The sequence below is a fragment of the Microbispora siamensis genome (assembly GCF_016863095.1).
GTDB lineage: Bacteria > Actinomycetota > Actinomycetes > Streptosporangiales > Streptosporangiaceae > Microbispora > Microbispora siamensis.
The window spans coordinates 1-86472 of record NZ_BOOF01000015.1 but is presented as its reverse complement, the minus strand read 5'-3'; the positions used below and the strand labels follow the sequence as shown (position 1 = coordinate 86472).

Genomic DNA, 86472 nt, shown 5'->3' with positions numbered 1-86472 from the left:
GGGAGCCGGTACGGCGGGCCGCGCCGCGTTACTGGCGCGACGAGCTGCGGCTGTCGCTGCACCGCCTGCTGGTGCAGGAGGCCAACCGGATCAACGCGAGCGTGTGGCCGATCGACGACCACAGCTACCTCGTGGTGGCGACGAAGGGCTCGATCGCGACGGCCACGGACGGGTTCCGGGTGCTGCCGTTCGCCGCGCGGATCCGCGAGGAGCTGGGCCTGGCCGTCGAGGTGGGTGTGGGGATGGGCCGCACCACGCACGAGGCCGAGACGCACGCGAGGGGCGCGCTCGCCCGCACCCAGGGCGGCAAGCAGCCGCAGGGCTTCGCGGTGGACCGGGAGGGCCGCGCACTGGTGCCGCCGCCCCGGATGCCGCCCCAGCCGGGCGGGCCGGTGAAGCCCAAGGGGGTCGAGGTGCTGGCGCGCCTGGCCGCCAAGCTGGAGGGCGGGGACACGGTCGTGGACGCGGAGGGCGCCGGGCGCATGCTCGGAGTGACCCCGCGCACGGCCAGGCGGTTGCTGCGCACGCTGGTTGACGAGGGACTCGCGTGGCCGCTCCCGCCCAACCGCACCCCCCAGCCCGGCCGGCCGCGACAGCTCTACCGGCTGATCGTGGAGAAGCTGAACCGGTAATCACCGTCCATAAGCGACAGGTCTATTGTCATGACCCATGGAACGAAACGGTCATGACGTACGGGTGTGGCTGGCGCTGGCGGCCGTGTACGTGGTGTGGGGCTCGACGTACCTCGGCATCGCGATCGCCATCCAGACCCTTCCGCCGATGACGAGCGGCGGGCTCCGTTTCGTCGCGGCGGCGCTGGTCCTCGGCACGGTCCTGCTCGTCAGGGCCGTGCCGTTCCAGATGACGTGGCGGCAGTTCGGCGGCGCCGCGCTGGTCGGGCTCCTGCTTCTCGCCGGAGGCAACGGCATGGTCGCCGTGGCCGAGCAGCACATCTCCAGCGGTCTGGCCGCGCTGCTCGTCGCCTCCACCCCGCTGTGGCTGATCGTGCTCAGGACGGTCTTCAGGGACCGGCCGCACGTGCTGACGCTGGCCGGCGTGCTGGTGGGCTTCGCCGGAGTCGCCTTCCTCTCGCTCCGGGGCGGTGGCGCGTCCGGCAGCGGAGTGGGCATCACCGTGGTGCTGCTGGGCTCGCTGTCGTGGTCGGTGGGGTCGTTCATCTCGCCGCGGATCCCGATGCCGGCCAACCCCTTCGTGGCCAGCACGGTCGAGATGGCGGTGGGCGGCGGCGCACTGCTGGTCATGGGCCTCGTGCAGGGCGAGCGGCTGCACGTCGGCGCGGTGAGCTGGCAGTCGTGGGCGGCCCTGGCCTACCTGGTGCTGGTGGGCTCCCTGGTGGGCTTCACCTCGTACATCTGGCTGCTCGGCCACGCGCCGATCTCGCTCGTGTCCACCTACGCGTACGTGAACCCGGTGGTGGCGGTGATCCTCGGGATGGCGGTCCTGTCCGAGCCGGTCACCGCGGCCATGCTCGTGGCGGGAGCCCTGATCGTCGTGGGGGTCGCGCTGGTGGTCTCCACCGAGCGCCGTGGCCGGACCGCGACGCCGGCGGCGGAGGAAACCCCCGCGGATTCCGGACGCGTCGCGGCGTCCCGGCCGACCACCGAATCGTGATACCGAACCGGCTCGATGAAGCGCGAGAGCGAGACCGGTAATTCGAGGCCGTGACCGAATCGGCCGATTGATTTCGCTGCGATCCGCCGATTATCCCGCGATATTCGCATTGGTAAATCCACGGGTCCCGCGCGCCTCGCGGAGCCCGCAGCGGTCGGCCGAAGCGGCAGAGATCTACTACCGTCAACCACAATCCACTCACGACAGCAGAAACCACGTAGACAACTATTCATCGGACCCCGGATGGGTTCACTGACCGCTTTGCGAGGAGCCGCGGATGTTCGAGAAGCTCACCAACCGAGCACGACGTGTCGTCGCCCTGTCCCAGGCCGAGGCCAGGATGCTCGACCACGACTCCATCGGCACCGAGCACATCCTCCTCGGTCTGATCCACGAGGGTGAGGGCGTGGCCGCCCAGGTTCTCCTGGGCCTGGGTCTGACCCTCGAGGACGTGCGCCTCCAGGTCAAGGAGATCGTCGGCCACGGCCGGCCCGCCACGCCGGAGCCCCTTCCGTTCACCCCGTCGGCCGGCGAGGTCCTCCGGATGTCGAACCAGGAGTCCGAGCAGCGCGGCCTCGACTACATCGGCACCGAGCACATCCTGCTCGCGCTCGTCCGCGATCGCGAGAGCGTGGCGGCCCAGGTCCTGGTCAAGCATGGCGCCGACCTCGACCAGGTGAGGCGGACCACGGACGAGCTCGTCCAGCAGTACCTGGCCCGTTAGGAAGCCTGCCGGAACGCCTCGGCGGCGGCGAGGAAGACGTCGTTGGCCTCGCGGTCGCCGATGGAGATCCGGGCGCCCTCCCCGTCGAACGGGCGCACGGCGACGCCCACGGCCGCGCACTTCGCGGCGAACTCCATCGTCCGCTCGCCGAGGCGCAGCCAGACGAAGTTGGCCTCGGTGGGCGGGACGCTCCAGCCCTGCGACAGCAGCGCCTCCCTGACGCGGGTGCGCTCCTTGATCACGGTCTCGACCCGCTCCTGCAACTCGTCCTCGGCGTGCAAGGACGCGATCGCGGCCGCCTGGGCGAGGTGGTTGACCGCGAAGGGCAGCAGCGTCTTGCGGACGGCGGCGGCCACCGGCTCGTGCCCGATGAGGTAGCCGACCCGCAGCCCCGCCAGGCCGTACGCCTTGGAGAACGTGCGCAGGACGGCGACGTTGGGGCGCTCGCGGTAGAGCGTGAGGCCGTCCGGCACGTCCGCGTCCCTGACGTACTCCCGGTAGGCCTCGTCGAGGACGACGGTGACGTTCTCGGGCACGCGGTCGAGGAACCGCACGAGCTCGTCGGCCCGGTTCACCGTGCCGGTCGGGTTGTTGGGGTTGCACACGAAGACCAGGCGCGTCTCCGGCGTGATGGCGTCGGCCATGGCGTCGAGGTCGTGCGTCTCGTCGCGCAGCGGCACCTCGACCGCGTTGGCGCCCGAGAGGCCGACCAGCAGCGGGTAGGCCTCGAACGAGCGCCAGGCGTACACCACGTCGGCGCCGGGCTCGCCGACCGCCTCCAGGATCTGCTGGGCGACCGCCACCGATCCGGCGCCCAGCGCGACATGGTCGTACGGCACGCCGAACCGCTCGGCGAGCGTCTCGGTGAGCCGGACCGCGCCGGGGTCGGGGTAGCGGTGGACCTCCGTGGCCGCCCGCGCGATCGCCTCCACCACCGACGGCAGGGGTCCGAAGGGGCTCTCGTTGGAGGACAGCTTGTAGGACCGGCCGTCCGGGGAGACCACGGCCTTGCCCGGCTTGTAGGCCGGCATGGTGTCGAGGATCGAGCGGAATCGAGGCATGTCCTAACGATAGGAGATCCGCCTGTTCGCGCGGCACCCCGCACACCCCCTGTGGATGACGCGCCGGCCCTACTTGTAGTAGGCGTAGAGCGTCTTCCAGGTGCCGGCGTACTGGCAGTTGAGGGACGGCTTGGCGGCCTTGGTCTCGGAGCAGGTCTTGAGCTCGACCTCGCCGACGTTCCTGACGGTGAAGGCGAAGGTCTTCTTCGCGCCGTACGAGCAGGTGCGGTAGTTGCGGTAGGCCAGGTGCGGCTGGTTGGCGGCGTCGAAGTAGCTGACGCGGAACAGGGCCCAGCCGCAGGTGGACGCCTTGTGGGTCAGGCTGGTGACGCTGCCGGTGACCTTGACGTACGGCGCGGGCCTGCTCGGGTCGTCCTTGGCCGCGGCGGTCAGCGAGCCGCTCACCTTGGCCGCCGACCCGGCCGCGTAGTAAGGGCCCCAGGGCTTGGGCGCGGCGGCCTGGGCCGCCGTGGCGGTGGCGAGCGGGGCGAGGGCGAGGATGCCGGCCGCGAGCGTGATGCCTGCCAGGGAGCGGGTGAGGGTCATGGCTGGGGTCCTTTCTTCGTTGTTGCGAGCAGTTTGTCCCGGGGTGCTTTCAAGGCCCTTGACGCTCGCTGTACCTCGCTGGTGGGCCGGGGATCGCGTGGTTAGGATCACGCGGTAACCGGCGAGCGGGGAGAGCATGACGAGCGGCGCGGAGGACGACGGACCGCGGGACGGCGATCCCCTGCGGATCGGGCCGTTCCGCATCCTCGGCAGGCTCGGCCAGGGCGGCATGGGCACCGTCTACCTCGGCCGGGACGACGAGGGCCGCGACGCGGCGGTCAAGGTGATCCACCCGCAGTGGGCGGCCGACCCCGACTTCCGGCGCAGGTTCCAGCGCGAGGTCGCCGCCGCGCAGCGGGTCGCCCGCTTCTGCACCGCCGCCGTCCTCGGCGCGGGGCTGGACGGCGACGTCGCCTACCTCGCCACCGAGTACGTCCCCGGGCCCACCCTGCAGGAGGTCGTGCGGGAGCGCGGGCCGCTGTCGGGGTCGAGCCTGGAGGCGGTGGCGGTCAACGTGGCCGTGGCCTTACAGGCGATCCACAGCGCGGGGGTGATCCACCGCGACCTCAAGCCGTCGAACGTGCTGCTGTCGCCGGTCGGTCCCAAGGTCATCGACTTCGGCATCGCCCATGTCGCCGACGCCACCGCGGACATCAGCGGCATCGTCGCGGGAACCCCGTCCTTCATGTCGCCCGAGCAGGCGAAGGGCGACCGGCTGACCCCGGCGTCCGACATCTTCGCCTGGGGCGCCCTGGTGGCGTACACCGCCTCGGGCCGGGCGCCGTTCAGCGGCGGGTCGATTCCGAGCATCCTCTACCGGGTGCTGCACGAGCCTCCGCACATCTCGGGCCTCGACCCCCGGCTGCGGTCGATCGTCGACCTGGCGCTGGCGAAGGACCCTGCCCTGCGCCCCACCGCGCAGCGGCTGATCGAGATGCTGACCGGCCACGAGCCCATCGAGCCCGCGCCGGAGAGCGTACGGCAGGACGTCACGCAGCACCGGGCGGACATCGCGGCACCGGCGACGGCGACGACGGCGGCGGGAGGGACGGGCCGCCGGTCGCGCCTGGGCGCCGGAATCGCCGCCGCCGCCGCCACCGCCGTCGTGGTCACGGCGGGCGTGGTCGTCGCCGTCCGGGCGACGTCGTCCGGGGACCCCGGGCCGTCTCCCCAGCCGCCGGCGGTCACCACCGCGAGCGCCTCCGGCGGCAACCCGCTGCGCGGGCAGGCCGTACGGCTCTACGCGAGCCCGACCGGCGACGAGGCGCACCAGGCGGACGTCTGGCAGGCGGCGGGCCGGGCCGGTGACGCCGCGCTGATGCGGAAGCTGGCCGCGGTGCCCAGGGCCGTGTGGCTCGGCCCGACGGACGCGGCCGAGGCCGCCCGTACGGCGAGCGCCACTCTTGAGGCCGCGGCGCGGCAGGACGCGGTTCCGGTCTTCGTCACCGACCACATCCCGCTGCGGGCGTGCAACGAGGACGGCGGCGCGGCGGACTCGGCGGACTACCTCGCCTGGATCGACGCGCTCGCGTCGGCGGTCGGCGACCGCAGGGCGGTGTTCGTGCTGGAACCGAACAGCCTGGCGGAGTTGCCCGGCTCGCCGGACTGCTCGCTGGGCGACGCCGCCGACCAGCGCGCCAGGCTGCGCATGCTCGCCTCGGCCGTCAAGCGGCTCGGCGCGCTGCCGAACACCGCCGTCTACCTCGACGGCAGCCTGGACGGCTGGCCGTCGCCTGAGGTCACCGCGACTCGGCTGGTCGATGCCGGGATCGCCGACGCGGACGGCTTCTACCTCAACGTGTCCGGATATCAGAGGACCGACCAGCTCGTCGCGTACGGCACCCGCCTCGCCGCCTGTGTCACGACCAAGTCGTCGGCCCGCGGCCGCGCCTGCGCCGACGCAGGGACGGACGCGGGGACGGCCGGGCTCCCCCACTTCGTGATCGACACGAGCAGGAACGGCAAGGGCGAGTGGACCCCGCCCGCGGGCAGATACAAGGACCCTCAGGACTGGTGCAACCCGCCGGGACGCGGCGCCGGTGTACGGCCGACCACCCGCACCGGCGGCGCGCTCGTGGACGCGTACCTGTGGGTGCGGCCGGCCGGCATGTCCGACGACCGGTGCGACCGCGGCGAGGGCGGCCCCACGGACCCGGTGTACGGCGTCGTCCCGCCTTACGGAGGCACGTGGTGGCCCGAACTCGCCCTCCAGCGGGCCAAGAACGCCGTTCCGCCGCTTTGACGAGCGGTTCGGCAAATTTCGGATTCGAAGACAAGCAGTAAGATCCAGCGGCATGTGGCGGAAAGCGAGAATCGTGATGGCCGGCGCCTGCGCAGCCGGCGTGTGCGTCGTCCCCACCGCGGCCGGACCCGCGACCGCCGCGACCACCGAGGCGGTGGCCGTGACCGCGAAGGCCGCGACCCCGGCCGAGGTGAAGAAGGCCGAGGTGAAGAAGAAGGACGAGCCGTACTGCGCCCGGTACAAGTGCATCGCCCTCACCTTCGACGACGGCCCGTGGCCCTACACCCCGGCGCTGCTCGACACGCTGAAGAAGCACAAGGCGAAGGCCACCTTCTTCCTGCTCGGCAGGAAGGTCGCCTACCGTCCCGAGCTCACCCGGCGGATCTACGAGGAGGGGCACGACATCGGCAACCACACGTGGACCCACCCCTCGCTCACCAAGCTGTCCGACAGTGAGGTGCTCGAAGAGGTCTCGAGCACCTCGAACATCATCAATCAGACGATCGGCAAGATGCCGGATTACATGCGCCCGCCGAACGGCGCGACGGACTCCAGGATCGCGAGTCTCATGGCCGACCTCGGGCTGCCGCAGATCCTGTGGACGGGGTCCACGCTCGACTGGCAGGCCCGCGACACCAAGGTGATCGCCAAGCGCACGCTGAAGCTCGCCAAGCGCAACGGCGTGATCCTGCTGCACGACATCGTCCCCGAGACGGTCAAGGCCATGCCGGGCGTGCTCACCGCGCTGGAGAAGCAGCACTACAAGTTCGTCACGCTGACGACCCTGCTGCAGGGCCGCACGCTGCGCCCCGGCGAGGTCTACCCGCCCCGCGGCAAATAGGAGGCTCCGGGCGTCGTCTCCGCGTACGGCGCCGGCGAGGAGACCGCCGCGGGCACCGCTGTGGGCACCGGCGCGGGTATCGAGGACACGGGAGAGACGGCCGCCGTCTCCGTCAGGGGGACGCGGCCGGCGTCGGCCGTGAGCGAGCGGTCGAGGGCCGCGCGCATCCGGGGCTGCAGGGGCCGCTCGACCAGCCGGTGCACGGCGTACGCCACCAGGAGCGCGGCGGCCACGGCCAGCGGGAGCGTGAGGCGGTTGCCCAGCGCCGGGTGAAGCCACTGGATCAGCAGGAACCCGACGTGGTGGTGGAAGAGGTACAGCGGGTAGGTCAGCGCGCCGAGGAAGGTGAGCCACCGCCAGTCGATCCGGTCGAACGCGCCGAGCGCCACGAGGATCATCACCAGGAAGATCAGTGAGATCACACCCACCACGAGCGCCGAGCCCAGCGCCTGCCCGTATTTCCGGACCGCCGTGGGCTCCCCGTCCAGCGCCGTGTAGAGCCCGAGCGTCCAGCCCACGCCCACGAACAGCCAGGGGAACAGCGACCCGCCGAAGCGGTGGACGAGATAGAGGGCCATCCCCGCGATGAAGTACGGCGCGCTGAACGGGACGAGCACCGCCTGCAGCAGGTCGGCGTTCACCCGGTCGGCGATCGCCAGCAGCAGCACCCATGCCCCCATGAAGGCCAGGCACCGGCGGTAGGTGATCCCCACGGCCGCGAGGCAGGCGATGAGGGCGTAGAAGACCAGTTCCTGCCACAGCGTCCAGTAGACGATCTCCAGGTCGCGTACGCCGAAGCCGTGCTGGAGCATCGTGATGTTGGCCAGCAGTTCGGTGAGGCTCGGCCGGTGATCGGTGATCAGCCCGCCGACGGCCAGGCCGCCCAGGGCGAGCACGCTCGCCCAGTAGGCCGGGAACAGCCGGGCGATCCGCGACGCCGCGAAGTGGCCGGGCGTGCGGCCCCAGGCGCTCATGAGGATCACGAATCCGCTGATCAGGAAGAACAGGCGCACGCCGTACACGCCGAACATGGTCACGGCGCTCAGCGCGGGGAAGGCGTTGGGCGTGCCCCAGGCGCGCGTCTCGCCGAAATGGAAAAGGACGACGCCGAGGGCCGCGCAGAACCGCAGCAGGTCGAGCACGCGCAGCCGGGACGGTCCGGAGGGAATGGCCTGCGCATCGGAGATGCGGGGGGCCGCAGCCAGCATAGGCCGGAATATATCCTGAAAGATCCCTGTGAGTCGGACCATTCATCATCGACTGTCCGGGTCTCCCGGTCCGGATGCTCAGGAAACCTGAGGACGGTCACGGGCAGAACGGCGCCTGGTCACCGCCTGCAAGGAGCGTCTGCCTGCCAAGTCGACCAGAGGGGCGGGGCGGAGCGGCTGGGAGCGAGTAGCACGTCCACCCGCCCGGCCAGGCGGCCGGTCCGGCGGCCGGTCAGGTGCGCAGCATGGGCGGGTGCAGCAGAACGGCGGGGCCTCGGCGGTAGAGCATGGCGGGACGGCCGCCGTCCCGGGTCGTGGTACGCCCGGTGGGCACGAGGAAGCCCTCCGTCTTGGTGACCTTCCGGTGGAAGTTGCGAGGGTCGAGCGGTCGTCCCCAGACGATCTCGTAGACGCGGCGCAGCTCCGCGACGGTGAACTCGGGCGGGCAGAAGGCGGCGCCGAGCGAGGTGTATTCGAGCTTGCCCCTGGCCCGCTCCACGCCGTCGAGCATGATCCTGCGGTGGTCGAAGGCCATCTCCGTCAGCTCGGCCACCGGCTGCCAGCTCATGTGGGCCTCGGTGGACGCGGGCAGGTCGGGGGCGAGGCCGAGGTAGGCCACGCTGACGACCCGCTGGCGCGGATCGCGGTCCGGATAGCCGTAGGTCTGGAGTTGCTCCAGGTGGACCGGCGCCCCGGGAAGGCCGGCCCGTTCGGCCAGCACGCGGGCCGCCGCGGCGGGAAGATCCTCCTCCAGCTTGATGAAGCCGCCGGAAAGCGCCCACCGGCCCTCGTACGGCGGCCGGTCGCGCCGCCAGACGAGGGCGCTGAGCTGCTGGGACCTGACGGTGAGCACGACCAGATCCACGCTGACCGGGATGCGTGGGATCATGTCCAGCACGCTACAGGACGCGGGCCGCGACTCGGGCCGTCCGGAGCCAGCCGCTCCGGCCCCGCGCGGGAGCTTCATCACCGCTCCACATCCCCGTAACCCGAATGCGCGTCCCCGGCCCAGCACGATCGATACAGCGCGGCCGATGCCGGGCGACGCACGGCCGGGAACGTCAGAGCGCCTGCGTGGGCTTGACGTAGGTCACCCGGAGGTTCAGGTAGGCCGCCACGCCGGCGTCGTGGCCGCGTACGGCGAGCAGGTTGCAGCAGTCGAGGTAGGTCGCGGGCACCACGACGTCGATCGCCCCGGCGGCGCACTTGCCGCTCTTGACGCTCTGCACGAGCTGGCCGTTGAAGTAGACCTGCGCGTCGTTGTCCACCGTGCCCTGGATGCGCACGGCCTGCGCGTCCCTCGGCAGGTGCAGCCAGTGGCGCACCAGGATGTCGGTGTCGACCGCCCACGGGGTCTTGACGTTCGTCTGGTTGTTCCACGGGCAGGTCCCGTTGGTGGTGCCGAAGCCCGCCTGCCCCGTCGGCCACGCGCTGTCGTCGAATCCCCGCTGGGCGAAGCCCGGCACCTGGGTCGTGGGGGGCACCTGCAGGTAGGTCCAGCCCGTGCTGTAGTAGTCGAGCGCGGTGACGACGGTCGCGCGCCCGCTCGCGGCCTGGGCGGCGGTGGCCGCCGGGGCGGCCAGGGCCGTCGCGGCCACCAGCACGCCCGCCGCGAGACCTGCGGGCAGGAGGTGACGAAGTCGGTTCATGTGCGGTCTCCTTGTCGATCGTCGGACGCCCTGTGGACGACGCCGTGCGGCGGGCATCTCGAAGCGGCGTGGACGGGCCGGACGTCGCGCCGCCATCGGCGGCGGCGCAGGCAAAGGAGATCAGCGGGCGGAGCCGGGCCAAGGCGAGCCCCGCCGCGGCATTGTCCGTTCCTTGCGCGGACATTGCCCGGCCCAGGGGGACGGGATTCGGGAACGCGCGTCCGGCTGGGCCCGCGGCAGGAGGCGGCTCCGGAGGGAGACCCTCCCGGTCAGCCGGTGTTGTGGTAATAGACCGGCTCGGCGGACTTCCTGCCGTCGACGGAGGTGACCTCCACCCGTATCCAGACGCCGTCGGGGACCGTGGCCCAGTCGACCGGGATCCAGATCTTCTCCGTGCCCGCAGGCAGCCCCTGGATCGGCGTGGTGTCGTGCCAGCCCACCGTGGCCGAGTCGACGACCCGCGGCGTGTCCAGGCCCGGCCAGCTCAGCGTGACGTTGGCCCCGCCGACGTGGTAGCCGCGGATCTCCAGGCCGTCCTGGATCTGCCGCGCGCGCCGCTGCGCCTCGATCGGGATCGGGCGGTCCCAGTCCGCGGCGATCTCCTCCGACAGCGACGGCGAGCCGCAGGTGAAGAAGTCGCTCCACATGTACGAGATGATCTTCGACACGTACGGCGCGGCGAGCGTCACCTGCGTGTCCAGCCTGGGCTTGTCGGTGCGCCCGCGGGTGCCCTGACGGCCGCACGCCTCGGTGGAGGTGGACGGCTCGAACGCCTCGACGTTGGCCCACAGCTCCACCTGGACGCCCTCCTGGACCAGCTCCTGCCGGGCCAGCGACATCGCGCGGTAGTAGTCGCGTGTGCTGCCGTAGTAGGCCGTGGCGTACGTGCTCTCCCCGACGACCGGCTTGAGGCTGTCGTCCACCGGCTTGTTCTTCCAGTTGGGCCAGAACAGGCCGACCTTGCCCGTGCCCCGGCCGTCCTGCGGGGCGATGATCTCCACCCCGGTGCGCGCGAGGGCCTTGAAGCCCTGGGCCACCTGGGTGGGCGTGGAGGTGTACTTCACCCGCCTGCGGCTGTCGATGTACGGGCTCACCAGGATCGGCTTGTCCGGCAGTTCCTGTTCGACGATCAGGTGCTGCTCGGCGTACACCTGGAGCGTCTGGACCTTGCTCGGGTCGGGCCAGTCCCGCAACTGCAGCTCGAACGGCTGGTAGACGCCGCCCAGCGACTCGCGGCCCTTGAAGCGGTCGCCGTAGTCCTGGAGGACCCGCCGGGTCAGCGTGGTGAGCGTGCCGATGTGCCGGGGGTCGGCCCGGGTGGACTCCTCGGGGTCGCGCGGCGCGAGCGGCAGGGCGGGGAAGACCTTGATGCCGAACCGGTCGCCGAGGTCGAGCAGTTCGCTGAGGCTGTCCTTGACGCCCGCCGAGACGAGGATCAGGTGGTAGCCGCGCCCCTCGCGGGCGAAGTCGCAGGTCGGGTCGTCCGAGCCGTCCTCGGGCGCGAGGAGCCGGAAGAAGACGGCGTCCCCCACGACGACCTCGTGTTCCATCTGCGGGCAGCGGAAGATGCCGGGGCCGAACCGCTCGTCGGTGCGGTAGACGTACGTCCCCGTGATGCGATTGCCCGGGTTGGCCGCCTGAAGGTCCTTTTCCGCCGCCTTCATGCAGGACAGCCCGTTCTCCACGCAGCGGGCGTACCTGGCGTCGGGCTTGGGGTCCTTCCCCTCGGGCGTCGACGCCTCCAGGATCTGGCCCGTGTCGTCGGTCTCGCGCGGCGACAGGCCGAAGCCGAGGCGCACGACCGTGTCCCCGCCGAGGCGGTGGATGGCCTCCAGCTGGCGCCGCCAGGTGCAGGGGTCGGAAGCCGGGATCAGCCAGTAGCCGCTCACGGCGTACGGCGTGGTCGCCGCGGTCTCGAACGTCCCGCAGGGGTCGGTGAACTCGCTGTGCGCGGGCGACCCGATCAGGGGGGTCGAGGGGGCGGTCTGCCCGGCGCTGGCGGTGCCGGAACCGGTGCTCCCGTCACGAAGAACGATCACCACTGATGCGACACCGGCGAGAATCGCCACGCCCAGGATCAGAGTGAGCCAGCGCACTTTCAGGACACTACCGCCCGTCGTTCAAATGATCTTGCCGCGCCCAGACTACCCGGAGGTTCGCACTGCGCGACCGGCGTCGTGGGCCGCCGCGGCAGTGTTCACCCCGCGTTCAGCTCTTGACGCCCGCCCACGCCTCCAACTGCGTGACGAACCGGCGTGCGGAGTTGGGCCAGTGGTGGTTCGCGCGTGCGGCGGCGTAGCCGCGCCCACCGGTCCCGATCCGTTCGAAGGGGTTGTCCCTGAGCTGGAGCACCGCCCGCGCCACCGCCTGGGGGTCCTGCCAGGGGACGACCAGGCCGCACTGGTAGCGCTCCACCAGCTCCACGGCCCGCGGCGAGGGGGTGGTGATGACCGGGATGCCGTGCGCCATGTACTCCACGATCTTCGTGGGCATCGAGTGGCGGTAGTTGGGCTCGTCGTGCAGCAGCGAGAGCCCGGCGAGCGCGCCGTCGAGCCGCTTGAGCGCCTCGTCGTTCGGCATGAAGTCGCGCCACTCGAGCACGCCCTCGGCGACGGCCTCGTTCAGCAGAGGGCGGCTCTGCGGGTCGGCGTAGCCGATGAGCTCCACGGCCACCCGGTGCGGCTGGAGCAGGCGGGCCACCTCGACGGCCTCCTGGACGCCCCGGGCCTCCGACAGCCAGCCGAGGTAGACGACGCGGTCGTCGCCGGGCTGGCTGACCCGGTCGGGCACCCATGTCTCGTTCGGCACCACGAGGTGCTGCTGCTTGAACCGGCCCGCGTACGCCGCCTCGGCCAGCAGCAGGTGCAGCCGGCGCTCGGCGGTGGTCTCGAGGAGCCGGGCGAGGAAGCGCATCGGCGGGCGCAGGAACGCCGGCAGCCACGGCTTGAGCGACAGCGTCGCGGGGGTGTCCTCGTGGACGTCCCAGACGACCGGCGGGCGACCGCGCACCCCGGCGACCGCGAACAGCAGCTCGGGGTCGTGGATGAGGGCCAGGTCGACCTTGCCGCGCATGCTCTTGAAAAGCTTGCGGGCCGCCCGCACCGCCGCCAGGCGGCGCCGCTCGGCGGCCCTGGGCAGGTCCACACCCGTCACCCACGAACGCGGCACGACTCCCCGCGCGGTGTACGGCGCGGCGTACGTGACCTCATGACCGGCGTCGACGAGCGCCCGGATCTGCCGGTGCAGGATCCGGGCGTCCTCGGGGTGATGCACCACGGTCATGACGAGCACGTGCACGCGCGAAACCCTTCCTACAACCGCTCGACGCGTTCGCTCGTGGCCAGCACGCCGCGAGTGTCCAGGACGAGAGAGGCTCGTTCCTCCACGACGTCGAGGTCGAAGGCCGAGTGCTGCTGGAGCAGCACCACCACGTCGGCGGCGGCCACGGCCTCGGCCAGGTCCTCCTCGCGGGGGATCGCCCTGCCCTCGACCGACCACTCCTTCACGTACGGGTCGCAGAAGGACAGGTCGGCGCCCAGCTCCAGGAGCGCCTCGGCCACGGGGATGGCCGGGGTCTCCCGCTCGTCGGCGATGTCCGGCTTGTACGTCACGCCGAGGAGCAGCACGCGCGAGCCGTTCACGGGCTTGCGGGCCCGGTTGAGCAGCCGCTGCACACGGGCCACCACGTACGACGGCATCCGCTCGTTGATCTCCTGGGCCAGTTCGACGAACCGGAAGGGATAGCCGAGCTTGCGCACCGTGTAGGACAGGTACGACGGGTCGACGGGGATGCAGTGCCCGCCGACGCCGGGGCCGGGCAGGAACTTCTGGAAGCCGAACGGCTTGGTGGAGGCTGCCTCGATGGCCTCCCACAGGTTCACGCCGAGCTCGTCGCAGAAGATCGCCATCTCGTTGACGAGGGCGATGTTCACGTGCCGGTAGGTGTTCTCCAGCAGCTTGGCCATCTCGGCCTCGCGGGTGCCGCTGACCGGCACGACCCGCTCGACGAACTGCGAGTAGAAGGCGGCGGCCCGCTCCTTGCAGGCGGGGGTGAAGCCGCCGACGACCTTGGGGGTGTTGCGCAGGCCGAACTTGGGGTTGCCCGGGTCGATCCGCTCCGGCGAGAACGCCAGGTGGAAGTCCTTGCCGGCCACCAGGCCGGACTGCTCCAGGATCGGCCGCGCCAGCTCGTCCGTGGTGCCGGGCCACGTGGTGGACTCCAGCACGACGAGCGTGCCCGCCTGGAGGTGCTCTGCGACGGTCCGGGTGGCGCCCTCGACGGCCGACAGGTCCGGACGGTGGTCCTCGTCCAGCGGCGTCGGGACGCAGATGACGATCGTGCGCGACCGCGACAGCACGGACGCGTCCAGCGTGGCCGTGAAGCCGCCGGTGAGCATCGCGTCGAGGTCGGCGTCCGTCAGGTCGTCGATGTAGGAGCGACCGGCGTTAAGGGCCTCGACCTTGCGGGGGTCGACGTCCAGACCGGCCACTCGCAGGCCCGCCGCCGTGGCCTCCTTGGCCAGCGGCATGCCCACGTATCCCAGCCCGATGATCGTGAGATCGAAGGCTGTCACGACGAGGCCTTGGGGGGAACCTGGGGGCGGAAACAACACTTCATGGTGGCAAAGGTTATCTCAACTCGGAACCAAGCATGCCTGATGCAACACATCCGACTTTCTGCTGTTTATCGACTTTCGGTCAATGACTGGTAGATCCCTTGGTAGGTGCGGGCCAGGCTGCTCCAGGTCCGGTGGGCGGCGACCTCGGCCTTACCGGCCTCGCCCATGACGCGCCGGCGCTCCGGATCGTCGCGCAGCGCGGCGAGCGCCTTCGCCAGCGCGGCCGGATCGCCGGGCGGCACGAGCAGACCGGCTCCCTCGCCGCCGACGAGTTCGGAGAGCGCGGGCAGGTCGCTCAGCACGACCGGCTTGCCGAGCGCCATCGCCTCGACCGGCTTCAGCGGGGTGACGAGGCGGCACACACGCAGGTCCTCGCGTGGGCAGACGAAGATGTCGATCGCCGCCTGCGCCTGCAACGCCTCGTCCGGGCCCACCCGGCCGGGCAGGATCGCCTCCTTCAGGCCGAGCCGTTCGACCTGTTCGAGCAGCGCGGGCCGCTCGGCCCCGTCTCCGACCAGCAGGACCTTCACCGGCGTTCCCGCGTCGCGCAGCAGCGCGGCGGCGCTCAGCAGCGTGGCGAAGCCCTCGTAGGCGACGATGCTCGACACCGAGCCCACGACGATCTCGTCCCGGCCGATCCCGAACCGGTCGCGGAACGCCTCACCGTCGTAGTCGGCCGTCAGCAGGGAGTCGTCCACGGCGTTGGGCGCGAGGAAGATGCGCTCCCTGGGCACGCCGCGCTCCACGATCTCGGCGGCCATCGTCTCGGCGAGCGTGACGACCGCGTCGGCCTCGCGCATGATCTGCGCCTCACGCTCACGCTGCAGCTTGTGCCGCTCGCTGCCGACCCTGGCGGGGTCGCGGGAGACCCAGGTCTCCTCCAGGAAGCCGCGCACCTCGTACACGAAGGGCGTGTTCGTCCGCTCGCGCACGGCGAGCGCGACCGAGCCGTTGCGGTGGTCGGTCGCCGCGTGCAGGACCTGCGGACGGAGGGTCCGCACCAGCTCCGAGACGTCCGCGGCGCCGCGGATCATCCGCCCCTGGCTCTCGAACGGCACCTCGTCCTTGGGCAGCAGCCGGTAGTAGGGGATGCCGTCGATCTCCTCGTACGGCTCGGCGTCGGTGTGCCCCTGGAGCATGGGCCAGCCCCAGCTCGTCACGACGTGAGGGTCGAGCCCGGCCGCCTTCTGGGCGGTGACGATGCGGTGGGTGCGCACGGTGTAGCCGGCCTGCGTGTACGGCAGGGCGTTGGTGACCATGTGCAGCACCCGGCCGGGCATCCGCTCGCCCATGATGATCTTCGGCTTGGGCGGGATCGGGTTCGGTCCGAGCGCGGCCTTCTCGCCCTCGTAGTAGGCCATCCTCCGGCGGACGAACGGCCAACGGGCATGCGGCTGGAGCACCCCGACCGCGTCGGACATCCGGCCGGCGTCGAAGTGGGCCTTGGCGTCCCGCAGCGGGCCCTTGGCCGCGCGCTGCAGGATCTTGCGGGTCCTGACCTTGACGAACCGGGCCGCGGGCCAGGCGACGCGGCCGACGACCGGGCGCACCCCGGCGGGCATGGCGTCGGCGGCGGCCTGCGCGACCCGCATGGGGTCGGACTTGACCTTGCTCACGAAGATCCGGGAGACGAGAACCGGGTTTTTCGCGAACCCCCGGAGGAATCCGCCGAGGCCGGCCTTCGCGGACGCGGCGGACACGGCCTTTGCGGGCTTGTTGGCCTCGGTTTCCACGGCGCGACCGTACCATAGGCAACGTTTGTCCCAGCTCGGAGAGAAGACGAAAGGCGAGGTAGATGAGAGACAACCCCCTCGTCCTGCACGTACTGGGCGCCCGGCCCAACTTCGTCAAGGCGGCCCCGGTCGTCAGGGGGCTGGCCGAGCTCGGAATCCGGCAGGGCATCATCCACACCGGCCAGCACTACGACGCGCTGATGTCGGACGTGTTCTTCGCCGATCTGGGGCTGCCCGAGCCGGTCGCGAACCTCGGCGTCGGCAGCGGCACCCACGCCCGGCAGACGGCCGCCCTGCTCACAGGGCTGGAGGACGTCGTGCTCGAACACCGCCCGGCGCTCGTGGTGGTGTACGGCGACGTGAACTCGACGCTCGCGGCGATCCTCGTGTGCGCCAAGCTGCACGTGCCGACCGCGCACGTCGAGGCGGGCCTGCGCTCCTTCGACCGGGACATGCCGGAGGAGGTCAACCGGGTCGTCACCGACGCGCTGTCGGACCTGCTGTTCGCCACCTCGCCCGAGGCGCTGTCGCACCTGGCCAACGAGGGCGTGGACCCGGCGAAGGTGCACCTCGTCGGCAACCCGATGATCGACAGCCTGTTCGCCGCGCTGCCGAAGCTCGACCCGGCGCCCGTCCAGGAGCGACTGGGCATCGACGGCAGGTACGCGGTGGCCACGCTGCACCGCCCGGCGAACGTGGACGATCCGGAGGCGGCCCGCGAACTGGTCGACGCCGTGCTCGGGGTGGCCGAGCAGGTGCCGGTCGTCGTACCGCTCCACCCGCGCGGCCGGCAGCGGCTGGCGGAGGCCGGGCTCGTGGACCGGCCGAATCTGAAGATCGTGGACCCGCTCGGCTACGTGGACTTCCTGTCCCTGGTGCGCGGCGCCGCCCTGGTGGTGACCGACTCCGGCGGCGTCCAGGAGGAGACGACCATGCTGGGCGTGCCCTGCCTGACCGTCCGGCCCAACACCGAGCGGCCGATCACCGTGACCCACGGCACCAACCGGCTCGTCACCCCCGCCTCGCTCCCCGCCGCGGCGTCCAAGGCGCTCGGGGACGGCGCGGCCACACCGAGCGGCGAACTGCCGCCGCTGTGGGACGGCGCGGCCGGGCCGCGGATCGCCCGCGTCATCGAAGCCTGGCTCCGCGACGACAACCTCTCCCCCGCCGCCAAGGGCCGGGCGCGCTAGCGACCAGCCCTGAATCTCCCTATATAGGCATAAAGGCCGCGTTGACCCCCGTACGATGACCCTTCCGTAAAGGGGAGAGGTATGGCTGAGACCGAAGAGACTCCTGAAGAGCCCCGCTTCCAGCGGCTGGGGCCGGTGAACTGGCTGCCCGAGGAGCGCAAGCACGTCGAGCAGTACGAGCAGCGGATCCGCGACCTGGAGAACCGGCTCGCCTACCAGGAGGCCCGTGCCGACTACGCCCTCTGGAGGCTTCAGGCCACCCAGACCCAGAAGCCCTACCGGGTCGCGCAGGTCCTGACGAACGCGGCGAAGCCCAAGAAGATCGTCCGGCTGCCGCGCGACCTCAGCAAGGCGATGAAGGACGGCAAGAAGGCCCCCAAGGCGCCGCCCTCCGCCATCGAGGTCGCCGCCGCCGCCGAGGCGCGGGGTCCCGAGGTCAAGATCCCGAGCCTCAAGTGGCCGGACGGCCCGGTCGTACGGCCTGACCTGCGGGTCGCGGTGATCCTCGACGACTTCTCCCGCATGGCGTTCAAGTACGAGTGGGACCAGATCGAGTTCGGCCTGAACGACTGGCGCGAGGTCTTCGCAGAGAAGCGTCCCGAGATGCTGTTCTGCGAGTCGGCCTGGCACGGCAACCAGGGCCGCTGGCGCTACCAGATGACCGGGACCAACGCGCCGAAGCAGGAGCTGCGCGACCTGATCGCCTGGTGCCGCGAGGAGGGCATCCCCACGGTCTTCTGGAACAAGGAGGACCCGCCCAACTTCGACTTCTTCATCGACACGGCCAAGCTGTTCGACTACGTGTACACGTGCGACGGCGACATGATCCCGAAATATCGCGAGATGCTGGGTCATGACCGTGTCGGCGTGCTGCAGTTCGCCGCCCAGCCCCGGATCCACAACCCGATCCAGACCAAGCAGGGCCGGCCGTACGACGTCGTCTTCGCGGGCATGTACTTCCGCGACAAGCACCCCGAGCGGCGCGAGCAGATGGAGACGATCCTCGCGCCCGTGCGCCCGCTCGGCCTGCACATCTACGCCAGGAACGCCTCGGTGGCCGACAAGTACGCCTGGCCGGAGGAGTACCGCCCCCACATCGTGGGCGAGCTGCCGTACGAGCAGATGCTGGCCGCGTACAAGATGTACAAGGTCTTCCTGAACGTGAACTCGGTGATCGACTCGCCGACCATGTGCGCGCGCCGGGTCTTCGAGCTGTCGGCCTGCTCGACCACCGTGCTGTCGGGGTGGTCGCGGGCCATCGAGGAGACGTTCGGCCCGCTCATCCCGGTCGCGCACTCCCAGGAGGAGGCGTACAACCGGGCGATCTACCTGATCAACAGCCCCGAGCTGCGGGCGCGTCAGGGCCACCTGGCGATGCGCGAGGTGTTCGACAAGCACCTGTTCTCCCACCGCGTCGACCAGATCCTCACCGACCTCGGCCTGCCGGTCGTCTCGCGCTCGCGGTCGATCTCCGTGGTGCTGCCGACCAACCGGGCCGGCCAGCTCGAACACGCGATCAGCCAGGTGGCGCGGCAGCGGCACCGCAACCTGGAGCTCGTGCTGGTCATGCACGGCCTGTCGGAGGACCCCGCGGTCGTGCGCGACAAGGCCCTCGCGGCGGGCATCCCGGCCGTGAAGGTGCTGACCGCCGACCCGTCCTGGACGCTCGGCGAGGTGCTCAACCACGGCATCGCCCACGCCGAGGGCGAGCTGATCTCCAAGATGGACGACGACAACATCTACGGCGAGCACTACCTGTCGGACCTGGTCCGCGCCTTCGACTACGCCGACGCCGAGATGGTCGGCAAGGGCGCCCACTACACGTACTTCCCGGACCAGAACGTCACGATCTTCCGACTCCCCGGGCTTGAGCACCGCTACGCCCACCTCATCCAGGGGGCGACGATCCTGGCCAGGACCGACCTGCTGCGGGCGTTCCCGTTCGAGGCGGTCAACGCGGGCGAGGACACCCGGCTCGTGCGGCGCTGCAAGGAGGAGGGCGTCCGCATCTACTCGGCCGACCGGTACAACTTCATCTACATGCGCGGCTCGGACGCCACCGCCCACACCTGGCAGGCGGCGGACTACAAGCTGACCCGCAACGCGCAGTTCTGCTTCGCCGGCAACCCCGAGCCGCACGTGCTCATCTGAGTGGAGGATCGTCGAGGACGCGTCGTGGTCCTCGGCGGTTCGCCTCCGGCCTGCTCCGCAGTCCTCTCACCGTCTCCTGGCCGACGCCCCGACCTGGTCGTTCTCTCCTTGGTACCCCTGGCTGTACCGCCATTGGGCAGCATGCGGGAGCGACCGGGAGGGCCCGCGGCTGATGTGCTGATCGCTGTCGGTCAAGCACTCCCGCAGGAGAAGATGAGATGGCAGTCGACAGCCGGCCGAGGGCCGGGCACCACACGAGTCAGAGCGGGATCCGGGGCTTCATCCGCCGCCGTCCGCTGATCAGCTTCTTCGCCCTGGCCAACCTCATGAGCTGGGCGGCCTGGTTACCCTACGTCCTGTCGAACAACGGCCTGGGCGTCTGGGACTTCGACTTCCCCTCGCTGCTCGGTACGACCCAGTTCGCCGGCGTTCTCCCCGGCGCCTACCTCGGTCCCATCCTCGCCGCGTACATCGTGACCAGGGTCGCGGACGGCAAGGAAGGCGTACGCCGGTGGGTCGGGCGGATGACCAAGTGGCGGGTCGGCTGGGCCTGGTACTTCGTGACCGCCCTCGGCGTCCCCGCCGTCATCATCGCCACCGGTCTCGCGCTCTCCGGCGAAGACGTCCACATGCCGCCCGTCGCCGCGCTGGTCGCCTACGTGCCCGGCCTGCTGCTCCAGATGGTCACCACCGGTCTGGCCGAAGAGCCCGGCTGGCGTGACTTCGCCCTGCCCCGCATGCAGCGGAAGTTCGGCCCGCTGGGCGCCACCGTCATCCTCGGCCCGCTGTGGGGCGTCTGGCACCTGCCGCTGTTCCTGAGCCAGTGGGGCGGGTGGCCGGACGTCACCTGGACGAGGGTCGGCGAGTTCATCGCCTTCGCCTCCGTCTTCAGCGTGGTCGTCACCTGGGTGTTCAACCGGACCGGCCAGAGCCTGCCGCTGGTCATGCTGCTGCACGTCAGCGTCAACAACTTCATGTCGATCGTCTACTCGGACATGTTCCCTTCCATCAACACTCCCGAGCACGCGAGCCATGTCACCCTGCTCGCGGCCACCACGGCGGCGGTCGTGGTGCTCGTAGCGACCCGCGGCCGCCTCGGCTACCGCCCGTCCGAGGAACCCGCGCCGGAGCTCGCCCCGCAGCGCTGAACCAGCGCCGTGGAAAGACCTCAGTTGGGATCTTTGTTCTAAGCTCGTCAGCCCGAGGGGGTGCATGGTGGCGGCGCGTCAGCGGAAGCAGGCCGACATCCGGCGAGACGGCCGGAGAAGTGTCGCCGCACGTGCCCGTGGCGTCCTCCGCGCGTTCGGACACCTCGTCGGCGGCCTCAGCACGGCGCTGCCGGCGTTCGCCGCTCTGTTGTGGATCGTCGTGGCCGGACTCACCTGTGTGATCGGTGTGGGCCTGCTCCTGGTGCCCACCGTGCCGCGGGTTGTACGGTCCGTCGCCGACCGGGAGCGTGACCGGTTGTCCCGCTGGGGGCCGGAGATCGTCGGCTTGGGGCCCGCGCCGGCCGGCGTACGCGCCGCGCTCGCCGATCCGGCCATGCGGCGGGAGCTGCGCTGGCTCCTCGTGCACGGCACGCTGGGCCTGTTCCTCGGCGTGGCCGGGGTGACCATGGTGGCGGACGCCGTGCAGGACATCACGTATCCGCTGTGGTGGCGGGCGCTGCCCGCGGAGGATTCCACCCCGACCCTGGTGTTCTGGGACGTGCACGACGACGCCGACGCCCTGGCGGTCGCGATCCTCGGCGTGGGGATGGCCGTCTGCTTTTTGGCACTCGGGACGGGAATGGCCCGGTTGCAGGCATGGCCGGGACGCCGGCTTCTGGCGCCCGCCGCCGACACCGACCTGTCGCTGCGGATCGCACAGCTGTCGGCCACCCGCGCGGCGGCGCTGGACGCCCACGCCGCGGAGTTGCGGCGGATCGAACGTTCGCTGCACGACGGGGCGCAGAACCGGCTGGTCGCGGTCACCGTGCTGCTCGGCGCGGCCCGCCGCGCGCTGGCCCGTGACCGGGCGGGCGCGGAGGACATGCTCGAACGCGCCCAGGAGACCGCCGAGCAGGCACTGGCCGAGCTGCGTACGGTCGTCCGCGGCATCCTGCCGCCCGTGCTGGCCGACCGGGGGCTCGCCGGTGCGCTCACTGGGCTCGCGGCGAACTGCGGCGTGCCCTGCCGGGTCGACGTCGACGCGCTCGGCAGGTGCCCCGCCTCCATCGAGGCCACCGCCTACTTCGTGACCGCCGAGGCACTCACCAACATCTCCAGGCACAGCCGGGCCCGGCACGCCACCGTGACCGTACGGCGCGCAGGCGACCGGCTGTCCCTGCGAATCGAGGACGACGGCGTCGGCGGCGCGGACGAACGGCACGGCTCCGGGCTCACCGGCATTCGCAGCCGGGTCGAGGCGCACGACGGCCGTCTCACCCTGACCAGCCCGCCCGGCGGGCCGACCGCTCTCGACGTGGAGTTGCCATGCGGATCGTGATAGCCGAGGACGACCCGCTGCTGCGCGAAGGGGTCGCGCTGCTGCTGCGCGCGGAGTCCTTGGACGTGGTGGCCACGACCGACTCCCCGGACGCCTTCCTGGCGGCCGTCGCCACCCACCGGCCCGACGTGGCCATCGTCGACGTCCGGATGCCTCCGACCCACACCGACGAGGGCATCGCCGCGGCCGTCGAGGCCAGGCGCCTTCACCCCGGCCTGGCGGTGCTCGTGCTGTCCGCCTACGTCGAGCAGGCGTTCGCCACCGAACTGCTCGCCGGCGGAACCGACGGGCTCGGATACCTGCTCAAGGAGAGAGTCGGCCGCGTCGACCAGTTCCTCGACGCCCTGCACCGGGTAGCCGCAGGAGGCACGGCCATCGACCCCGAGGTCGTCGCACAACTGCTCACCCGCACCCGCACCGACAGCGGGCTGGAACGGCTGACCGCCCGGGAACACGACGTGCTCGCCCTGATGGCCGAGGGACTGGGCAACACCGCCATCTCCGAACGGCTCTTCGTCACCGAAGGCGCCGTCCACAAGCACATCCGCAGCATCTTCGCCAAGCTCGACCTGGCCCCCACCGACCGGGCGGACCGGAGGGTCACGGCCGTCCTGCGCTACCTGGAGGAAACCCAGCGGCGTGCCTGACGCCTGCACCTGCCGTACGGGCGACGAGGAATGCCGGAGAGTTTGCGATGGTTGCCCTGTTCCGGGATCTTCCCGCCCACCGGCGGGAGGGTCCCGTGTACGTGCACGCCGGACAGGGGAGCCCCACACGTGACCACGACGACCACATCGAAAGGCATCGGGCTACGGTCGGAGCGCGGTCCCGTGCTCGCCGCCATCATGCTCTGCACCGCTCTGGTGGCGCTGGACAGCACGATCATCGCCACCGCGGTTCCGTCGGTCGTCACCGACCTCGGCGGGTTCTCCCAGTTCCCCTGGCTGTTCTCGATCTACCTGCTCACCCAGGCCGTGACCGTGCCCATCTACGGCAAGCTCGCCGACGTGTTCGGGCGCAAGCCGGTGATGTTCTTCGGCATCGCGGCGTTCCTGCTCGGGTCGGTGCTGTGCGGGGTGGCCTGGAGCATGCCCGCGCTGATCGCCTTCCGGGCGATCCAGGGCATCGGGGCCGGCGCGGTGCAGCCGATCAGCATGACGATGGCGGGCGACCTCTACACGGTCGAGGAGCGGGCCCGTGTCCAGGGCTACCTCGCCAGCGTGTGGGGCATCTCGGCGGTGGTCGGCCCGACGCTCGGCGGCGTGTTCTCCGAGTACGTCTCCTGGCGCTGGATCTTCTTCATCAACCTGCCGCTCGGCGCGGTGGCCGCCTGGATGCTCGCGCGGCGCTTCAAGGAGCAGGTGAAGCGGGGCTCCCACCGCATCGACTACCTGGGCGCCGTGCTGCTCACCGTCGGCTCCTCGCTGCTCATCCTCGGCCTCCTGGAGGGCGGCGTCGCCTGGGACTGGAACTCGGCGCCCAGCTTGCTGATCTTCGCGGCGGGCCTCCTCCTGATCGTCGGCTTCGTGCTCGTGGAGCGCCGGGCGGCCGAGCCGGTGCTGCCGCTGTGGGTGTTCCGCCGCCGCACGCTGACCGGCGGCAACCTGACCTCTCTCGGCATCGGCGCCCTCACCATCGGGCTCACCTCGTACGTCCCGACGTACGCGCAGGGGGTCCTGGGCACCGGCGCGCTGGTGGCGGGCTTCGCCCTGGCCGCCCTCACCGTCGGCTGGCCCCTCGCGGCGACGTTCTCCGGCCGCTTCTACATGCGCATCGGGTTCCGCGACACCGCGCTGATCGGCATCGTCGTGGTGGTGGCCGGCACCGTGCTGTGCGCGCTGCTCGGGCAGAACGCGATGATCTGGCAGGTCGCGGCCGCCTGTTTCGTCGTCGGCGTCGGCCTCGGACTGTCGGCCAGCCCCACGATGGTCGCCGTGCAGTCGGTCGTCGGCTGGGAACGCCGCGGCGTGGTCACCGCGACCAACATGTTCTGCCGCTCGATCGGCAGCACGGTCGGGGCCGCCGTGCTCGGCGCCATCTCCAACGCGACGCTGTCGGACCGCTTCGCCCACCCGCCCGCCGACGTCGCGGGACGGCTGCCCGACAGCCTCGACGCCACGAGCCTGGTGCTGAACGCCCAGGACGCGGCGGCCCACTCGGCCACCGCGTCCTTCGTCCGGGGCGCGCTGTACGACGCCGTTCACCACATCTTCATCGCGCTCGTCGTCGTGGCCGTGCTCAGCGTCGCCGCGCTGCTGCTCATGCCCCGCCGTACGACCGAGCTCTCGTTCGACTGACGGCCCGTGTGCGGCGCCGCCATGCCGTACGGGCGGCGGCGGCGCTCAGCGCCCCGGCCACGAGCAGCGCGGCGACGACCGCCAGGGTGAAGCCGGGACCGGTGCTCAGGTAGAGGCCGCCGAGCCCGGCCACGGCGCTGACGGAGGCCAGCACCGGCCCGGTCGAGTTCAACGCCGACAACGCCGAGGCGCGGTCAGGACCCACGATGGCGGCCACCTGCGCCACCAGGGGGCTGTAGCCGGCGGCGTGCCCCGCGCCCGCCAGGAACAACACCGGGAGCGTGAGCGCCGGGTGCCATCCGTCACCGGCGAACACGGCCACGGCCAGGGCTCCCGCGGCGAAGACGGCCGGTCCGGCGACCGGGAGGTCCGACTGGACCCTCTCCGGCAGCCGGGCCCAGGTCAGGCTCAGTGCGGCGAACCCGATCGCGTACGGCACGAAGGCGAGCCCGGCGGCGAGCGGGCCGAAGCCGAGATCGCCCTGGAGATGCAGGGTCAGCACGAACAGGAACGCGCTGTAACAGCCCATCACCATGACACAGGTGATGAGGGCGGCGCGCACACCCGCGGGCCGCAACACGGAGAGATCGAGGAGCGGCAGGCCGCCGCCGCGGACGACCCGGCCTTCGAATCGCACGAAGACCACCAGCAGGACCAGGCCGGTGAGCAGCGAGGCCCAGGCCCACCCCGGCCAGCCGTACTGCCTGCCGAAGATCAACGGAACGATCAGTGCGGTCATCGCCGCGGTCAGCAGCGCGACCCCGCCCAGGTCGAGCCTGCGCGCCACCGGCGGGCTCTCCGGGAGGGCGCGCAGGCCGACGACCATCAGCAGGGCTCCCACCAGGACGTTGACCAGGAAGACCGGCCGCCAGGTCAGCCCGAACAGATCGGCCCCGACCACCAGTCCGCCGATCACCTGGCCGAGGGCGACGCCCAGGGCGAGCACCATCGAGTACAGGCCGATGGCCTGCTTCCGGGCGGCGCCGTCGAAGCGAAGCTGGATCAGCGAGAAGACCTGCGGCACCATCAGCGCGGCCGCCGCCGCCTGGGCGACCCGGGCCGCCACCAGCACCGGCGCGGCGGGGGCGAGCCCGCACAGCAGCGACGCCAGGGTGAAGGCCGCGAGCCCTCCGAGGAAGGCCCTCCGGTGGCCGATCAGGTCGCCCGTACGGGCGCCGGTCACGTTGAGCAGCCCGAGCGTGAGCAGGTACGCCGACGGAACCAGTTGCAGGACGACTCCGCCGCCGCCCAGATCGTGCTGTATCGACGGCAGGGCGACCGTGACGATCGAACCGTCCATCGACGCCATGGTCTGCCCGGTCAGGAGCACGGCGAGCACCGTCCCCGGCCGCGGCCTCGTCAAGGGAGACATGGCCCTCAGGCTCCGCGATCGCGGGCCCCGAGGTCTTGAAGATATTTGCTCGTACAGTGGACCGGTGCGGACATCGAGGACAGTGGTCGAGACGCCGGATTTCTCCGTCCACCTGGTTTCCTGCACAGCTCGGCATCGCACATGGTCGACGCCGGAGCCAGGCGGGTCGTACGGCGTCGTCCTCGTACGCCGTGGAATGTTCGGTGTGCGTAGTGACGGCCACCGTGTGGTCGCCGACCCCACGATGGGCTATGTGCAGAGGCCGGGCGGCGAGTACGCGTTCGCGCATCCCGCCGGTGGGGACGTCTGCACGTTCGTCCTGGTGCGGCCCTCGCTGTGGCACGCCGTGGTGGGGGACGAGCCGCCGCACCCGCGGGTGGCGGTCGACGGCCGGGTCGAGCTCGCGCACCGGCTTCTCCTGCGCACCGGGCACGACTCGGCGGACCCGCCGAACGGCTGGTGCACACGCTCGCGGCGGCGGTCCGTCCGCAAGCCGACCGGCGGAACCCGGACCGCGGCGGCGGCCTGGCGGATCGGGCGCGGGAGGCCATCGTGGCGGACGACCCCGAGTCGGTCGATCTCGTACGGCTGGCCCGGGCGCTGGGGGTCTCACCCTCCCACCTGAGCCGGACCTTCCGCCGGCACGTCGGCATGACGGTCAGCCGCTACCGCAACCGGGTCCGGGTCAGCCGCGCCCTCGCCGGCATCGAGGAGGGGGAGCGGGATCTGGCGGGCCTTGCCACCGCACTCGGCTTCGCCGACCAGGCCCACCTCACCCGTACCATGCGAGCCGAACTCGGCCGTCCTCCCGGCCACCTGCGGCGGCTGCTGTCCGAGTAGAGCGGCTGTCGTCCGAGTACAACGGGCCGCGGGGCCGGCCGGCGGCGTGCGCGGGCCGGCCCGGTGGCCGTCAGGAGGCGGCGTCGATGGCGTTCTTCGTGGTCGGCTCGGCGCCGTTGACGCTCGCGCCGTCCTTGGTGGCAGCCGCGGGGGTGCCGCCGGCGAGCAGGGAGCGGGCCAGGCCCAGCCCGGTGCCGCCCAGCGTGAGCGCCTTCGCCAGCATCTCCTCGATGCCCTGGGCGCCGTTGAGCACCACCATGTGGTCGACGTTGCCGAACGCCTTGGAACCGGCCTCCACGATCTGCGGCCAGTTCTCGGCGAGCTGCTGGGCGATGACGGCCTCCTGGTTCTCCCGCAGCGCCTCCGAGCGGGCCCTGATCGCCTCGGCCTCGGCCAGACCCTTGGCCTTGGCCGCCTCGGCCTCCGCGAGACCCTTCGCCCTGGCCGCCTCGGCCTCCGCGAGACCCCGCGCCTTGGCCGCCTCGGCCTCGCCCAGACCGGTCGCCTTGGTCGCCGCGGCGGCGGCCTCACCGCGCACCCGCACCGACTCGGCGTCGGCCGCCGCCGCCTGCTTGACCTGGGACGCCTGGGCGGCCGCGCGCAGCTCGGTCTCCTTGGCCTCCGCCTCGGCCTGCGCGATGCGCGCGTCGCGCTCGGCCTGGGACAGCGTGACGGTCTCGTACGCCTTGGCGTCGGCGGGCTTGCGGACCTGCGACTGGAGCCGCTGCTCGGCGAGCTGGGCCTCCAGCTCCGCGGCCCTGGTCTCCTGGACGACGACCTCCTGGCGCGCGGTGGCCTCCGACAGCGGGCCGGCCTGCCGGGCCTTGGCCGCCGCCTGGTCCACCTCCGCCTGGTAGCCGGCCTGCTGGATCTGCGACTCGCGGATGGCCGAGGCCTTCTTGGCGGCCGCGACCTGCTCGGCCTCGGTGGCCTCCTGGTCGCGCTGCGCCTCGGCGATGCGGGCCGCGGCGGCGATCTTCGCGGCGTGCGGCTTGCCGAGGTTGGTGATGTAGCCGGTCTCGTCCTCGATCTCCTGGATCTGCAGCGAGTCGACCACCAGGCCGAGCTTGCTCATCTCGTCGGCCGCGGAGCTGCGGGTCTCGCTGGTGAGCCGCTCGCGGTTGAGGATGAGGTCCTCGACGGTCAGGTTGCCGATGATCGAGCGCAGGTGACCGGTGAACAGCTCGTGGATGGCGCCGTTCATCGAGTCCTGCTGGTCGAGGAAGCGGCGGGCGGCGTTCGCGATGCTGGTGAAGTCGTCGCCCACCTTGTAGATGATCACACCGCGTACCTGAACCGGGATGCCCTGCTGGGTCACGCAGTTGACCTGGAGATTCGTCGCCCGGCTGTCGAGCCGCAGCCGCCGGGCGGTCTGGAAGCCGGGCAGCACGGCGGTGCCCTTGCCGGTCACGATCTTGAAGCCGAGGCTGTCGGCCAGCTCGTTCTTCGTGTGGGCGCCGAGGCCCGAGATGATGAGCGCCTCGTTGGGCTCGGCCACCCGCCAGATGGCCTTGAACAGGAGGATGAGGACGATGAGGGCGACAATGGCCACACCGCCCACGACCAGGATCTCCGGGGACATTGGAGCCTCCGCGTAGTGGGGGGACAGGAGGAGGGAGCGAGTCAGACGACCGCGCGAGCGACGTAGACGGTACGCGGGGGCGAATACTCCACGACGACGACGATCGACCCCACCGGGATCTCCTCGTCCGGAATGCTCGGATAGGCGTAGAACGCCTCGACACCCCCGCGGATGGGCACCATCACCTCGCCGACAAGGCCCGGGCCGATCCTGCCCGTGACCCTGCCCTGTCTGCCGACCACCCGCGTCACCCCGTCGTTCGCACCGCTCCTGGCTGCACCGCGAATGCGCAGGTTACCCCGTATCACCCTGCCGTGACAGAGCCGGTTTCCGTACCCAGCCCCGTCGGCCGCGCGATTCGCCCTACTCTGCACCATCACCCTGCAGAACGGGGAGGTAATGACAGAAGTTCCGCATTCCGCAATGCCGTACGCGACCGCCGGGCCGGGGCCGGAATCGGCCCCGGCCCGGCGGCGACCCGGAGTGGCGGCGGAGGTCAGTAGCAGACCTGCATGCCCTGGGAGATCCAGTCGTAGTAGCCGCCACCGCAGCCCAGGTGGTAGAGGTGCCGGGGGCGGGCGTTCTGTCCGCCGTACACCCCGCCCGCGGCGGTGATGGAGGCGTTCTTCATCAGAGAGAAGTGCAGGTGGGCCTCGGATGTGCCGGTGGCCCCGACCGCGCCGATGATCGTGTCGTTCGTGATGGCCTGGCCGGCCTTGACGTAGACGGCGCTGAGGTGACACACGACGCTCCACCACCCGCCGCCGTGGTCCACGATGATGTACTGACCGCAACTCTCCCACCCGGAAGGCGCCCACCCGGCGTACTTGACCGTGCCGGCGCCGCCGGGGGACAGCACCGGATCACCCGCACGCATGCCCAGGTCGACCGCGTAGTACTGGTTCATGTGATCGGTGGTGTTGCAGTTGACGTGGTAGTCGGTGCCGTAGTGCGGATTGGCGACGACGGATCCGGTTCCCCCGTTGGCCGCCGAGGTCAGCGGGGTCTGCAGGAACTTCGAGCTCGGCCAGTCCACGCAGCCGCTCGCCAGCGCCGGCAGCGATCCCGCGTCGCAGTGCGGGATCCCCGGCGAGTAGCCGTCGGTGGACACCGTCGGGGTGTCCATGTACCAGTCGTACACCCAGGTTCCGTCCGCGAGCCGGTCCCAGGTGCGGAACGGCCTGCCGTACTGGACCCGTCCGTCGACCTGGTCCCCGTTGTTGACCTGGCAGCTCACGTTCAGAGCGGTGCCGTTGGGCACGTAGCGGATCACATGGTTGACGTGGGGCTCGCTCTGGATGGCGAGGCCCTGGGCATCGGCACCCGTCACGTGGTAGGTGGCCGCCTGTGCGGGACCGGCGACCCCGAGCACGCCTACGACCAACGCGGCGAGCAGGATCAGGCTTCTCGCCGCTGCCGACGAAGCTTTCATCGCTGTCCTTTCTGCTTCCCGTGCGCCTCCTGTGGACTGAGTTCCGGTTGTAGGAGCGGGATCGTTGGTGCGCACCCGCCGCGGCGCGAATCGCACCAACGAAACAATCCCGGGGCGCCGCCGATCGGTCCGGCAGGGCGTCGTGTGTCCTTCGCGCGTATCGCTATCGCGCCGGCGCGGCCGGCTCCTTCTTCCCCGGCCGGCGGAGTCTGGTGAAGGCCCAGGAGACGTCGGGCTCCACCGCCCAGCGGAACGCCCTGCGTACCGGGGACGTGCAGAGCAGGGCCGCGAGCACGGCTCCGAGGACCGCCATGGCGGCCACGCCGAGCGGGTTGACGAGGGCGTCGTGGAAGCGCTCGGCGACCTTCACGACGAACCCGTGCAGCAGGTAGGCGTACATCGTGGCGGCGCCCAGGCCGGTGAACCAGGTGCGGCGGCCCGGAGTGACCGCGAGGAACGCCATCACCAGCAGGGCGCCGACCGCCAGCATGGCGAGCCGGATCAGCGTGCCGGTCAGGTCGTCCACGCCGATCTGGTGGTTGGAGTGCCGCCAGCGGATCCACTCCGTCGGCACGAGGGAGTGCACGGCGAACGCCGCGGCGAGCGCCGCCGCCAGCACGGCCCCGCCCGCGATCCCCGCCCGGCGTCCGCGCAGGAGGTCGAGGTGCTCCGGCGTGAGCATGAGTCCGAGCACGTAGAACGGCAGCAGGCCGAACGTGCGGTTCATCGACAACTCGTCGGGCAGGGCGCTCGTGCCCGACAGCAGGCACAGCCCGACCGCGATCACCAGGGGATGGCGCAACTGCTGCCAGACCGGCGTGGACAGCCGCCAGAGGAACAGCGACATCAGGAACCAGGTCAGGTAGTACGGGTCGAGCAGGCTGATTTCCAGCTTGCCGTACAGGAGGAAGCGGGGCAGCGAATAGGCCACCTCGAAGAGGACGTACGGCACCGCGAGACCGCTGATGAGCTTGCGCGCTTTACCCGGAGAAAACGTGAAATTTCGAGACAAATAGCCGCTGACGACGATGAAGAGCGGCATGTGGAAGAGGTAGACGAAGAAGTAGAGCGCATGCGCCGCGGGGACGTCCCGCAGGTCCTCGACGAGATGCCCGGAAACGACGAGCACGATGGCCAGGAACTTGGCGTTGTCCAGCAGCGGGTCGCGGGCGACGGCCCTGCCGGACGGGTGGGCGGGAGCGGTCACGATCATGCGGCCGGACCCTAGTCACCCGTCCGTGAGCACCGGCGCAACCGCGGGCGAACAGTGCCCGAACTCTTCCCCCGGCCCCGGCCCTGCCGCCGCGTACGCGGCGACCCGAGCTCAGACGGCCCGGTAGCGCGTGGCGAGCCGCGGGCTCTGGCCTCCGAAGGCGGCGAGTTCGGCCCGGAAGACCGCGTCCAGGAGTCCGGCGTCCTCGACGCCCGGGGCGCAGACGGTCTCGCCCAGCTCCAGGCCGCGCAGGCTGGCCGTGACGACGTCGTCGGCGCTCATGCGGGGCACGGCGCTCATATCGAGGCCCTGACGCTCGTGGAACTCGGTGGCCACCACGCCGGGGCACAGCACCTGCACGGTGACTCCCGTGCCCTCGAGTTCCGCGCTCAGGGTCTGGGACATCGCGACGAGGTGGGCCAGGGTCCCGGCGTAGACGGCCCGGCGGGGCATCTGGGCGTGCGGCGCGGGGCCGCTGAAGGCGATCATCCCCGCCACGTTGACGATCGTGCCCTCGCCCCGCGCCTGCATGCCCGCGACGGCGGCGCGGGTGAGCATCGTCGGGGCGACGACCTTGACGTGCACGAGTTCCCTGGCCTTGGCGGCGGGAAGCTCGGCGAGCGGCATGTAGTGGGACACGCCGGCGTTGTTCACGAGCATGGTCAGCGGCTCGGCCGCGCAGATCTCGGCGACCGTGTCGATGCCCTCGTCGGTCGACAGGTCGGCGGCCACGGTCCGCACCACGACCTCGGGATGGGAGGCGGCGAACTCCTCCAGGCGCTCCTTCCGCCGGCCCACGATCACCAGGTCGTGACCACCTGCGGCCAGGCGCTCGGCGAAGGCCCTGCCGATCCCGGAGGTGGCGCCGGTGACGAGTGCGAGCGTGCTCATGACTGCTGTTCCCTTTCCTCGACCGGCCACGAGGGCCGGAGCGCGGCTCTCGTGGAGCCGGGTCGTGTTCCGCATCCGTGACTCCAGGGTGCGGGGACGACCGGGAGAGCAGCCAGATGACCCGTCTTCCTGGGACTGGCGATACCAGGCCGGCGTTCCTTCAGGCGGACAGCCCCGTGGCGGCCAGGCTCGCGTCCCACAGGGCGGCGGCGAGGGCGGGGTCGGACATCCTCTCCGGCACTCGTATGGGAGCGTTCTTGACGAAGTACCGGCCCGGGTGATCGACCCCGTCGGCGTGGGTGGCGAGGTGGACGATGCGCTCGGCCCCGGCCTCCGGCGGCTCGCCCATGCCGGGGAGGAACCACACCAGCTTCATGAAGAACGTGCCCTCGGCGAACGAGGTCTTGAGCACCCCGGGATGGAGGCATGTGGCGGCCAGGCCGCGCTCGGCGAGTGACACGGTGAACAGCGCGTTGGCCTGCTTGGAGTCGCCGTACTGCAGCCAGCCGTTCCAGCGCCGCCGCTCCCTGGACAGGTCGGCGGGGTCGAGGCGGCCCGTCTTCCCGGCCCGCGACGAGGTGGTGACGACCCGGGCGGACGACGCCGTGAGCCGGTCGAGGAGCAGGTTCGTCAGCAGGAACGGCGCCAGGTGGTTGACCTGCATCATCCACTCGTTGCCGTCCTCGGTGGTCCGGCGGTCGGGCGTCATCACCCCGGCGTTGTTGATCAGCACGTCGATGCGCTCGTACCGCGCCAGCAACTCCGCCGCCAGCCGGCGCACCTGATCGAGGGAGGAGAAGTCCGCGAGGAGCGTGTCCGGACGGCTGCCCCCGGCCTGTTCCGCGCGGTCCGCGACCGCGAGCAGCTTCTCCGGGGTACGTCCGACGAGCACGATTTGGTGACCTCGCCGGGCGAGATCAAGGGCAGAAGCTGCACCGATTCCGGCACCAGCCCCAGTGATCACTGTAATCATCAGTTCCTCCCACTGCGCCAGAACTGTATCGGTGCTAGCCTTCTGTGCGATCTTCCGGAGGTGCATTCCCCCATAAATGCGGCGCGAGCCTCCAGCAATGCAGGAGTGGGCTATGGGTTCGAGAAACCGGTCGATTCGGTTCAAGATCTTCTTGTTGCTGCTCCTACCATTGCTCATGTTGAGCGCTATGTGGGGATTTGCCCTAAAGCTCACGGTCGGGGACGGCCTCGTCCTCCTGCGCTCCAAGACGCTGTACGACACCATCGGCGTGACCTCCACCGACCTGGGCACCCAGATCCAGGCCGAGCGCGCGCTGACCGCCGGCGTCCTGAGCAGCGGCCAGAACACCTCCGCCGCGCTCACCGCCCAGCAGGCCAAGACCACCGCCGCCGCGGACAACTTCAAGCGGTCCGCCAACGACAGCGCGACCCGCGACGCCATGAGCGACGACCTCGTGGCGCCCCTGGAGTCCCTGCTGTCCTCCCTCGAACGCCTGCCCTCGATCCGGGAGGGCGTCTCGCTCGGCAGGTCCGACCGGCTGACCGCGATCACCGCGTACAACTCGATCATGGACGACCTGTTCGCGCTCTACGAGCGGCTCGTCTCGGTGCCCGACCTGGCCACCTTCCAGCAGGCCAGCGCCATGCAGGGGATGGGCAACGCGCACGAGATGATCACTCGTGAGGACGCCCTCGTGCGCGGGGCGCTCGCCAGCGGCACGATGACGGCCGACGAGCAGAACGCCTTCAGCGAGTGGGTCGCCACCCGGCGGTTCCTCTACGGCAAGAACCGGCCGGTCCTCAGCGGTGATATGCGGGCGCCGTACGAGCAGGTGCTCACCTCGCCGCTGTTCGACCGGTTCACCGCGCTGGAGAACCAGATCGTCAACCAGGTGCGCGCCGGCGGCCCGCTCCCCGCGGACGCCGAGAAGTGGTCGCCGACCATCGACCAGCTGATCCTCCGGCTCGACTCGGCCCGGGTGAAGGCCTCGGACGCGCTCAGCGTCTCCGCCACCTCGGTCGCCACCGGGATCATGCTCCGCATCCTGGTCGCAGGCGGCCTGGGTCTCGTGGTGATCATCGCCACGATCGTCTTCTCCGTCCGGTTCGGCCGCCGTCTCGCCCGCGACCTCGCCGGCCTGCGCGACGCCGCGCTCGAACTGGCCGACGTACGGCTGCCGCAGGTCGTCGAGAAGCTGCGGCGGGGCGAGGACGTGGACGTCGAGGCCGAGGCGCCCCCGATCAAGGCGACGGGCTCCAACGAGGTCGAGGACGTCGCGCACGCGTTCAGCTCCGTCCAGCGCACGGCCGTGGAGGCCGCCGTCGGCCAGGCCGCCCTCCGCCGCGGCGTCAGCCAGGTCTTCCTCAACCTGGCCCGCCGCAAGCAGACCCTGCTGCACCGCCAGCTCACGCTGCTCGACACGATGCAGCGCCGCGCCGAGGACCCGGAGAGCCTGGAGGACCTGTTCCGGCTCGACCACCTGACCACCCGCATGCGCCGCCACGCGGAGAGCCTGATCATCCTGTCCGGCTCCGCGCCCGGACGGTCGTGGCGCAAGCCGGTGCCGCTCATCGACGTGGTCCGCGCGGCGATCTCCGAGGTCGAGGACTACACCCGCGTCTCGATGGCCCCGATGCCGAACGCCGCCATCGTCGGCGCGACCGTGGCCGACGTGGTGCACCTGATCGCCGAGCTGGTGGAGAACGCGACGATCTTCTCGCCTCCGCAGACGAAGGTGGCGGTGCGCGGAGAGGTCGTCGCCAACGGGCTCGCGGTGGAGATCGAGGACCGCGGTCTCGGCCTCACGCCCGAGGAGTACGACGAGATCAACGCGCGGCTGGCCGACCCGCCGGAGTTCGACCTGGCGGACAGCGACCGGCTCGGGCTCTTCGTCGTCGGCCAGCTCGCCGCCCGGCACGAGATCAGTGTGGTCCTGCGGAGCTCGCCGTACGGTGGCACGACCGCGATCGTGCTCATCCCGCGGACCCTGGTGGTGGATGAGGGCTCGCCCGCGGCGCTCGCGGGCCCGGCCCCGCGCGGCGCCCACGCGAAGCCCGCGCTGGCCGCAGGCGGCAACGACACCGACATCTCGCTCAGCGACACGCTCCAGGCCGACCTCGGACTGGGCGGCCCCGCCCCGGCCGGTGGGCGCCGGGAGGTCCGTACGCTCGCCGGGGAGGTCGCGGAGGACGTTCCGGACGGCGTCCACGGCTCTGCTCCCCGGGAGGTTGTCAGGGAGGTTCTCAGCGAGGTTCCCGGAGAGACGGAGGAGGAGCGTGCGGGCGCGTCCGAGCCGTCCCCGTTCTTCACGCCGGCCTCCCTGCGGACCGAGGCCGTGCCCTCCGCCACGCGCGACGACCTCTCCTCGCGGCCCCTCGGCTCCGGCTTCGAGAGCCCGCGCCCGGCCGCGCCCTCCGCTTCTCCGGCCGTCTCGCCGTCCGTTTCGCCCTCCCCCGCACCGTCGTCCGAGCCGGCGCCCGCCGGCGCGGGGGTGGCGGCGAACGGCCTGGCGCAGCGGACGAGCAAACAGCGGGCCAGGGGCCCCGTCTCCAACGGAACCCACGCCGGCCTGCCGCGCAGGGTTCGCCAGGCCAACATCGCTCCGCAGCTTCGCGCCCAGTCCCCGGAGACGGCGCCGCAGACACCGCCGCTGTCCGCCCCGACCGTGGAAGAGCGGTCGCCGGAGGAGGCCAGGGCGATGTTCAGCGCCTTCCAGCGCGGCGCGCTGCGGGGCCGGGAGGACTCCGATCAGCCGGGTGGGGCCGCACCCGGCGACCACGTACACAACACGCACGGCGAGAAGGGTGACGAATGACCGGCAAAGCGACGTCGACCGGCGAACTGAACTGGCTGCTCGACGATCTCATCAGCAGGGTCGCCGCCGTCCGCCAGGCAGTGATCCTCTCCACCGACGGCCTCGTCGTCGGGGCTTCCCAGGGGCTGAGCCGGGAGGACGCGGAGCACCTGTCCGCGGTCGCGGCCGGTTTCCAGAGCCTGGCGCGGGGCGCGGGGCGGCACTTCGGCGGGGGCGAGGTCAGGCAGACCATCGTGGAGATGGAGGCCGCGTTCCTGTTCGTCACGGCCGCGGGCCAGGGCACCTGTCTCGCCGTCCTGGCCGCATCCGACGCCGACGTCGGGCACATCGCGTACGAGATGGCGATGCTGGTCAAGCGGGTGGGCCAGCACATCTCCACCAACCCGCGGCGGATCTCCCCATGAGATGGGCGGCCACATGACGGGACCCCAGTGGATGGACGAGGAGGCCGGGCCGTTGGTCCGGCCCTACGCGCTGACGGGGGGCCGGGCGCGGCACTCCGGGGCCAAGCTCGATCTGATCACCATGGTGACCACCACGGGCTCACCGAGGGACGTCCCCGGCATTGGCCCCGAGCAGCGGCGGATCCTCGAGATCGCGCGCCGCGGCGCGTCGGTGGCGGACATCGCGTCCGACATCGACCTGCCGCTGGGCGTGGTCCGCGTCCTGATCGGGGATCTGCACGACCTCGGGCTCGTCGACGTACGGGCTCCGGGCAAGGTGGCGCCGCTGCCAAGCGAGCGCATTCTCAAGGAAGTGATCAATGGCCTTCGCGCCCTCTGAGGAGCCGGTCGCCCTCAAGATATTGGTGGCCGGCGGCTTCGGCGTCGGCAAGACCACGCTGGTCGGCGCGATCAGCGAGATTCGCCCCCTGCGCACCGAGGAGGTGCTGTCCGACCGCGGCGTCGGCGTCGACGACACCGACGGCGTGGAAGGCAAGACGACCACGACGGTGGCCATGGACTTCGGCCGCATCACCATCAGGGAAGGGCTCGTGGTCTACCTGTTCGGCACCCCCGGACAGGAGCGCTTCTGGTTCATGTGGGACGAACTGTCCTATGGCGCGCTCGGGGCCGTCGTGCTGGCCGACACCCGCAGGCTGACCGACTGCTTTCCGTCGATCGACTACTTCGAGCAGCGCGGCACGCCGTTCATCGTCGCGGTCAACTGCTTCGACGGCGCCGACCGGCACGAGCCCGAGGACGTGCGGATCGCCCTCGACCTCGACCCGGACGTCCCCGTCCTGCTCTGCGACGTACGGCGCCGCGCCTCGGCCAAGGTCGTGCTCGTCACGCTCGTGGAGCACGCGCTCAAGATGCTGACCGCCGCCCAGCGCTGACCTGCCCGCGCTGATTCGGCTCGGGGACCGGGACCCGGCTCGGCCGCCCCGGTCCGCCGACGATCGTCGACCGACGCGGACGGACAGGGGGCGTACATGATCGGCGGATGGGCGGCCGAGGCCGTCGCGCGCCTGGACCGGGAGCGCGAGGACACGGGCACGACGCCGCTTCGCGAGTTTCCGCTGCCCGGGGCGTGGGGTGTCCGTCTGCGGCTGAAGGACGAGTCGGCGCAGCCCACCGGTGGTCTCAAGCACCGGCTGGCCCGCGCCCTGTTCGCCCAGGTGATCACCTCTGGGCGGATCACCGAGGGGACGACGGTGGTCGACGCCACCGGTGGTCCCATGGCCGTCGCCGAGGCCTACTTCGCCCGGCTGCTCGGCCTGCCGTACATCGCGGTGATGCCGAAGAAGTCCTCCGGAGCCGGCGTCGAGCGGCTGGGCGGCACGTGCCGGTACGTCCATCCTCCGCTCGCCGTGTACGAGGAGGCCGCCCGTCTGTCCGAGGAGATCGGCGGCCACTACCTCGACCACTACCGCACGGCGGCGGAGGTCGACTGGCGTGGCGCGAGCCTGGCCGACGAGCTGTTCGGGCAGCTCGGCGAGTGTCCGCGCTGGATCGTGGTCGGGGCGGGCACCGGCGCGACGTCCGCCGCGATCGGCCGGCGCCTGCGGGCCGACGGCCTCCCGGGAAGGCTGGCCGTCGCCGATCCGGAGAACTCCGCCTACTTCCCCGGCTGGGCCACCGGCGCCCCCGACTACGCCACCGGCATGCCCAGCCGGATCGAGGGCGTCGGCCGGCCGCGGATGGAGCCCGCCTTCGACTCCGCGGTCGTCGACCTGGTCGTCCCCGTGCCCGACGCCGCGAGCGTGGCCGCCGCCCGGTACGTACGGCAGGTGACCGGGCTCGCGGTCGGCGCCGCCACGGGGACGAACCTGTGGGCCGCCCTCGAACTCGTCACCCGGATGCGCGACCGGGGCGAACGGGGCGAGGTGGTCAGCGTGATCGGCGACGCGGGCGAGCGCCATCTCGCCACCTGCCACGACGACGCCTGGGCGGAGGGCAGGGGCCTCGACTGGCGGCCGTACGCCGATCGCCTGCGCGACCTGCTCGGCGAACCCTGACCCCGCGCTCCGCACACCGCGCCTCTAAGGCCGCACGACCTGCGGATGCGGCCCCTGTCCCCTCTCCGGCCGGCCTTCGGGAGGTTCAGACCACGGTGCAGGGGACGCCGTTGAGGGTGAAGGCGGTGGGTTCGGCGGTGTTGCCGGTGTGGGTGGCCTGGAAGCCGATGTCGATGGTGGCCCCGGGGGCGATCGTGGCGTTGTAGCTGACGTTGCGGGCGCTCACCTGGCCGCTGGAGGGCGAGTAGGTGGCGTTCCAGCCCGAGGTGATGGACTGGCCGGAGGGCAGGGTGAAGGCCAGCGTCCAGCCGTCGATCGTCGAGGTTCCGGTGTTGGTGATGCTGATGCTCGCGGTGAAGCCGTTGTTCCAGGTGCTCATCGTGTAGGCGACCCGGGGCCCGGTCCCGGTGCCGCCACTGGGCGAGGGGGTCGGCGACGGGCTGGGGGACGGGCTCGGCGACAGGATGGGCGACGGGGAGGGCGAGGAGCCGCCGCTCAGACTGGTCACGAAGGTCGTCATGCTGCGAGCGGGGAGCGTGACGGTGAGGGAGCCGTTCGACATGCTGGTCGCCGTCTGGGGTGCGACGTTCCTGGTCGCGTCGGTCAGCCAGGACGAGACACCGGCCGAGCCGGCGTTCGCCACGGTGAACTGCTGGCTCACCGCGGAGGTCCCCTTGTTGATGGCGACGATGACGACGGTGTTACCACTCCGGTACGCCGAGACGTAGACGTTCGACGCGGGGTTCGCCGTCGCGTCGATCCGCACGTATCCGGGGCGGACGAACCTGGCGAACTGCGCCATGATGGCGCCGCGCTTGCTGATCTGGCCGTCCTCGCGCATGGGGCCGTAACTACGCCGGATGTACCACCAGACGTACGTCTGGAACTCGGCGTCCACCATGGCGTGGTGCATGTGCTCGCCCACGTCGAGCGCCTGAGGCCAGGTGTCCGCCGAGTCGGTGCTGTTGGGGTAGTAGACCTCGGTCATCCAGAGTTCCTTGCCCGCGCCCTTCTGCTTGAAGAGGGGGTAGGGGAAGTTCGAGTACGGCGTGCCGTAGAGGTGCGCCCCGATGATGTCCACGTTGGCGAGCGCCGTGGAGTCGTTGAGGATCGGGTCCGACATGCTCTTGACGTACTGGAAGGACTCCGGCGCGATGACCCTGGTGCCGATCGAGCCGGCGTTCTCCCGCAGGAACCGGACGATCTCGGCAGAGGTCCACCACGTCCAGTCCTGCGCGTAGTCGGGCTCGTTCTGCACGGATATGGCGTACAGGTTCACCCCGTTGTTCCGCATGTAGGTGGTGAAGTCGTTCAGGTGCTGGGCGTAGGCGGCGTACGAGCTGTACTTGAGGCGTCTCGCGTTGGTCTGGCTGCCGCGGGTGAAGGTCTCGACCATGCCGGCGGGGGGATTCCACGGCGAGGCGAAGACCGTCGCTCCGAGCTCGACCGCCCGCTTCGCCGTCGCCAGGTCACGGCTCCAGTCCGACTGGTTCTCGCCGACGGGGATCCGCAGTATCGAGAACCCCAGCTTGCCGTCGCCGTTGCCGAACGCCGTGTCCCGCTGGGCGGCCGTCAGGTCGCCGGCCCAGGCCGCGTGGGTCATGCCGCCGAAGCCCCGGATCGTCTGCCGCTGCGCCGACGGATTGATGGTCGCGGTGGCCGCCGCGGCCTCCGTGGCCCCCAGAACCGACGTCGCGGCCGTGATGACCGGCAGGGCTCCCATCGTCGCCAGGACGGATCTCCGGCTCAGCAGCCTCCGCTCGCCGCTCACCGGCTCGTTCTGGTCTTGCGCCATGTCTCCTCCTCTTGGCCGTCGGCGCCGATCCGGCGCCTTCTCGGTCCCACCGGGCCGGTCGGCACCGGACTCCGGCGTCGCCACTGGAACGGACCTCGGTCGTGTTATCGCTAACACGCTCTGGCCTGATCGACTCCTGCGTATGTTTGCGCTAACAACTCTCCGTGTGGACCTGCACACGAGTGCGACGGGGAATGCGGACCGCTCAGATGGTCGCGCGAAGGGGTGATACTCCAGCGGAGTGTTGTTGCGCCCCCGGCAGGGGTCAAGCCCGAGGCGGCCCCGCGAGCAGACGAACTGTGCGGATGTCTCGCCGAACCTGAAAGTTTCACTTCGGGCCGTGCGGCGCCCCCGCGCCCGCACGGCCCGGCCTGCTCCGCACGGTCAGCGGTGGACCATGAAGCCGGCGTGCCGGCCGATCCGCTCCCTGAGCGACGGCCCCCAGGTGAGCTGCGCGAGCCGTACGGCCAGCACTCCGAGGACGGCCACCTCGGCGGTCAGCAGCAGCCGTTCCACCAGGCCGATCATGACGCCGTGGCCGGGCAGCGCGACGTACGTGATGGCCGCGAGGCCGAGACCGGAGGCGAGCGTCAGCCACTCCAGCGGCCGGACGGCGGCCTTCCAGCGCTCGTCCTGTCCCAGGCGGCCCACCAGCTGGATGGCGGCGGCGGGCACGCTCACGAAGGCCGCAACCGACAGGACACCGTGGAGCTCCCCCTGCCAGGCCGTGCTCGACGGGACCACGGCCGCGCCGATGAGCGAGACGCTCCACAGGCCGATCAGGCGGGCGGGCCAGCCGTGCACCGGCGCGTCGAGCGCGCGCATCCCGGCCAGCAGCGCGAGCGAGGCCAGGCCGAGGACGGCCATGGCCGTCTCGATGGCGCCGCCCCCGTCATGGGCGGCGTACTGGCTGATCGTCATGGAGACGGGGTCCAGGGAGGAATCCCCGCTCACCTGCGCCGTCACCACGGTGACGACCGCGAGCAGGATGCCGCCGCCGGCGAGCAGGGGATAGAACCTCTTGACCATATGGTGAGAATCCCGCGAATGGCCCCTTCCTAACATCCGGGACAACGCGTAGATCCCCCCGAGAAGGGGTCAGGGTCGTCTCAGGGTGGGGCCCAGGCCGTCGGGGACGCCGCGCCTTCGGGGCGCGGTTCGCGGGGCCCCACCCCGGACGTCACTCCTGCGCGGCCTCCTGGTAGCGCTCGCGCAGGCCGGGGGTGGGATCCGCCTCGTAGCGCTCGGCCGCGCCCGTGTCCCACAGCGGCGGTTCCGGCTCCCCCGACAGCAGCCAGGCGGCCTGCTTGGCCGCGCCGTCCGCGACGTACTCCCCGGGGGTGGGCACGAGCACCGGCCGTCCGAAGACGGTCGGCGCGATGCGCCGCACCGCCTCCGAGCGCGCGCCGCCGCCGATGAGCAGCACGCGCTGCGGCTCGACCCCGAGGGCGTCCAGCGCGTCGGCGAGGCCGCAGAGCATGCCCTCGACCGCCGCCCTGGCCAGGTGCTCGGGGGTGGACGTGGCCAGCCTGAGACCGTGCAGCGACCCCGTGGCGTCGGGACGGTTCGGGGTGCGCTCCCCCTCCAGGTAGGGCACGAGCACCAGTCCGTCCGCACCCGCCGGCGCCCGCAGGGCGAGGTCGCTCAGCCCCTCGGGGCCGACCCCGAGCATCCGGGCGGCGGCGTCCAGCACCCGTGCCGCGTTCAGCGTGCAGACCAGCGGGAGGTAGCGGCCGGTGGCGTCGGCGAACCCGGCGACCGCCCCGGACGGGTCGGCGGACGGCGCCTCGGAGACGGCGAACGCCGTGCCCGAGGTGCCGATGGACACCACCACGTCACCGGGCCGCATGCCGACGCCGAGCGACGCCGCCATGTTGTCGCCGGTGCCGGGGGCGAGCAGCGCGCCGCCCTGCTCGGCCGTTCCCGCCTGCTCGGCGGGACCGAGCACGCGGGGCAGGTCAGGCACCCTGCCCATGGCCAGTTCGAGCAGGTCCGTACGGTAGTCGCCGGTGGCGGGCGACCAGTACCCGGTGCCGGAGGCGTCGCCCCGGTCGGTCGTGATCACACCGGGCCGGCCCGCGAGCCGCCAGGTGAGCCAGTCGTGCGGCAGGCAGACCGACCGCGTACGGCGGGCGTTGTCCGGCTCGTTGCGGGCGAGCCAGCGGAGCTTGGTCACCGTGAAGGAGGCCACCGGGACGCTGCCGACGGCCTCGGCCCACGCCTTCGGGCCGCCCAGCTCGGCGACCAGGTCGGCCGCCGCCCCGGCCGAGCGGGTGTCGTTCCACAGCAGGGCCGGCCGGACCACCTCGCCGTCCTCGTCGAGGCAGACCATGCCGTGCTGCTGGGCCGCCACGCTCACCGCCGCGACGTCCGCCAGCCCTCCCGCCTGCTCGATCGCGCTCTGCAGCGCGGTCCACCAGTGCTCGGGATGGACCTCGGTGCCGTCGGGGTGGGAGGCGCGGCCCTCGCGCACGAGGGCCCCGCTCTCCGCGTCCCGGATGACGACCTTGCAGCTCTGGGTCGACGAGTCGACCCCCGCGACCAGCGTCACAGTCGTCGTCCCTCCACTCTCACCTGGTCGATCAGCCGCGTACGCCGAGGAGGTGCTCCAGCGCGAGCTGGTTGAGCCGGGTGAAGTGGAAGCCGCGGGCGGCCACCTCGTCCACGTCGATCGACTCGGCCAGGACGTCCTCGTACGTCTCGCCCTCGGCCAGGGTCGGCTGGGCCAGCTCGGTGAGCTTGCTGGCGGCCAGCGCGTCCTGCACCTCGGGGTCGGCGCGGAAGGCCTTCGACTTCTCCTTGAGGATGAGGTAGGTCCGCATGTTCGCGGCCGCCGAGTCCCAGACGTCTTCCTTGTCCTCGGTGCGCAGCGGCTTGTAGTCGAAGTGGCGCGGGCCGTCGTAGCCGCCGTTCTCCAGCAGGTCGACCAGGAAGAACGCGCTCTTCACGTCGCCGTGGCCGAAGACGAGGTCCTGGTCGAACCTCGGGCCGTGCTGGCCGTTGAGGTCGAGGTGGAACAGCTTGCCGTGCCACAGCGCCTGCGCGATGCCGTGCACGAAGTTCATCCCGGCCATCTGCTCGTGGCCGACCTCGGGGTTGAGGCCCACCATCTCGGGGTGCTCCAGAGAGTTGATGAAGGCCAGGGCGTGGCCGATCGTCGGCAGCAGGATGTCGCCGCGCGGCTCGTTCGGCTTGGGCTCGACGGCGAACCGGATGTCGTAGCCCTTGTCGATCACGTACTGGCACAGGAGGTCGAAGCCCTCCTTGTAGCGGTCGAGCGCGACCCGCACGTCCTTGGCGGCGTCGGACTCGGCGCCCTCACGGCCGCCCCAGCACACGTACGTCTTGGCGCCGAGCTCGGCGGCGAGGTCGATGTTGCGCATGACCTTGCGCAGGGCGTACCGCCGGACGTCGCGGTCGTTGCTGGTGAAACCGCCGTCCTTGAAGATCGGGTGGGTGAACAGGTTGGTCGTGGCCATCGGCACCTTCATGCCGGTGTCGGCCAGGGCCTTCTTGAAGCTCTCGATGGCCTTGGCGCGGTCCTGCTCCACCGCGAGGAGGTCGTCGTCGTGGAAGGTCACACCGTACGCGCCGAGCTCGGCCAGGCGATGGACGCTCTCGACCGGGTCCAGCGGGGCCCGGGACGCGTCACCGAACTGGTCGCGCGCCTGCCAGCCGACGGTCCACAGCCCGAACGTGAAACGGTCCTCGGGAGTGGGGGTGTACATGAGTCGCCTCCGAATTAGTCTATGTTGTGGACTAAATATCCGACGTGATGAGCCGCAGGGTCAAGAGGGTGTGTCCGTGTTCTCAACGCCGGCAGTGGAGGATGTGATGGCGCAGCCCGTACGGCGTGACGCGGCTGGCGCGTGGAGGTGCGGATGACGCGGGCCGTTCGGCGTGAGGCGGGACTCGCGCGGAGGGTGCGATGACGCGGGCCGTCCGGCGTGAGGCGGGACCCGCTCGGAGGGTGCGATGACGCAGGCCCTGCGGCATGACGCGATGCGCGCCCAGAACCTGGCGCTCGTCCTCGGCGCGGTCGGCGCCCGGGGATCGGTGACCCGGGCCGCCCTCGCCGAGATGACCGGCCTGACCAAGACGACCGTCTCCAAGCTCGTCGGCGACCTCATCGAGGGGGGTCTCGTGGTGGAGACCGGCGCCGTCCGGGACGGCGAGCGCGGCAGGCCCGGCGTCGAGATCAGGATCAGCGGGCAGCACGTCGCCGCCCTCGGGCTGGAGATCAACGTCGACTACCTCGCGGTGTGCGTGGTCGACCTCGCCCGGACGGTACGGCTGCGCCGTACACAGGCTGTGGACAACCGGGCCGCGCCCCCTGTGGACGTGATCGCGCGACTTGGGGATTTGGCCGCCGCGGTTGTGGACGAAGCTGTGGAGAAGGGTCTGCGGGTGGTCGCCGGCGTGCTGGCCGTCCCCGGCCCTGTGGACATGACCAGCGGGGTCGTCCACAACGCGCCGAACCTCGGCTGGCGCGACGTGCCGCTGGCGTCGCTCCTGCGGTTCCCCTTCCCCGTACGTGTGGAGAACGAGGCCAACCTGGCCGCGCTCGGCGAGCTGTGGTTCGGGTCGGGACTGCCCGACTTCCTGCACGTGTCGGGAGAGATCGGCATCGGAGCGGGCCTCGTGGTCCGCGGCCGGCTATTCCGGGGCGCACACGGTTTCGCCGGGGAACTCGGGCACGTCGTCGTCTCCCCCGACGGCCCGCCGTGCCGCTGCGGCGGGCGCGGCTGCCTCGAACAGTACGCAGGCCAGGACGCACTCCTGACCGCCGCCCGCACCACCGCCGCAGCCCGCTCCGCCGCCACAGGCCGCCTCGCCGCCGGTGCGCCCCCGGCCGGGGCGTCCGGGAACGCGCCGGCCGGCCCGCCGCACCAAGCGGCCGCCGCGGCGGGCCCCTCGCCCTCGCCCGGGATGCTCCTGCCCGCGCAGCAGGGCGTGTCGTGGATGCTCTCCCGGCTGCGGGAGGGCGACGAGAACGCGCGTGCCGCCTGTGAGCGGGCGGCCTGGGCACTCGGCGTGGCCCTGTCGTCGGCGGTCAACCTCGTGGATCCCGACGCGATCGTCCTCGGCGGTATCTACGCGCCGCTCTTCCCCTGGATCGGCGACATGGTCGCCGACACGCTGAAGGCCCGCCTCGGTCAGATGCGCGGCGCCGTGCCACCCGTGGTCGTGTCACGGCTCGGCGCCGAGGCGGCCGCCCTCGGCGCGGCCGGACAGGTGATCGAGCAGGTCATGGCCGACCCCGCCGCCCTCCTGCACGGCTAGATCGACGCACGGGCTCACCGTTCAAAGCGCCGCACCGCCGCCGATCCTTTCGATGATGAGGGAGATGCCGACGGCGATCATCCCGGCACCCGCCAGGCGGCTCACGGTCCGCGCCGCCGCGGGGCGGGAATTCAGGACGGTTCGCGTCACCGAGCCGAGGGCGAGGTAAAAGGCCGCACAGGTGATCGTGAAGACCAGGCCCAGGGCGCCCATCTGGACGGGTAAGGGCCAGTCCCGGTCGGGGCTGGTGAACTGCGGAAGCAGCGCGATGAAGATCAGCAGGCCCTTGGGGGTTGAGTCCGCTGACTCCGGCGCCCTGGGCGATGGTCGCCCAGCCCGTCCTCGCCTGCGCCTCGGCCGCGGCGTCACCGGTCGCGGTGAGGGGCGGGGAAGGCGAGGCGAGTGTCCGTACGCCGTGCAGCACGAGGTAAACGCCGCCGAGGACGGTCAGCGTCGTGAGCGCTGCGGGATTTTCCGCGACGAAGGCACCGACACCGGCCGCGACGACGAGGGTCATGCCCGCGTAGCCGAGCACGAGCCCGCCCACGGCCGGGACCACGGACCGGTCGCGCAGCCCCGCGCTGAGCGTGAACGCCCAGTCCGCTCCCGGCACGACGATCAGCAGCAGGGCGACACCCCAGAAGGCGACGGTGACTCCTCCGCTTCCTGAAGGGAGCGGCTTCTCGCTAAGCCGCTTCCGCAGCGTCGCGAAGGGCAAGCCCTGCCGTGCATCCTCAAGGCACGCGGCGAGCGAGGCGCCCTGCTTTTCGGTGGGACGCAGCAGGAACGTGAATGACCGGCGCACACCCACCTCCCACGTTCCTCTCACGTTCAGTAATCAGATCACCACGCTATCGGAAGGTGCCGTCAAAACCCGGAGGAGGAAGCGTGGAATCACCGGTCAGCCAAAGCAGGCCGCGGATCAGCTCCTCAAGGCGGGCCTTCACCCGGCCAGCCAGAACGGGACGGCGGTCTTCGGACACCACACCACGTGGTATCCGAGGTCATGCGCCGCATCGGGGGGAGGCGCGCACCTGACGAGTCACACGATCACCATGAAAGAACCGCCCATCGCATCCAGCAGTGAGAGGAACTCGCGATGAGCCCGGAGAGAAACCAGTCAGGGACGGCATTCCCCCGTCGCCTGAAGGCGACGGTCCCCTGCCGAGGTTCTGATGGTGCCGGCTTCTTGCCCGTAGGGCCGCTTGAATAGAAAGATCCACCCCATGGACGCCATCGACCGGGAAATCCTTGCCCTGCTGCAGGAGAACGGTCGCCTCACTGTCACCGAGCTCGCCTCACGGGTGGGGCTGAGCGTGTCCCCCTGCCACCGCCGGCTCCGTGAGCTGGAGCGCAGCAAGACCATCCGCGGCTATCGGGCCATCGTCGACCCCGAAGCCGTCGGACTGCCCTTCCAAGCGCTCGTCTTCGTGACCATGCGGCAGGAGGACCGCGACACCCTGCTGAGCTTCGAGGCGGCCGTCGCCGAGATCCCCCAGGTCGTCCAGGCCCAACGCCTGTTCGGCGATCCCGACTACCTCCTGCGCGTCCTCACCGCCGACCTCACCGCCTACCAACGACTGGAAGACGATCACCTCGCCACGCTCCCCGGCATCCAGCGGCTGACATCCACTCTCGTAATGAAGCAGGTCGTCGACAGCCGCCCGGTGCTCGGCCCCGCGCACCGAACCCCGTACAGGTCCTGAAGAGTGCCGTCTCCGCTGTCACCGGCGTCCATGGCAGGAACGGGCGGCCATCGCGGGGGCCGGGCACGCCAAGGGCCGGTAAGGACCTGTGCCGATCTTGTCCAGCTCGGGTCAGCGCCCTGCTCCGGCGGGGTATGAGGCCGCCGTTCCACAGAACCGGACGGGCGACGGTCACCGTCGGCCGTCCAGCGGAAAGGCGAGTACCGAGATGTCCCGCTACTGGACGCGGCCCCCCGGCGACACCGTGGTCCGCACGGCCCGGCGGCTGGCCCTGGCCGCGCTCGTGATCCCGGCGACGGGAATCTGCGCCGCGCAGCCGGTGGCGGCGCGTGTCACCCCGCCCGTACGGGAGGGGCTCGCGGCCTTCCGCGTCCACGGGCCGGGTGGAGGCGGAGGTCAGGTGATCGAAGGAGGACGCGCGAGCGGCAGCCAGAGCAGGTCCGGCGAGGGCAGACACAACCAGAGCCTCACCGGGACCATCTCCCCCACCTTCGTCATGGGACAGACGCAGCTACCGGTCACCAACACCCGCTCGCTCGACCTGCAGGCCGCCTTCTGCGGATCGCAGCCCACTACCTGCGCCATGGGACAGAACATGCCGATCCGCTGGAAGTCCTGACACTCCGCCGTTCGCGCCCCCACCGTTTCGGCGGGGACCGGCTCCACTTCCACCGCGTGCGACCCGAGAGGCCGGGACGGTCACGCTCAGGCGCTCAGCGGCTCACAGGCCCGAGGGGTCGCGGCCGAGGCTGATCTCCTCGGCGATGCGCCGCAGTTCGTCGGCGGCCAGCCGGGGCGTGCCGGGCAGGCCGGCGGCCAGCGCCGAGACCACCTGGTGGTATGGCGCGCCGGCATGACGGACCGCGACCTCGTGCACCGCCCGGAACAGGACCAGGTTGTCCTCGTGCTCCCGCGTCGCCCTGTCCACGATCATGTCGTCCCCCTCTGCCGGCCTCGTCGCCGGCACGCTACCCGACCCCCTGCTTCCGGCGCCGTGTGGAGCGCCGGTGGGCGGTGCGCCACCCCCTGGCGGCTCCGCCCGGTGGCCACGGTACGACCTGCCACCGACAGTTTCCGGGAAACCCACCGAGGTACAATTACTTGAGAGTTCAAGTTTTCGGGAGGGCGTCATGCCGGTCCAGCGACTCAACCACGCCGTGCTGTACGTGCGGGACGTCTCCCGCAGCGTGGCCTTCTACCAGGAGGCCCTGGGGTTCCGCGTCGTACAGGCGTTCCCCGGGGCGGCGTTCCTGCAGGCCGAGGGGTCCTCAAACGACCACGACCTCGGGCTGTTCCAGATCGGGGCGCAGGCGGGGCCGTCGTCCGCCGGGCGCGCGACGGTCGGCCTCTATCACCTCGCCTGGGAGGTCGACACGCTCGCCGAGCTGCACCGGATCGCCACCAGGCTGACGGAGATGAACGCCCTGATCGGCGCGTCCGACCACTCCACCACCAAGGCCCTGTACGCGAAGGATCCGGACGGGCTGGAGTTCGAGGTCTCCTGGCTGGTGCCCGCCGACCTGCTCACCGACGAGGTCCTGAACGGACGCGCCCAGATCAAGCCGCTCGACCTCGCGAAGGAACTGGAGCGGTACGGCGCGCAGACGCGCGGCGGGGTCGGTGTCAGCGTCTGATCCGGCGCTCGCGGGCGGCCTCTCCAGGCGGCCGCCCGACGCGGCCGGTCTTATCCGTTGACCGACCCGTTCGTGCCACTTATCGCAAACATCCTTCTCCCGGCCCCCGCGGGCCTTACCATGATCGCGATCTGAACCCGTACAGCGAGGGACAGGACGGATCATGGCCGACAACGACCAGCACGCGGGCGACGCCATTGCCGGGCACGACCGGGAGAACGCCAGGATCGACACGAGCAAGCCGAGCATCGCCCGTGTCTACGACTTCTTCCTCGGCGGCAAGGACAACTTCGCCATCGACCGGCAGGTGGGCGAGGCGACGCTGCGGATCGCGCCGGACGCCCCCGCGGCGGGCCGGGCGAACCGCGCCTTCCTCCGGCGCGTCGTCCGCCACCTGGCGGCCGAGGCGGGCATCCGGCAGTTCCTCGACATCGGCTCGGGCCTGCCCACGCAGGGCAACGTGCACGAGGTGGCCCAGGCGGTCGCCCCGCGGGCTCGCGTCGTCTACGTCGACAACGACCCCATCGTGCTCGTGCACGGCCGGGCGCTGCTCGCCACGAACGGGAGCACCACGGTCGTCGAGGCCGACATCCGCGACCCGGAGGCGATCCTGGGGCACCCCGGGATCCGCGCGCTCATCGACTTCGACCAGCCGGTAGCCCTGCTGCTGTTCGCGATCCTCCACCACCTCAACGACCACGAGGACCCCCAGGGGATCGCCGCGCGCTTCCGCGACGCCCTGCCCTCCGGCAGCTATCTGGCGCTGTCCCACTTCCACAACCCGGGGCCGGGCATGCCCGAGGTGTCGGCGCAGGCGGCCTCGGCCGAGAAGCTGTTCAACGAGCACCTGGGCACGGGCCGGTGGCGCACCCGCGAGGAGATCCTCGCCTTCTTCGGCGACCTGCCGCTTCTCGAACCCGGCCTGGTGCCGCTCGCCGAGTGGCGGCCGGACCCCGACGAGTTCGTCGAACGCGGCATCACCTACCACACGTTCGTCGGCGGCGTGGCGCGCAAACCCTGAAACCTTCTTCGTGCGATAAACGTGACTTACGTCACTGCACAGCCGTACGGCCGAGAGGACGTCGTCGCAGGCAGCGGGCCATCCGGCGACGGAGCGGTGATCGGCCGTACGGTCACCCGGGCGGCGGTTCGGTTGACACCGGCGAGCAGCGACGGTGATGCTCGGAGATGGCTGCCCCTCTACAGGAAGGCGGCACCGACATGATGACCGTCAATGGGTCGTTCGAATCCACTCTAGACAAGAAGAACCTGCTCTACCTCGACAAGCAACTGGTCGTACGCGCCTCCGGAGACGGCTCCGTACGGCTGATCGGGCAGATCGACCTCACCAACGGTGACGCGTTCGCCGACACCCTGCACAGGGAGTGGACGAGGCCGGGGACGGGAACCGTGGACGTCGCCGAGCTCCAGTTCATCGACCTCTACGGCCTGCGCGCCCTGGCCCTGCTGTCCGACATCCCCCTGGGCCGGCCGATCCGGCTGCACAACGTCAAGCCCGGCCTGCGCAAGCTGCTCACGATGCTCGACTGGCCCGCCTTCACCATCGGGTGACTTCGCGGCCCGACGCGGGCCGCCCACCGCGCCGATCGCGGGCGGCGCGTTTCTCGCACTCCCGCGTTTCTCCTGCTCCGGATGGAGGAAAGGTATCCGAGGACGGTCGTAACGACCGTTATGACCAGCGCCTGAGCCTTCGTTCGGGTTCAGGCGAAATCCATCCGTGAGTTCCCCCCGACTCTCGCGAGGAGGGGTGATGAGGGATTTCCGGGCTCCCGTCTGCTGGAGAGCCGAATGTTCCTGAACCAGGTGCTCACGACGTCCGCGGCCCTGCTGCGCGGCGTGCTGCCCGAGCCGTTCCGGGACCTGCTGCCCAGCCCTCGCGAGGTGCACCTCTGCCCCGGCGGGTTGCGCATCGACCTGCGCGGGATCGGCCGGCCCGGCTCCGAGGCGGCGGCCGGCCTGCTGGAGGAGCGGCTTGAGTCCGTGCCCGGCGTCGAGCGCGCGGAGGTCAACGGCCGCATCGGCGGCGTCTTCGTCGCCTGCGACCCCGACCGGGTCGACCAGGACAAGCTGCTGGCCGTCACCGCGGAGCTCGACGAGCAGGAGGAGCACGCCCACGAGAGCCCCGTCCACCTCGTGGAGGAGCACCTGCGGGCGACCGTGCGGCTGACGGCCGGCGTCACCGGAATCGGGCTGATCTTCCTGGGCAAGGCGATCCGGGCCCCTCAGCTCCCGGCCGTCGTGCCCGCGTTGCTGCAACTGGCCAACGCCACGCCCGCGATCCGCGAGCAGCTCGACCACCGGCTGGGGCGCCGTCCCACCGACGCCCTGTTCACCACGGCCAACCTCGTCACCCAGACCCTCACGCTCCGCCCCACCGCGCTGTTCGTGCAGGCCGTGGCGAACGTGGGGCGCTACATCGAGACCAAGGCCAGCCGGTACGCCTGGGAGGGGCTGGAGGAGCGGCTGGCCGCGCGTCCGGGCGCCTATCACCACATCAGGGCGGAGAGCCGGCCGCGGCCGACCCACCTGCCGCACGGGCCGATCGAGCGCTACGCCGACGTGGTCGCCCCGATCAGCGCCGCCGCGTACGCCGTGACCCGGGTGCTCACGCGGGGCGAACGGGCCGTGTCCATCCTCATCTCCGCCACCCCCAGGGTCGCCGACCTCAGCAGGGAGGCGTTCGCGGGCGCCGTCAGCCGCGCGCTCGGCAAGCACGACACGGTCGTCTTCGACGCCGACTGCCTGCGCAAGATGGACCGCGTCGACACCGTCGTCCTGCACGCCGACGCGCTGACGACCGGCTCGTGGACGATCGACCGCGTCGAACCGCTGCGCGCGGGAGAGGACACCGACGAGCTGTACTCCCGGCTCTACTCCCTCATCGACTTCTCCGACCCCGGCCGCAGCCGGACCGTGGAGGGCTGGTCGGTCCGCCCGCTGCCGGACCCCGATTCCCTGCTCTCGGACGCCGCCCTCTGGCGATCGCGCGGGCTGCGGGCGGTGGAGGTGTCCAGGGACGGCACCCGGGTCGCGGTCGCCGGTCTCGCCCCGGAGATCGACGCCCTGGCCGTACCCGTCGTCGGCGCGGCCAAGGCGGCCGGAACGGTCTTCCTGGCGGGCGGCGACGAGGGCGGCTACGAGGGCTTGGCGCAGCGCCTCGCGATCGGCCGGACGCTGCCCGGAGGCCCGGAACTCGCCGGGCACGTCCACGACCTGCAGGCGGCGGGCCACTGCGTGGCCGTCGTGTCCAAGGGAGCCTGGCAGGCGCTCGCCCAGGCCGACGTCGGTCTCGGGGTGGTCGATCCCGAGGCCGTCGAGCCCGGACGCATGGTGCCGTGGGACGCCGACATCGCCGGCGAGCTGCACGGCGTCCACCTGTTCCTGCGCTGCCTGCCTCGGGCGCGCGGCAACAGCAGCAACGGCGTGAAGCTCGGCGCGGCCGGCGCGTGCGTCGGCACCCTGCTGGCCGTCGCGGGACCGGGCGGCACCGCCCTGCGCCGGGCGCAACTCGCCGGCGCCGCCGTCTCGCTGGCCGCCATCGTGCTCGGCGAGTGGGACGGGCGGAGCGCCGGCCGTACCCCCACCCCACCCCGCGCCGACACCACGCCGTGGCACGCCATGTCCGCGCGGGAAGTGCTCTCCCGGCTCCGTTCCTCCCCGGAGGGCATCGCCGAGCAGGAGGCGGGCAGGCGCCGCGCGGAGGCCGCGCCCGAGGTGGCGGAGGGGCCGCACTCGCTGGCCCAGGCCACGCTGGAGGAGCTGGCCAACCCGCTCACGCCCGCCCTCGCCACCGGCGCGGGCATCTCGGCCCTCGTCGGCTCGGCCCTCGACGCCGTGCTGATCAGCGGCGTCATGGTCATCAACGCGTTCCTCGGCGGCGTGCAGCGGTTCAAGGCCGACCGGGCGCTGCACCGCCTGACCGAGTCCACCGAGGTCCTCGTACGGCTGCGCCGCCCCGAGGGCGTCGTCGAGACGACGAAGGACGAGCTCGCGCCCGGCGACGTCATCGAGCTGCGCGCCGGGGACGCCGTGCCCGCGGACGCCCGCGTCATCAAGGCCGTGGGCCTGGAGGTGGACGAGTCCACGCTCACCGGCGAGTCCCAGCTCGTCGCCAAGACGGCCGCGCCCACCGTGGCGGCGGCCATCGCCGACCGCAGCTCGATGGTCTACCAGGGCACCTCGATCGCGGCGGGCAGCGGCCGGGCGGTGGTCGTCGCGACCGGTGAGATGACCGAGTCGGGGCGCAGCGCCAGGCTCGCGGGCGAGCCGGGCCCGCCGACCGGTGTCGAGCTGCGCCTGCGGGAGCTGAGCCGCCGCATCCTGCCGCTGTCGATCGCCTCGGGTGTGGTGCTGCTCCTCACCGACCTCCTGCGCGGACGGCCGCTGGCCGCGGCGCTCACGCCCGCCGTCAGCCTGACGGTCGCCGCCGTGCCCGAGGGGCTCCCGTTCGTCGCCACCGTGGCGGAGCTGGCCGCCGCACGGCGGCTGTCCAGGCGCGCCGCCCTGGTGCGCAACCCGTCCACGATCGAGGCTCTGGGCCGGGTCAACGTGCTGTGCTTCGACAAGACGGGCACGCTGACCGAGGGCCGCATCAGCCTGCGGCACCTGTCGGATGGGCGGGCGGGACGCCCCGTCGAGGAGGCCGGCACCGGGCTGCGGCGCGTCCTCGCCGCGGCCGTCCGGGCCAGCCCCATGTCCGGCGGGGGACGGGTGATCGCCCACCCGACCGACCGCGCCGTGCTTGACGGCGCGCACCGGCTGGGCGTCACGCCCCAGGAAGGGTTCGAGAGCTGGGAACGTGTGGACGAGATGCCGTTCGAGCCGGGCCGGGGCTACCACGCCGTGCTCGGCCGCACCGAGCACGGGCACCTACTCAGCGTGAAGGGCGCCCCCGAGATCGTGCTCACCCACTGCACCACCGTGCACCGCGACACCGGCCCGGTCGCCTGCGACGAGTCCGTACGCATGGAGCTGGAGCGCGAGGTGGAGCGGCTGGCCCGGCAGGGCTACCGCGTGCTCGCCGTCGCGCAGCGGCCCGCCTCCGACCGGCGCGACCTCGACGAGTCGCGCATCGAGGAGCTGTGCTTCCTCGGCTTCCTCGGCCTGGCCGACCCGGTCAGGTCGACGGCGGCGGAGAGCGTCAGGCGCCTCATCCGGGCCGGTGTGCGGATCGTCATGGTCACCGGCGACCACCCCAGCACCGCCGAGGCGATCGCGGTCGAGCTGAACGCGCTGAACGGCCAGCGCGTCATGACCGGCCCGGAGCTGGACGAGCTCGACGACGAGACGCTGACGAAGGTGCTGCCCGACGTGGCGGTCTTCGCCCGCACCACGCCCGCGCACAAGGCCAGGATCGTCACCTGCCTGCGCCGGGCCAGGGAGGTCGTCGCCGTCACCGGCGACGGCGCCAACGACGCACCCGCCATCCGCACCGCCGACGTGGGCATCGCCCTGGGATCCCGCGCGACGCCCGCCGCGCGGGCCGCCGCCGACCTCGTCGTGACCGACGACCGCATCGAGACGATCGTGGACGCCATCGTCGAGGGCAGGGCGATGTGGACCTCGGTGCGCGACTCGCTGAGCATCCTCCTCGGCGGCAACGTCGGCGAGATCGCGTTCACCGTGGGGACCAACCTGCTGGCCGGCGGCAGCGCGCTCAACGCCCGGCAGCTCCTGCTGGTCAACCTCCTCACCGACATGGTGCCGGCCATGGCGGTCGCCGTACGGCCGCCCGCCTCGACCGATCCGGACAAGCTGCTCGCCGAGGGCCCCGAGGCGTCGCTGGGCGCGTCGCTGACCCGCGACATCTACCTGCGCGCCGCCGTCACGACGGCGGCGGCGACGGCCGCGTGGATCCTGGGACGCATGACCGGCACCCGCGGTCGGGCGAACACCATCGGCCTGGTCGCGCTCGTGTCCGCGCAGCTCCTGCAGACGCTCGCGGGCGGCGGCCGGGACAGGATCGTCGTGCTCGCGTCGCTGTCGTCGCTGGCCGTCCTGTGGCTCATCGTCACGGTGCCGGGAGTCAGCGCGGTCTTCGGCTGCCGCCCGCTCGGCCCCGCGGGCTGGGTCATCGGGCTGGGCAGCGCGGCCGCCGCCACTCTGGTGGGGATGCTCGTGCAGCGCCCGGTCAGGGAGGCGACGACCCGTGCCGAGGCCGAACGCCGCAGGACCGCGGCCCACCTGCCCGTACCGGCCTGACCGCGCCACCCCCCGGCCAGGGCCGGCACGGCCCCAGACACGCATGGACGCGCCGGGTGAAAGTCCGTCAAGTTCGGAAATTGACAGAAGAATGCCAGCGGCGGACATCTTGCTGAGCCGCCTCCGCCTGGTTGCCCCGTCTTTCTTTTCGCACTGTTGAGGGTGGGAGGAAAACACGAGGAGGAAGTCAGGGAAATGACACACACAGTCACGCCAACGGCACGCCCCAACGTCGCCGAGGAACTTTCCATCGTCCCTTCTCCACGGCAGGGCGGGCGGCCCGGGCGGCAGCACACCAATCACCGCGGGTCCACCCGGCCCTTTATCGCCCTCGCCACCGACGAGCCGGGAGTTCGCGGCCTTTTCCGGTTCCGCCCGGAGGCCGCGCTGCCGTTGAACCAACTGGTGGACGTCCTGTTACGCGGGGACAGCACGCTCGGCCGCGGAGAACGAGAATTGATCGCCGCCTACGTTTCCGCGCTGAACCGCTGCCGATTCTGTTTCCACACGCACGCCGCGTTCGCCGCCGTACGACTACCCGAGGGGATGGACCTGGTCGATCAGGTGCTCGCCGACCTCGACACGGCGCCGGTGACGCCGAAGATACGGGCGCTGCTGCGCATCGCGGCCTCCGTACAGCGCGGCGGCAGGGAGGTGACCGAGGAACAGGTCGCCGCCGCCCGCGCAGAAGGCGCCACCGACCTGGAGATCCACGACACCGTCCTCATCGCCGCCGCCTTCTGCATGTTCAACCGGTACGTCGACGGCCTCGGCACGGTGGCCTCCGACGACCCGGAGCACTACCTCGAACGCGCCAGGCTCACGCAGGGATACGTGGCGGTGCTGGCCGAGGCCCTGGCGGCGGGTTGAGGGTGGGGCGGCCGGGCCGGTTCCGCCCGGCCCGGCCGCCCCGCCTCGAGACGACGTCAGGCGGAGAACTCGTCGAAGAGATAGGGGTCGTAGGGGTAACTCCAGCGTTCGGTGATCTTCCCGTCGGCCACGCGGAACACCTGGACGCCGTGGTCGTCGAGGCGGCGGTCGCCGCGCTCGCCGCGGACGCGGACCAGCGCGGCGACCCTGTCGTCTCCGACGAGGAATGATTCCGGCTCGTATGCCAGCGTGTTTTCGGACAATTCACCGAGCCGGGTGAGATAGTTCACCACCTCGTCCTTACCGCGATACGCGCCGGCCAGAGCGCCGCGGCCCGGGACGTGGAATACCACATCGTCGGCGAGCAGGGTACCCCTGAGGTAATCGAGGTCTCCCTTGGCCAGGGCGTCGTAGCTCTCCCGCACCACGATCACATTGGGGTGTTCCGACATTACGCACCCTCCGTATTGGGGTCGTCTTATTCGGGTGATTGCGCCGGCGCCGTGCCTCGATCAGTGTCAGCGAACATCGCGGCGAGAACGGACTAACCACAAGGTTAGATTGCGCTAACCCCACCAGGAAAACGGCCCGGACCTGGCGATTCTTCGACACACCCGAATCGCCCGTTGACATGGAAGCACGAGGGTAAGGATCATGTGCATCCGGCGGGCGTTTTATTCGCGAGACCGCCGGAATTCGTCATTCGACCGGCCCGGAATGGTCCCGATCCCCGCCGTCCCTGTCTGTCACTTCCCGCCCGCCCGCCAGTACGAGGAGTGAGGATGCCCCATATCACCCTGCCCACCGACGAGCCCGGCATCGTCGGCCTGTTCGGCTACCGGCCGGAGACCGCCGGGCCGTTGAACGCGCTGGCGGAGGTGCTGCTGCGCGCGGACAGCACGCTGACCAGGGGGGAGCGCGAGCTGATCGCGACCTACGTCTCGTCGCTCAACCAGTGCCGGTTCTGCGCCTCCTCCCACGCAGCCTTCGCCGCCGCGCAGCTGCCCGAGGGGATGGACCTGGTCGAGCGGGTGCGCGCCGACCTCGACACGGCGCCGGTGACGCCGAAGATACGGGCGCTGCTGCGCATCGCGGCCTCCGTACAGCGCGGCGGCAGGGAGGTGACCGAGGAACAGGTCGCCGCCGCCCGCGCAGAAGGCGCCACCGACCTGGAGATCCACGACACCGTCCTCATCGCCGCCGCCTTCTGCATGTTCAACCGGTACGTCGACGGCCTCGGCACGTTCGCCCCCGAGGACCCGGCGGCGTACGCGGCGATGGCGGAGAAGATCGTCGCAGTGGGTTACACGGAGGGCGCCGCGGAGCCCGGGCACTGATGGCGGACACACGCACGGACGGACGGGCGCACCGTTACCTGATCGTCGGCGCGGGCCCCGGGGGTCTCCAACTCGCCTATTTCCTGCACCGCGCGGGCGCCGACTACCTCGTGCTGGAGCGCGAGGCCGAGCCGGCGGCCTTCTTCCGGCGCTACCCCCGTCACCGCCGGCTGATCTCGCTCAACAAGGTGCACATCAGCGAGAAGGACCCCGAGATCGCGCTGCGCTGGGACTGGAACTCCCTGCTCAACGACTCCCCCGACCTGCAGTTCCCCCGCTACTCGCAGGAGTACTTCCCGCACGCCGACGACCTCGTGCGCTATCTCACCGACTTCCCGCGCGAGCACGGCCTCCACGTGCGGTTCTCCACGCCCGTGGAACGGATCGAGAAGGCGGACGGGCTGTTCGCCGTGCACACGGCCGACGAGGTGCTGCACGCCGAGTGCGTCATCGTGGCGGCCGGGTGGGGCAGACCGTACGTGCCGGACATCCCCGGCATCGAGCTGGCCCGGGGTTACGAGGACATGCCGGTCCAGGGGGAGGAGTTCACGGACCAGCGGGTGCTGATCATCGGCAAGGGCAACTCGGCGTTCGAGACCGCCCAGGCCATGCTCGGCCACGCCGCCGTGATCCACCTCGCCAGTCCCAGCCCCGTACGGCTCGCCTGGACGAGCAAGCACCCCGGCCACGTGCGCGGCCAGTACGGCGCGCTGCTGGACAGCTACTGGTTCAAGACCCTGCACGGCGTGCTGGAGTGCCGGGTCGACCGGCTGTGGCGCGAGGGCGAGCGGATCAAGGCGGCGATCACCTACACGCTGGCCGAGGACGAGAGCACGGTGCTCGAATACGACACCGTCCTGCGCTGCACCGGGTTCACCATGGACCGGTCGATCTTCGGAGAGTCCTGTCTGCCCGACCTCGCGCCGAACGGACGGATGCCGGCCATCCGGCCCGACTTCCAGTCGGCGAACGTCGACGGGCTCTACTTCGCCGGCACGCTGATGCAGGCCCGCGACTTCAAACGCGCCTCGTCGGCGTTCATCGACGGATTCCGCTACAACCTGCGCACGCTCGCGGCCCTACTGGCCGAGCGGTACGAGGGCGTGGAGCTGGAGCACCGGGTGCTACCGGTGGACGCCGACCAGCTCACCTCGGCGATGCTGGAGCGGGTCAACTACAGCTCGGCGCTGTGGACCCAGTTCGAGTACCTGTGCGACGTCTACGTCGTGGCGGACGGCCGGGTCACCCACTACGCCGACCTGCCGGAGGACTACGCCGTCGAGCGCTTCGGGGACGCTCCGCTCGCCTTCACCGTCACGCTGCGCTGGGGTCCCAGGGACGCCCACCCCGACGTGTTCGCGATCAAGCGGCATCCGGTGCCCGAGCGGGCGCACGAGAGCGCCTTCCTGCACCCGGTCGTACGGGCGTGGAGCGGACGCGAGCAGGTCGCCGAGCGCCACCTGCTGGAGGACCTCCTGGCCCAGTGGCGCGATCCCGTCCGCCACGTGGAGCCGCTGCGCGCGTTCCTGGAGTCGCTGCTGCCCGGTCGCTGAGCAGGGAGTCGTGAGCGGAGTTCCTGAACAGGGTCTTCGGGTCAGGCCAGCAGCTGTGCGACGAGGTGGTCCACCACGTCCTCGGTCCGGCCCCGCCGGGCGTGGGCGGCCCACTGCCGGGCCGCCCCGGTGCCCACGGCGTACAGGGTCTTCAGCCGCGCGGTCACCTCGGCGAGGTCGCCGGTCTCCTCCAGGGCCGGGGCGACGTGCCGCAGCAGCGCCTCGGCCAGGTCGCGGGCGGGCCGGCGCACGCCGGTGAGCGGGTCGATGCCGTGGCCGTCGAGGCCGTCCCTGGCCGCCTGCCAGTACGCGGCGCGCAGCAGCTCGGCCGACGGCTCGGGCCCAGGGTCGCCGCGCTCCACTCGTTCCAGCGCGGTCACCACCAGTCCGCGTACGACCATCGCGAGCAGCGCGGCCTCGGCCACGGTGGCGGGCACGTCGGTCACCCTGACCTCGATCGTTGGGAGCCTGGCCGAGGGGCGGACATCCCAGAAGATCGTCCCGGGGTCCACCAGCACCCCCGCCTCGGCCAGCGCGCCGGTCAGCCGCTCGTACTCCGCGAGAGAGGCGAAGTACGGCGGAGGGCCCGCCACCGGCCACTTGGTCCAGCACAGCGTGCGCCAGCTCGCATACCCGGTGTCCCGCCCCGCCCAGAACGGCGAGTTGGCCATGAGGGCGATCAGCACCGGCAGCCACGGCCGCAGGTGGTTGCCCACCAGCACGGCGCGTTCCCGATCCGGCAGGTGGACGTGGACGTGACCGGCGCAGATGCTCTGCTCGTCGTGCAGAGCGCGGTAGTTCTCGATGCCCACGCCGTAGCGGGGGTCCTCCGTGATCGGCGGCGGGACGACGTCGCCCCGCACGGGCGTGCCCGAGGCGACGACCGCCAGCCCCTCCTCGTGGGCGGCCGCCGCCACCGCCTCCCGCATCCGGCGCAGGTCCTCCTCCAGCCCGGTCACCCCGGCGTGCGGGTCGGTCTTGGCCTCCACCTGGAACCGGGTGATCTCGGTGCTCGCCCGCGCGCCCAGTGTCGCGGCGGCCCGTCGGACCACCGCGCCCGCGCGCGGCGCCGCCGCCCGGGTGGCGGGATCGACGACGACGTACTCCTCCTCCACGCCCATCAATGGACGGGCCGGGTCGAACGGCGCCTGCCCGGTCGTCTCGGTCGTCGCGGCCGTCATCCGCGCTCTCCGGCGAGCCGGCGGTCCAGTACGGCGATCATGAGGTAACCGTACCGAGCGAGTCCCGCTCCCGTGGGGCAAGCGGCCTTTCCCAATGGGCCCGTCAGCGGTGACGGTGGTGGCGGCGGTGCGCCTTGCCGCCGTGGCGGTGCTTCTTTTCCCAGTGCTGCTTCCCGCTGTGCTGCTTCGCCTTGGGGTTGTACGGCTTGTCCGTCACCTTGAACTTCTGGAACCCGAAGTCCGGCAGCGTGATCGGCTTGGAGGGGTCGTCCGAGATCGGGACGACGAACACGTCGTGCCGCACGCCGTCCTTGCCCTTCGTGTGATAGACGGCCTGCTTCGGCTCACCGGCCTGCCCCATGAGGGGAGCGGGGCCGGCGGCCACCGGCATGGCCACGGGCGTGTACGCCGGGCCGTTGTCGGGGCCGGAAGGGCCGTAGTAGGGGTTGTAGACCGCCGTGTCGGGCGGGGCCGCGATCGGCGCCGCGGCGCCCGTGGAAGGGCCCGCGGGCGGCGCGGGGTCCGCGGACGCGACCGGTCCGGCGATCAGGGTCGCGGCGAGGGCGGCGGCGGCCGAGCAGATGATCATGAGTCTCCCCCGAGGTCACGGATCGTACGAGGAAGACGGTAGGCAGCGCGTCGGCTCCAATCACGCGCCACGCGCCCAGTGTCGGGTCAAGGCTGCGTTCCTCAGGGGAGCGGGCTCAGGTGCACGACCTTGGTGTGCGTCATCTCGTCGAGAAGCTCGGGGCCGTACCCGAAACCGTGCCCGCTGGCGCGCAACGGCTGGGCCGCGCCGCCGGGCGCTCCGCCGAAGACGGCGTTGATCTTCACCGTGCCCACCGGCAGCTCGCGCCAGGCGCGCTGGGCGTTGGCCATCGACGGGGTGAGGACGGTGGCCGCCAGGCCGTACCGCGACTCGCGGGCCAGCTCCAGCGCCTCGTCGAACGACTCGACCACCCGCACCGCCGCGACAGGACCGAACGTCTCCTCGCGCATGACGTCCATGTTCTCCGTGCAGTCGGCCAGGACGGTCGGCGGGTAGAACGCACCCGGCCCCTCAGGCACGTATCCGCCGGTCAGCAGCCGCGCCCCCGCCTCGATCGCGCCGCGTACGTGCCGGTCCACGATGTCGCGCTGGGCCCGGTCGACGAGCGGCCCGAGCGTCGTCTCCTCGTCCATGCCGGGCCCCATGCGCAGCTCCTCGGCCCGCTGCACGAGCGCGGCGAGGAACTCCTCGGCGAGGTCGCGGTGGACGTAGACGCGCTCGGCCGACGTGCAGATCTGCCCGGCGTTGGCGAAGCAGCCGGTCGCCGCCTGCCCCGCGGCCCACTTCACGTCCACACCCGCGTCCACGATCAGCGGGTCCTTGCCGCCGTTCTCCAGCAGGGTCGTGGCGCCGCTGCGCGCGGCCACGGCGGCGATGGCCCGGCCCGCGGCGGTCGAGCCGACGTGCGCGACGAGATCGACGCCCGGGTGCGCGGCCAGGGCCTCGCCCGGGTGCCGGTCGCCCGGCACCATGGTCAGCACGCCCGGCGGCAGCTCCGCCGCCATCAGCTCGGCGAGCAGCGCCCCGGTGTGCGGCGTGCGCTCCGACGGCTTGTGCACGACCGTGTTGCCGGTCACCACGGCCGCGCCGACGAGCCCGCAGGCGATGGCGACCGGGTCGTTCCACGGCGTGATCACCGCGACCACGCCGCGCGGCTCGTGCACCATCAGGTCGGTGGCGTCCCAGCCGCCCTGCAGGCTCCGTCCCCGGTGCAGCGGCCCCAGCTCGGCGTACTGCCGGAGCGTGCCGACGCCCGCCGCCACGCCGCCACGGCTGTCGCCGATCGGCTTGCCCATCTCCCTGGTCACCAGCTCGGCCAGTTCGTCCGCGCGGGCCTCGATCCTGTCGGCCATCCGGTGCAGGCACGCGGCCCGCTCGGCGGGAGCCGTACGGGCCCAGCCGGGCTGGGCGCGGCGGGCCGAGTCGACCGCCCGCTCCACGTCCTCGGTGCACCCCGCGGGGAAGTCGCCCACCGGCTCCCCGGTCGCCGGGTCGGCGACCGTACGGTCCCGCTCGCTCGCGCTCGCCGTCCACTCGCCGTCGGTCAGCACCCAGCGGTCCCTGTCCCGCACCCCGGTTCTCCTCCCGCTACCACTTGCTCGCTCTGCCCGTGCTCGCTCTACCCCCCTGCGCGTACGGTTATCACCCGGCTTCTTAGACTTCCCGTATGCGACGGCTGAGCAGCACAGTGGTCGTGGTGGCCGGGGAGCGGGCCGCCGAGGTGATATCGGGGCTCGACGGTCTGCACAACGTGCGGGCGATCACCAGGGGAGAGCGGACCCCCGCCGAGATGACCGACGTGGTCACGCGGGCGAGCGCGACGTACGTGCTGCACGACGCCGATCCGCTGGGCGAGGTCGGCGAGGCGTGGACCGGCTTCTTCGACGGAACGACGCCGGTGGGCGGCGTGGAGGTCGCCGTCGAGGCCGCGCTCGGCGCGCTGCGCGCCGACCGGCTGGTGCTGCCCGACTACTACGTCGTCCTCGACCCCGACGGCCTGACGCCCACATGGCGGCACTGGTGGCTCGGCGTGCTCGCCGGGGCCGCGCCGACCCGGGTGGTGCCGAGCCCCGCCTCGGCCGGCGCCGTCGCGGAGACGCTGCGCGGGCTGTCCGCGGGCCGCTGGTGGCCCGCCGATCTGGAGGCATGGCTGCGCGGCCTGCCCCGTCAGGTGCCCGACCGGGTCGGCCTCCCCGGCGCCACGGCCTGAGGTCTCGGCCTCGGCCCCGAGCGCGGCCCCGAGCGCGGCGGGAGAGCCGCGCGGTCTGCTCGGAGTCGGTTTCCGAGAGCGGTGAAGTCGGGCTCAGAGCGCGGTGAAGTCGGCGAAGTCGAAGCCGGGTGACACGACGCAGCTCACCAGCACGCCCTCGGCCCCCGCCGGTCGGGCCGCCTGCCAGGTGCCCGCCGGCACCACCGCCTGCGGGACCTGCCCGTTCTCCACGTCCGGACCGAGGACGACGACGTCCTCCCGGCCGGGCCGCTCGCCGGCGCCGCCGAGCACGAGCGTCAGCGGCCCGCCCCGATGCCACAACCACACCTCGTCGGACCGCACGACGTGCCAGACCGACTCCTCGCCCGGCTCGAGCAGGAAGTAGATGCCCGTCGCCGTCGCCCGCGTGCCGCCGTACCCGGGAGGCTCGACGGAGACCGGCGCCCGCCACGTCTCGCGATACCACCCGCCCTCGGGGTGCGGCAGCAGGCCGAGAGCCTCGGCGACCGGGGGACGCGCCTGGATCGCCACGAACGCGCCGGTGACGTCGCGGCGCAGGAAGCGGAGGGGCGCGCCCGGGTCGTCCTCGTCCACCGCCACGACGGGGTCCGTACCGGGGAAGGCCGCGGCGGCGATCCGCAGGGCCTCCTCGTCGTCGCGGGCGGACAGCCCCGGACCGCCGGGGTGGGCGTCGAGCGTCATCAGCAGCACGCGGCCGATCGTACGGCACCGCCGACGGCACCACCCCAAACCAGCGTTACTTGATCGTTACGGAATCGGCCGCACAAAACAGCGGTTTCGCACGTTCCAAGTCAGTGCAATTCGCTGTGAAACACCCCCTATGAGGAGTAGACCGTGAATACCCTCCGGCGGGCGGCCCACGTCACACTGACCGTCGCCGCCATCGCCGTCGCTACGGCCTGCTCGGCGGGAGGCACAACGACTCCCGCCGCATCAGTCACTGGTGCGGCCGGTACGGCCACTCAGGCTCCGGCCACTCAGGCCCCGGGCGCCAAGGCGGCGGCACTCGCCCCGCGCGCGGCGTCCAAGACGGCACGCAAGGCAGGAAAGCCGAAGCTCGGCATCGCCGACATCACGCCCATGGGCGAGAAGGTCGAGCGCGTCGGCGTCGGTTTCCCCATCATCGTCACCTTCGACCGCGCGGTACGCGACAGGGCGGCCGCGGAAGCGGCGCTGCAGGTCCAGGCGGAAAAGCCCGTCGAGGGCGCCTGGCGCTGGGTCTCCGACCGCAAGGTCGTCTACCGCACCAAGACCTACTGGAAGCCGCACCAGAAGGTCCTGTTCACCGCCAGGCTGAGCCAGATCCCCGGCAACGAGGCCGCCAAGGACGTCTCGCGCCGCTTCGCCGTCGGCACCGCCAACATCTCGGTGGTCGACACCAAGAAGCACGTGATGAAGGTGCGCCGCGACGGGAAGCTCACCAAGACCATCCCGATCAGCGCGGGCCGCGGCGGCCTGCCGCGCAACGGCGTCGACGTCTACCTCACGACCACCGGCGTGCACCTCGCGATGGGCAAGAAGCGGGTCGAGACGATGACCTCGTCCTGGCTCGGCGTCACCGACCCCAAGGACCCGCTCTACTACAAGCTGGAGATCCCCTGGGCGGTCCGGATCTCCGACAGCGGCGAGTACGTCCACCAGAGCGCGGGCGACTACCAGTTCCTGGGCAAGTCGAACCAGAGCCACGGATGCGTACGCGCCACGCCCGCGGGGGCCAAGTGGTTCTACGGCATCAGCCAGCGCGGTGACGTCATCGAGGTCACCGGCACCAAGCGCAAGCTCGACTGGCGCAACGGCTGGAGCTACTGGCAGCTGAGCTGGAACCAGTGGAAGCGCGGCAGCGCGCTGCCCGCCGGCTCGGCCTCGGCGTCGCCCACGCCCTCGGCCTCCCCGTCCGCAGGCGAGGACGCCCTGCAGGGATAGACCCTCCGGTCTTCACGGCGCTCCCGCCCGGTCCGTACGGCCCAGGCGGGAGCGCCTTCTGCTTTCCGGCGCCCGACCACAACTCAGAGAGCACTGCTCTTGACATGCCTCGCGTGCCATAGAGAGCATTGCTCTCGTTGATGAGCACTAGTCTGGCGAGGAGACGTCCATGTCGCTGCTCTATTCGGGTCCGTCCCTGGCCGTCCTGCACGAGGAGTACGCCGCACGGGGACGCGTGGATCCCGACGCCCAGCTGACCTCCTCGTCCCGGCTCGTCGTGGACGTGCCCGTGCACCGGGTCTGGGCGGTCATGGCCGACCTGCGGGCGTGGCCGTCATGGGCCTCGCGCATCCGGATCCTCGAACTCGGCGACGTACGTCCCGGCGCGTCCTTCCGATGGCGCCTGAACGGCGTGCCCCTGCGGTCGCGGTTCGCCGTGGTCGAACCCGAGCGGGAACTCACCTGGACGGGCACCTTCCTCGGCCGCTACCGGGCCGTGGACCGGCACGTCCTGGAATCGCTGGAGGGCGGGCGTACGAGGATCACCGTGGAAGAGTCGCTCGCCGGTCCACTGCTGCCGCTCTTCTACCGGGAGCCCATGCTCCGGGCCAACCACGAGCGGTGGCTCTCGGATCTCGCTCGCGCCGCCGCCTGAGCCGTCCCGGGGGAGCGGCCGGGCCTCCTCGCGAAGACCGGCGTGAAAGCGATCGGGCCCTGCGGCGGAGTAGAGGTGACGACCCACAGAAGGGACGCCTCGCGAATGCCCGCTCCCCCGCAAGCGCCGGCGGATCTCGACGACGCTGTGCTCATCGAGCGGTCGTGGCATCGGCCGGAGCTGTTCGCGGTGCTGTACGAGCGCTACTTCGGCGAGATCCACCGTTATGCGGCGGCCCGGCTCGGCACGCAGCTCGCCGACGACCTCGCCGCCGAGACCTTCCTCGTCGCGTTCCGCAAGCGCGACGGCTTCGACCCCGCCCGCGGCTCCGTACGGCCCTGGTTGTACGGCATCGCCACCAACCTCGTCGCCCAGCACCGCAGGAGCGAGAGCCGGAGGCTGGAGGCGTTCCAGCGGGCGCCGGTGGACGGCGACGCGGATGCCGGCCACGAGGACCGGGTGGCGGCGCGGGTCACCGCCGCGAGCGCGCAGGGGCCGCTCGCAGCGGGGATCGCCGGGCTGTCCGACGGCGACCGCGACGTCCTGCTCCTCGTCGCGATCGCCGGACTGAGCCATGAGGAGATCTCCCAGACCCTCGGCATCCCCGCGGGCACCGTCGGTTCCCGGCTCAGCCGGGTGCGCCGGAAGCTCCGCGCGGCTCTGGGAGGCGTCAACCCCCTGATCGGAGGCTCCGATGGATGACCTGACCCGCCGGGCCGGCTCCCCCCGGCACTCCGAACCCGACGAACTGGCCGCGGTCCGCGACCTTCTCATCGAGCCCGCGCCCACCGCCGCGGCCTTCGACGCGGGCCATGCCCGGCTGATGGCCGCGCTGGCCCTCGCCGCCCAGGACGATCCGTACGTGCTCGGCGGCGACGTCCACGGGGCCGGGGCGGGTCGCGTGCCGCCCGAGAACAGCCCGTCGGAGCCGAAGCCCGCACGCTCCGGGAGGGACCGGCGACAGACCCGGGAGATGGGCGTCCGCCGCTTCCCCGGGCACCGCTTCTGGGGACACCGGGCCGCCGCGGGGGCACTGCTGGCGGGGGCGGCCGCGGCGACCGTCCTGATCGTCACCACCGCCGTCACACCCGGCGGCCGGGTGGTGCTCATTCCCACCACTGGGGCATCGGAGGGAACGCCGGCCGTCGGCACGGCAGGCGGTGCGGCGAACGCCCGCCGGATCCTTCTCGCCGCCGCCTCCGCCGCGGCCAGGACGCCCGACGAGCCCGGCGCCTACTGGCGCATGAAGACGACCTACATACAGCGGTTTCTCTCGCCCGATCGTCGCTACCTGCTCCAGAGGGGGCTGTCCGAGGAGATGTGGCTGGCCCGTGCCCCCTCCCGGCAGGGCTGGAGGATCACGCGGCCTCTCGGGGTGAAGCCGGCGACGCCCGAGGACGAGGCGGCCTGGCGCGACGCCGGTTCACCCCGCGAATGGCGCTATCCGCGCGACGTCGAGGGCCTCGGCGACCTCAACCCGGAAGAGGAGGTCCGTTCCGCCCCGGAGGAGCCCGTGGGGTCGCGGCTTCTCGGCGGGTGGATCGGCTCACCGGGGCTCCTGGCCAAGATGCCGATCACCTGGGCCGAGCTGGGTCGCATCCCCAGCGGCACGGAGGAGTTGCGGGACTACCTGGAGGCACGGGTCAGCCGGCAGACGAAGAAGTACCAGGTCCCCGACTCGCGACAGGAGATGGACTACCGGCTGCAGGGAGCCTGCATCGAAATGCTCATGGGGCTGCCCGTCTCCGCCGAGGTGCGGGCGTCGGCCTACCGAATCCTGGCCGAGCTGCCCGGCATCACCGCCGTGGGAGAGGTCACCGACGCGCTGGGCCGCACCGGTCAGGGCCTCGCCTACCGGGCGGGCGACGAGGCCACCGAGGTCACGATGGTGGTCGACCCCGGCAACGGGCTGTTCCTGTCCACGGAGACGCGCAGCACGGGCGTGAAGGCCGACGGCGCGACGGTGAACGTCGGCACCTTCGTCGCGTACGAGGACACGGGCTGGACCGACGAGGAGCCCAACCTCCCGACACGGCACGACTGACCCGCGCCGGATCCGCAGACAAAACGTAGATATACCGAAAAAGCCGAAATTCGGCTTGTCGGGTAATTCCGCATGCCCGCAGGGCCTGTGGAAAAAGTCGACGGGTGACGCCGGGCGATGCTTTGATGAGCGGTAGCGAAAGAAACGCCGGTCAAAGGGCAAACACATGCTTAAGATGCTCCTTCAGCAAATGGCGACACTGCTCGACATCGACGACGACCTGCACCTGGGCGATGACATGCACGCGCTCGACCAGGACGACGACGCGGACGAAACGGAAGATTTGGACGACGACTTCTGACGTTTCCCACGAAATCCCTCCACGATTCCAGAAAGCCCCCAAATGACGTTCACGCTGCATGACGTACGCTCTCGGACATATAAGGCGCGCGACGCCTGGTGGACCGTTTTCCTGGTGGATCCCCTGGCGGGCCGGTTGGTCGTGACGACCGCCAACCGCACGTCCATCACCCCGAACCAGATCACCTGGGGTGCCTTCGTGCTCGGCCTCGGCTCGGCCTGGTGCTTCCTGCGGGCCGATTGGCCGTGGCTGGTCGCCGGGGCCGCCGTCTACCACGTGAGCTTCGTCCTCGACTGCATGGACGGGAAGATCGCGCGGCTCAAGGGGACGGGGACGGTCCTCGGTGGCTGGCTCGACTACGTCTTCGACCGGATCCGGGTGCTGGCCTGCACCGTCGCTCTCATGTGGGGGCAGTACCACGCGACCGGACAGGACATCTACCTGTTCCTCGGCATCGGAGTGGTGTTCCTCGACATGCTGCGCTACGTCGACGCCCTGCAGATCGCGAAGGTCCGCCGTCAGATGCGCCGCACGCTGCGGCAGGCCTACGAGCAGTCGGTGTCCGCCGGTTCGGCCGCGCTGCCGGCGTCCCTGTTGCACGAGGACCTCTTACACGGGGACCTCGACAACGACCCCGACGAGATCAGTGTCCGCCTGACGCAGGCCGTGGACCTGCAGAAGGAGTTCCGCAGCCGCTTCTCCTGGTACCCCGGCCTGCGCGAGTGGCTACGCGAGCATCGGATCCGCACGCATCTGGTCAGCGGCATCGAGTTCCAGATGGCGGTGTTCATCGTCGGCCCGCTGCTCGGCGCGGTCGTCCCGGTCACGATCGGCGCGGCCGCCCTGCTGCTCCTCTTCGAGGCCCTCATCATGTACAAGCTCCTGCTGTCGTCGCGGGACCTGAACCGGGCGCTGGCCGCGATCCGGTCGTCCGGCGAGCCGTCCGTCTCCGGTACGCCCGCCGGTTGAGCACCCCTCGGTCGAGCGTCCTCACCCTGCTCACACCGATAGAGGTGCCGCCGCGAGGGGTAAGCGGTGGGACATGACCGAACGCGAGGAACCCGCCGGCCTGCCCGATCCCGCCCACCGCCGCCCCGAGGGGCTGGACGACGTCACCGTCGACGCGCTGGGCAGGCTCAGCAAGGCGCTGGAGACGATCCACCGGGTCAGAGGCCACCTGTACGCCTTCCACCAGCTCACCGGTACGGCCGACTTCGAGCTGGACAACGCCGTACGGCTGCTGCGGGAGGCCGGGCACGACAAGTGGGCCGACCGGATCGAACGCGAGCTGATCGGCCGCAACGTCCTCCAGGGCCGCTGGACCTTCCAGATCGTCGAGGAGTACGACGACGGCTACTACGCGACCTTCCAAGAGCTGGAACGCCAGGCCCGCCACGAACTGGCCGGAGGGCGCCGCCACCTCTACGAGGCCGAACTGAAGCAGCAGCGGCGCACACCCGGCCAGCCCGGCCACGAGACCACCCCCTGAGACCCGGCCGCTCACCGGGAGCGAGGGAGCGGAGCGGAAGGGAGCGAGGACCGGAGCGAAGGCCCAGCGGAGCGGGCTTCGCGAGGACCGGAGGTTCCTTCCGGCGCAGTGACCGACCCGGCCGAGGTTTGTGGACGCTCCACTGGTCAGTGATCGTCCCGGCCGCCGAGGAGGTGTTCCCGTCCCCACGCGCCGAGCGGCGCCAGCGCCTCGTTCAGTGTGACGCCGAGCGGGGTCAGCGAGTATTCGACGTGCGGCGGCACCTCGTCGTAGACCTCGCGGTGCACGATGCCGTCGGTCTCCATTTCGCGCAGGTGCGAGGCGAGCACCTTCTCGGTCACGCCCGGAAGCATCCTGCGCAGCTCGCCGAAGCGGCATGGGCGTTCGTTCAGCGCCCAGAGGATCGAGCTCTTCCACTTGCCGCCGATCACCTCCATCGCCGCGTCGATCCCGCATTCGGCCGCTCCCGGACGCCGCGCGGTCCGCATGGTCCACCCCTCCTGGCTGCTCGCTCACCCCGGGGTAAGCACCCACTTCGAAGTGCGTACTTGATCGTCTCGGGGCTCGTGACCAGCCTAATCGGCATGACACACAACGCTGATAAGTCTCCGCTGTCCCTTCTCGGGCTAGGCGCGATGGGCGGCGCGCTCGCCCGCGCCTGGCTCGCCGCCGGGCATCCGCTGATCGTCTGGAACCGCACCGCCGGCCGGGCCGAGGCCCTCGCCCGCGAGGGCGCGCGCGTCGCCGCGACCGCCGCCGAGGCCGTGGCCGCGAGCGACCTGGTGGTCGTCTGCCTGCTCGACCACGCCTCGGTGGACGACGCCCTCGCCGGGGCCGACCTGTCCGGCAAGGACCTGGTCGACCTCACCACCGGCACCCCGGAGGAGGCCCGCGCCCGCGCACGGTGGGCCGAGGAGCGCGGCGCCCGATTCCTCGACGGCGGCGTCATGGCGGTCCCGCCCATGATCGGGGTGCCGGGCTCCGGGGCGTACGTCTTCTACAGCGGCTCGCGCGAGGTGTTCGAGGCCCACGCGGGCACGCTGGCCGTACCCGCCGACACCGCCTACGTCGGCGAGGACCCCGGGCTCGCCGCCCTCCACGACGTGGCGCTGCTGAGCGCGATGACGGGCATGTTCGCGGGGGTGGCGCACGCCTTCGCGCTCGTCCGGGAGGAGATTCCCCTGAAGGGCTTCGCCGACCTCGTCGTGGGCTGGCTGGGGGCGATGGCCCCGTACGCGTACGGGATGGCGGAGCATCTGGACAGCGGCGACTACACGAAGAACGTCACGTCCAACCTCGCGATGATGGTCCGGGGCAACGCGACCCTGCTGCGTACGGCCGAGGAGCAGAAGGTCAGCCCGGAGCTGATCGCGCCGTTCACGACGCTCATGGAGCGGCGGCTCGCGGACGGCCACGCCGACGAGGGCACCACGGGGGTGGTGGACCTGCTCCGGGTCCCCTGACCAGGGCCGCCTGCGCCGGAAAGTTATCCTCGCAGGAGGATGCCGACCGCGTCGTTGCGAGGTGAGGCCGTGACCGAACGCAAGCCCCTCGGAGTGAGCTTCGAGTCGTGGATCGACCGGCAGATCCGCGAAGCCACCGAGCGTGGCGAGTTCGACGACCTGCCGGGCGCGGGCAAGCCCATCCCCGGCCAGGGCAAGCCGTACGACGAGATGTGGTGGATCAAGCAGAAGATGCGCGCGGAGAACCTGTCGTTCCCGCTGCCGGGGACGCTGGCGCTGCGCAAGGAGGCCGAGGAGGCGAGGGCGGAGGCGGTGGGCGCGCGCACCGAGGCCGAGGCGCTCAGGATCGTCGAGGAGATGAACGTCAAGATCCGCGACAGCTACCGCAGGCCCCTGTCCGGCCCGCCCGTCGTGCAGCCGCTCATCGATGTGGACGAGGTCGCCGCCGAGTGGCGGGCCCTTCATCCGGTCCCCGAGAAGAAGCCCGCTCCCGCGGCTCCTCCCGCGAAGCGCTCGAAGCGCCCGAAGCGCCCGAAGCGCTCCTTCCTCCGGTGGTTCGGGCGCCGCTGACCCGCCCGCTTCCCGACCTGACGAAAGTCAGGTGAGGACCTTCCGATCGCCCGCTGTGCCGCCCCTCCGGCCGCTCATACCGTACGTGACCTGCGAACGGAAAGAGCTCGGAGGGAAACACGGTGCGCATGCGCAGGATCGCCGCGATCGCCGGTCTGGCCGGTGTGTTGCTGCTCACGACGGGAACGACGGCCGTGGACGCGGCTGTGGACGCGGCTGTGGACGCGGCTGTGGACGCCGCGACACGGGCGGCGCCCCCGGACGGACGGCCCGGCCTGACCGCGGAGTCCGTCGACCGGTACGTACGCGACTACATCCGGCGGACGGACCTGCCCGGCGCCGTGGTGACGGTCGTCAAGGGCGACCGGGTCGTGTACGCCGCCGGGCACGGTCACACGGCCGGCGGCGAGGCGATCACCGCGGACACCCCCGTGCCGCTCGCCTCGCTGTCGAAGTCGTTCACGGCCCTGGCAGTGCTGCGCCTCGCCGACGAGGGCAGGATCGACCTCGACGCGCCGGTCCGGCGTTACCTGCCCGAGTTCACCATGGCCGATCCCCGGGCCGAGAAGATCACCGTGCGGCAGCTTCTCCAGCAGACCTCGGGCATGAGCGACCGGACCTTCCCCGAGCTGACGCTCCCCGCGCCGGACGACCTCAAGGGTGCCGTCGCGATGCTCGGGACCGCGCCGCTCGCCGCCGCGCCGGGCACCCGGATGATCTACCACAACCCCAACTACGCGGTGGCGGCGCGGCTGGCCGAGGTGGTGTCGGGGACGCCGTTCGCCGGCTTGATGGCCGCCACGGTGTTCACGCCGCTCGGCATGACGTCCACCCGGACGGTGGACACCACGGAGGAACTGCCCGGCGCAGGCGCCGGATACATCCGCGCGTACGGCCGGGTGATCGAGCGCGCGCACCCGAAGTGGTTCGTCAACGGCTCATACGGGGTCGTCAGCACCGCCAACGACCTGGCCAAGTGGCTGATCACGCAGAACGGTCACGGCGACGCCCTCCCCCGAGACCTCGTCACGGCCACCCAGACCCCGTCCGGCGTGGGCGGCAGCACGTACGGCATGGGCTGGTCGGCCGAGCGCACAGCCGGAGGGACGCCGATGCTGCGGCACACCGGGTGGCTGCTCACGCACAACTCCGCCCAGACCCTCCTGCCCGGGAGCGGGTGGGGCATCGCGGTCGTCACCAACACCGGGATGATCTCCGGCGACGATGCGCTGATCATCAGCGACGGCCTGGTCGACATGATCGAGGGACGGCCCGACGCGGGCGCGGTGCCCTTCACCACGGAGGCGGACCCCTGGCTGGGCGGCCTGTCGCTGCTCACCCTGGGCCTCGGCGTGGCCGGGGTGCTGCGCTCCCGCCGCTGGGCCCGGCGTCGCGCGCAACGGCCCGCCTGGCGGACGTTCGCCCGCCTGGTCCCGTACGCGCTGCCGGTCGCCTTCTACTTCGGGCTGGCGGAGCTGGCCGGGTTGCTGCTGAACCGAGTGGGCACGCTGGACCAGCTCACCTACGTCTGGCTCGCGCTGTACGTCTGGGCCGCCACCGGGGCGCTGGCCGCCGTCGCCGTCGTGGCCGCCCGGCTCGTCCATGCCGTACGCTCCCGGCGACGGGCCGTTGGTAGCGTCCCGGCATGAGCGTTACGCCGGATTTCAGGGAAAACGCGATGATCCGCGTCCTGCTGGCCGACGACGAGGCGTTGATCCGCGCCGGCATCGCGAGCATCCTGGCCACGGCCGGCGACATCGAGGTCGTCGCCGAGGCGGCCGACGGGCACGAGGCCGTCGACCTCGCCCTGCGGCACCGTCCCGCCATCTGCCTGCTCGACGTCCGGATGCCGCGGCTCGACGGGCTCGGGGCCGCCGCCGAGCTGCGCCGGGTCCTTCCCGAGATCGCCGTCGTGATGCTCACGACGTTCAACGAGGACGACTACGTGACGAGCGCACTCGGCTCCGGCGCGTCCGGTTTCCTCCTCAAGTCGGGCGATCCGCGCGAACTGATCGCGGGGGTGCGCGCCGTCGCCGCCGGCGGCGCCTACCTTTCCCCCGCCGTCACCCGGCGGGTCATCACCCGCCTCCGGGCACGCCCGCTCGGCGCGGAGGCCGCCGCCCGCGCCCTCGTGGACCAGCTCGGCGACCGCGAGCGCGAGGTGCTCGCGCTGGTCGGGGCCGCCCTGTCCAACGCCGAGATCGCCCGGCGTCTGCATCTCGTCGAGGGCACGGTCAAGGGATACGTCAGCCAGATCCTCACCCGTCTCGGCCTCCGCAACCGCGTCCAGGCCGCGATCCTGGCGTACGAGGCGGGTCTCGTGCCCGAGGCTCCGCTCGACGGGAGAGCGTGAGGTGGTGCGGCCGTCCCGTCTGCTCGACCTCGGACTGTGGCTTGCGGTGTGCGCGCCGCCGGTCGTGCTGGCCGTCGATGACGGCGACGCCCGGCGGGTGGCGGCGGCAGCGGTGGCCGTGCCGCTGTTCGGGGCCGCCACGGCGGTGAGCCGGAGGTGGCCGCTGGCGGCGCTCGCCGTACCGGTGGCGGTGAGCCTGGCCCTGGACGTGCAGATGTTCGGCCCCCTGGTCTGGACGTGGGCGGCACTGGTGGTCTTCGGCTACCTGGCCGGGCACCGGATGGCGAGCGCCCGGCCGGCGCTGTGGTTCTTCGCGACCGTCGCCCTCGCCGGGCTGCCGCTGTCCGCGCTGGTCCTGCGCGACCTGTGGGGCTGGCCCACGCAGCTCATCACGCTGCTGCTCGCGGTGGTGGTGCCCTGGCTGCTCGGCCGCTGGCGCCGCCAGCACGCCGAACTGGTCCGCACGGGCTGGCTGCTCGCCGACCGGCTGGAGCACGAGCAGCGGGCCGTCGCCGACCGCGCCCGCCTGCGGGAGAGGGCGCGCATCGCGGGCGACATGCACGACTCGCTCGGCCACGACCTGACGCTCCTCGCGGTGCGCGCCGGCGCCCTGGAACTCGACCCCGGCCTGGACTCGCGGCAGCAGGCGGCCGTACGCGAACTGCGCGAGGCCGCCGCGGCCGCGACCGAACGGCTGCGCGAGATCATCGGCGTGCTGCGCGCGGACGACGACGAAGGGGCCGCCGTGCCGCCGCGCGAGGAGAGCGTCGAGACGATCGTCGAGCGCGCCCGCGACTCCGGCGTGCCGATCGTCGTCGAGCACCCGGACGGCCACATGGACGGCCGCCCGGACGGCCACCTGGGCGACACCGACGGCCTGCCTCCGATGACCGCGCTCGCCGTGCGCCGCGTGCTCCAGGAGGCGCTGACGAACGCCGCCAAACACGCTCCCGGCGCTACCGTACGCGTTCGGCTCACGTCCGACGACGGCGTCGTCACGCTCCGCGTGGTCAACGACCCCGCTCCGGCCGCGGCCCCGACGGGTGTGGCGTCCGGCGGGTCCGGGCTCGTCGGGCTGGCGGAACGGGTGCGCCTGGCGGGCGGCGTCCTGCGGGCCGGCCCGGTTCACGGCGGGGGTTTCGAGGTCGCCGCCGAACTGCCCGTCACCGGCGTCCAGGCGGCTCACGAGCACGTACGGACAACAACCGGTCTCGATGTGCCGGTGACCACGGCGGTCCGGGAGCTGGGCCTCGCCCGGCGCCGGGTGCGGCGGCGGCTGGCGCAGGCGGTCGGGATTCCCGTGGCCGTGCTGACCGGGATCTTCGTGCTCCTGATCCCGTTGAGCTTCGTCAGCTCGTCGTTCTCGGTCCTCGACCCGGCGGCGTACGAGGGGCTGAAGGCGGGCGAACCACGCGACGACGTGCGGTCCCGGCTCCCCGCGTTCACCAGGGACGGCCCGCCGGACGGCGCTCCGGCTCCGCCACCCGGCCAGGACTGCGTCTACTACACCATGAGGAGCGATTCCGCCCGCGCCTACCGCCTGTGCTTCGCCCGCGACCGGCTCGTCTCGAAGGCCGTCGTGCCCACGCCGTGACGACGCGGGTTTCAGCAAGATCCAAGCCGATTCCAGGAGCGTGCCACGATCCTCCTGACATCGGCGGCGTCCGCCGCCGGAGGACAGGAACGCGACGGATGACCTCGGCCCCCGATTTTGTCGGCGGCGGCTGCCACGATGTCGCGAAACGACCAAGGGAGCCCAGGTGCCCGACCCTCTCGCCCCCTTCAGGTGGCTGGCGGCCCCGACGACAGGAAACCTGCGCAACCCGCTGGGCGACATCTTCAGCGTGTCGTTCTTCCACGGGTTGGAGCCCGCCGACGTCGCGGCCCGTTTCGAGCCCACCGGAGCGGCGGTCCGCTCGATGACCCTCGTCGAACTCGACGACGAGGTCGCGGAGTTCATCGAGGAGACCGACGGCGGCGACGGCGGCGGATACGTCGGCATCACCCGGATCGGCGAGTGGAGCGTGGCGATCGAACCGTGCGGCTGGCACACGGCGCTGGGCGAGAACCTGGCGCGCCTCGCGCAGGGATGCGAGGCGGTGGCCGTCGGACGCCACGACTACGCCGAGCACAGCTTCCTGTACGCCGTGGACGGCGAGATCGTCACCGCCTTCACTCCGCACGCGTCGGTCAACCGCTGGGGCAGCGACCCCGATCGGCTGAAGGAGCCGATGCGCAGGGTCGGGCTGCCGTGGACCGCCACGACCGGCAAGGCTGCCTGGGACACCCGGTGGGACGACGCGCTCCCGAAGGCGTTCGCGCTCGCCGCCAGGATCACCGGGGTGCCCCTCACCCCCGACTCCTTCGACGGGCCGCTGCTGGTCGCCTCCATCACCGAGTGGTCCCAGGTCTGAACGCCGGCACCAGCATCGTCGGGCCCTGGCCGCAGGTCCTGGAGGCGCTCACCGCCTGGGCCGCCGTTCGGGCGGGCGTCTTGTCGGGGGTCTCTGCTACACACGTTCCATGACCTCACCCGCCGCCCAGCAGCTCGGCATCGTGCCGTCCGTGTTCGCTGTCCAGCACCTGCCGCAGGCGACCTTCCCCGAAGACGACGACTGGATCGCGCTCGTCCGCGCCCCGGAGGGCCTCACCGTGGTCCGCGAGGCCTGGCCGACGGGGTCCGGCGACCGGTGGATCGGCCTCTACGCCGGGGGCACCGGACACGACCTGGACGTCCCGGGCATGCTGGCGGCCATCGTGGGCCCGTTGGCCGAGGCGGCCATCTCGGTGTTCGTCGCCTCGACCTTCCACGCCGACCTGGTGCTCGTGCCCGAGCCGAGGATCAAGGAGGCGATCACCGTCCTGGAGGAGGCGGGACACCGGGTGGACACCCGCCACCTGCGCGCGCCCGACTCCTGACCGCCCGGGCATGCCGGGGTCACGGCATCAGGGGCAGCTTTCCCACGATCTTGTCCACCCGGTTGCGCGGCCCGACCACGCCGACCGCGTAGTACTCGACGTCGTCGGCCGCGGTCTCCTTCATCGCGGCGAGGTAGTCGGCGTAGACCCGGGTCTGCTGGGCCGCCGCGGGCATGTCCGCGACGAAGCACCCGGCGGACGACGCGGCCTTGGCGCGGACGGCGCGCAGCGTGGCGGCGTCCGCGGCCAGCACCGAGCAGCCCGCCCAGGGCAGGCCGGGGTGGGCGCCGCCGTCGGCGTCCACCGCGTCGTCGCCGAGGAGCCCGGTCACCGCCGTCGATGTCGCCGCGGCCACGCAAACGGCGGCGTTGACGGCACGGCCGGCGGGAAGGTCGCGGTCGACCACGATCACCCACTTCAGGCGGGCCGCCCGGGTCGGGAGGGCCGGGTCGATCTCCTCGGGGGCGAACCCGACACCCGAGGTCGTCTGTTCATCGGCCGCCATGCTGGCCTCCTATCCATACGTTCGGTAGTACGCCGTCGATGCTAGGCATCCGTACGATAGGACTGCAACGCATCCGTATTTGTATCGGAAGTAGGGGCGAACAGGCGGGCATGGACGAACTTGATAAGGCGATCCTGGTGGAACTGCAGTCGGATGCACGGAAGACCAACCGTGACGTCGCCGCCTCGGTCGGGGTCTCGCCGACCACGGCACTCGACCGCACGCGGGCGCTCCGCCAGCGTGGCGTCATCCGCGGAGCGATCCTCGACGTCGACCTGGCGGCGATCGGGCGCCCGGTCCAGGCCCTCATCGCCATCCGCGTGCGTCCCCCCTCGCGGCGCAACATCGAGGGATTCCGCAACTGGGTCAGCGCGCTTCCCGACACCCTGGGCGTCTACGTGACGACCGGCACGGAGGACTTCATCGTGCACGTCGCGGTGCCGGACAACGCCAGCCTGTACGCGTTCGTGATCGACAAGCTCACCGAACGGCCCGAAGTCGCCGACGTCCGCACGTCGATCGTCTACGAGCACATCCGCAACACCGGGATCAGCCCCGTGTGAAAGTCATGCTCCGGACACCTCCCCGGCGTCGGGCCGCTGGGTGCCGCCTGCTCGTCACCCTGTCGTCGGGGTGACCACGGACGTAGCATGATCGGAAATACGGCCTGGACCGGCCCGCATGGCAGTCTTCCGCGAGTCAGGAGGAGTTACCCGGATGGGCCTGGACATCGAGAGTCGATCGTCCGACTCGCCGTACATCGAGCGGGTGTGGCGCAGCAGCAGCCGTGACGTGGAACAGATGACGGCGGTCGCGACGGCCCATTGGGATCTGGTCTTCTGGGAGCATCGCGGCCAGGTCAGCGCCTCCGTCCAGGGGCCGGAGACGAGAGCGAGCCAGGCCCCCGTTCCCGAGGACGCCACGTTCTTCGGGATCAGTTTCTCCCTCGGCACCGTGATGCCCCATCTTCCCCTCGGCCGGCTCGTGGACGGGTCCGCGGAGATTCCGGACACGACGCACAGGTCCTTCTGGCTGAAGGGTTCCACCTGGCATCTGCCCGATTGGGACAACGCCGAGGCGTTCGTGCAACGGCTGGTGCGTGAGGGTGTCGTGGAGCGCGACCCCCTCGTCGCCGCGGTCCTCCGTGGCGCGTCGCCGGACGTGTCGGAACGCACCGTGCAGCGGCGCTTCCTGGCGTCGACCGGGCTCACGCGCGGCGCCGTCCGGCAGATCGACCGCGCCAGGCGGGCGGCGGTCCTGATCCAGCAGGGCGTGCCGGCCCACGACATGATCCACCGGCTCGGATACTTCGACCAGCCGCACCTCGCACGGTCCCTGAGCCGTTACATCGGTCGAACCGCCACGCAGTTGGGCGATCGGAAGCCGTCGCAGCCGCTGTCGCTCCTGTACGCGACCTGACCACTCGCCCTCCGCCGCATCGCGTAGGCGGGGTCAGAAGTGCGTCGTGACGCCGAACGCCGCACGCAGGCTTGCCATGTCGTGCAGGTCGCGGCCGCGGGGCTCGTAGCCCTGGTGGAAGGCGACCTGCTGACCGACGGACAGGCAGCGCACCCGCACACCCTCGATCGTGCCCGTGACGAAGGCCGCGGCCGGGTAGTGCAGCGCCGCACCGCGGTCGTCCAGGTGCTGCACGGCCGAGCCGTCCTCCGCGATGTGCAGCGGATGGAGATCGAGCTCGTGCCCGTGGCCGTCGGCCATGACGAACCTGGCCGGCCGCCCGGGCACCGCACCGGGCCGCTCGGCATACCCGCACGACTCCAGCTCACCGATCACCAGCCGCTCCTGTTCGGCGCGGTGGAGCAGGTCGAGGTCGTGATGTTCCCTGGTGACGCGTCCGACCAGGACGTCGATCCCCCAGCCGCCGGCGACCCAGACCTCACATCCGGCGGCGTCCAGCACGTTCAGCACCCGAAGCATCTCGCCGATCGGCAGCACCGGTCCCCCTGCCCCTCATCTCGATCTTCAAGCCACGCTACCCCGGCAGAACCGGGAACGGTGACGCTCGCGGATCCGTGGAGTTCGGCCAGGTCAGGTTCGTGTCAGCGATTCACGGTGCCGGTCACTACGCTGGGAGCACCGCCCGACCGTCGTCGTGCCCATGTCGAGAGGACCTTGATGACCGAGCCGTCCCGCTCCTGGCCACGCCTGCTCGCGACGCTCCTGCGCGGGCACGACCTCGACGCGGACGACACCCGCTGGGCCATGCGGCAGGTCATGGACGACGCGGCCGATCCCGCCCAGCTCGCCGGATTCCTCGTCGCCCTGCGGGCCAAGGGCGAGAGCACCGCGGAACTCCGGGGCATGCTCGACGCCCTCATGGAACGGGTCGTGCCCCTGCCCGTCGACGGCGCGGAGGTCGTCGACATCGTCGGCACCGGTGGCGACGGCGCCCACACCGTGAACGTCAGCACCATGGCGGCGATCGTCGTGGCCGCCGCCGGCGCCCCCGTCGTCAAGCACGGCGGCCGGTCGGCGTCCAGCAAGGCCGGCGCCGCCGACGTCCTGGAAGCCCTGGGCCTGCCGCTCGATCTCACACCTGACGACATCGCCCGGTGCGTACGCGACGTCGGCATCGGCTTCACCTTCGCCCCGCGCTTCCACCAGGGGCTGCGTTACGCCGGTCCGGTACGCAAGGCGCTCGGCGTCCCCACCGCCGTCAACTACCTGGCGCCGCTGACCAACCCCGCCAGTCCCCGTGCCGCCCTCGTCGGCTGCTCCAACCTCGCCCTCGCCCCGGTTCTGGCGAACGTCCTCGCGGAACGGGGCGCGAGCGCCCTGGTCGTGTGCGGGCAGGACGGCCTCGACGAGATCACCACCGCCGCGCCCACGAACGTCTGGATCACCGAGAGCGGCGGCGTCCGGCAGGAGACGCTGGACACCGCCGACTTCGGTCTGGCGCGCAGCGCGCAGGACGCGCTCCGCGGCGGTGACGCGGCCTACAACGCCTCGGTCGTCCACCGGGTCCTGGCCGGTGAAGCGGGTGCCGCACGTGACGCCGTCCTCGCCAACGCGGCCGGAGCCCTCGCCGCTCACCGCGGCTTCGGCGGGGGCCTGCGCGGCGCCTTCGCGACCTGTCTGGAGGACGCGCGCCGGGCCATCGACAGCGGCGCTGCGGCAACCACCCTCGAGAGCTGGCTGAAGCTCGCGTCGTCCCTGGCCGGCCGCTAGCGCCGATCGTCCTTCCATCCGGACGGACCTGCTACCAGCCGGCAACTGTCCGATCCAGGCGAGCTGACCGGCCGGCGAGTCGGCCACAGCGCGTGGGAGAGGGTCTGCGGCTGCGCCTGCTGGACCTTGTCGTGGACGGCGTGGTCGACGAAGGACTGCAGGAATGCCGGTGCTAACGGCGCACCCGGGTGGCGATCGTCTCCGCGCACGCCAAGGACTCGGTGTGCGTGGAGTCCACCACGAGGTCGTAGACCACGCCCTCGTGAACCACCTCCGCCTGCAACGCGGCCATCCCCCTGACACGGTCGCCCCGGGCGATCTCTCGCCCTGCGGCGACCGCGCTGTCGCACCTCACACCGACCCAGAGCACCTCCAGTCCGGCAAGAGCCTTTTGCCACCGTTGCTGGGACGCCACTCCGCCGAGGAACACGTCATCCACGATGACCCGAGCGCCCGCGCGGACCATCGCGGCGACCCCCGCCGTCCACGCCGCATCCAGCCTCAGGAATTCCGGCCCGACAAGCACCTGCCCGTCGGGGGCGAATTCGATCCCCGCATCGGATGCCCGCATGGAGGCAGGCATCGCGTCGACCAGGGTGTCAACCGAGAGGGCAAGCCATGGATCCGGCAGTACCGCCTGCAGGCACCGGGAGATCCCGGACTTGCCCGAACTGGAACCGCCGTTGAGAACGATCACCTGAGTCGCCACGGCGCCACGCTAGACGGCGCCCCTTCGCATGCCAAACAGTTTTCACGCGGCCCATCTGTGCCGGCCACCGACTGGCACCACAGGCCGAGCGCGGAGGGCGGCAAGCGAGCGGCCATGGACGTGTTCGCGGGAGCCACCCCGGAAGTCACCTGTGCCGGTCGGCCCAGAGCGCTCGAAAGAGCGACCACACGACCTCTTTCACAGCGCGGATTCGGCATGCACCTGATCGAAGAGCTGGGTCAGACGCCCGAGCCCCGCCGCGGTCCGCAGCACGTCGGAGTAGTCGCGCAAGTGGACGATACGGCCGTCGCGGGCGCGCAGGACGAGCACGAACCGGGAGGTGAACGGCCGTCCGGTCGCATGATTGACAGCGTTCATCTCACCCTCAGAGATGATCACTTCGGCGTCGGCCGTCTCGTGAACGCACACCTCGCGAAATCCGGTCAGCGGTGGCTTGGACACCGACCCCCATGCCGCCCTGAAGCCTGCGCGGATCTCCTCGCGCCCGTCGTACCGCTGCGACGGACCGCGATGCGGCGTCCAGAACACGAACTCGTAGATCGCCTCATCGGCGAACAAATCGGCAAGCGAGTCAGGCGAGAAGTCCAGCATCGCCTGCTGGAAGCGATCGAGCAGGTCGCGCGGAGTCGCGGGCATCCCGCCTCCCTCATCGATGCGGCTCTGCTCAACGAACCTAGAACTGAAGGGAACAATTGGTCAACAAGCGTTGAGTACTCGAATGTCTGAGTTGCTGCCGCCGTGATGCCGAACCGCCTTCAGCCGGCCCTACCTCGATGTAGCCCGGAGCGCGGCGGGGATCGCCGAGCACCGCCCTCACGCGGGCAAGCACATCGGCGGGCTGCACGTCGGTGAGCTCCTTCAAGAGCCTGAGGCGGCCCTGTCATCCCGCACCCACGCGAGCATGCACAGCCAGGCCTCGATCAAATTCGATGAGTCCCAGAAGACCCGCCAAGCCGATCACCTGGCGGGTCTTCGTCGTTCGTGGAGCTAGCGGTAGTGGCGGTGGTGCTGGTGCCCCTGGTGGTGACCGCGGTGGTGCCCCTGGTGGTGACCGCGGTGGTGCCCCTGGTGGTGACCGCGGTGGTGCCCCTTATGGTGACCGCGGTGGTGACCCTTATGGTGACCGTGATGACGGCCGTGGTCGCGGCCGCGGTGGTCGCCGTGGTCGCGGCCGCGATGGTCGCCGTGGTCGCGGCCGCGATGGTCGCCGCCGCCGCCACCGCCGCCGCCACCGCCGCCGCCGCCACCGCCGCCACCGCCGCCGTTGCCGCCGCCGCCACCGCCGCCACCGTTGCCGCCGCCGCCACCGCCGCCGCCCTGGTCGTAGGTGCGAGGCGCGTGCTCAGTGCGGTGTCCGGGACTAGAAGTCAGCATCGACGAGAACGCATCGTTCGCTGCGGCGGTCTCTGAAGCGCTGACCACCGACGTGTTCGCCGGGCTCGCTACGGCTGAGGCTTCGGATGCCTGACCCATCCCCAGAGCCAGGGCTCCGATGAAAACAGCGCCCACCGCAGAGAGTCGCTTATCGGCCATTAGCCTCTCCTTTCGATATCGCGCGACAACTGTCGGATCGCGCGACGATTACCCTTACGACCCATCGTTAGCCTGGACGCTGCAAGACGTCCAGATGAGCTGACGTGGACTTGCCGGATTTCGCGAGCCGGCAATGCTGATGGCATGCATCTGCTTTGGATGAACGTCGGCACGGTTTACCTGACCGATGCGATCACAAGAACTCTCGGAGGGGCAACGAAAACACATCCCTCGCAACACCCGGTATCAGCCGGCCAGATGCAGCTGGACCGACTTCGCCCCATCCCGGCATTCACGCTGACGATCATTTCGGTATCCTCGGTGATTGCAGCGTTGATTTGGTTGTCCACACTTGACGTATGCGCAGAGACGCTCCCACTCGCCCATTTCGAGGGTTTCGAATGCCGCCGGAACATATTCACATAAGCGCGACAGAGCAGCGCTTCCGTAGCCGTGGAAGACGCCATCCGCAACCGTGACGTTGCCGCACGTGGACGGCGTGCCCGACGACGGATTGGACCTAGAATCCGTGAAGGTGAACGGCGTGTTCCAGGGGAACGCGTTCGAGTCGGAGTCCTGCCAGTCATCTACACCTCGGCCTGCCTGCGGATCATCTGGGGTGAGATTGGGACGGATGTACCGATTCCTGGAACGTTCAACTCCGGTGGCTCGCGAAGCCGGAACGAGGGCGCCCGCCGCTTGCGTCGAAGAGACCGAGTTCGCGCATGTCGTCAAGGAGCCGGTCAGGGTCATCGCCCTGGCGGAAGCGGTAGCTGTGGAGACTGAGCGTCACAACGATCAGTCGGCTGTTCACCTCATAGGTGAACTCGTCTCCCTTGGTGTCCTCCTGTGAGGTGGCCGCCTTCGTACGCGCGAGCATCCCTCGGGGACCGGCGAGGAGATGACCCTCAGAACCCGCGCCCTCCCGGCTCATTCCGAGGAGGGCCGGGGGTGCAGGGGGCGGAGCCCCCTGCAGTGTTTGCTGTGAGTGCTCGGCTAACCGGCCTCGGCACTCGGTCCCGGTGGTCTTCGAGCGTCCATCTGTCAGACACTCACTGGCGGCCATGGTCGTGGCCGTGGTCGTGTCGGTGGTCTCACCCGCCGCCACCGCCGCCGCCGTCGCCGCCGCCGCCACCGCCGCCGCCGTCACCGCCGCCACCGCCGCCGCCGTCACCGCCGCCGCCACCGCCGCCGTCACCGCCACCGCCGCCGCCGCCCTGGTCATAGGTGCGAGGCGCGAGATCGGTACGGTGTCCAGGGCTCGACGTCAGCATCGAGGAGAACGCGTCGTGCGCTGCGGCGGTCTCTGAAGTGCTGACCGCTGACGTGTTCGCCGGGCTCGCTACGGCTGAGGCTTGAGATGCCTGACCCAGCCCCAGAGTCAGGGCTCCGACGAAAACTGCGCCCAGCGCAGAGATTCGCTTACCGACCATTAGCGTCTCCTTTCGGTTTCGCGCGACGAATGTGGTATCGCGCGACGATTGCCCTTACGACCCATCGTTAGCCTGGACGCCGCAGGACGTCCAGATGAGCTGACGTGGACTTGCCGGATTTCGCGAGCCCGCAATGCCGATGGCATATGTCTGCTTTGGACAACTGCCGACGCGGTTACCCGTCCGATGCGAGCACAAGAACTCTCGGAGTCACAACGAGAAACATGCATCGCACCACATGGCATATGCCAATCAGATCCAGAGCCTGTCTGATGGCAGATCAGGGTTGGTGCGGTTGGGGCCCTTCAGGATCAGCCCCGAAGGGCCTTTACGCGTACATGCATGAAACCCACCATTCCGGATGCGAGAGAGCGAAAGCACCATGTCTGCCGCTACTCCACCTGTGATGGAACATTGCATGACCGGCCCTGTAGCCTCACCTTGGCCCGCGAATCCTCTGCGGCCGGCCTTAAGGCAGGCCAGGGACCGGGCCGAAGCGGCATGGGCGGCAAGCAAACCTCCACGAAGAGGCCACAAGACGTCCAGACCACTTATCTGATTCCTGGTGTGGTCTGAGAAATAGTCAGTGGAGTTGGCCGGTCTCGTGTAGGTGGTCGAAGATGATCTGGTCTACGGGGGAAACGCGGTGGCGGTCGGCGTAGGTCAGCCAGGTGACTTCCTCGATCTCGCTGGCGGCCGTTGGGGTGCCGTGGTGTTCGGCGGTGTAGCAGGTCATCCGCACGGTGACGCCGTCGGCGTGGCCGTGGGCCTGGGCATGGAAGGTGCCCAGGTGCGTGGCGGTGGCGGGCAGGATCGTGATGGCGAGTTCCTCGGCGATCTCGCGGGTCAGGGTGTCGAGGTCGGTTTCGCCGGGCTCGCGTTTGCCGCCTGGAATGTAATAGACGTCTTTGCCTCGTGATCGGGTGCTGAGGATCTTGCCTTCGTCGAGATGGATCCACGCGATCTTGTCGATCATCGTCTGTCGTCTCCTGTCTGGCCGGCGGGCTCAGGCTGCCTTTTCCCGGGGGCGTTCCAGAAGTCTGCCGTTCCTGAAGACGGCTCCGGCACTGGCGAGCGCGACGAGGTGGGGGGCGTTGACCGCAGCATCGCGATCAACAAGGACGTGGACGGACACCTCATGAAGGGCGACAAGCGGGCGGCGACAGAGGCCATTTTCAGCGCTCTGCTGGCCCGGCCGAAACGGGTGGCTCCCATTGTGGCCGGCGAGCGAGGCGCAGGAGGACGTATGCGAGATGCCTCGTAAGCTTGAGCGGATACCGCGGGCGCTGTTAGCTTCGCCCGGTGGACGACATGCCTGCACGGGCGGAGGCGATCGAGGACTTCGCGGCGGCACTGCGAAAACTTCGCAAGTCGGTCGGCAACCCACCTTTCCGAGAAATGTCTGGCCGGTCGGGGGCGATCTCCCACACGACGTTGCACGAAGCCACGAAGGGTAACCGGCTCCCGAGCTGGGAGACCACCGTCGAGTTCGTCAAGGCGTGCGGCGCAGACCCGGCCGCGTACCGCGAACGCTGGGAGAGTGCGAACCTGGCGGTCAGATCGGCGACCGCCGGGAATCCTTCAAGCCGCGCGGGCACCTTGGCGGCCCGTCCGCCTGGTGGACTCGAAGCCTTCGCCTCGGACGTCGCGGAAGGTCGTACGGTGCACAGCGCCACGGGGTCGCAAGCCCCACGGTCGGCTGCTGAGACCTCGGCATCTCTGCCTACGCCGCCACCGCCCGACGAGATCGCGGGCGACGTCCGGCCGGTCCCCTCTGCGCCAGGGGGCCCGGGGCGATTTCGGCCGACCCGCCCGGCTGCGCTCGCAGTGGCGGCCGTCGGTGTGGCGACAGTGGTCCTCATCGCGGTCGCCGTCAATCGTGGCTCCGGGACCGACGGGCACAGCGTGAACCCGTCCGAAAGCCCATCGACGACCGGGCTGTCGGCGGCCGACTGCCCGGTGCGCGCCACCAATCCTCCGTGGAGCCCGCCTGCGCACGAGGGTGATTCGGCGAAGTTCATCGGGGACATCACGCTCCCCGACTGCACGCGCGTCGGCCCCCGCCAGACCGTGACCAAGGTGTGGCGGCTCAAGAACGCCGGGACCGTGCCGTGGAAGGGATATTCGCTGCATCGCCTCGACCTCCCGCAGCAACCTGATCAATGCCAGACCGTCCCCGACGTACCGATCAAGGACACGCGGCCCGGAGAGATGGTCGACATCCGGACCGACATCACCACGCCGAGCAAGCCGGGCTTGTGCTACGTGCGGTTCAAGATGATGGAGGGCTCGGGACGGGTGGCGTTCCCCGGAGGCCGGCCACTCAACTTCCAGATCATCGTCGGCTGACGCCTGTTCCCCGTCGTGCATGGCACGGCGGGGAACCAGGGGCGGACGGTCTCCGGGGGTTCAGGATCCGAGAACGATCCCCTTGTAGTAGTACGTGAGGATTCTGGAGTAGCTCCAGCCCGCCTTGGCCTTGTCGCGAGAACCGTTCTGCGACATCCAGTCGCCGGTGACCCAATGGCGGCACGCCGTCGTCGTGGAGCAGTACTGGGCCTTGAAGATCTTTCCATCGCGCGTCATCCGGGTGCCCCATGTCGCGTCCACCGCGGCGTTCGTCGCCGCCGTCGCGGAGCCGGGCTTGTACACCTGGCTGGACGTGTGGTCGGAGACGTCGTAGCACTGGCCGCTCGGCGTCTTGCTCGCCGACCTCAGCGCCCAGTACCAGCCGAAGTGCTTGACTGCGATCGCGCCGGCCTTGAGAGACTCCCCCGGCCAGTACGACCGCCACTCGTTGGGCAGGACGTTCTTGACGTACGTCTTGAACGCCACCCGGTCCACGCGATCGAGGGACTCCCTGTAGACGAGGATCGTCGTGGGCAGCTTGCTGTGCGTGCCGTCGGTCTTGCACCCGGTCGGCGGTGCGGAGCTCAGGAACTGGTGAGAGGCGTTCTGGTTCTTGAGGCCGGGCTTGAGGTTGCCCTTGGCGCCGGGCGCGAAGTCCTGGTAGACGCTGCCGCCGTAGTTGCTGTTGTAGTAGAC

80 protein-coding genes and 3 pseudogenes are annotated in these 86472 nt (G+C 71.1%); 47 read left to right on the top strand and 36 right to left on the bottom strand.

What is annotated here, in order from left to right:
* From Msi02_RS15625 to Msi02_RS15615, 3 genes and pseudogenes are all read left to right on the top strand, one after another.
* Nucleotides 1–632 (top strand): GTP cyclohydrolase IIa (locus Msi02_RS15625; RefSeq protein WP_239108433.1); only part of this gene is annotated, 632 nt, incomplete at its 5' end.
* A 37-nt stretch (nt 633–669) separates the two neighbouring features.
* The gene (locus Msi02_RS15620; protein ID WP_204049025.1) at nt 670–1632 is read left to right on the top strand and encodes an EamA family transporter; all 963 of its coding nucleotides are present in this window, start codon (nt 670–672) and stop codon (nt 1630–1632) included.
* 277 nt (nt 1633–1909) lie between these two features.
* Nucleotides 1910–2344, top strand: a pseudogene (locus tag Msi02_RS15615) (Clp protease N-terminal domain-containing protein); the annotation flags it as partial.
* An 8-nt stretch (nt 2345–2352) separates the two neighbouring features.
* Here the strand turns inward: Msi02_RS15615 and hisC are convergent.
* Nucleotides 2353–3417 (bottom strand): histidinol-phosphate transaminase, encoded by a 1065-nt coding sequence (gene hisC, locus Msi02_RS15610; protein WP_204049023.1) that lies wholly within the window; start codon nt 3415–3417, stop codon nt 2353–2355.
* A gap of 69 nt (nt 3418–3486) precedes the next feature.
* Complete coding sequence (locus Msi02_RS15605; RefSeq protein ID WP_204049022.1) at nt 3487–3963, bottom strand: hypothetical protein; 477 nt, start codon at nt 3961–3963, stop codon at nt 3487–3489.
* 136 nt (nt 3964–4099) lie between these two features.
* Here Msi02_RS15605 and Msi02_RS15600 point away from each other — a divergent pair, with 136 nt between their 5' ends.
* A complete protein-coding gene (locus Msi02_RS15600) occupies nt 4100–6205 on the top strand; it encodes a glycoside hydrolase family 6 protein (protein ID WP_204049021.1) in 2106 nt (701 codons plus the stop codon).
* Between the two features lie 52 nt (nt 6206–6257).
* Nucleotides 6258–7046, top strand: a complete 789-nt coding sequence (locus Msi02_RS15595) for a polysaccharide deacetylase family protein (protein WP_204049020.1) — start codon at nt 6258–6260, stop codon at nt 7044–7046.
* On the opposite strand, the gene Msi02_RS15590 is transcribed toward Msi02_RS15595, so the two are convergent.
* The 7 genes from Msi02_RS15590 to Msi02_RS15560 form a co-directional block, all read right to left on the bottom strand.
* Entirely contained in the window at nt 7025–8254 is a 1230-nt protein-coding gene (locus Msi02_RS15590) for an acyltransferase family protein (RefSeq protein ID WP_204049019.1), read from the bottom strand. The genes Msi02_RS15595 and Msi02_RS15590 overlap by 22 nt on opposite strands.
* A gap of 232 nt (nt 8255–8486) precedes the next feature.
* Complete coding sequence (locus tag Msi02_RS15585) at nt 8487–9143, bottom strand: NUDIX hydrolase (protein ID WP_079314646.1); 657 nt, start codon at nt 9141–9143, stop codon at nt 8487–8489.
* 172 nt (nt 9144–9315) lie between these two features.
* Nucleotides 9316–9903 (bottom strand): hypothetical protein, encoded by a 588-nt coding sequence (locus tag Msi02_RS15580; protein WP_204049018.1) that lies wholly within the window; start codon nt 9901–9903, stop codon nt 9316–9318.
* A 269-nt stretch (nt 9904–10172) separates the two neighbouring features.
* On the bottom strand, nt 10173–11999 hold the full coding sequence (locus Msi02_RS15575; RefSeq protein WP_204049017.1) for a DUF4434 domain-containing protein: 1827 nt from the start codon (nt 11997–11999) through the stop codon (nt 10173–10175).
* 112 nt (nt 12000–12111) lie between these two features.
* Nucleotides 12112–13200 (bottom strand): glycosyltransferase, encoded by a 1089-nt coding sequence (locus Msi02_RS15570; RefSeq protein ID WP_204049016.1) that lies wholly within the window; start codon nt 13198–13200, stop codon nt 12112–12114.
* Between the two features lie 14 nt (nt 13201–13214).
* Nucleotides 13215–14477 carry a nucleotide sugar dehydrogenase gene (locus Msi02_RS15565; RefSeq protein ID WP_204049015.1) on the bottom strand — a complete coding sequence of 421 codons (1263 nt, stop codon included), beginning with the start codon at nt 14475–14477 and terminating at the stop codon, nt 13215–13217.
* Between the two features lie 110 nt (nt 14478–14587).
* Nucleotides 14588–16255 carry a glycosyltransferase family 4 protein gene (locus tag Msi02_RS15560; RefSeq protein ID WP_079314611.1) on the bottom strand — a complete coding sequence of 556 codons (1668 nt, stop codon included), beginning with the start codon at nt 16253–16255 and terminating at the stop codon, nt 14588–14590.
* 62 nt (nt 16256–16317) lie between these two features.
* Here Msi02_RS15560 and wecB point away from each other — a divergent pair, with 62 nt between their 5' ends.
* The 6 genes from wecB (at nt 16318) to Msi02_RS15530 (ending at nt 24380) form a co-directional block, all read left to right on the top strand.
* Nucleotides 16318–17445 (top strand): non-hydrolyzing UDP-N-acetylglucosamine 2-epimerase, encoded by a 1128-nt coding sequence (gene wecB, locus Msi02_RS15555; RefSeq protein ID WP_204049014.1) that lies wholly within the window; start codon nt 16318–16320, stop codon nt 17443–17445.
* 81 nt (nt 17446–17526) lie between these two features.
* Nucleotides 17527–19596, top strand: coding sequence for a glycosyltransferase family protein (locus tag Msi02_RS15550; RefSeq protein WP_079314613.1), 2070 nt, complete (start codon nt 17527–17529; stop codon nt 19594–19596).
* Nucleotides 19597–19814: 218 nt separating this feature from the next.
* Nucleotides 19815–20744, top strand: coding sequence for a CPBP family intramembrane glutamic endopeptidase (locus Msi02_RS15545; RefSeq protein ID WP_204049013.1), 930 nt, complete (start codon nt 19815–19817; stop codon nt 20742–20744).
* Nucleotides 20745–20808: 64 nt separating this feature from the next.
* On the top strand, nt 20809–22083 hold the full coding sequence (locus Msi02_RS15540; protein WP_204049012.1) for a sensor histidine kinase: 1275 nt from the start codon (nt 20809–20811) through the stop codon (nt 22081–22083).
* Entirely contained in the window at nt 22071–22730 is a 660-nt protein-coding gene (locus tag Msi02_RS15535) for a response regulator transcription factor (protein ID WP_204049011.1), read from the top strand. Before Msi02_RS15540 ends, Msi02_RS15535 begins: the two co-directional genes overlap by 13 nt.
* 129 nt (nt 22731–22859) lie before the next feature.
* Entirely contained in the window at nt 22860–24380 is a 1521-nt protein-coding gene (locus tag Msi02_RS15530) for an MDR family MFS transporter (protein WP_239108432.1), read from the top strand.
* On the opposite strand, the gene Msi02_RS15525 is transcribed toward Msi02_RS15530, so the two are convergent.
* Nucleotides 24343–25752 (bottom strand): MFS transporter, encoded by a 1410-nt coding sequence (locus tag Msi02_RS15525; RefSeq protein ID WP_204049009.1) that lies wholly within the window; start codon nt 25750–25752, stop codon nt 24343–24345. The genes Msi02_RS15530 and Msi02_RS15525 overlap by 38 nt on opposite strands.
* A 459-nt stretch (nt 25753–26211) precedes the next feature.
* Between Msi02_RS15525 and Msi02_RS15515 the strand changes: the two genes are divergently transcribed.
* Entirely contained in the window at nt 26212–26592 is a 381-nt protein-coding gene (locus Msi02_RS15515) for a helix-turn-helix transcriptional regulator (protein WP_239108431.1), read from the top strand.
* Nucleotides 26593–26662: 70 nt separating this feature from the next.
* Here Msi02_RS15515 and Msi02_RS15510 read toward each other — a convergent pair whose 3' ends face one another.
* From Msi02_RS15510 to Msi02_RS15485, 6 genes are all read right to left on the bottom strand, one after another.
* A complete protein-coding gene (locus Msi02_RS15510) occupies nt 26663–28174 on the bottom strand; it encodes an SPFH domain-containing protein (RefSeq protein ID WP_204049006.1) in 1512 nt (503 codons plus the stop codon).
* Nucleotides 28175–28215: 41 nt separating this feature from the next.
* The gene (locus Msi02_RS15505; RefSeq protein ID WP_030507699.1) at nt 28216–28416 is read right to left on the bottom strand and encodes an NfeD C-terminal domain-containing protein; all 201 of its coding nucleotides are present in this window, start codon (nt 28414–28416) and stop codon (nt 28216–28218) included.
* 254 nt (nt 28417–28670) lie between these two features.
* Entirely contained in the window at nt 28671–29606 is a 936-nt protein-coding gene (locus Msi02_RS15500) for a M23 family metallopeptidase (RefSeq protein ID WP_204049005.1), read from the bottom strand.
* A gap of 163 nt (nt 29607–29769) precedes the next feature.
* Complete coding sequence (locus Msi02_RS15495) at nt 29770–30819, bottom strand: acyltransferase family protein (protein ID WP_204049004.1); 1050 nt, start codon at nt 30817–30819, stop codon at nt 29770–29772.
* A gap of 111 nt (nt 30820–30930) precedes the next feature.
* Nucleotides 30931–31710 (bottom strand): SDR family NAD(P)-dependent oxidoreductase, encoded by a 780-nt coding sequence (locus Msi02_RS15490; RefSeq protein ID WP_204049003.1) that lies wholly within the window; start codon nt 31708–31710, stop codon nt 30931–30933.
* 160 nt (nt 31711–31870) lie between these two features.
* On the bottom strand, nt 31871–32683 hold the full coding sequence (locus Msi02_RS15485; RefSeq protein ID WP_204049002.1) for an SDR family NAD(P)-dependent oxidoreductase: 813 nt from the start codon (nt 32681–32683) through the stop codon (nt 31871–31873).
* Nucleotides 32684–32870: 187 nt separating this feature from the next.
* On the opposite strand from Msi02_RS15485, the gene Msi02_RS15480 reads away from it, so the two are divergent.
* From Msi02_RS15480 to Msi02_RS15460, 5 genes are all read left to right on the top strand, one after another.
* Nucleotides 32871–35498, top strand: a complete 2628-nt coding sequence (locus tag Msi02_RS15480) for a sensor histidine kinase (protein WP_204049001.1) — start codon at nt 32871–32873, stop codon at nt 35496–35498.
* On the top strand, nt 35495–35902 hold the full coding sequence (locus tag Msi02_RS15475) for a roadblock/LC7 domain-containing protein (protein WP_030507694.1): 408 nt from the start codon (nt 35495–35497) through the stop codon (nt 35900–35902). The genes Msi02_RS15480 and Msi02_RS15475 overlap by 4 nt, the downstream gene beginning before the upstream one ends.
* A gap of 31 nt (nt 35903–35933) precedes the next feature.
* Complete coding sequence (locus Msi02_RS15470; protein WP_179155108.1) at nt 35934–36281, top strand: DUF742 domain-containing protein; 348 nt, start codon at nt 35934–35936, stop codon at nt 36279–36281.
* Complete coding sequence (locus Msi02_RS15465) at nt 36262–36837, top strand: GTP-binding protein (RefSeq protein ID WP_079314623.1); 576 nt, start codon at nt 36262–36264, stop codon at nt 36835–36837. The genes Msi02_RS15470 and Msi02_RS15465 overlap by 20 nt, the downstream gene beginning before the upstream one ends.
* A gap of 96 nt (nt 36838–36933) precedes the next feature.
* Nucleotides 36934–37959, top strand: a complete 1026-nt coding sequence (locus Msi02_RS15460; RefSeq protein WP_204049000.1) for a PLP-dependent cysteine synthase family protein — start codon at nt 36934–36936, stop codon at nt 37957–37959.
* Nucleotides 37960–38044: 85 nt separating this feature from the next.
* Here the strand turns inward: Msi02_RS15460 and xynC are convergent, their stop codons facing one another.
* The 4 genes from xynC to xylA form a co-directional block, all read right to left on the bottom strand.
* Complete coding sequence (xynC, locus tag Msi02_RS15455; RefSeq protein ID WP_275414144.1) at nt 38045–39754, bottom strand: glucuronoarabinoxylan endo-1,4-beta-xylanase XynC; 1710 nt, start codon at nt 39752–39754, stop codon at nt 38045–38047.
* A 384-nt stretch (nt 39755–40138) separates the two neighbouring features.
* Nucleotides 40139–40783 carry a DUF998 domain-containing protein gene (locus Msi02_RS15450; RefSeq protein ID WP_204048999.1) on the bottom strand — a complete coding sequence of 215 codons (645 nt, stop codon included), beginning with the start codon at nt 40781–40783 and terminating at the stop codon, nt 40139–40141.
* A 151-nt stretch (nt 40784–40934) separates the two neighbouring features.
* Nucleotides 40935–42305, bottom strand: coding sequence for a xylulokinase (xylB, locus tag Msi02_RS15445; protein ID WP_204048998.1), 1371 nt, complete (start codon nt 42303–42305; stop codon nt 40935–40937).
* A 31-nt stretch (nt 42306–42336) separates the two neighbouring features.
* A complete protein-coding gene (gene xylA / locus Msi02_RS15440; RefSeq protein WP_204048997.1) occupies nt 42337–43482 on the bottom strand; it encodes a xylose isomerase in 1146 nt (381 codons plus the stop codon).
* A 247-nt stretch (nt 43483–43729) separates the two neighbouring features.
* On the opposite strand from xylA, the gene Msi02_RS15435 reads away from it, so the two are divergent.
* Nucleotides 43730–45037 carry an ROK family transcriptional regulator gene (locus Msi02_RS15435; protein WP_204048996.1) on the top strand — a complete coding sequence of 436 codons (1308 nt, stop codon included), beginning with the start codon at nt 43730–43732 and terminating at the stop codon, nt 45035–45037.
* Between the two features lie 21 nt (nt 45038–45058).
* Here the strand turns inward: Msi02_RS15435 and Msi02_RS43240 are convergent, their stop codons facing one another.
* From Msi02_RS43240 to Msi02_RS44790, 3 genes and pseudogenes are all read right to left on the bottom strand, one after another.
* On the bottom strand, nt 45059–45250 hold the full coding sequence (locus Msi02_RS43240) for a hypothetical protein (RefSeq protein ID WP_239108438.1): 192 nt from the start codon (nt 45248–45250) through the stop codon (nt 45059–45061).
* A 130-nt stretch (nt 45251–45380) separates the two neighbouring features.
* Nucleotides 45381–45842 (bottom strand): annotated as a pseudogene (locus tag Msi02_RS44870) (LysE family translocator); the annotation flags it as partial.
* Nucleotides 45843–45954: 112 nt separating this feature from the next.
* A pseudogene (locus tag Msi02_RS44790) lies at nt 45955–46028 on the bottom strand (IS200/IS605 family transposase); the annotation flags it as partial.
* Between the two features lie 235 nt (nt 46029–46263).
* On the opposite strand from Msi02_RS44790, the gene Msi02_RS15425 reads away from it, so the two are divergent.
* A complete protein-coding gene (locus tag Msi02_RS15425; protein WP_204048995.1) occupies nt 46264–46743 on the top strand; it encodes an Lrp/AsnC family transcriptional regulator in 480 nt (159 codons plus the stop codon).
* 208 nt (nt 46744–46951) lie between these two features.
* Nucleotides 46952–47362, top strand: a complete 411-nt coding sequence (locus tag Msi02_RS15420; protein ID WP_204048994.1) for a hypothetical protein — start codon at nt 46952–46954, stop codon at nt 47360–47362.
* A gap of 102 nt (nt 47363–47464) precedes the next feature.
* Here the strand turns inward: Msi02_RS15420 and Msi02_RS15415 are convergent, their stop codons facing one another.
* Nucleotides 47465–47677 (bottom strand): hypothetical protein, encoded by a 213-nt coding sequence (locus tag Msi02_RS15415; RefSeq protein WP_204048993.1) that lies wholly within the window; start codon nt 47675–47677, stop codon nt 47465–47467.
* A 196-nt stretch (nt 47678–47873) separates the two neighbouring features.
* Between Msi02_RS15415 and Msi02_RS15410 the strand changes: the two genes are divergently transcribed.
* From Msi02_RS15410 to Msi02_RS15390, 5 genes are all read left to right on the top strand, one after another.
* Nucleotides 47874–48377: a VOC family protein gene (locus Msi02_RS15410; RefSeq protein ID WP_204048992.1), complete on the top strand. Its 504-nt coding sequence runs from the start codon at nt 47874–47876 to the stop codon at nt 48375–48377.
* 163 nt (nt 48378–48540) lie between these two features.
* On the top strand, nt 48541–49398 hold the full coding sequence (locus Msi02_RS15405) for an SAM-dependent methyltransferase (protein ID WP_079314634.1): 858 nt from the start codon (nt 48541–48543) through the stop codon (nt 49396–49398).
* 200 nt (nt 49399–49598) lie between these two features.
* Nucleotides 49599–49949 (top strand): STAS domain-containing protein, encoded by a 351-nt coding sequence (locus Msi02_RS15400; RefSeq protein ID WP_204048991.1) that lies wholly within the window; start codon nt 49599–49601, stop codon nt 49947–49949.
* A 237-nt stretch (nt 49950–50186) separates the two neighbouring features.
* Nucleotides 50187–54599, top strand: coding sequence for a cation-translocating P-type ATPase (locus Msi02_RS15395; RefSeq protein ID WP_204048990.1), 4413 nt, complete (start codon nt 50187–50189; stop codon nt 54597–54599).
* Between the two features lie 195 nt (nt 54600–54794).
* The gene (locus Msi02_RS15390) at nt 54795–55469 is read left to right on the top strand and encodes a carboxymuconolactone decarboxylase family protein (protein WP_204048989.1); all 675 of its coding nucleotides are present in this window, start codon (nt 54795–54797) and stop codon (nt 55467–55469) included.
* A 56-nt stretch (nt 55470–55525) separates the two neighbouring features.
* Here Msi02_RS15390 and Msi02_RS15385 read toward each other — a convergent pair whose 3' ends face one another.
* Nucleotides 55526–55921: a nuclear transport factor 2 family protein gene (locus Msi02_RS15385; protein ID WP_079314638.1), complete on the bottom strand. Its 396-nt coding sequence runs from the start codon at nt 55919–55921 to the stop codon at nt 55526–55528.
* 330 nt (nt 55922–56251) lie between these two features.
* On the opposite strand from Msi02_RS15385, the gene Msi02_RS15380 reads away from it, so the two are divergent.
* Both Msi02_RS15380 and Msi02_RS15375 read left to right on the top strand, forming a co-directional pair.
* Entirely contained in the window at nt 56252–56806 is a 555-nt protein-coding gene (locus Msi02_RS15380; RefSeq protein WP_204048988.1) for a carboxymuconolactone decarboxylase family protein, read from the top strand.
* Nucleotides 56806–58359, top strand: a complete 1554-nt coding sequence (locus Msi02_RS15375; protein ID WP_204048987.1) for an NAD(P)-binding domain-containing protein — start codon at nt 56806–56808, stop codon at nt 58357–58359. The genes Msi02_RS15380 and Msi02_RS15375 overlap by 1 nt, the downstream gene beginning before the upstream one ends.
* Nucleotides 58360–58400: 41 nt before the next feature.
* Here the strand turns inward: Msi02_RS15375 and Msi02_RS15370 are convergent, their stop codons facing one another.
* The 3 genes from Msi02_RS15370 to Msi02_RS15360 form a co-directional block, all read right to left on the bottom strand.
* Complete coding sequence (locus tag Msi02_RS15370; RefSeq protein WP_204048986.1) at nt 58401–59540, bottom strand: carboxylate-amine ligase; 1140 nt, start codon at nt 59538–59540, stop codon at nt 58401–58403.
* Nucleotides 59541–59643: 103 nt separating this feature from the next.
* A complete protein-coding gene (locus tag Msi02_RS15365) occupies nt 59644–60129 on the bottom strand; it encodes a hypothetical protein (RefSeq protein ID WP_204048985.1) in 486 nt (161 codons plus the stop codon).
* 101 nt (nt 60130–60230) lie between these two features.
* Entirely contained in the window at nt 60231–61661 is a 1431-nt protein-coding gene (locus Msi02_RS15360) for an aldehyde dehydrogenase family protein (RefSeq protein ID WP_218671568.1), read from the bottom strand.
* Nucleotides 61662–61756: 95 nt separating this feature from the next.
* Between Msi02_RS15360 and Msi02_RS15355 the strand changes: the two genes are divergently transcribed.
* A complete protein-coding gene (locus Msi02_RS15355) occupies nt 61757–62299 on the top strand; it encodes a hypothetical protein (RefSeq protein ID WP_204048984.1) in 543 nt (180 codons plus the stop codon).
* A gap of 93 nt (nt 62300–62392) precedes the next feature.
* Here the strand turns inward: Msi02_RS15355 and Msi02_RS15350 are convergent, their stop codons facing one another.
* Nucleotides 62393–63001: a cupin domain-containing protein gene (locus tag Msi02_RS15350; protein WP_204049029.1), complete on the bottom strand. Its 609-nt coding sequence runs from the start codon at nt 62999–63001 to the stop codon at nt 62393–62395.
* A 153-nt stretch (nt 63002–63154) separates the two neighbouring features.
* Here Msi02_RS15350 and Msi02_RS15345 point away from each other — a divergent pair, with 153 nt between their 5' ends.
* The 6 genes from Msi02_RS15345 to Msi02_RS15320 all read left to right on the top strand — a co-directional run bounded on the left by Msi02_RS15345 (nt 63155) and on the right by Msi02_RS15320 (nt 68732).
* A complete protein-coding gene (locus Msi02_RS15345) occupies nt 63155–64243 on the top strand; it encodes a L,D-transpeptidase (RefSeq protein WP_204048983.1) in 1089 nt (362 codons plus the stop codon).
* A 169-nt stretch (nt 64244–64412) separates the two neighbouring features.
* Nucleotides 64413–64898, top strand: coding sequence for an SRPBCC domain-containing protein (locus tag Msi02_RS15340; RefSeq protein WP_204048982.1), 486 nt, complete (start codon nt 64413–64415; stop codon nt 64896–64898).
* A 75-nt stretch (nt 64899–64973) separates the two neighbouring features.
* On the top strand, nt 64974–65600 hold the full coding sequence (locus Msi02_RS15335) for an RNA polymerase sigma factor (protein WP_239108430.1): 627 nt from the start codon (nt 64974–64976) through the stop codon (nt 65598–65600).
* Entirely contained in the window at nt 65593–66942 is a 1350-nt protein-coding gene (locus Msi02_RS15330; RefSeq protein ID WP_204048981.1) for a CU044_5270 family protein, read from the top strand. The genes Msi02_RS15335 and Msi02_RS15330 overlap by 8 nt, the downstream gene beginning before the upstream one ends.
* Nucleotides 66943–67357: 415 nt before the next feature.
* Nucleotides 67358–68212, top strand: a complete 855-nt coding sequence (locus tag Msi02_RS15325) for a CDP-alcohol phosphatidyltransferase family protein (RefSeq protein WP_308441808.1) — start codon at nt 67358–67360, stop codon at nt 68210–68212.
* Nucleotides 68213–68285: 73 nt separating this feature from the next.
* The gene (locus Msi02_RS15320; protein WP_079320207.1) at nt 68286–68732 is read left to right on the top strand and encodes a hypothetical protein; all 447 of its coding nucleotides are present in this window, start codon (nt 68286–68288) and stop codon (nt 68730–68732) included.
* 146 nt (nt 68733–68878) lie between these two features.
* Here the strand turns inward: Msi02_RS15320 and Msi02_RS15315 are convergent, their stop codons facing one another.
* Nucleotides 68879–69220, bottom strand: coding sequence for a winged helix-turn-helix transcriptional regulator (locus Msi02_RS15315; RefSeq protein WP_204048979.1), 342 nt, complete (start codon nt 69218–69220; stop codon nt 68879–68881).
* A 96-nt stretch (nt 69221–69316) separates the two neighbouring features.
* Here Msi02_RS15315 and Msi02_RS15310 point away from each other — a divergent pair, with 96 nt between their 5' ends.
* The 7 genes from Msi02_RS15310 to Msi02_RS15280 all read left to right on the top strand — a co-directional run bounded on the left by Msi02_RS15310 (nt 69317) and on the right by Msi02_RS15280 (nt 76037).
* Complete coding sequence (locus Msi02_RS15310) at nt 69317–70195, top strand: NAD(P)-dependent oxidoreductase (protein ID WP_204048978.1); 879 nt, start codon at nt 69317–69319, stop codon at nt 70193–70195.
* A gap of 69 nt (nt 70196–70264) precedes the next feature.
* The gene (locus tag Msi02_RS15305; RefSeq protein WP_204048977.1) at nt 70265–70765 is read left to right on the top strand and encodes a DnaJ family domain-containing protein; all 501 of its coding nucleotides are present in this window, start codon (nt 70265–70267) and stop codon (nt 70763–70765) included.
* A gap of 128 nt (nt 70766–70893) precedes the next feature.
* Entirely contained in the window at nt 70894–72414 is a 1521-nt protein-coding gene (locus Msi02_RS15300) for a serine hydrolase domain-containing protein (protein WP_239108435.1), read from the top strand.
* Nucleotides 72415–72443: 29 nt separating this feature from the next.
* On the top strand, nt 72444–73118 hold the full coding sequence (locus Msi02_RS15295) for a response regulator (RefSeq protein ID WP_204049027.1): 675 nt from the start codon (nt 72444–72446) through the stop codon (nt 73116–73118).
* A 4-nt stretch (nt 73119–73122) separates the two neighbouring features.
* Nucleotides 73123–74712, top strand: a complete 1590-nt coding sequence (locus Msi02_RS15290; protein ID WP_204048975.1) for a sensor histidine kinase — start codon at nt 73123–73125, stop codon at nt 74710–74712.
* A gap of 166 nt (nt 74713–74878) precedes the next feature.
* Entirely contained in the window at nt 74879–75532 is a 654-nt protein-coding gene (locus tag Msi02_RS15285; RefSeq protein ID WP_204048974.1) for a DUF6461 domain-containing protein, read from the top strand.
* 109 nt (nt 75533–75641) lie between these two features.
* A complete protein-coding gene (locus Msi02_RS15280) occupies nt 75642–76037 on the top strand; it encodes an ACT domain-containing protein (protein WP_204048973.1) in 396 nt (131 codons plus the stop codon).
* A 19-nt stretch (nt 76038–76056) separates the two neighbouring features.
* On the opposite strand, the gene Msi02_RS15275 is transcribed toward Msi02_RS15280, so the two are convergent.
* Nucleotides 76057–76542 carry a DUF2000 domain-containing protein gene (locus Msi02_RS15275; RefSeq protein WP_079320200.1) on the bottom strand — a complete coding sequence of 162 codons (486 nt, stop codon included), beginning with the start codon at nt 76540–76542 and terminating at the stop codon, nt 76057–76059.
* Nucleotides 76543–76652: 110 nt separating this feature from the next.
* On the opposite strand from Msi02_RS15275, the gene Msi02_RS15270 reads away from it, so the two are divergent.
* Together Msi02_RS15270 and Msi02_RS15265 are read left to right on the top strand one after the other, a co-directional pair.
* The gene (locus tag Msi02_RS15270; RefSeq protein ID WP_204048972.1) at nt 76653–77105 is read left to right on the top strand and encodes an Lrp/AsnC family transcriptional regulator; all 453 of its coding nucleotides are present in this window, start codon (nt 76653–76655) and stop codon (nt 77103–77105) included.
* A 154-nt stretch (nt 77106–77259) separates the two neighbouring features.
* Nucleotides 77260–77961: a helix-turn-helix domain-containing protein gene (locus tag Msi02_RS15265; RefSeq protein WP_204048971.1), complete on the top strand. Its 702-nt coding sequence runs from the start codon at nt 77260–77262 to the stop codon at nt 77959–77961.
* A 33-nt stretch (nt 77962–77994) separates the two neighbouring features.
* On the opposite strand, the gene Msi02_RS15260 is transcribed toward Msi02_RS15265, so the two are convergent.
* The gene (locus Msi02_RS15260; protein WP_204048970.1) at nt 77995–78498 is read right to left on the bottom strand and encodes a nucleotidyltransferase domain-containing protein; all 504 of its coding nucleotides are present in this window, start codon (nt 78496–78498) and stop codon (nt 77995–77997) included.
* A 180-nt stretch (nt 78499–78678) separates the two neighbouring features.
* On the opposite strand from Msi02_RS15260, the gene trpD reads away from it, so the two are divergent.
* The gene (gene trpD / locus Msi02_RS15255; protein WP_204048969.1) at nt 78679–79731 is read left to right on the top strand and encodes an anthranilate phosphoribosyltransferase; all 1053 of its coding nucleotides are present in this window, start codon (nt 78679–78681) and stop codon (nt 79729–79731) included.
* A 172-nt stretch (nt 79732–79903) separates the two neighbouring features.
* On the opposite strand, the gene cpt is transcribed toward trpD, so the two are convergent.
* The gene (cpt, locus tag Msi02_RS15250) at nt 79904–80440 is read right to left on the bottom strand and encodes a chloramphenicol phosphotransferase CPT (protein WP_239108429.1); all 537 of its coding nucleotides are present in this window, start codon (nt 80438–80440) and stop codon (nt 79904–79906) included.
* Nucleotides 80441–80638: 198 nt separating this feature from the next.
* The gene (locus Msi02_RS15245) at nt 80639–81097 is read right to left on the bottom strand and encodes a nuclear transport factor 2 family protein (RefSeq protein WP_204048968.1); all 459 of its coding nucleotides are present in this window, start codon (nt 81095–81097) and stop codon (nt 80639–80641) included.
* Nucleotides 81098–81442: 345 nt separating this feature from the next.
* Here Msi02_RS15245 and Msi02_RS15240 point away from each other — a divergent pair, with 345 nt between their 5' ends.
* A complete protein-coding gene (locus tag Msi02_RS15240; protein WP_204048967.1) occupies nt 81443–81871 on the top strand; it encodes a hypothetical protein in 429 nt (142 codons plus the stop codon).
* 1187 nt (nt 81872–83058) lie between these two features.
* Entirely contained in the window at nt 83059–83304 is a 246-nt protein-coding gene (locus Msi02_RS15235) for a hypothetical protein (protein WP_204048966.1), read from the top strand.
* Nucleotides 83305–84010: 706 nt separating this feature from the next.
* Here the strand turns inward: Msi02_RS15235 and Msi02_RS15230 are convergent.
* A complete protein-coding gene (locus Msi02_RS15230) occupies nt 84011–84403 on the bottom strand; it encodes an NUDIX hydrolase (protein WP_204048965.1) in 393 nt (130 codons plus the stop codon).
* A 335-nt stretch (nt 84404–84738) separates the two neighbouring features.
* Between Msi02_RS15230 and Msi02_RS15225 the strand changes: the two genes are divergently transcribed.
* Nucleotides 84739–85776, top strand: coding sequence for an NBR1-Ig-like domain-containing protein (locus Msi02_RS15225; RefSeq protein WP_239108434.1), 1038 nt, complete (start codon nt 84739–84741; stop codon nt 85774–85776).
* A 60-nt stretch (nt 85777–85836) separates the two neighbouring features.
* Here the strand turns inward: Msi02_RS15225 and Msi02_RS15220 are convergent.
* The coding region (locus tag Msi02_RS15220; protein WP_204048963.1) for a SpoIID/LytB domain-containing protein at nt 85837–86472 on the bottom strand (636 nt) is incomplete at its 5' end.

Excerpts from the sequence above, each read along its gene's own strand:
- Msi02_RS15620 (WP_204049025.1), top strand. The coding sequence starts at position 670 with ATGGAACGAAACGGTCATGACGTACGGGTGTGGCTGGCGCTGGCGGCC.
- hisC (WP_204049023.1), bottom strand. The coding sequence starts at position 3,417 with ATGCCTCGATTCCGCTCGATCCTCGACACCATGCCGGCCTACAAGCCG.
- Msi02_RS15605 (WP_204049022.1), bottom strand. The coding sequence starts at position 3,963 with ATGACCCTCACCCGCTCCCTGGCAGGCATCACGCTCGCGGCCGGCATC.
- Msi02_RS15600 (WP_204049021.1), top strand. The coding sequence starts at position 4,100 with ATGACGAGCGGCGCGGAGGACGACGGACCGCGGGACGGCGATCCCCTG.
- Msi02_RS15595 (WP_204049020.1), top strand. The coding sequence starts at position 6,258 with ATGTGGCGGAAAGCGAGAATCGTGATGGCCGGCGCCTGCGCAGCCGGC.
- Msi02_RS15590 (WP_204049019.1), bottom strand. The coding sequence starts at position 8,254 with ATGCTGGCTGCGGCCCCCCGCATCTCCGATGCGCAGGCCATTCCCTCC.
- Msi02_RS15585 (WP_079314646.1), bottom strand. The coding sequence starts at position 9,143 with ATGATCCCACGCATCCCGGTCAGCGTGGATCTGGTCGTGCTCACCGTC.
- Msi02_RS15580 (WP_204049018.1), bottom strand. The coding sequence starts at position 9,903 with ATGAACCGACTTCGTCACCTCCTGCCCGCAGGTCTCGCGGCGGGCGTG.
- wecB (WP_204049014.1), top strand. The coding sequence starts at position 16,318 with ATGAGAGACAACCCCCTCGTCCTGCACGTACTGGGCGCCCGGCCCAAC.
- Msi02_RS15550 (WP_079314613.1), top strand. The coding sequence starts at position 17,527 with ATGGCTGAGACCGAAGAGACTCCTGAAGAGCCCCGCTTCCAGCGGCTG.
- Msi02_RS15545 (WP_204049013.1), top strand. The coding sequence starts at position 19,815 with ATGGCAGTCGACAGCCGGCCGAGGGCCGGGCACCACACGAGTCAGAGC.
- Msi02_RS15540 (WP_204049012.1), top strand. The coding sequence starts at position 20,809 with ATGGTGGCGGCGCGTCAGCGGAAGCAGGCCGACATCCGGCGAGACGGC.
- Msi02_RS15535 (WP_204049011.1), top strand. The coding sequence starts at position 22,071 with ATGCGGATCGTGATAGCCGAGGACGACCCGCTGCTGCGCGAAGGGGTC.
- Msi02_RS15525 (WP_204049009.1), bottom strand. The coding sequence starts at position 25,752 with ATGTCTCCCTTGACGAGGCCGCGGCCGGGGACGGTGCTCGCCGTGCTC.
- Msi02_RS15510 (WP_204049006.1), bottom strand. The coding sequence starts at position 28,174 with ATGTCCCCGGAGATCCTGGTCGTGGGCGGTGTGGCCATTGTCGCCCTC.
- Msi02_RS15500 (WP_204049005.1), bottom strand. The coding sequence starts at position 29,606 with ATGAAAGCTTCGTCGGCAGCGGCGAGAAGCCTGATCCTGCTCGCCGCG.
- Msi02_RS15495 (WP_204049004.1), bottom strand. The coding sequence starts at position 30,819 with ATGATCGTGACCGCTCCCGCCCACCCGTCCGGCAGGGCCGTCGCCCGC.
- Msi02_RS15490 (WP_204049003.1), bottom strand. The coding sequence starts at position 31,710 with ATGAGCACGCTCGCACTCGTCACCGGCGCCACCTCCGGGATCGGCAGG.
- Msi02_RS15485 (WP_204049002.1), bottom strand. The coding sequence starts at position 32,683 with ATGATTACAGTGATCACTGGGGCTGGTGCCGGAATCGGTGCAGCTTCT.
- Msi02_RS15480 (WP_204049001.1), top strand. The coding sequence starts at position 32,871 with ATGTGGGGATTTGCCCTAAAGCTCACGGTCGGGGACGGCCTCGTCCTC.
- Msi02_RS15475 (WP_030507694.1), top strand. The coding sequence starts at position 35,495 with ATGACCGGCAAAGCGACGTCGACCGGCGAACTGAACTGGCTGCTCGAC.
- Msi02_RS15470 (WP_179155108.1), top strand. The coding sequence starts at position 35,934 with ATGGACGAGGAGGCCGGGCCGTTGGTCCGGCCCTACGCGCTGACGGGG.
- Msi02_RS15465 (WP_079314623.1), top strand. The coding sequence starts at position 36,262 with ATGGCCTTCGCGCCCTCTGAGGAGCCGGTCGCCCTCAAGATATTGGTG.
- Msi02_RS15460 (WP_204049000.1), top strand. The coding sequence starts at position 36,934 with ATGATCGGCGGATGGGCGGCCGAGGCCGTCGCGCGCCTGGACCGGGAG.
- xynC (WP_275414144.1), bottom strand. The coding sequence starts at position 39,754 with ATGGCGCAAGACCAGAACGAGCCGGTGAGCGGCGAGCGGAGGCTGCTG.
- Msi02_RS15450 (WP_204048999.1), bottom strand. The coding sequence starts at position 40,783 with ATGGTCAAGAGGTTCTATCCCCTGCTCGCCGGCGGCGGCATCCTGCTC.
- xylA (WP_204048997.1), bottom strand. The coding sequence starts at position 43,482 with ATGTACACCCCCACTCCCGAGGACCGTTTCACGTTCGGGCTGTGGACC.
- Msi02_RS15435 (WP_204048996.1), top strand. The coding sequence starts at position 43,730 with ATGACGCAGGCCCTGCGGCATGACGCGATGCGCGCCCAGAACCTGGCG.
- Msi02_RS43240 (WP_239108438.1), bottom strand. The coding sequence starts at position 45,250 with ATGGGCGCCCTGGGCCTGGTCTTCACGATCACCTGTGCGGCCTTTTAC.
- Msi02_RS15425 (WP_204048995.1), top strand. The coding sequence starts at position 46,264 with ATGGACGCCATCGACCGGGAAATCCTTGCCCTGCTGCAGGAGAACGGT.
- Msi02_RS15420 (WP_204048994.1), top strand. The coding sequence starts at position 46,952 with ATGTCCCGCTACTGGACGCGGCCCCCCGGCGACACCGTGGTCCGCACG.
- Msi02_RS15415 (WP_204048993.1), bottom strand. The coding sequence starts at position 47,677 with ATGATCGTGGACAGGGCGACGCGGGAGCACGAGGACAACCTGGTCCTG.
- Msi02_RS15410 (WP_204048992.1), top strand. The coding sequence starts at position 47,874 with ATGCCGGTCCAGCGACTCAACCACGCCGTGCTGTACGTGCGGGACGTC.
- Msi02_RS15405 (WP_079314634.1), top strand. The coding sequence starts at position 48,541 with ATGGCCGACAACGACCAGCACGCGGGCGACGCCATTGCCGGGCACGAC.
- Msi02_RS15400 (WP_204048991.1), top strand. The coding sequence starts at position 49,599 with ATGATGACCGTCAATGGGTCGTTCGAATCCACTCTAGACAAGAAGAAC.
- Msi02_RS15395 (WP_204048990.1), top strand. The coding sequence starts at position 50,187 with ATGTTCCTGAACCAGGTGCTCACGACGTCCGCGGCCCTGCTGCGCGGC.
- Msi02_RS15390 (WP_204048989.1), top strand. The coding sequence starts at position 54,795 with ATGACACACACAGTCACGCCAACGGCACGCCCCAACGTCGCCGAGGAA.
- Msi02_RS15385 (WP_079314638.1), bottom strand. The coding sequence starts at position 55,921 with ATGTCGGAACACCCCAATGTGATCGTGGTGCGGGAGAGCTACGACGCC.
- Msi02_RS15380 (WP_204048988.1), top strand. The coding sequence starts at position 56,252 with ATGCCCCATATCACCCTGCCCACCGACGAGCCCGGCATCGTCGGCCTG.
- Msi02_RS15375 (WP_204048987.1), top strand. The coding sequence starts at position 56,806 with ATGGCGGACACACGCACGGACGGACGGGCGCACCGTTACCTGATCGTC.
- Msi02_RS15370 (WP_204048986.1), bottom strand. The coding sequence starts at position 59,540 with ATGACGGCCGCGACGACCGAGACGACCGGGCAGGCGCCGTTCGACCCG.
- Msi02_RS15365 (WP_204048985.1), bottom strand. The coding sequence starts at position 60,129 with ATGATCATCTGCTCGGCCGCCGCCGCCCTCGCCGCGACCCTGATCGCC.
- Msi02_RS15355 (WP_204048984.1), top strand. The coding sequence starts at position 61,757 with ATGCGACGGCTGAGCAGCACAGTGGTCGTGGTGGCCGGGGAGCGGGCC.
- Msi02_RS15350 (WP_204049029.1), bottom strand. The coding sequence starts at position 63,001 with ATGACGCTCGACGCCCACCCCGGCGGTCCGGGGCTGTCCGCCCGCGAC.
- Msi02_RS15340 (WP_204048982.1), top strand. The coding sequence starts at position 64,413 with ATGTCGCTGCTCTATTCGGGTCCGTCCCTGGCCGTCCTGCACGAGGAG.
- Msi02_RS15330 (WP_204048981.1), top strand. The coding sequence starts at position 65,593 with ATGGATGACCTGACCCGCCGGGCCGGCTCCCCCCGGCACTCCGAACCC.
- Msi02_RS15320 (WP_079320207.1), top strand. The coding sequence starts at position 68,286 with ATGACCGAACGCGAGGAACCCGCCGGCCTGCCCGATCCCGCCCACCGC.
- Msi02_RS15315 (WP_204048979.1), bottom strand. The coding sequence starts at position 69,220 with ATGCGGACCGCGCGGCGTCCGGGAGCGGCCGAATGCGGGATCGACGCG.
- Msi02_RS15310 (WP_204048978.1), top strand. The coding sequence starts at position 69,317 with ATGACACACAACGCTGATAAGTCTCCGCTGTCCCTTCTCGGGCTAGGC.
- Msi02_RS15300 (WP_239108435.1), top strand. The coding sequence starts at position 70,894 with ATGCGCAGGATCGCCGCGATCGCCGGTCTGGCCGGTGTGTTGCTGCTC.
- Msi02_RS15295 (WP_204049027.1), top strand. The coding sequence starts at position 72,444 with ATGATCCGCGTCCTGCTGGCCGACGACGAGGCGTTGATCCGCGCCGGC.
- Msi02_RS15280 (WP_204048973.1), top strand. The coding sequence starts at position 75,642 with ATGACCTCACCCGCCGCCCAGCAGCTCGGCATCGTGCCGTCCGTGTTC.
- Msi02_RS15275 (WP_079320200.1), bottom strand. The coding sequence starts at position 76,542 with ATGGCGGCCGATGAACAGACGACCTCGGGTGTCGGGTTCGCCCCCGAG.
- Msi02_RS15270 (WP_204048972.1), top strand. The coding sequence starts at position 76,653 with ATGGACGAACTTGATAAGGCGATCCTGGTGGAACTGCAGTCGGATGCA.
- Msi02_RS15265 (WP_204048971.1), top strand. The coding sequence starts at position 77,260 with ATGGGCCTGGACATCGAGAGTCGATCGTCCGACTCGCCGTACATCGAG.
- trpD (WP_204048969.1), top strand. The coding sequence starts at position 78,679 with ATGACCGAGCCGTCCCGCTCCTGGCCACGCCTGCTCGCGACGCTCCTG.
- Msi02_RS15245 (WP_204048968.1), bottom strand. The coding sequence starts at position 81,097 with ATGCCCGCGACTCCGCGCGACCTGCTCGATCGCTTCCAGCAGGCGATG.
- Msi02_RS15235 (WP_204048966.1), top strand. The coding sequence starts at position 83,059 with ATGGTCGTGGCCGTGGTCGTGTCGGTGGTCTCACCCGCCGCCACCGCC.
- Msi02_RS15230 (WP_204048965.1), bottom strand. The coding sequence starts at position 84,403 with ATGATCGACAAGATCGCGTGGATCCATCTCGACGAAGGCAAGATCCTC.
- Msi02_RS15225 (WP_239108434.1), top strand. The coding sequence starts at position 84,739 with ATGCCTGCACGGGCGGAGGCGATCGAGGACTTCGCGGCGGCACTGCGA.